The sequence below is a fragment of the Mycobacterium asiaticum genome, assembly GCF_001673365.1.
In the GTDB taxonomy this organism is placed as follows: Bacteria; Actinomycetota; Actinomycetes; order Mycobacteriales; family Mycobacteriaceae; genus Mycobacterium; species Mycobacterium asiaticum_A.
Genome location: NZ_LZLS01000214.1, coordinates 1 through 114,611 on the forward strand (window position 1 = coordinate 1; position 114,611 = coordinate 114,611).

General features: G+C 66.1%; 103 protein-coding genes and 2 pseudogenes. 74 read left to right on the forward strand and 31 right to left on the reverse strand.

Translation table 11 applies throughout. The annotated features are described in order from the left end of the window. From A5634_RS25075 to A5634_RS25085, 3 genes and pseudogenes are all read right to left on the reverse strand, one after another. A partial coding sequence (locus A5634_RS25075; protein ID WP_155769725.1) for a PE family protein occupies positions 1 to 1,170 on the reverse strand: 1,170 nt, incomplete at its 3' end. Positions 1,171 to 1,560: 390 nt separating this feature from the next. Beyond that, positions 1,561 to 2,607: pseudogene (locus A5634_RS25080) on the reverse strand (serine/threonine-protein kinase); the annotation flags it as partial. A gap of 445 nt (positions 2,608 to 3,052) precedes the next feature. Beyond that, the gene (locus A5634_RS25085; RefSeq protein ID WP_065146822.1) at positions 3,053 to 3,952 is read right to left on the reverse strand and encodes a peptidylprolyl isomerase; all 900 of its coding nucleotides are present in this window, start codon (positions 3,950 to 3,952) and stop codon (positions 3,053 to 3,055) included. Positions 3,953 to 3,995: 43 nt separating this feature from the next. Between A5634_RS25085 and A5634_RS25090 the strand changes: the two genes are divergently transcribed. The 4 genes from A5634_RS25090 to A5634_RS25105 all read left to right on the forward strand — a co-directional run bounded on the left by A5634_RS25090 (position 3,996) and on the right by A5634_RS25105 (position 8,116). Further along, a complete protein-coding gene (locus tag A5634_RS25090; protein WP_065146733.1) occupies positions 3,996 to 4,670 on the forward strand; it encodes an MBL fold metallo-hydrolase in 675 nt (224 codons plus the stop codon). Beyond that, complete coding sequence (gene hisS, locus A5634_RS25095; protein ID WP_065146734.1) at positions 4,667 to 5,929, forward strand: histidine--tRNA ligase; 1,263 nt, start codon at positions 4,667 to 4,669, stop codon at positions 5,927 to 5,929. The genes A5634_RS25090 and hisS overlap by 4 nt, the downstream gene beginning before the upstream one ends. A gap of 118 nt (positions 5,930 to 6,047) precedes the next feature. Then, positions 6,048 to 7,265, forward strand: a complete 1,218-nt coding sequence (locus tag A5634_RS25100) for a PE-PPE domain-containing protein (protein ID WP_065146735.1) — start codon at positions 6,048 to 6,050, stop codon at positions 7,263 to 7,265. Positions 7,266 to 7,447: 182 nt separating this feature from the next. After that, positions 7,448 to 8,116 carry a response regulator transcription factor gene (locus tag A5634_RS25105; protein WP_065146736.1) on the forward strand — a complete coding sequence of 223 codons (669 nt, stop codon included), beginning with the start codon at positions 7,448 to 7,450 and terminating at the stop codon, positions 8,114 to 8,116. On the opposite strand, the gene A5634_RS25110 is transcribed toward A5634_RS25105, so the two are convergent. Further along, positions 8,098 to 9,477, reverse strand: a complete 1,380-nt coding sequence (locus A5634_RS25110) for a sensor histidine kinase (protein ID WP_065146737.1) — start codon at positions 9,475 to 9,477, stop codon at positions 8,098 to 8,100. The two genes, A5634_RS25105 and A5634_RS25110, sit on opposite strands and share 19 nt — an antisense overlap. Positions 9,478 to 9,582: 105 nt before the next feature. On the opposite strand from A5634_RS25110, the gene trhA reads away from it, so the two are divergent. Genes trhA through A5634_RS25130 form a run of 4 tightly spaced genes read left to right on the forward strand, consistent with a single transcriptional unit; the run spans position 9,583 to position 13,481 of the window. After that, positions 9,583 to 10,260: a PAQR family membrane homeostasis protein TrhA gene (trhA, locus tag A5634_RS25115; RefSeq protein WP_065146738.1), complete on the forward strand. Its 678-nt coding sequence runs from the start codon at positions 9,583 to 9,585 to the stop codon at positions 10,258 to 10,260. 23 nt (positions 10,261 to 10,283) lie between these two features. Beyond that, positions 10,284 to 11,135, forward strand: coding sequence for an FTR1 family iron permease (locus tag A5634_RS25120; RefSeq protein WP_065146739.1), 852 nt, complete (start codon positions 10,284 to 10,286; stop codon positions 11,133 to 11,135). Further along, entirely contained in the window at positions 11,132 to 12,415 is a 1,284-nt protein-coding gene (gene eno / locus A5634_RS25125; RefSeq protein ID WP_065146740.1) for a phosphopyruvate hydratase, read from the forward strand. The genes A5634_RS25120 and eno overlap by 4 nt, the downstream gene beginning before the upstream one ends. A gap of 40 nt (positions 12,416 to 12,455) precedes the next feature. Then, positions 12,456 to 13,481: an Rv2578c family radical SAM protein gene (locus A5634_RS25130; protein ID WP_065146741.1), complete on the forward strand. Its 1,026-nt coding sequence runs from the start codon at positions 12,456 to 12,458 to the stop codon at positions 13,479 to 13,481. On the opposite strand, the gene A5634_RS25135 is transcribed toward A5634_RS25130, so the two are convergent. Continuing rightward, positions 13,478 to 15,046: a purple acid phosphatase family protein gene (locus A5634_RS25135; protein WP_065146742.1), complete on the reverse strand. Its 1,569-nt coding sequence runs from the start codon at positions 15,044 to 15,046 to the stop codon at positions 13,478 to 13,480. The two genes, A5634_RS25130 and A5634_RS25135, sit on opposite strands and share 4 nt — an antisense overlap. Before the next feature lie 186 nt (positions 15,047 to 15,232). Between A5634_RS25135 and A5634_RS25140 the strand changes: the two genes are divergently transcribed. Then, entirely contained in the window at positions 15,233 to 15,676 is a 444-nt protein-coding gene (locus tag A5634_RS25140) for a hypothetical protein (protein ID WP_065146743.1), read from the forward strand. A gap of 7 nt (positions 15,677 to 15,683) precedes the next feature. Here A5634_RS25140 and A5634_RS25145 read toward each other — a convergent pair whose 3' ends face one another. Then, entirely contained in the window at positions 15,684 to 16,190 is a 507-nt protein-coding gene (locus tag A5634_RS25145) for a helix-turn-helix domain-containing protein (protein WP_065146744.1), read from the reverse strand. Between the two features lie 77 nt (positions 16,191 to 16,267). Between A5634_RS25145 and A5634_RS25150 the strand changes: the two genes are divergently transcribed. Next, entirely contained in the window at positions 16,268 to 17,053 is a 786-nt protein-coding gene (locus tag A5634_RS25150; RefSeq protein WP_065146745.1) for an aldolase, read from the forward strand. A gap of 31 nt (positions 17,054 to 17,084) precedes the next feature. After that, entirely contained in the window at positions 17,085 to 17,966 is an 882-nt protein-coding gene (locus A5634_RS25155) for a dihydrodipicolinate synthase family protein (RefSeq protein ID WP_253861900.1), read from the forward strand. Positions 17,967 to 17,969: 3 nt separating this feature from the next. Here the strand turns inward: A5634_RS25155 and ypfJ are convergent, their stop codons facing one another. Genes ypfJ through A5634_RS25170 form a run of 3 tightly spaced genes read right to left on the reverse strand, consistent with a single transcriptional unit; the run spans position 17,970 to position 20,322 of the window. Continuing rightward, positions 17,970 to 18,851 carry a KPN_02809 family neutral zinc metallopeptidase gene (ypfJ, locus tag A5634_RS25160; protein WP_065146747.1) on the reverse strand — a complete coding sequence of 294 codons (882 nt, stop codon included), beginning with the start codon at positions 18,849 to 18,851 and terminating at the stop codon, positions 17,970 to 17,972. Positions 18,852 to 18,883: 32 nt separating this feature from the next. Then, a complete protein-coding gene (locus A5634_RS25165; RefSeq protein WP_065146748.1) occupies positions 18,884 to 19,387 on the reverse strand; it encodes an SRPBCC family protein in 504 nt (167 codons plus the stop codon). 44 nt (positions 19,388 to 19,431) lie between these two features. Then, positions 19,432 to 20,322 carry an oxidoreductase gene (locus tag A5634_RS25170; RefSeq protein WP_081290655.1) on the reverse strand — a complete coding sequence of 297 codons (891 nt, stop codon included), beginning with the start codon at positions 20,320 to 20,322 and terminating at the stop codon, positions 19,432 to 19,434. Between the two features lie 44 nt (positions 20,323 to 20,366). Between A5634_RS25170 and aspS the strand changes: the two genes are divergently transcribed. The 4 genes from aspS (at position 20,367) to A5634_RS25190 (ending at position 24,825) form a co-directional block, all read left to right on the forward strand. Beyond that, on the forward strand, positions 20,367 to 22,142 hold the full coding sequence (gene aspS, locus A5634_RS25175) for an aspartate--tRNA ligase (RefSeq protein ID WP_065146749.1): 1,776 nt from the start codon (positions 20,367 to 20,369) through the stop codon (positions 22,140 to 22,142). A 53-nt stretch (positions 22,143 to 22,195) separates the two neighbouring features. Beyond that, on the forward strand, positions 22,196 to 22,627 hold the full coding sequence (locus tag A5634_RS25180; protein WP_065146750.1) for a nitroreductase family deazaflavin-dependent oxidoreductase: 432 nt from the start codon (positions 22,196 to 22,198) through the stop codon (positions 22,625 to 22,627). A 69-nt stretch (positions 22,628 to 22,696) separates the two neighbouring features. Next, entirely contained in the window at positions 22,697 to 23,734 is a 1,038-nt protein-coding gene (locus A5634_RS25185) for an FUSC family protein (protein ID WP_065146751.1), read from the forward strand. A gap of 38 nt (positions 23,735 to 23,772) precedes the next feature. Then, positions 23,773 to 24,825 (forward strand): FUSC family protein, encoded by a 1,053-nt coding sequence (locus A5634_RS25190; RefSeq protein ID WP_065146752.1) that lies wholly within the window; start codon positions 23,773 to 23,775, stop codon positions 24,823 to 24,825. A 4-nt stretch (positions 24,826 to 24,829) separates the two neighbouring features. On the opposite strand, the gene A5634_RS25195 is transcribed toward A5634_RS25190, so the two are convergent. Both A5634_RS25195 and A5634_RS25200 read right to left on the reverse strand, forming a co-directional pair. Next, positions 24,830 to 25,231, reverse strand: a complete 402-nt coding sequence (locus A5634_RS25195) for an MmcQ/YjbR family DNA-binding protein (protein WP_065146753.1) — start codon at positions 25,229 to 25,231, stop codon at positions 24,830 to 24,832. Positions 25,232 to 25,281: 50 nt separating this feature from the next. Then, complete coding sequence (locus tag A5634_RS25200) at positions 25,282 to 26,520, reverse strand: esterase/lipase family protein (RefSeq protein ID WP_065146754.1); 1,239 nt, start codon at positions 26,518 to 26,520, stop codon at positions 25,282 to 25,284. A 103-nt stretch (positions 26,521 to 26,623) separates the two neighbouring features. On the opposite strand from A5634_RS25200, the gene A5634_RS25205 reads away from it, so the two are divergent. After that, positions 26,624 to 27,553 (forward strand): transglutaminase family protein, encoded by a 930-nt coding sequence (locus A5634_RS25205; RefSeq protein ID WP_065146755.1) that lies wholly within the window; start codon positions 26,624 to 26,626, stop codon positions 27,551 to 27,553. After that, on the forward strand, positions 27,546 to 28,571 hold the full coding sequence (locus A5634_RS25210; RefSeq protein WP_065146756.1) for a zinc-binding metallopeptidase family protein: 1,026 nt from the start codon (positions 27,546 to 27,548) through the stop codon (positions 28,569 to 28,571). The genes A5634_RS25205 and A5634_RS25210 overlap by 8 nt, the downstream gene beginning before the upstream one ends. A 12-nt stretch (positions 28,572 to 28,583) precedes the next feature. On the opposite strand, the gene A5634_RS25215 is transcribed toward A5634_RS25210, so the two are convergent. Both A5634_RS25215 and A5634_RS25220 read right to left on the reverse strand, forming a co-directional pair. After that, positions 28,584 to 31,250 (reverse strand): circularly permuted type 2 ATP-grasp protein, encoded by a 2,667-nt coding sequence (locus A5634_RS25215; protein ID WP_437340011.1) that lies wholly within the window; start codon positions 31,248 to 31,250, stop codon positions 28,584 to 28,586. A 244-nt stretch (positions 31,251 to 31,494) separates the two neighbouring features. Beyond that, positions 31,495 to 32,583 (reverse strand): hypothetical protein, encoded by a 1,089-nt coding sequence (locus tag A5634_RS25220; protein WP_065146758.1) that lies wholly within the window; start codon positions 32,581 to 32,583, stop codon positions 31,495 to 31,497. Between the two features lie 157 nt (positions 32,584 to 32,740). On the opposite strand from A5634_RS25220, the gene A5634_RS25225 reads away from it, so the two are divergent. Continuing rightward, on the forward strand, positions 32,741 to 34,081 hold the full coding sequence (locus A5634_RS25225; RefSeq protein WP_065146759.1) for a replication-associated recombination protein A: 1,341 nt from the start codon (positions 32,741 to 32,743) through the stop codon (positions 34,079 to 34,081). A gap of 58 nt (positions 34,082 to 34,139) precedes the next feature. Here A5634_RS25225 and A5634_RS25230 read toward each other — a convergent pair whose 3' ends face one another. Next, positions 34,140 to 34,760 carry a hypothetical protein gene (locus A5634_RS25230; RefSeq protein WP_065146760.1) on the reverse strand — a complete coding sequence of 207 codons (621 nt, stop codon included), beginning with the start codon at positions 34,758 to 34,760 and terminating at the stop codon, positions 34,140 to 34,142. 164 nt (positions 34,761 to 34,924) lie between these two features. On the opposite strand from A5634_RS25230, the gene A5634_RS25235 reads away from it, so the two are divergent. The 10 genes from A5634_RS25235 (at position 34,925) to aroQ (ending at position 44,500) form a co-directional block, all read left to right on the forward strand. Then, the gene (locus A5634_RS25235; protein ID WP_172831787.1) at positions 34,925 to 35,314 is read left to right on the forward strand and encodes a secondary thiamine-phosphate synthase enzyme YjbQ; all 390 of its coding nucleotides are present in this window, start codon (positions 34,925 to 34,927) and stop codon (positions 35,312 to 35,314) included. A gap of 95 nt (positions 35,315 to 35,409) precedes the next feature. After that, a complete protein-coding gene (gene alaS / locus A5634_RS25240; protein ID WP_065146762.1) occupies positions 35,410 to 38,100 on the forward strand; it encodes an alanine--tRNA ligase in 2,691 nt (896 codons plus the stop codon). Further along, a complete protein-coding gene (ruvX, locus tag A5634_RS25245; RefSeq protein ID WP_065146763.1) occupies positions 38,101 to 38,631 on the forward strand; it encodes a Holliday junction resolvase RuvX in 531 nt (176 codons plus the stop codon). It begins immediately after the preceding gene. After that, positions 38,624 to 39,856, forward strand: a complete 1,233-nt coding sequence (mltG, locus tag A5634_RS29730; protein WP_065146764.1) for an endolytic transglycosylase MltG — start codon at positions 38,624 to 38,626, stop codon at positions 39,854 to 39,856. The genes ruvX and mltG overlap by 8 nt, the downstream gene beginning before the upstream one ends. After that, positions 39,834 to 40,640: a shikimate dehydrogenase gene (locus A5634_RS25255; RefSeq protein WP_065146765.1), complete on the forward strand. Its 807-nt coding sequence runs from the start codon at positions 39,834 to 39,836 to the stop codon at positions 40,638 to 40,640. Before mltG ends, A5634_RS25255 begins: the two co-directional genes overlap by 23 nt. A 157-nt stretch (positions 40,641 to 40,797) precedes the next feature. Continuing rightward, positions 40,798 to 41,217: a prepilin peptidase gene (locus tag A5634_RS25260; protein ID WP_065146766.1), complete on the forward strand. Its 420-nt coding sequence runs from the start codon at positions 40,798 to 40,800 to the stop codon at positions 41,215 to 41,217. A gap of 34 nt (positions 41,218 to 41,251) precedes the next feature. Beyond that, the gene (gene aroC / locus A5634_RS25265; RefSeq protein WP_065146767.1) at positions 41,252 to 42,460 is read left to right on the forward strand and encodes a chorismate synthase; all 1,209 of its coding nucleotides are present in this window, start codon (positions 41,252 to 41,254) and stop codon (positions 42,458 to 42,460) included. 2 nt (positions 42,461 to 42,462) lie between these two features. Then, positions 42,463 to 42,987 (forward strand): shikimate kinase, encoded by a 525-nt coding sequence (locus tag A5634_RS25270; protein ID WP_065146768.1) that lies wholly within the window; start codon positions 42,463 to 42,465, stop codon positions 42,985 to 42,987. Beyond that, complete coding sequence (aroB, locus tag A5634_RS25275; protein WP_065146769.1) at positions 42,984 to 44,072, forward strand: 3-dehydroquinate synthase; 1,089 nt, start codon at positions 42,984 to 42,986, stop codon at positions 44,070 to 44,072. The genes A5634_RS25270 and aroB overlap by 4 nt, the downstream gene beginning before the upstream one ends. Continuing rightward, positions 44,069 to 44,500: a type II 3-dehydroquinate dehydratase gene (aroQ, locus tag A5634_RS25280; protein ID WP_065146824.1), complete on the forward strand. Its 432-nt coding sequence runs from the start codon at positions 44,069 to 44,071 to the stop codon at positions 44,498 to 44,500. Before aroB ends, aroQ begins: the two co-directional genes overlap by 4 nt. Here aroQ and A5634_RS25285 read toward each other — a convergent pair. Next, entirely contained in the window at positions 44,490 to 45,254 is a 765-nt protein-coding gene (locus tag A5634_RS25285) for a B-4DMT family transporter (RefSeq protein ID WP_065146770.1), read from the reverse strand. The genes aroQ and A5634_RS25285 overlap by 11 nt on opposite strands. 33 nt (positions 45,255 to 45,287) lie before the next feature. Between A5634_RS25285 and A5634_RS25290 the strand changes: the two genes are divergently transcribed. The 6 genes from A5634_RS25290 to A5634_RS25310 all read left to right on the forward strand — a co-directional run bounded on the left by A5634_RS25290 (position 45,288) and on the right by A5634_RS25310 (position 51,386). Further along, positions 45,288 to 46,436, forward strand: a complete 1,149-nt coding sequence (locus tag A5634_RS25290; protein ID WP_065146771.1) for a M24 family metallopeptidase — start codon at positions 45,288 to 45,290, stop codon at positions 46,434 to 46,436. A 140-nt stretch (positions 46,437 to 46,576) separates the two neighbouring features. Next, positions 46,577 to 46,723, forward strand: coding sequence for a hypothetical protein (locus tag A5634_RS28440; protein ID WP_155769727.1), 147 nt, complete (start codon positions 46,577 to 46,579; stop codon positions 46,721 to 46,723). A gap of 148 nt (positions 46,724 to 46,871) precedes the next feature. Then, positions 46,872 to 47,435, forward strand: coding sequence for an elongation factor P (gene efp / locus A5634_RS25295; protein ID WP_065146772.1), 564 nt, complete (start codon positions 46,872 to 46,874; stop codon positions 47,433 to 47,435). A 2-nt stretch (positions 47,436 to 47,437) separates the two neighbouring features. After that, complete coding sequence (gene nusB / locus A5634_RS25300; protein WP_065146773.1) at positions 47,438 to 47,947, forward strand: transcription antitermination factor NusB; 510 nt, start codon at positions 47,438 to 47,440, stop codon at positions 47,945 to 47,947. Continuing rightward, positions 47,944 to 48,363: an antitermination protein NusB gene (locus A5634_RS25305; protein ID WP_065146774.1), complete on the forward strand. Its 420-nt coding sequence runs from the start codon at positions 47,944 to 47,946 to the stop codon at positions 48,361 to 48,363. The genes nusB and A5634_RS25305 overlap by 4 nt, the downstream gene beginning before the upstream one ends. A 197-nt stretch (positions 48,364 to 48,560) precedes the next feature. After that, positions 48,561 to 51,386: an aminotransferase class I/II-fold pyridoxal phosphate-dependent enzyme gene (locus A5634_RS25310; protein WP_081290656.1), complete on the forward strand. Its 2,826-nt coding sequence runs from the start codon at positions 48,561 to 48,563 to the stop codon at positions 51,384 to 51,386. Between the two features lie 18 nt (positions 51,387 to 51,404). Here the strand turns inward: A5634_RS25310 and A5634_RS25315 are convergent, their stop codons facing one another. Genes A5634_RS25315 through A5634_RS25325 form a run of 3 tightly spaced genes read right to left on the reverse strand, consistent with a single transcriptional unit; the run spans position 51,405 to position 54,383 of the window. Beyond that, the gene (locus tag A5634_RS25315) at positions 51,405 to 52,604 is read right to left on the reverse strand and encodes an FAD-dependent monooxygenase (protein ID WP_065146775.1); all 1,200 of its coding nucleotides are present in this window, start codon (positions 52,602 to 52,604) and stop codon (positions 51,405 to 51,407) included. Positions 52,605 to 52,635: 31 nt separating this feature from the next. Further along, positions 52,636 to 53,178 carry a GNAT family N-acetyltransferase gene (locus A5634_RS25320; protein WP_065146776.1) on the reverse strand — a complete coding sequence of 181 codons (543 nt, stop codon included), beginning with the start codon at positions 53,176 to 53,178 and terminating at the stop codon, positions 52,636 to 52,638. Then, positions 53,175 to 54,383: a serine hydrolase domain-containing protein gene (locus A5634_RS25325; RefSeq protein WP_065146777.1), complete on the reverse strand. Its 1,209-nt coding sequence runs from the start codon at positions 54,381 to 54,383 to the stop codon at positions 53,175 to 53,177. The genes A5634_RS25320 and A5634_RS25325 overlap by 4 nt, the downstream gene beginning before the upstream one ends. Before the next feature lie 382 nt (positions 54,384 to 54,765). On the opposite strand from A5634_RS25325, the gene A5634_RS25330 reads away from it, so the two are divergent. The 4 genes from A5634_RS25330 to A5634_RS25345 all read left to right on the forward strand — a co-directional run bounded on the left by A5634_RS25330 (position 54,766) and on the right by A5634_RS25345 (position 59,485). Continuing rightward, entirely contained in the window at positions 54,766 to 55,632 is an 867-nt protein-coding gene (locus tag A5634_RS25330; RefSeq protein WP_065146778.1) for an LppX_LprAFG lipoprotein, read from the forward strand. Between the two features lie 189 nt (positions 55,633 to 55,821). Beyond that, entirely contained in the window at positions 55,822 to 57,303 is a 1,482-nt protein-coding gene (locus tag A5634_RS25335) for a fatty acid desaturase (protein ID WP_155769728.1), read from the forward strand. Further along, positions 57,300 to 58,487, forward strand: coding sequence for a type III polyketide synthase (locus A5634_RS25340; protein WP_065146779.1), 1,188 nt, complete (start codon positions 57,300 to 57,302; stop codon positions 58,485 to 58,487). The genes A5634_RS25335 and A5634_RS25340 overlap by 4 nt, the downstream gene beginning before the upstream one ends. A gap of 26 nt (positions 58,488 to 58,513) precedes the next feature. Further along, positions 58,514 to 59,485, forward strand: a complete 972-nt coding sequence (locus A5634_RS25345) for a sulfotransferase domain-containing protein (protein WP_216638762.1) — start codon at positions 58,514 to 58,516, stop codon at positions 59,483 to 59,485. Between the two features lie 14 nt (positions 59,486 to 59,499). Here A5634_RS25345 and A5634_RS25350 read toward each other — a convergent pair whose 3' ends face one another. Next, the gene (locus A5634_RS25350) at positions 59,500 to 60,168 is read right to left on the reverse strand and encodes a class I SAM-dependent methyltransferase (RefSeq protein ID WP_065146781.1); all 669 of its coding nucleotides are present in this window, start codon (positions 60,166 to 60,168) and stop codon (positions 59,500 to 59,502) included. A gap of 129 nt (positions 60,169 to 60,297) precedes the next feature. Here A5634_RS25350 and A5634_RS25355 point away from each other — a divergent pair, with 129 nt between their 5' ends. The 13 genes from A5634_RS25355 (at position 60,298) to metK (ending at position 74,451) form a co-directional block, all read left to right on the forward strand. Continuing rightward, entirely contained in the window at positions 60,298 to 60,726 is a 429-nt protein-coding gene (locus A5634_RS25355; protein ID WP_065146782.1) for a cellulose-binding domain-containing protein, read from the forward strand. Positions 60,727 to 61,055: 329 nt separating this feature from the next. Further along, positions 61,056 to 61,601 carry a bifunctional pyr operon transcriptional regulator/uracil phosphoribosyltransferase PyrR gene (gene pyrR, locus A5634_RS25360; RefSeq protein WP_065146783.1) on the forward strand — a complete coding sequence of 182 codons (546 nt, stop codon included), beginning with the start codon at positions 61,056 to 61,058 and terminating at the stop codon, positions 61,599 to 61,601. Then, on the forward strand, positions 61,598 to 62,557 hold the full coding sequence (locus A5634_RS25365) for an aspartate carbamoyltransferase catalytic subunit (protein WP_065146784.1): 960 nt from the start codon (positions 61,598 to 61,600) through the stop codon (positions 62,555 to 62,557). The genes pyrR and A5634_RS25365 overlap by 4 nt, the downstream gene beginning before the upstream one ends. Beyond that, on the forward strand, positions 62,554 to 63,846 hold the full coding sequence (locus A5634_RS25370) for a dihydroorotase (protein ID WP_065146785.1): 1,293 nt from the start codon (positions 62,554 to 62,556) through the stop codon (positions 63,844 to 63,846). Before A5634_RS25365 ends, A5634_RS25370 begins: the two co-directional genes overlap by 4 nt. After that, a complete protein-coding gene (locus A5634_RS25375) occupies positions 63,843 to 64,352 on the forward strand; it encodes a PH-like domain-containing protein (RefSeq protein ID WP_065146786.1) in 510 nt (169 codons plus the stop codon). Before A5634_RS25370 ends, A5634_RS25375 begins: the two co-directional genes overlap by 4 nt. Continuing rightward, on the forward strand, positions 64,345 to 65,472 hold the full coding sequence (gene carA / locus A5634_RS25380; protein ID WP_065146787.1) for a glutamine-hydrolyzing carbamoyl-phosphate synthase small subunit: 1,128 nt from the start codon (positions 64,345 to 64,347) through the stop codon (positions 65,470 to 65,472). The genes A5634_RS25375 and carA overlap by 8 nt, the downstream gene beginning before the upstream one ends. Positions 65,473 to 65,563: 91 nt before the next feature. Then, the gene (carB, locus tag A5634_RS25385) at positions 65,564 to 68,908 is read left to right on the forward strand and encodes a carbamoyl-phosphate synthase large subunit (RefSeq protein ID WP_065146788.1); all 3,345 of its coding nucleotides are present in this window, start codon (positions 65,564 to 65,566) and stop codon (positions 68,906 to 68,908) included. Next, positions 68,905 to 69,741, forward strand: coding sequence for an orotidine-5'-phosphate decarboxylase (gene pyrF, locus A5634_RS25390; protein ID WP_065146789.1), 837 nt, complete (start codon positions 68,905 to 68,907; stop codon positions 69,739 to 69,741). The genes carB and pyrF overlap by 4 nt, the downstream gene beginning before the upstream one ends. A gap of 690 nt (positions 69,742 to 70,431) precedes the next feature. After that, complete coding sequence (mihF, locus tag A5634_RS25395) at positions 70,432 to 70,746, forward strand: integration host factor, actinobacterial type (protein ID WP_036355303.1); 315 nt, start codon at positions 70,432 to 70,434, stop codon at positions 70,744 to 70,746. A gap of 58 nt (positions 70,747 to 70,804) precedes the next feature. Further along, on the forward strand, positions 70,805 to 71,410 hold the full coding sequence (gene gmk, locus A5634_RS25400) for a guanylate kinase (RefSeq protein ID WP_065146790.1): 606 nt from the start codon (positions 70,805 to 70,807) through the stop codon (positions 71,408 to 71,410). Between the two features lie 56 nt (positions 71,411 to 71,466). After that, a complete protein-coding gene (rpoZ, locus tag A5634_RS25405; RefSeq protein WP_065146791.1) occupies positions 71,467 to 71,799 on the forward strand; it encodes a DNA-directed RNA polymerase subunit omega in 333 nt (110 codons plus the stop codon). A 15-nt stretch (positions 71,800 to 71,814) separates the two neighbouring features. Next, the gene (gene coaBC / locus A5634_RS25410) at positions 71,815 to 73,089 is read left to right on the forward strand and encodes a bifunctional phosphopantothenoylcysteine decarboxylase/phosphopantothenate--cysteine ligase CoaBC (protein ID WP_065146792.1); all 1,275 of its coding nucleotides are present in this window, start codon (positions 71,815 to 71,817) and stop codon (positions 73,087 to 73,089) included. A 150-nt stretch (positions 73,090 to 73,239) separates the two neighbouring features. Continuing rightward, the gene (gene metK / locus A5634_RS25415; RefSeq protein ID WP_065146826.1) at positions 73,240 to 74,451 is read left to right on the forward strand and encodes a methionine adenosyltransferase; all 1,212 of its coding nucleotides are present in this window, start codon (positions 73,240 to 73,242) and stop codon (positions 74,449 to 74,451) included. Positions 74,452 to 74,534: 83 nt separating this feature from the next. Here the strand turns inward: metK and A5634_RS25420 are convergent, their stop codons facing one another. The 4 genes from A5634_RS25420 to A5634_RS25435 all read right to left on the reverse strand — a co-directional run bounded on the left by A5634_RS25420 (position 74,535) and on the right by A5634_RS25435 (position 78,682). Continuing rightward, positions 74,535 to 75,107, reverse strand: coding sequence for a pyridoxamine 5'-phosphate oxidase family protein (locus A5634_RS25420; protein WP_065146793.1), 573 nt, complete (start codon positions 75,105 to 75,107; stop codon positions 74,535 to 74,537). A gap of 47 nt (positions 75,108 to 75,154) precedes the next feature. Then, a complete protein-coding gene (locus A5634_RS25425) occupies positions 75,155 to 76,639 on the reverse strand; it encodes a flavin-containing monooxygenase (RefSeq protein WP_065146794.1) in 1,485 nt (494 codons plus the stop codon). 86 nt (positions 76,640 to 76,725) lie between these two features. Then, the gene (locus A5634_RS25430) at positions 76,726 to 77,703 is read right to left on the reverse strand and encodes an alpha/beta hydrolase (RefSeq protein ID WP_065146795.1); all 978 of its coding nucleotides are present in this window, start codon (positions 77,701 to 77,703) and stop codon (positions 76,726 to 76,728) included. Between the two features lie 25 nt (positions 77,704 to 77,728). Continuing rightward, positions 77,729 to 78,682 carry an alpha/beta hydrolase gene (locus A5634_RS25435; RefSeq protein ID WP_065146796.1) on the reverse strand — a complete coding sequence of 318 codons (954 nt, stop codon included), beginning with the start codon at positions 78,680 to 78,682 and terminating at the stop codon, positions 77,729 to 77,731. On the opposite strand from A5634_RS25435, the gene A5634_RS25440 reads away from it, so the two are divergent. Both A5634_RS25440 and A5634_RS25445 read left to right on the forward strand, forming a co-directional pair. Then, the gene (locus A5634_RS25440; RefSeq protein WP_065146797.1) at positions 78,681 to 79,400 is read left to right on the forward strand and encodes a lysoplasmalogenase; all 720 of its coding nucleotides are present in this window, start codon (positions 78,681 to 78,683) and stop codon (positions 79,398 to 79,400) included. The genes A5634_RS25435 and A5634_RS25440 overlap by 2 nt on opposite strands. Positions 79,401 to 79,531: 131 nt before the next feature. Next, entirely contained in the window at positions 79,532 to 81,484 is a 1,953-nt protein-coding gene (locus tag A5634_RS25445; protein ID WP_065146827.1) for a primosomal protein N', read from the forward strand. Between the two features lie 4 nt (positions 81,485 to 81,488). Here A5634_RS25445 and A5634_RS30060 read toward each other — a convergent pair. Then, positions 81,489 to 83,068, reverse strand: a pseudogene (locus A5634_RS30060) (PE family protein). A 213-nt stretch (positions 83,069 to 83,281) separates the two neighbouring features. On the opposite strand from A5634_RS30060, the gene A5634_RS25455 reads away from it, so the two are divergent. After that, complete coding sequence (locus A5634_RS25455) at positions 83,282 to 83,767, forward strand: MarR family transcriptional regulator (protein WP_065146799.1); 486 nt, start codon at positions 83,282 to 83,284, stop codon at positions 83,765 to 83,767. 17 nt (positions 83,768 to 83,784) lie between these two features. Here A5634_RS25455 and A5634_RS25460 read toward each other — a convergent pair whose 3' ends face one another. Next, positions 83,785 to 84,606 carry a class I SAM-dependent methyltransferase gene (locus A5634_RS25460; RefSeq protein WP_065146800.1) on the reverse strand — a complete coding sequence of 274 codons (822 nt, stop codon included), beginning with the start codon at positions 84,604 to 84,606 and terminating at the stop codon, positions 83,785 to 83,787. A gap of 124 nt (positions 84,607 to 84,730) precedes the next feature. On the opposite strand from A5634_RS25460, the gene fmt reads away from it, so the two are divergent. The 4 genes from fmt to ribD are packed head-to-tail and all read left to right on the forward strand — an operon-like array spanning position 84,731 to position 88,833. Further along, positions 84,731 to 85,666 carry a methionyl-tRNA formyltransferase gene (fmt, locus tag A5634_RS25465; RefSeq protein ID WP_065146828.1) on the forward strand — a complete coding sequence of 312 codons (936 nt, stop codon included), beginning with the start codon at positions 84,731 to 84,733 and terminating at the stop codon, positions 85,664 to 85,666. Beyond that, positions 85,663 to 87,084 (forward strand): RsmB/NOP family class I SAM-dependent RNA methyltransferase, encoded by a 1,422-nt coding sequence (locus A5634_RS25470; protein WP_065146801.1) that lies wholly within the window; start codon positions 85,663 to 85,665, stop codon positions 87,082 to 87,084. Before fmt ends, A5634_RS25470 begins: the two co-directional genes overlap by 4 nt. A 1-nt stretch (position 87,085) precedes the next feature. Then, the gene (rpe, locus tag A5634_RS25475) at positions 87,086 to 87,805 is read left to right on the forward strand and encodes a ribulose-phosphate 3-epimerase (protein WP_155769730.1); all 720 of its coding nucleotides are present in this window, start codon (positions 87,086 to 87,088) and stop codon (positions 87,803 to 87,805) included. A gap of 44 nt (positions 87,806 to 87,849) precedes the next feature. Further along, positions 87,850 to 88,833, forward strand: a complete 984-nt coding sequence (gene ribD, locus A5634_RS25480) for a bifunctional diaminohydroxyphosphoribosylaminopyrimidine deaminase/5-amino-6-(5-phosphoribosylamino)uracil reductase RibD (RefSeq protein ID WP_065146830.1) — start codon at positions 87,850 to 87,852, stop codon at positions 88,831 to 88,833. Here the strand turns inward: ribD and A5634_RS25485 are convergent. Both A5634_RS25485 and A5634_RS25490 read right to left on the reverse strand, forming a co-directional pair. Next, positions 88,814 to 90,451: an MFS transporter gene (locus tag A5634_RS25485; protein ID WP_155769733.1), complete on the reverse strand. Its 1,638-nt coding sequence runs from the start codon at positions 90,449 to 90,451 to the stop codon at positions 88,814 to 88,816. The genes ribD and A5634_RS25485 overlap by 20 nt on opposite strands. A 5-nt stretch (positions 90,452 to 90,456) precedes the next feature. Further along, complete coding sequence (locus tag A5634_RS25490; protein ID WP_301337130.1) at positions 90,457 to 91,167, reverse strand: LppX_LprAFG lipoprotein; 711 nt, start codon at positions 91,165 to 91,167, stop codon at positions 90,457 to 90,459. Positions 91,168 to 91,242: 75 nt separating this feature from the next. Between A5634_RS25490 and A5634_RS25495 the strand changes: the two genes are divergently transcribed. The 10 genes from A5634_RS25495 (at position 91,243) to A5634_RS25540 (ending at position 101,277) form a co-directional block, all read left to right on the forward strand. Further along, on the forward strand, positions 91,243 to 91,845 hold the full coding sequence (locus tag A5634_RS25495) for a riboflavin synthase (RefSeq protein ID WP_065146804.1): 603 nt from the start codon (positions 91,243 to 91,245) through the stop codon (positions 91,843 to 91,845). A gap of 140 nt (positions 91,846 to 91,985) precedes the next feature. Further along, positions 91,986 to 93,263, forward strand: a complete 1,278-nt coding sequence (locus tag A5634_RS25500; RefSeq protein ID WP_065146805.1) for a bifunctional 3,4-dihydroxy-2-butanone-4-phosphate synthase/GTP cyclohydrolase II — start codon at positions 91,986 to 91,988, stop codon at positions 93,261 to 93,263. A gap of 31 nt (positions 93,264 to 93,294) precedes the next feature. Beyond that, positions 93,295 to 93,777 carry a 6,7-dimethyl-8-ribityllumazine synthase gene (ribH, locus tag A5634_RS25505; RefSeq protein ID WP_065146806.1) on the forward strand — a complete coding sequence of 161 codons (483 nt, stop codon included), beginning with the start codon at positions 93,295 to 93,297 and terminating at the stop codon, positions 93,775 to 93,777. Beyond that, positions 93,774 to 94,241: a PH domain-containing protein gene (locus A5634_RS25510; protein ID WP_065146807.1), complete on the forward strand. Its 468-nt coding sequence runs from the start codon at positions 93,774 to 93,776 to the stop codon at positions 94,239 to 94,241. The genes ribH and A5634_RS25510 overlap by 4 nt, the downstream gene beginning before the upstream one ends. Beyond that, a complete protein-coding gene (locus A5634_RS25515; RefSeq protein ID WP_065146808.1) occupies positions 94,241 to 94,903 on the forward strand; it encodes a sensor domain-containing protein in 663 nt (220 codons plus the stop codon). The genes A5634_RS25510 and A5634_RS25515 overlap by 1 nt, the downstream gene beginning before the upstream one ends. 54 nt (positions 94,904 to 94,957) lie before the next feature. Further along, the gene (gene uvrC, locus A5634_RS25520) at positions 94,958 to 96,916 is read left to right on the forward strand and encodes an excinuclease ABC subunit UvrC (protein ID WP_065146809.1); all 1,959 of its coding nucleotides are present in this window, start codon (positions 94,958 to 94,960) and stop codon (positions 96,914 to 96,916) included. Further along, positions 96,909 to 97,790 carry an RNase adapter RapZ gene (rapZ, locus tag A5634_RS25525; protein WP_065146810.1) on the forward strand — a complete coding sequence of 294 codons (882 nt, stop codon included), beginning with the start codon at positions 96,909 to 96,911 and terminating at the stop codon, positions 97,788 to 97,790. The genes uvrC and rapZ overlap by 8 nt, the downstream gene beginning before the upstream one ends. Beyond that, positions 97,787 to 98,821 carry a uridine diphosphate-N-acetylglucosamine-binding protein YvcK gene (gene yvcK, locus A5634_RS25530; protein WP_065146811.1) on the forward strand — a complete coding sequence of 345 codons (1,035 nt, stop codon included), beginning with the start codon at positions 97,787 to 97,789 and terminating at the stop codon, positions 98,819 to 98,821. Before rapZ ends, yvcK begins: the two co-directional genes overlap by 4 nt. Next, positions 98,818 to 99,795 (forward strand): DNA-binding protein WhiA, encoded by a 978-nt coding sequence (gene whiA, locus A5634_RS25535; protein WP_081290659.1) that lies wholly within the window; start codon positions 98,818 to 98,820, stop codon positions 99,793 to 99,795. Before yvcK ends, whiA begins: the two co-directional genes overlap by 4 nt. 96 nt (positions 99,796 to 99,891) lie before the next feature. Beyond that, positions 99,892 to 101,277, forward strand: coding sequence for a WS/DGAT/MGAT family O-acyltransferase (locus A5634_RS25540; protein ID WP_065146813.1), 1,386 nt, complete (start codon positions 99,892 to 99,894; stop codon positions 101,275 to 101,277). Between the two features lie 3 nt (positions 101,278 to 101,280). On the opposite strand, the gene A5634_RS25545 is transcribed toward A5634_RS25540, so the two are convergent. From A5634_RS25545 to A5634_RS25555, 3 genes are read right to left on the reverse strand one after another with little or no spacing between them, the layout of a single operon-like run. Continuing rightward, positions 101,281 to 102,567, reverse strand: a complete 1,287-nt coding sequence (locus tag A5634_RS25545; RefSeq protein WP_065146814.1) for an alpha/beta hydrolase — start codon at positions 102,565 to 102,567, stop codon at positions 101,281 to 101,283. Beyond that, positions 102,564 to 104,189, reverse strand: a complete 1,626-nt coding sequence (gene fadD12 / locus A5634_RS25550; RefSeq protein ID WP_065146815.1) for an acyl-CoA ligase FadD12 — start codon at positions 104,187 to 104,189, stop codon at positions 102,564 to 102,566. The genes A5634_RS25545 and fadD12 overlap by 4 nt, the downstream gene beginning before the upstream one ends. A gap of 3 nt (positions 104,190 to 104,192) precedes the next feature. Next, complete coding sequence (locus A5634_RS25555) at positions 104,193 to 104,948, reverse strand: 1-acyl-sn-glycerol-3-phosphate acyltransferase (RefSeq protein ID WP_155769734.1); 756 nt, start codon at positions 104,946 to 104,948, stop codon at positions 104,193 to 104,195. Between the two features lie 148 nt (positions 104,949 to 105,096). On the opposite strand from A5634_RS25555, the gene A5634_RS25560 reads away from it, so the two are divergent. The 3 genes from A5634_RS25560 to A5634_RS25570 all read left to right on the forward strand — a co-directional run bounded on the left by A5634_RS25560 (position 105,097) and on the right by A5634_RS25570 (position 110,336). Further along, positions 105,097 to 106,371, forward strand: a complete 1,275-nt coding sequence (locus A5634_RS25560; RefSeq protein WP_065146831.1) for a PucR family transcriptional regulator — start codon at positions 105,097 to 105,099, stop codon at positions 106,369 to 106,371. Between the two features lie 789 nt (positions 106,372 to 107,160). After that, positions 107,161 to 108,912 carry a DUF3556 domain-containing protein gene (locus tag A5634_RS25565; RefSeq protein WP_065146832.1) on the forward strand — a complete coding sequence of 584 codons (1,752 nt, stop codon included), beginning with the start codon at positions 107,161 to 107,163 and terminating at the stop codon, positions 108,910 to 108,912. Continuing rightward, on the forward strand, positions 108,909 to 110,336 hold the full coding sequence (locus tag A5634_RS25570) for a phytoene desaturase family protein (protein WP_065146817.1): 1,428 nt from the start codon (positions 108,909 to 108,911) through the stop codon (positions 110,334 to 110,336). Before A5634_RS25565 ends, A5634_RS25570 begins: the two co-directional genes overlap by 4 nt. 8 nt (positions 110,337 to 110,344) lie before the next feature. Here A5634_RS25570 and A5634_RS25575 read toward each other — a convergent pair whose 3' ends face one another. Beyond that, on the reverse strand, positions 110,345 to 111,118 hold the full coding sequence (locus A5634_RS25575) for a hypothetical protein (protein ID WP_065146818.1): 774 nt from the start codon (positions 111,116 to 111,118) through the stop codon (positions 110,345 to 110,347). Between the two features lie 323 nt (positions 111,119 to 111,441). On the opposite strand from A5634_RS25575, the gene gap reads away from it, so the two are divergent. Genes gap through tpiA form a run of 3 tightly spaced genes read left to right on the forward strand, consistent with a single transcriptional unit; the run spans position 111,442 to position 114,496 of the window. After that, positions 111,442 to 112,461 carry a type I glyceraldehyde-3-phosphate dehydrogenase gene (gene gap, locus A5634_RS25580; RefSeq protein WP_065146819.1) on the forward strand — a complete coding sequence of 340 codons (1,020 nt, stop codon included), beginning with the start codon at positions 111,442 to 111,444 and terminating at the stop codon, positions 112,459 to 112,461. A 2-nt stretch (positions 112,462 to 112,463) separates the two neighbouring features. Next, positions 112,464 to 113,714: a phosphoglycerate kinase gene (locus A5634_RS25585; protein ID WP_065146820.1), complete on the forward strand. Its 1,251-nt coding sequence runs from the start codon at positions 112,464 to 112,466 to the stop codon at positions 113,712 to 113,714. Next, entirely contained in the window at positions 113,711 to 114,496 is a 786-nt protein-coding gene (tpiA, locus tag A5634_RS25590) for a triose-phosphate isomerase (RefSeq protein ID WP_065146821.1), read from the forward strand. Before A5634_RS25585 ends, tpiA begins: the two co-directional genes overlap by 4 nt. Positions 114,497 to 114,611 lie beyond the last annotated feature (115 nt).

Sequence of the window (114,611 nt, forward strand, 5' to 3'; positions counted from 1 at the left end):
CTTCTGCGTCAAAGAGTTTGACATTGAGGGCATCTCACCGGCCCCGCCGGCCCCACCATCGCCACCGACCCCGCCGTTGCCGCCATCGGTGCCATCGCCGCCAGACACACCGGGAGCGCCAGGGGTGAGGGCCGAAGTCCCGTCGGCCCCGGTGAAGCCGTCACCTCCGGACCCGCCGGCTCCGCCGATGCCTATCAACCCCGCTCGGCCGCCGTCGCCACCAAGCCCGCCGACCGCGCCCGCCGCGTGAGCTGTTCCGCCGCTGCCGCCGTCACCGCCGAAGCCCAACAGCAACCCGCCGTAGCCGCCGCTCCCACCGGTGCCGCCACCCATGTCACCGCCGGCGCCGCCGTTGCCGCCGTCGCCAAACAAGCCGGCATGTCCGCCGTGCCCGCCGTCGCCACCACCCGCGGCGCCGTTGCCGCCCGCTCCGCCGTTGCCCACCAGCCATCCGGCGCGACCGCCGGACCCGCCGGTCCCACCCGGAACACCGGCGTTGACGTCACCGAACCCACCGGCGCCGCCGGTACCCCCGTGGCCCCACAGCCAGGCCGCACCGCCGGTTCCCCCGGCGCCTCCGGCGCCGCCGTTGCCGCCAATACCGCCGCTGCCGAACAGCCAGCCGCCATGGCCACCCGAACCGCCAGCAGCGCCCGCACCACCAGCGCCGCCGTTGCCGCCGTTACCGATCAGGCCCGCCGCACCGCCGGCACCGCCGGCCACACCAGGAGTGGTACTGGCGGCGCCGTTGCCGCCGCTGCCGTACAGCAGCCCGCCGGCTTGACCGGCGGCACCCGCTGTGGCGCCGTCGGCGCCATTTCCGATCAGCGGACGACCGAACAATGTCTGAACGGGTGTGTTTACCGCATTGAGTGCCAGCCGTTCGAAATTGGCCAATTCGCTTTGCGCATAGGCCGCGCCGGCGGCGTTCAGAGTCAGCACCAACTGCTCATAAAATGTCGCCACCCGACTGCTGATCTGCTGGTATTCCAGCGCGTTGGTGCCGAACAATTCCGCAATGGCCGCGGACACTTCGTCGGCGGCTGCGGGCAGGAGCGCTGTTGTGCGGGCAGCGACCGCCACATTTGCCGCCCCGATCGTCGATCCGATTTCCGCTAGTTCAGTGGCTGCCGTTGCCACGATTTCTGGCACCACGTAAACCGCAGACACAGAGTCACCACCTGACGCATTGCGTCGACGCCAATGATCAGCCCGACTGAAGAATTAGCTTCTGCGTCAAAGAGTTTGACATTGAGGGCATCTCACCGGCCCCGCATTACGGGGTTCATTTGGAAGTCCAAGAAAAAATGTGCAAGCGTCGGAAAATGGCGTGTTCGGTGGGCCGGCTCAACTGTATTTCAGATCGAATTCCTATATCCACGTCGAGTTTTCAACGCGGAGCCGACTTTTCGGTCGGATATGTTAGGAAACCGACATGAATGGCCAGCGCGTTCTTTACGGCACTGACGTCTCGGTAGTGGTGGTGTCCAGGGTGTCCGTCACGTCACTGGTGTCGGTCGTCTCGGGCGCGCTGCTGGTGGTTGTCACCGTCGTGCTCGTGCTCGTGCTCGTCATGGGAGTATTCGGGCCGCTGTCCTCACCGCTGGATAGCAGCGCGATCAGCGCAGCCCCCAGCACCAGCACCAGTCCCGAGCCCGCGACGGTCAAGATCAAGGTGGTGCGGCTACCGGTCCTGCTCGCTGCGGGCGGTGTCGCGAGCCCACCGGAGTCCGAGGGCGCGAGCACGGTGTGTGCCTCGGCCGGCGGCGGTGGCGGCAGCGTCATGGCAGCCCCGCCCAACGCCGCGCGGGCGGCATCGGCCAGTTCCCCCACGGTCTGGTACCGGGCCTCGGGGTCCTTGGCCATTCCTCTAGCGACCACCGCGTCAAATGCTGGCGGCACATCGGCTGCCAGGACGGTCGGACGCGGCGGCGGTGAGTACAGGTGACCGGAGATCTGTTCTGCGAAGCTGTCCCCGGGGTAGGGCCGTTTACCGGTCAGGCATTCATAGAGGGTGCAGGCCAACGCATACACATCCGCGCGGGCATCCGTAGTGCCCCTGAAGCGTTCGGGTGCAAGGTAGGCCAGTGTGCCCATCGTGAGACCAGTCCCGGTCAGGGCAGTGTCGGTGGTGGTGCGCGCCAGCCCGAAGTCGATCAGATAGACGAAGTTGCGCGTATTGGCGACCAGGATGTTCGACGGTTTGACGTCGCGGTGCACCAAGCCAACCCGGTGGGCACTATCCAGCGCCGCCGCGACCTGTTCGATGACGGCGACCGTTTGCGCCGCGCTAAGCCGACCGCCGTTCTCGACGATGAACTTCCCCAAATCGCGGCCCTCGACCAGGCGCATGTCGACGTACAAGCGTCCGTCGATCTCGCCGAAGCTGTGAATCGGCACCACGTGCGGATCGTTGAGGCTGGCCGCAGTGCGGGCCTCCCGACGGAACCGGTGCTCGAACTCTTTGTCCTCGGCCAGATGCGGGGGCAGCAACTTGATGGCGACGACCCGATCGGTCTGGGTGTCGTAGGCGCGGTAAACCTGGCCCATGCCGCCTTTGCCCAACAGGCCTTGCAGCTGGTAACGACCGAACGAGCTTTCGGCCACGCGTCTCCTCTTAGTCGAGCGTTAGCGACGGACCATCCTGACCGCCGCCGCCGGCGGCGGCGGCCGCGGCGATCTTGTCCAGGGTAGCCAGGCCGTCGCAGTCAAATTGCTGCCGGGGAAAGGAGCCGGAAGCGAGGCGCCGGAGGTTAGACCTTGGGACTAGCTGTCTGACAATGGCGTCGGTGTCGCGGAGGGTTTATTAGTACCGGTGAGGGCTGGGTCGCACGACGGCATTGCGGCTGGTCCAGCGCTTCAGTGTGAATTGTTGAGTTTGAGTGTGAAGCGACGGCTTTCGGTGTTAACCCACGGCGGGAAAATCGGTGAAATTCCGCCCAGGTTGCCCGCGCAAAGTTCAGGATTCACACTCAAAGCCCTGAATTCACACTCATTCAGGCGGCTTCAGACTCGGCGCCGCAAAAGCCAGGTTCACCCAAACGTGGCAGCGCTAGTCCACCCGTACCGATGTGATGATCACGTCCAGGGCCGGGGGTCCTTCCTCACCACCGCCGGCGACGCCGGCCGCGGCGATCTTGTCCAGCGTCGCCAGCCCGTCGTCCTGAATCTTGCCAAACACGGTGTACTCGGGCGGCAGCACCGAGTCGCGGTAAACGAGGAAGAACTGGCTGCTGTTGGTGTTGGGCCCCGAGTTGGCCATAGCGATGGTGCCCCGTGGATAAATGACGGGCTGCTTGAGCTTGGGGTCATTGGCCGGGTACTGGTCGGTGGGGTATTCGTTGGCGAACTGGTAGCCCGGCCCGCCGGTGCCGTCTCCCTTGGGGTCGCCACATTGCAGGACCGATAGCCCAGCAGAGGCCACCAACCGGTGGCACTTGGTGTCCTTGAAGTAATCCTGCCCAGCCAAGCTGGCGAAACTGTTTACCGTGCAAGGTGCTTGGCTGTTGTTCAGCAACAGGCCTATATGTCCCTGGCTGGTTACCATGCTCACGCTCACCGGCGTGGATGTGGCCGGTATCTTGCCGGTGCGCGGCGGCTTGACGTCCTTTCCGGCTTTGCCCGGCGAGGCGGGGTACTGGCAGTTCGCGCCCAGGTTGGCCGGCGCCTTGAACGGCGGCAACGGCGCGGCATCGCCTAGCTGTACCGGCGGTAGGCCGGTGGCCGAGGGCGAGGCGGGCGCGGAACTGCTCGACGCAGCCGACGGCGTGTTGTTGTGGTCGTCCTTGCTGACGACGACGGCGAACACCACTGCCGCCACTACCGCCGCCGCGACGACACCGAGTCCGACGTTGCGCGCCATGCGGCGCCGCTTGGCTTGCTGATTACGTCGCTCGATCTGTCGCTCGAGTTTGCGCTTGGCCGTCGCACGTCGCTGTTGGTTCGTTGGCACGGCCGCCATCTTTCCATGGCTGCGGGGATGGGAAACTGGGACCGTGTTGATCACCGGATTTCCCGCCGGGTTGCTGCAGTGCAATTGCTACGTACTGGCCGAACGTCCAGGAGCCGACGCCGTAATCGTCGACCCGGGCCAGCGCGCGATGGGCCAGCTGCGCAGCATCCTGGACAAAAACCGGCTGACCCCGGCCGCGGTGCTGATTACCCACGGACACATCGATCACATGTGGTCGGCGCAGAAGGTCTCCGACACCTTCGGCTGCCCCACCTACATCCATCCCGAAGACCGGTTCATGCTCAAAGACCCGATCTACGGCCTTGGGCCGCGGGTGGCGCAGTTGTTCGCGGGGGCGTTCTTCCGCGAGCCCAAGCAGGTCGTCGAGCTGGACTCCGATGGCGACAAGATCGACCTCGGCGGCATCTCGGTCAACGTCGACCACACTCCCGGGCACACCCGCGGCTCGGTCTGTTTCCGGATCCTGCAGGCCGCCAAGAACGACGCTGACGTGGTGCTTAGCGGTGACACCCTGTTCGAAAGGTCGATCGGGCGCACCGACCTGTTCGGTGGCAGCGGCCGGGATCTGCTGCGCTCGATCGTCGATAAATTATTGGTGCTCGACGACAAGACCGTGGTACTACCCGGGCATGGCAACTCGACCACCATCGGCGCCGAACGCCGGCTCAACCCGTTCCTCGAAGGCTTGAGCCCGTGAGCGAGTTTGTCGCCCCGAAGGGCGTTCCGGACTACATCCCGCCGGACTCCGCGCAGTTCGTCGCGGTGCGTGACGGGCTGCTCACCGCTGCCCGCCGAGCTGGTTACGGCGACATCGAGTTGCCGATCTTCGAGGACACCGCCCTGTTCGCGCGTGGCGTCGGCGAGTCCACCGACGTGGTGTCCAAGGAGATGTACACCTTCGCCGACCGCGGCGACCGTTCGGTGACGCTGCGGCCCGAGGGCACCGCCGGCGTGGTGCGCGCGGTGATCGAGCACGGCCTGGACCGCGGTGCGTTGCCAGTCAAACTGTGCTACTCCGGGCCGTTCTTCCGCTACGAGCGTCCGCAGGCCGGCAGGTACCGCCAGCTGCAGCAGGTGGGTGTCGAAGCGATCGGTGTGGACGACCCGGCATTGGACGCCGAGGTGATCGCCGTTGCCGACGCCGGATTCCGCTCGTTGGGGCTGGACGGTTTCCGGTTGGAGATCACCTCACTGGGCGACGACAGCTGCCGACCGCAGTACCGGGAATTGTTGCAGGACTTCCTGTTTGGCCTCCCGCTGGACGAGGAGACGCGCCGCCGCGCCGAGCTCAACCCGTTGCGGGTGCTCGACGACAAGCGTCCCGAGATCAAAGCCATGACCGCTGATGCGCCGGTGCTGCTCGATCATCTCTCCGACGCGGCCAAGCAGCATTTCGACACCGTGCTCTCACATCTGGATGCCCTTGGGGTGCCGTATGTGATCAACCCGCGGATGGTGCGCGGCCTGGATTACTACACCAAGACCACCTTCGAGTTCGTGCACGAAGGACTGGGTGCGCAGTCGGGTATTGGCGGCGGCGGCCGTTACGACGGGCTGATGAGTCAGCTTGGGGGACAGGACCTGTCCGGCATCGGGTTTGGGCTCGGGGTGGACCGGACCCTGCTGGCGTTGCGCGCCGAGGGCAAGAGCGTGGGGTCCGCGGCGCGCTGCGACGTGTTTGGTGTGCCGCTGAGCGAGGCGGCCAAGCTGCGGCTCGCGGTGTTGGCCAGCGCGCTGCGGGCCGCGGGTCTCCGCGTCGACCTGGCCTATGGTGACCGCGGGCTCAAGGGCGCGATGCGAGCGGCCGACCGCTCCGGCGCACGGCTGGCGTTGGTTGCCGGAGATCGCGATTTGGACGCGGGGACCATCGGTGTGAAGGACCTCACGTCGGGGGAGCAGGTCTCAGTCCCATTGGATTCCGTTGTGTCGGAGGTTCTTTCGCGTTTCACCCGGTAGGCGTTGAACCGATCCGGCGAAACAACCGTCAAGTTTGCGGTGTTCGAGTAGCCTCACCTACGGTTTGCGTCGTAAGCGACCGGCTCGGGCCCGGTCGCTGGGCAAGGAGGCCCCCTCGGTGTCATATGTAGTCACAGCACCTGACTTCTTGGCCTGTGCCGCAAACGATTTGAGTGCGCTCGGGGCGGCGGTCGAAGTTGCCAACCGGACGGCTGCCGACTCCGTGACGTCGTTGCTGACGGCCGGGGCCGACGAGGTGTCGACGGGCATCGCGGCGCTGTTCAGCGCGCACGGACGCGCCTACCAGGCGGCCAGCGCCCAGGTGGCTCGGTACGGCGAGGGCTTGATGCGCACCATGTCGGCTAGCGCCGAGGCATACCTGAGCGCCGAGCTGTTCAACGCCGCTCAGCAGCCGTTGCCGGCGGCGAGCGTCCGGATCATGGTCCCGGGGGCGGGCCCGCTTTACGCGCCGCGCTGGCTTACCCAGCTACCCTTCGCCGGCCAGATCGCACTGCAAGGCATCAGTGCACCGTTGTCGGTGTCGGTGCTGGAGGCCTACGACCTGCTCAACGGTGTCATCGGGCAGAACTGGTTCCCCAGCAGCCTGGCTCAGGTGGTCAGCTACCCGGCGAGCATGGGCATCGTCAGCGGCAGCTTGTGGGCGCCGACCGTCGACCAGGCCGTGGCAACGGGACGGATCACCCTCAACGAAATGATCACGACGGCGGTCACCGGCGGAAACGCACCGGTGCACGTCGCTGCGCTGTCGCTGGGAACCATCGTGGCCAACCGCGAGCTGGCCTATTTGGCGACCATTCCGAGCGCGCCGCCGCCCGGCACCCTGCAGTTCGCTCTGTTCTCCAGCCCCGAGCTGGGCCTGGCCGCTACCTACTTGCCGACCGGGGCTACCGTGCCGTTCGTCGGCTACACGGTGCAGCCGCTGGCGGTCAGCCAGTACGACGTCAATGTGGTGTTCGGCCAGTATGACTTCTTCGGTAACCCGCCAGACCGGCCGTGGAATCTTCCCGCGGTGGTGAACTCGCTGTTCGGGACGATGTACCAGCACAACGCGCCGTCAGTGGCCTCGATGTCGAACGCGGTGCAGCTGTCCAGCGTGACCAACTCGCTGGGCGGGACGGTCACCACCTACATGATCCCGGCGTCAACTTTGCCCATGTTGCTCCCACTCGTGCAGCTCGGCGTCCCGCAACCGATCGTCACCGGTCTGAACTCGCTGTTGCAGCCGATTGTCAACGCCGGGTATTCGTCGCTGACGCCCGACGCCGGTCCATATTTCTCCGGCGGAGCGCTGGTCGGCTGGCCGACGCTGTCCTGAGTGCTGGCTTATCCGCCTGCCGCCGCGCGCCTACGTGCCGCGCGTGCACGGCCCACCCACGGCGCGAGCGTGCAGAGAATGCCAGCCTGAGCGGCGTGTCGCCGTACATCTGTGCGCGTTCGCCACCGGAAAGGGGACGGCCGTCGCGACAGAGGAGACTTCGTCAGGGCTAGCGTTTGGTCATGAGGGTTTTGCTCGTCGAGGACGAGCCACGGTTGTCGGCGACGTTGTCCCGGGGCTTGACGGCCGAAGGCTGCGTCGTCGTGGCTGTGGGCACCGGAATCGACGGCCTGCACGAGGCAGTCGAAAACAGCTTCGACGTAGTGGTTCTCGACATCATGCTGCCCGGTCACAGTGGATACGAGGTGCTGCGCCGGATGCGTGCCCAGAATATATGGACACCCGTGCTGATGCTGACCGCGAAGGACGGCGAGTACGACCAGACCGACGCATTCGACCTTGGCGCGGATGACTATCTGACGAAGCCATTCTCATTTCGAGTGTTGGTGGCGCGACTGCGCGCGTTGGTGCGACGCGGCGCACCGGAGCGGCCTACGGTCCTCACCGCCGGATCACTGTCACTGGACCCCGCTCGGCACACCGTCCAACGTGATTCCACTCCAATCACTTTGACGCCTCGGGAATACGGACTGCTGGAGTTTCTGATGCGGAGCAAGAACGTGGTGGTGACCAAAACCGAGATACTGCAAAACGTCTGGGACGCGCACTACCACGGTCCTGACAATGTGGTCGAGGTCTATGTCGGATATCTCCGTCGCAAGATCGATGTCCCGTTCGGCACCAATACCATTGAGACGGTGCGTGGTGTCGGTTACCGGTTGATGTGCTGAGGCAAAACCACACGCACCTGGGTTCCGCCGCCGGGTCGGTCATCGATGCTGACCGTGCCGCCGTGTGCGGTGACGACCTCGGCGACGATCGCCAAGCCAAGCCCCGCGCCACCGCCGCTGCGCGAGCGGTCCGAGTCCAGGCGTACGAAGCGCTCGAACACCCGGGTCCGGTCGGCGGGAGAGATGCCGGGACCGTCGTCGCCGACGGTGAGTATGGCTGTTCCACTTTGGCTGTGGACTCCGATCACAACGCACGAATTCGCATGGCGGACAGCATTATCCACAAGGTTGCGGATCACCCGGGAGATTGCCACGGGATCAGCGAGTACCCGCACCGGACGGATGTCGGTCTGAATCGTGTGCGCTCCTTCGCGGCGCACCCGCGCCGCTTCGACTTCGGCGGATTCATCCAGAGACATTTCGTGGGTACGCAGCGCCAGACTCTGCTCGTCGGCGCGGGCCAGCAGCAACAGATCCTCGATCAGTGCCTGCATGCGTTGCGCTTCGGGGAGCAGGGTGTTGATCGCCAACTCTGCATCGAGCAGTTCGGGGTGGGCCTCAGCGACCTCTAACCCGGAGATAATCGTTGACAACGGGCTGCGCAGTTCGTGCGACGCATCGGCGACGAATCGCTTCTGCGTTCGGTGCCCGGCCTCGATGCGCGACAGCATCTCATTCATGGTGTGCGCCAAGGCCGCTATCTCGTCGCGGCTGGGAGGTACTGGCACCCGTTCGGACAGGTCCGACATGGAGATTTCGGCAACTCTGGTACGGATTGCGTCAACCGATTGCAACGAGCGCCGGACGAGCCGGTAACTGGCCGCCGCAGCCACCGCCACGATAATTGGTGCGCCACAAGCCAATAGCAGCGCGACAGTCCGTGCCGTCGCCTCCACCGCCTCGCTGCCCCCGCCGACGAGCACCGTGTAATCACCGGCCGGGGTGCTGACCCGCTGGCCGGATAAACGCATGTCGTCATTGGCCACCGCATCGTCGGGTATGCCGCGGCGCAGGTTGTGGTCGAAATCGGCGATGGGCAGCAACGGCGTTTCCGGCGCCGGCCCCGACCGCCTGACTACCTTGCCCTCGGGATCGATCAATTGGACAGCGACCACGCGTTGGTCAGTGGCCAATAGCGCGCGGTCAAGGTTGTCGGGTAATCGGGTCTGCAAGGCGTCGCCAATGTTGCGCACTCTGGCGGCGGTCGCATCGTCAACACTGGCCAGCAACGTGCGGTACAGAATCACGTCCAACGCGGTGCCCGCAACGCCGAGCGCCACCAGGACGACCAGTGCCGACAGGGCGGCCGAGCGCGCGGAGATGCCCAACTCGGAGGGCCGAAGGATTCCAACCACACGCACAGTCTGATTCTGCAGGCCTGAGAGTCGGCTGAGAACACTGCCAAGCATCGAGGTCAAGCGGCTTCTCAGCGGCTTCTCAGCGCGCCGTCCATACGCTGCGCTGCTATGACCACGAGACCTATCGTCGAGGATGTTGCCAGCGCGCTGAGCAGGCCGCGGTTGCGCGGTTGGATCCACCTCTACTGCGCGATTGCCGCGACTTTCGGGGGCGCGGCACTGGTGGTGATGTCGTGGGCGATGGCATCCAAGCGGGCCGGGCACGCGACGCTCGCATACGCCCTTGCCATCGTCGCGATGTTTGCTGTCAGTGCGATCTATCACCGTGTCCACTGGGCGTCACCGGCTGCCAGGCTGTGGATGCGGCGGCTCGATCACTCGATGATCTTCGTGTTCATCGCGGGCACCTATACACCGTTCGCGCGGCTGGCCATGCCACACGCGACCGGACAAGTGGTGCTGGCCATCGTGTGGGGCGGCGCCCTGGCCGGGATCATGCTCACGCTGTTCTGGCCGTCGGCGCCACGCTGGGTGGGTGTGACGCTCTATCTGCTGTTGGGCTGGGTGGCCGTCTGGTACATGGGCTTGATCCTGCACAACGTCGGGCCCGTTGCGACAGCGTTACTGATCGCCGGCGGCTTGCTGTACAGCATCGGCGGGGTGGCGTACGGACTGCGACGGCCCGATCCGTGGCCGGCGACGTTCGGCTATCACGAGTTCTTCCATGCGTGTACCGCGCTCGCGGCGGTTTGCCAATACATCGCTATTTGGTACGCGGTCTTCTGAAGTCACAGAAAGGAATTCGGTAAATGCAAGGCGTATACGGCGCGTTCGTCGCGATTTTTCTGGTAGGCCTGCGGGAGGGCCTGGAAGTGACGCTGTTGGTGAGCATCGCCGCGGCGTTTTTAAAGCGCAGCGGCGTCTCGGTTCGTCCGATGTTTGCTGCGATCGGCGTCGCTGTGGCGATCAGCATCGGTATCGGTGTCGGGCTCAATCTGCTTTCGACGAGCCTGCCCGCGGCGCAGCAGGAGATGATGGCAACGGTCGTCGGTGTGATAGCGGTGGCGTTTATGACCTCCATGATCATCTGGATGACCCGCAATGCCGGTCGGCTTCAAGGTGAGGTGGAGGACGAGGCCAGGCAGGCGATCATTCAAGGCGGTTCGGCGGGCCTGGTCCTCATGGCCTTCCTCGCCGTGCTGAAAGAAGGCTTCGAGTTGTCGGTGTTCATGCTCGCGGCCGCAGATACGGCGCACGACAACCGTTGGGTTGCTGTGCTCGGTGGCGCGGTCGGCATCGCGGTGTCGATAGCGATGGGTGTCGGTCTGTACTTCGGCGGCATGAAGCTGGATCTCCAGCGGTTCTTCCGCGTGACAGGGGTGTTCCTCGTGCTGATTGCCGCCGGGTTGCTGCTTAACACATTGCGTAGTGCGTATGAAGCGGGTTGGCTGACGATTGCCCAGCAACAGCTCTTTGACCTGTCGTCTTGGATCCCCGAAAGCTCAATACAGGGCGCGGTCGTCACTGGGCTCTTCGGTATACCTGCCGATCCTCGGCTCATCGAGGTGCTGGGCTGGTTGCTCTATGTCGTACCGGTGCTCGCGGTTCTGTTTCTGCCCGCTCGGCGCCGCACCACGGCTCCAGCTATGGCCGGCGGATGACAAAAATCGCATCGGTGGTCGGCCGCCAACTGTTGGACTGCAAGGCTCGGCCGTTGGTGGAGGTCGAAATCCGGACTGACACAGGATATGTCGGTCGCGGGGCAGCACCGACCGGCAGTACGGTCGGCGTGCACGAGGCGTTCGTGCTGCGCGACGGCGACCGCAGCGAATACAACGGGCTCAGCGTGCACCGCGCCGTCGCCGCCGTGACCGACGAAATTGCTCCAATCCTGATCGGCGCAGAGCTCGATGACCCGCGGTCCCTGGACCGGGTGATGATCGAACTCGACGGAACGGCGGACAAGCACCGGCTTGGCGGAAACGCGATCTATTCCACCTCGGTCGCGCTACTGCGTGCAGCCGCAGCGGCGGCGGGCCTGCCCACATACTCCTTCGTCGGTGCACTGCTTGGGTTGCCGCCGCCGGCCGCCGTTCCAGTACCCAGCTTCAACATGGTCAACGGCGGCCATTACCAGAACGTCTTGCAGACCATCAACGAGTTCCTCGTGGTGCCCTACCGCGCGGACTCCATCGCCCAAGCGGTCGAGAAAGGGGTGAGACTTTTCGGCGTCTTGGGCGAGGTACTCGAAGAACGCCTCGGCCGTCCGCCGTTGATTGCACCGTCCTACGGATATGTTGCTCCGTCCGGCGACCCGCGAGTCGTCCTGGAAGTGCTTTCCGAGGCCGTCGAGCGGGCCGGCTGTGCCGACATCATGGCGTTCGCACTGGACTGCGCATCGAGTGCGGTGTACGACAGCACCACGCAGACATACGCGCTCAACGGCGAGCGGGTGACCGCGGACGCTCTGATCGACTACGTGCGGGAGCTGGCCCACGACTTTCCAATGGTGTTCGTCGAGGACCTGCTTGACGCAGACGATTGGGACGGGTTCGCCAAAGCGGTTCAAACGGTCGACCGCTCGCTCATCCTCGGCGACGATCTGATCGTCACCAACCGCGCGCGCCTGGAACGGGCCGTAATGACGTCGGCCGTGGACGGTTTGGTACTCAAACCCAACCAGGTCGGCAGTGTTGCTGAAGCGCTGGATTGCTACGAATACGCCTCGCAGCACGGGATTTTGGCAATCCCGTCGGGTCGTTCGGGTGGTGTTATCGACGACGTGGTGATGGATCTGGCAGTGGGACTCGGGGCGCCATTCCAGAAGAATGGCGCGCCGCGGTCGGGAGAGCGCATCGAGAAGCTCAACTTTCTGCTGCGCACGGCCGAGCGCATCCCAGACTGCGCCCTGGCGGACGTGGCTGCGCTGGTGCGGTTTTAGGGACTTGACGTCCTAGTCGAACTAGTGTTCGACTACAGGTATGCGCTGGGCAGGCCAGGCGGTCGCAATCAACGGGACACCGGTGGAGGAAGGTGCGCTGCCGGGCCTGCAGCGCCTGGGTCTGGTCAAGAGCGTGCGCGTGCCACAGTTCGAGGGCATGACGTTCCACGAGGTGTTGTGCAAGACGGCGCTGAATAAGGTGCCCAATGCGGCCGCCCTGCCGTTCGAATACACCGTCAACGGGTATCGGGGCTGCTCGCATGCCTGCCGCTACTGTTTCGCCCGCCCCACCCACGAATACCTGGACTTCGACTCCGGCGCCGACTTCGACACCCAGGTTGTAGTCAAGACCAATGTGGTCGAGGTGCTGCGCCGGGAGTTGCGACGGCCGTCCTGGCGACGCCAGACCATCGCGCTGGGTACCAACACCGATCCGTATCAGCGGGCAGAGGGCCGCTACGAGCTAATGCCGGGAATCATCAACGCGCTGGCCGAATCGGGGACGCCGCTGTCGATCCTGACCAAGGGCACGCTGCTGCGCAGGGACTTAACACTGATTGCGGCTGCGGCGCAACAGGTTCCGTTGTCGGTAGCGGTATCGCTGGCGGTTGGGGACCCGGAACTGCACCGCGATGTCGAGCCGGGCACGCCGACACCGCAAGCGCGATTGGCGCTGATTACCGCCATCCGCGATGCCGGGCTCGACTGCCACGTCATGGTGGCGCCGGTGCTGCCGCACCTCACCGACTCCGCCGAACACCTCGACGGGCTGCTGAGCCAAATCGCGGCCGCGGGCGCTACCAGCGTCACCGTGTTCGGCCTGCACCTGCGGGGCTCCACGCGCGGCTGGTTCATGTCATGGCTGGCGCGCGCACATCCCGAGTTGACCGGCCGATACCGCCAGTTGTACCGGCGCGGCGCCTACCTGCCGCCCAGCTACCGCGACATGCTGCGCGAACGAGCCCAGCCGCTGATCGCAAGGTATGGGCTCAACCGCGACCAGCGCTTCTCCTCGAACGCGGTGGCCGCGGAGGTGTCGGCGCCAATGCAGCCGACCCTTTTCTAGCGCCGCGGTTTGGTCAGCGTGAATTGATCCAGCACGCGCACCGCGCCGTAGGGGCCATTCACCCCGTAGTACGTCGCCTTGATCGACGTGTTGCCACCCGGCGCACCCGGATCGACGTCGAAAGCCGCGAAACCGTAAGGATTCTCGCGGTCTCGAAACGCCGACCACGGCGCGTCCTCCATCACGTAGATCGGCGCTTTGTGCCCCGTCGCAGGATCGAGTTCGCCGACGCCAGTGATCACCTGGCACCGCAGGTCGCCGAAGAACAAGCCGTTGGTGGGTTTTGACGTGCCGCCACCACCGATGACGACGTGCACGGTCCCGCGGGTCACGTCGATGACGTCATTGCGAGTATCGACGGGTATCGGTGTCCGGGTATCGGTGCCGAGCGTGCCGCGCAGCGGATGCGAACGCTCGTAGTGGTGTTCGTGCCCGCACAGCACCAGATCGACCTGGTACTGGTCGAACAACGGTAGCCATTCCTGGCGGATGCCCAGGTCGGCTCCGTTGGCCTTGGCTGTCGAGATCGCGGTTTGGTGCATGCAAACCACCACCCAGTCGATCCCCGGATCGCGGCGCGCCGCGTCGAGTTCGCCGGTAAGCCAACGTTTTTGCTCGCCACCGGAATAGCCGTGGATGTAGGAGTTGCCGCCGTCCTGATAGGCCACGTCGTCGTTGTTGAGGCTGATTACCCGCACCGAACCGGCGGTGAACGAATACCACAATCCGCGCAGTTGCGCACTGGCACCCGAATCGGGCACCGAGAAGTAGGTCTGGTAGGCGCCGTAACCGATTGGGCCGTTACCTAATTCGTTCTCGTGGTTGCCCGCGGCCGGCATCCAGGGCCGGTAGCGTGCCGAACGGCTGTTGTTGGCAAACCAATCCGACCAGGTGCGGATCCGGTCCTGGGCCAGGTTGGCGTAGCACAGGTCGCCGTTGACCAGGTTGAACAACGGCGCCAGGCGCTCGATAGCCACCGTGGTATCGCCGGCCGCGGGCGACCCGATGTGGTCGTTGACGTACTTGCCGTCGGTCAGTTTGCTCAGCGTCGGGGTCGATTGGTCACCGAAACTTGTGAAACGGAACGGCTTTCGACCAGACGGTGCCGTTCGCAGGGTGCCCAGCGCGGGCTCGGTGCCGTCGTGCACCGCGGCGTAGACGTAGTCGGTGTCCGGTGTCAGACCCGTCAGCCGCGCATGATTGACTCGAACCTCGGTGTTGGACTTGGCATCTCGGTAGGTGCGCGTCTGGGCGGCCACGGTGCTGCCGAAACCGGATGTCGGTGTCCCCAGCATGACCCTTGGATTGCGGACCGGATCGGTGGTGTGCCAGGACACTACCGCCTCGGTGCCGGCGTCCCGGCCGAATTGCAGATGCAGCCCGCCCACCGGCGGCGCTCCGCTGCGATCCGGCTGATACCAGACGCCGCGCGGTTGCGACCACAACAGGGCCGCCCCGCCCACGCCGACGCCCGCACCGATCACACCGGCCACCGCGCCGGTCGTCAACAGCGTGCGGCGACTGACGGTCGGTGGCGGATCGGCCTGTTCCGGGTCGTCGCTCATGGGTGCTTCATACCGGACCCAAGTGAACGTGCGGTTCCAGCAACGCTGCCTGCCCGGTCGCCGGTGGATTCGCCGCTAGCCACTCCCGGGGTCGCCGCATCGCAGCCTCCGAAAAACACGAATGCATGAATGGTAAGGACGATCGGTCCGGATTTGGTAGGTAACGAATCCGGTAGCGTTTCCGATATGACGAACGTGGCAAAACTGGCAAGCGCGGTCGCAGCGGGCTTTCTCGGCGCAGCTGTGGTTGCTGCGATCCCGCCCGCAACCTCACATGCTGACCCGGCCGGACACCAGGTGACCTACACGATCACCGCTACCGGCAACCTGAGCGGCAGCGTGCGGTACATGAACAGCGATCCACCCAGCCAGGCGGCCTTCGAAGGCAATTCGTCGCAATTCTTGAACACCGTTTCGACGCCGTTCAGCCCCGGCGAACCGCTGGTGTACACCGCCACGCTGGCCAACCCGAATCAGTGGGCGTACGTCAGCGCCAGCGGCGGGTGCAAGTGGCCGGATTGCAGCTCCGGTGTCATCGCCGAACTGCGTTGCGAGATTGCCGTCGATGGACAGGTGGTGGCAACGAACAACGCCACCACCGCGGTGACCTGTACGACGCGCCCCTGGTAGTCAAGCCTCAGGTGCCGGTGACGATCACAACCTGAGCCGGTTGCGCGCCGAGTGCTCTGAGTTTGTGACCCACCGACGCGTCGAAGTAGGCACTGTCGCCGGTGTCCAGTCTGATCGTCTGATCGCCGTAGGCCAGTTCGACGGTGCCGGTGTGCACGAAGACGAACTCCTGCCCGGGGTGTACGGGATGCGGGTCGTCGGAGACGGCCTGAGTGGGTCGAACGACGAACGGCGACATGGTCTTTCCGAGCATGCGGGCCGCTAGAGCGCGGTAACGGTCTGCACCGGGATCGGCGCGGTCGACGGTGATCGTGGCGTCGGCTGCATCCTGGGAGAACAGACGTCCGACGTCGACGTCGAGGGCGCGGGCAACCTTGATGGCCACCGCGATGGACGGCGTGCTGTGACCGCGCTCGATTTTAGATAGGTAGCTCTTGGTAAGGCCGGTCTGCTCGGCCAGTCGTTCCAGCGTGAGGCCGCGTTGTCTGCGGACGGCGCGGAGCAGTGCTGTCACCGGAAGGCCTCTCATGACACAAAGTTTCCTAAAGTGCTACTATTGTGTCACATCGCTGCAGCCGAGGGGAGTCGCTGATGGCCAGCACATTCGCCGATTCGAAAGTCGATCTGATGGCCCGCGCGCAGGAACGCTTGGACGCCCAAGATCTCGATTCGCGGTTGACCACCCGACAGAAGATCGCGCTCACTTGCCGCGCATTGTTCGACGCCGGTCACGACTCCGGGCTGGCCGGGCAGATCACCGCCCGCGCGGAGACCCCCGGCACCTACTACACCCAACAGCTGGGTCTGGGTTTCGACGAGATCACCGAGGACAACCTGCTCTTGGTCGACGAGGACCTCAACGTCCTCGAGGGTTCCGGAATGGCCAACCCCGCCAACCGTTTTCACAGCTGGGTCTATCGTGCGCGCCCCGACGTGCAGTGCATCGTGCATACCCACCCCTTCCACGTGGCCGCCCTGTCCATGCTGGAGGTGCCGCTGGTCGTCTCGCACATGGACACCACACCGCTATACGGCGACTGCGCGTTTCTGGCCCACTGGCCCGGTGTGCCGGTCGGCAACGAGGAAGGCGAGATCATCACCGCCGCCCTAGGCGACAAGAAGGCCGCGCTGCTGGCGCACCACGGGCAGTTGGTGGCAGGTGCCAGCGTGGAGGAGGCGTGCTCACTGGCGGTGCTGATCGAGCGCGCCGCCAAGCTGCAACTGGCCGCCATGGCCGCCGGCACCATCAAGGAACTCCCCGAGGAGTTGGCCCGTGAGGCCCACGACTGGACGCTGACACCCGCGCGCAGCCGAGCCAACTTCGCCTACTACGCCCGGCGCGCCCTGGCACGTCACCCCGACGCTCTGAACAGCTGAGCCCCTGTCCGCCAACAGAATTCGAGGAACAGTGTCCCAAAAGATCCACGGCATCATCGCCTACCCGATCACCCCATTCACCGCTGACACGACGGGGATCGACACCGAGCGCCTACACGCGCTCGTCGATCGGCTGGTCCGGTCCGGGGTGCACGCGATCGCGCCGCTGGGCAGCACCGGCGAACTGGCCTACCTGGACGAGACCGAATTCGACACCGTCGTCGACACCACCATGGCCGCGGTCGACGGACGGGTACCGGTGGTCGTCGGCGTATCGGATCTGACCACCGCCAAGACAATCCGGCGAGCCCAATACGCCGAGCAGGCCGGAGCTGAGGCGGTCATGATCCTGCCCGTGTCCTACTGGAAGCTGACCGATCGCGAGATCGCCCAGCACTATCGCAGCATTGGGGAATCCATCGGCATCCCGATCATGGCCTACAACAACCCGGCCACCAGTGGTGTGGACATGAGCCCCGAACTGCTGGTCACCATGTTCGACAACATCGACAACGTCACGATGGTCAAGGAGTCCACCGGCGACCTGAACCGGATGCGGCGCATCGCCGAACTCAGTGACGGCCAGTTGCCCTACTACAACGGCAGCAATCCGTTGGTGCTCGATGCGTTGAAGGTTGGCGCCTCCGGATGGTGCACGGCCGCACCGAATTTGCGGCCACAGCCGTGCATCGACCTGTACAACGCGGTGCGCGCCGACGATCTCGAAAAAGCGCAAATTCTCTACGACGACCTCAAGCCGCTGTTGCAGTTCATCGTCGCGGGCGGACTGCCTACGACCGTGAAGGCTGGACTCGACCTACTCGGCTTCCCGGTCGGCGATCCGCGGGCGCCGCTGCTGGCCCTGGACGAGCACGGCCGAACCGAACTGCGGGGCCTGCTGACCGGCGCGTGAGTCCTACCCCAGATCGTTGGTCTTGAATGTGTCGCACTTGTTCGGCTCGCCGGTCGAGTATCCGACGGTGAACCACTTCTGGCGTTGCGTCGACGATCCGTGCGTCCAGGATTCCGGGTTGGTCCGGCCGGTCACTTGCTGCTGGATGCGGTCGTCACCGACCGAAGCCGCCGCCGACAGGGCATCCTGAATGTCCTTGTCGGTCAACGGCTGAAGGAACGGCGCACCGGTGCTGTCCTGCTTCACCGTCGACGCGTAATGCGCCCACACCCCGGCGTAGCAGTCGGCCTGTAGCTCGGTGCGCACACCGGTTCCGGTGGCTCCTTGGGCCCCCGACTGGCCCCCGCGCAGCACCCCGAGCAGATTCTGCACATGGTGGCCGTATTCGTGGGCCACCACGTATTCCTCCGCGAAAGGCCCTCCGCTGGAACCGAATTGAGTTACCAGCACCTGGAAGAAATCGGTGTCGAAATAGGCCGTCTTGTCCGCCGGGCAGTAGAACGGCCCGACATCGCTACTGGCCGGCCCGCATCCCGTGCTGACCTGCCCGCTGAACAGCCGCAGGCGCGGACGCGTGTAGTTGGTCATCAACTGCTTCCAAACCGCGTCCAGTGAGTTGCTGGTGGCGACCACGCGACACTGCACGTACTTGTTGGCATCGGCACCGGTCTTGCACCTGCTCAAGTCGAAACCGGGTGCCACGTCGTCGCTGGCCTCGACCGGCTGCTGGCTGATCACGCCACCAGGGTCGACGCCGAGCAACATTGCCACCACCACGATCAGCAACCCGCCGATGCCGCCACCGATAGCGATCCGGCCCATCCCGCCACCGCCGGACGACGACGCGCTGCTGGTGTCGATCTGCATACCCTCGTTGAAGGTCATCGCATGCTCCCCATTCTCACGGCGAACCCAGCCTATCCCTGCGGGGCAGAAGCGAATCGGGTGTCGGTGTAGGTGCGCAGATTGCGCAGGAATCGCCGCAGCGCCATGTTCAGTACCGGCCCGAACAACACCATGCCAAGCCCGGCGCCGCGGGCCGGTTTCTGGGCCATCGTCCAGGTCAGCCGGCACCCGCCCGGGATAACCTCGACACGATAGTCTTCGGCAAACGCCGCGACAGCCTTCGTCGAGCACTCGTTGAACCGAAAAGCCATGTGCGTGAACGGTTCCCAGGCGATGAATTCTTCGTCGCCGACGATTCCGCCTCGCATCTCCACGATGCGGGTGGTGCCCACCGCGCGGGGCTCGGGGCTGGTCCAGGTCACCTTGGTGATCACTTTCGCCCACCGTGGCCAGGACTCGGCGTCACCGAGTACTTCGAACAACTGCTCGGGCGTGATGGCCAAATCGACGCTGTTGCGGAAGCGGTACGGCGCGTTCTCGACGAAGCTCAGATCGATGCGTTCGCAAGGGTGCATGGCTAACCCTAATTGGGGCCCTAATTGGGGCCCTAATTGGGGCCCTAACCGGGGCCTTCGCTCGCGGCCGCCAGCAGCGGCACGATCACATCGCTGATCGGGGTCGGCAGGCCATGCGCTCTGGCCTTGCGAATGATGACGCCGTTGCGCAGGTCCCATTCCAAGCGCCGGTGCTGCTCGCGGTCGGCCAGGATCGAGGTGCCCATGTCCTCGGGAACCGCCCGGAAAGAGTCCACCATCGCATCGACGACGTCCGCATCGAGCTGGGCGCCCTCGGCGCGGGCCACGGCCAGGCACTCCGCGACATAACGTCGGGAGAGTTCGGCGACGTCGTCGCGGCGGAACATGCCGGATCGTCGCCCGGTCAGCACCATCAACCCGGCCAGGGCATTGACCAGCAGCTTGCGCCAATTCACGGTGACGAAGTCCGGATCGCAGTCCACCCGGCAGCCGGCCGCGCGCAGCATCTCGGCCAACATCTCGGCCGCGGACCCGCTGGGCAGCACCAGGGCCGCCTGCCCGCGCAGTCGCACCCACCCCTGCGGCTGGGTCTCCGCCGAGAACCAGACGCTGCCGGGAATGACGGTCGAATCCGGACACAGTGGTTGCACCTGCTCGACCTGCTCGACTCCGTTCTGCAGGACGCACACCACTGTGCGCTCGTCGCACAGCCGCGCCAACCAGCCTGCCGCCGCGTCGTTCTGGGTTGATTTGACTGCCAGGATCAGCACATCCACCGGGCCGTCAACCGCCGACGGGTCGGTGTGTACGGGACCGGGCACCACAATTCGTTCCCCGTCGTCGGGACGCAGTTCGACGGCATCCCGCGGCCGGTGTCCGCACAGCAGCACCCGGTGCCCGGCGGCGTGCAACAGCGCGGCAATCGTCGTACCGACCGCGCCAGGACCCACCAGGGCGGTGTTGGTTGTGTGCATTCTTTAGACTGAGCAGTCATTCCGCCCGGTGTAAAGGAGTATTTGTGCTGCGCAGCCACGCCGCAGGTTCGCTACGGGATGGCGATGCCGGGCAGCAGGTGACCCTCGCGGGCTGGGTGGCGCGCCGCCGCGACCACGGCGGCGTCATCTTCATCGACCTGCGCGACGCATCGGGGGTCAGCCAGGTGGTATTCCGCGACCCACAGGTGCTGGCCCAGGCGCACCGGTTGCGCTCGGAGTTCTGCGTCGCGGTCACCGGCGTCGTGGAAATCCGCCCGGAAGGCAACGCGAACCCCGAAATTCCCACCGGTGACATCGAGGTCAACGCCACCTCGCTGACCGTGCTCGGCGAATCCGCGCCGCTGCCGTTCCAGCTCGACGAGCCGGCGGGGGAGGAGCTGCGGCTGAAGTACCGCTACCTCGACCTGCGCCGTGACGAGCCGGCCGCGGCAATTCGGTTGCGCTCCAAGGTGAATGCCGCCGCCCGCGAAGTGCTGGCGCGGCACGACTTCGTCGAGATCGAGACGCCGACGATCACTCGTTCGACACCGGAGGGGGCGCGCGACTTCCTGGTGCCGGCCCGGCTGCGTCCCGGAACGTTCTACGCGCTGCCGCAGAGCCCGCAGCTGTTCAAGCAGCTGCTGATGGTGGCCGGGATGGAGCGCTACTACCAGATCGCGCGCTGCTATCGCGACGAGGACTTCCGCGCCGACCGCCAGCCCGAATTCACCCAACTCGACATGGAGCTGAGCTTCGTCGACGTCGAGGACGTCATCGCGATCAGCGAGGAGATCCTGGCCGCGCTGTGGGCGCTGATCGGGTACCAGATTCCCGCGCCGATCCCGCGGATGACCTACGCCGACGCCATGCGCCGCTTCGGTTCGGACAAACCCGACCTGCGGTTCGGCCTGGAGCTCGTCGAGTCCACAGAGTTCTTCTCCGACACCACATTCCGGGTGTTCCAGGCGCCCTATGTCGGTGCGGTGGTGATGCCCGGCGGCGCCTCCCAGCCGCGCCGCACCTTGGACGGCTGGCAGGAATGGGCCAAACAGCGCGGACACCGCGGGCTGGCCTACGTCTTGGTCGGCGAGGACGGCACGTTGGGCGGGCCGGTCGCCAAGAACCTGTCCGACACCGAGCGCGACGGGCTGGCCGCGCACGTCGGCGCCAAGCCGGGGGACTGCATCTTCTTTTCGGCCGGCCCGGTCAAAGCCTCCCGCGCGCTGCTCGGCGCGGCACGCATTGAAGTCGCCCATCGGCTCGGCCTGATCGACCCGGACGCTTGGGCGTTCGTCTGGGTGGTCGACCCGCCGCTGTTCGAGCCCGCCGAAGACGCCACCGCCTCCGGCGACGTCGCGGTCGGCTCTGGGGCGTGGACCGCTGTGCACCACGCGTTCACCTCGCCCAAGCCCGGGCACGCGGACAGCCTCGAATCCGACCCCGGCGCGGTGTTGGCCGACGCCTACGACATCGTGTGCAACGGCAACGAGATCGGCGGCGGCTCGATTCGTATCCACCGCCGCGACATTCAGGAACGGGTGTTCGCCGTGATGGGGCTGGGCGCGGACGAGGCCCAAGAGAAATTCGGATTCCTGTTGGAAGCCTTCACATTCGGCGCCCCGCCACACGGCGGGATCGCGTTCGGTTGGGACCGGATCAACGCGCTGCTGTCCGGCGTCGACTCGATCCGGGAGGTGATCGCGTTCCCCAAGACCGGCGGCGGCGTGGACCCGCTGACCGACGCGCCGGCGCCGATTACCGCCCAGCAGCGCAAGGAGTCGGGAATAGACGCCAAACCCAAGGCGGTTGACGGGGCATAACCCCCGCGCCGGCTTAGCCGTCGCCCCGATGACGCAGAACGAGGAGCGGCGCAATGTCCCAAATGCCGGACACCGAGACGATCAAGTCTTTCAATCAGCAAATCGCCGAAGAGTTCCGCGCGAACGAGGGCAAGGTCGGCGGTCAGTTCCAGAACTCCGACATTCTGCTGCTGACCACGACCGGAGCCAAGTCGGGCCAGCCCCGCCTGTCGCCGCTGGCCTACTTGCGCATCGACGGCAAGCTCATCATCATCGGATCCTTCGCCGGCGCCGACGTCAATCCGGCCTGGGTGCACAACCTGCGCGCCAACCCGGCGGCGCACATCGAAGTCGGAACCGACGCCTTCGACGTCACCGCGCGGGAATTGCCCCCGGCGGAACGCGACGAGATATTTCCGAAGGTCACCGCCGCAGCGCCCGGCTTTGCCGAATACCAGGCCAAGACCAGCCGAATCATTCCCCTGTTCGAGTTGCAGCGGATTTAGCGGGCCGTTCGGGGCCGAACTTCGGCGCGCGTCTCCGCGTGGGCGCGGTCTCTGCGGTAAGTAAGCCAAATGGCTACTTCGCTGGTTTCCAGGACCGCCGAGCACGGTACCGCCGCTTTCCGTCGGCTCCGCAGCGTGCTGTTTCCGATCGCGCAGACGGCGACCGCTTCCGGCCTCGCCTGGTACCTGGCTCACGACGTGGTCGGGCACCATCACCCGTTCTTCGCGCCGGTGGCCGCGGCGGTCTGCCTGTCGGCCAGCAACGTGTTGCGAACCCAACGCGCCGTTCAGATGATCATCGGCGTCACGTTCGGGATCGTGCTGGGTGCGGCGGTACAGACGGTGCTGGGCACCGGAGCGATCGCCATCGCGGTCGCGGTGCTCATCTCGTTGTCCGGTGCGGTGTTGATCGGACAGGGCTACATCGCACAGGGTCTGATGTTCTTTAACCAAATCACCGTCTCTGCGACCCTCGTCATCACGGTGTCCCGCAGCGGCGACATCGTCGAGCGTCTGCAAGACACGCTGATCGGCGGTGGTCTGGCGATCGCCTTCGCCGCCCTGCTGTTCCCAGGCGACCCGCTGAAGGTACTGCGCAACGCTCGGCGCAACGTACTGGCCGCCGTACACGACGTGCTCGTGCACTGCGCCGAAGTGGTCGGCGGCCGCGCCCCGGCACCCGACTGGCCGTTGCCGGACGTCGAGCGGGTGAACCAGCAGTTGGCGCTGCTCATGCAGGCCCGGATATCGGCGAAGCAGACGTTGGCCGCGCCGCGGCGGTGGGGCGTACGCGACCGAGCGGTAGCGGCGGACCGGCAAACCGTGCATGTGGCGGTTCTCGCCGGATCGTCGCTGCATCTGGCCCGGGTCGTCACCACCGCCGCCGCGGACGGTCCCCAGGCCGTACGCGCAGCCACCGACGAGTTGGTCGCCGGCGTTGCGCTCGCCGACGCGGATCCCGCCGCCGCGGCCGCACATGTGGCAGCCGCCCGCCGTGAAGCATCCGCTCTGGCAACCGCCGCCCGCACCGGCCGAGATTGGGCGCTGGTCGAAGGGGTACAGACGTGCCTCGAAGACTTGCAACAGGTCATCCACCTCGCGCAGTGACGCCGCTCGGCGTCTTAGAAGGCGGCTTAGATGGGTGGATGAGCACTTTGCTGCGGAATCGACTGGCCGATGGCGGCCACGCGGCCACCCATCGGTTGCGGGCCGCGCTGTGGCCCATTGTGCAGACCTCGGTCGCCGCAGGCACGGCGTGGTATCTCACCCACGACGTCTTGCACCACCCCCAACCGTTCTTTGCGCCGATCGCCGCCGTGGTGTGCATGTCGGCGTCCAACGTGCTGCGCGCGCGTCGGGCCGGGCAGATGATCGTCGGGGTCACCCTGGGGATCGTGCTCGGTGCGGGCGTCCAGGAGCTGCTGGGCACCGGCGGGGTGGCGTTCGGGGTGGCAGTCTTCGTGGCTTTGGGTGTCGCGGTGCTGATTGGAACCGGCTTCATCGCCCAGGGCTTGATGTTCGTCAACCAGACCGCCGTATCGGCGACTCTGGTACTGGCTTTCGCGCACAGCGCAGGGATGGTCGGTGAACGCCTCTTCGACGCCTTGGTCGGGGGAGGGCTGGCATTCGCGTTCAGCATCCTGTTATTTCCGGCAAACCCGGTGAAGGTGCTGCTCACCGCGCGCGCGGGAGTGCTGCGGGCTCTGCATGACACGCTCGAGGAGATCGAACAGGTTTTGAGCGATCCGCAGCGTGCCGCTCCGGAATGGCCGCTGGCCTGCGTCGACCGGTTACACAACCAATTGGGCGCACTCACCGAGGCCCGCAGCACGGCTCGGCTGATCGTTCGCCGAGCCCCGCTGCGCCTGACGATGCGTCCGAGGATCGACTCGGTGGACCAGCAAGCGGCCCGATTAGGTCTGTTGGCCAGCGCCGTGCTGCAACTCGCACGAAGCATCATCCCGCCCGTTGACGAGGGGCAGGTAGAGCCGTTGCGTGCCGCGGTAGCCGACTTGGTTCAGGCCACCTCCGCCGCGGACCTCAGCACCGAGGAGGCCTGCGGGCACACCGCGGCGGCCCGCGAACATGCGGCCGACCTGGAATCGGGCGCCCGCACCCGACGCGATGCGCTGCTGGCCGACATCGTGCGCAGTTGCATCGACGACCTGCAGGCCGTGATCGACTGCCCCCGGCACTGAACGTTCATTGCGAGTTGGCGAGAAACTCCTTGACCAGGCGCTTCGGCGCTTGGACCAGCCAAGCCTCGATGATCAGGTCTTCGAGGTCATGCACGCTGATGTTGGCCAGTTTCACCAGTACCGCGGCATAGCCATCAAAGTGCGGGGTGGTGAAATACACCTCTGGCTCGTCTGCGACCAGCGCGAATTTGACTCCCTCGTCGGACACCCGGACACCGAGAATGTCACCGCTGGGCGGCTCCAAACCGGCCTCCCAACTAGCCTTTGTCAACGCCTCGCGGTCGGAGGCGCGCAGCGGTCGCTCCCACGCCATCAGCTTCTTTCCGACCCGCCAGTCCCGCGGTGCCTGCTCGATGGTCAGCGGCAGCTCCCCGGCAATGCGGGCGACATCGTCCCAGGTGGCCACGTTTTGATTGTGCGCCGTGGCCGCCCGACTGCGGAAGATTTATCGGCGAACTAGCCCAGTTGCGATAACGGCGCCGCCTGACCGAGCCATGCCGACAGCTTCTCGTAGACCAACGGATGATTGAGCAGGTCGAAGTGGTTCAGACCGGTAAGGGTGAGCCCGTGGGCGTCCTCGAACGGGACTTGTCGGCGCCGACCGCGACCTGCCGCGCTCTTCGGGCGCACCAGATGGTCGCCGACCAACAGGCCCAGTGCGCGGGGCGCGGCGGTGGTCGAGACGAAGTGGTAGACCGCGTCGGGCAGGAACGGCACTTGCTGGCAGCGGTCCCGCAGGACCTCGTCCGGGTCACAGTCACGCCAGTCCTCGTCGAGCAATGCGCCGTACCGCAGGTCCTTCACTCCGGCGCTGCGGCTATTGAGAAAAGACGCCAGGCCGCGCGTTTCCGGCAACTTGGCCAGCGCCCACGATGCGGCGTTGACGCCCTTCTCCAGGTCAGCGCCAAGATGCGGCGAACCCAAGCACACCACGTGCCGCACGGCGCGGGTCCAGGGATGTTGCTGTTCGAGCCCGTAGTGGCAGGCGCTGCGCGCGACCAGCCCGCCCATCGAGTGGCCAACCAGGGCAACCTCTTCGACCGGCACCGGCCACAGCGCCTGCAGCCGGTTCAGCAGGTCTGCCAGCGCCTGTCCGTTCTGCGAGATGTGTAACCCGCTGTTGTAGCGCACAAAGACCGGTGTGAAGCCAAGATCCTTGCGCAGTCGTTTCCCATAGGGGCGGAGCGTCTCTCCGGTCCGCGGCGGACGCCACCACGACCGTTCGGTCATGCACCAGCCGTGCGTGAACACCACGATGCGGCCGGTGTGCTTCGGGAACGCCTGTCTGATGGATTCGGCGTCCAGTGCCACCGGTTGTCCCTTGCGCCGGATCTGCATGCTCAGCGCGAAGCCGTTGTCGCGGCTGGTCAGCTCGTCGCCGTAGATCCCGTTGACCGCTGCAATCGCCGCCGCGATGCGCGGCCGCGCCTGGACCGTCTCGTCCTCGTCGTTGCTCATCGTTTCGGCGGCCAACGCGCCGGCGCCGTACAGCGAGCCTCGGACGGCGCCGTCGACCAGGCTGTAGATCGTCGATGCGGTGGCGTTGTGCACCACCTGCACGGGTTTGGCCGCCGGTCCTATCGAGTCGAAGACTCGACCGGCGATCCCGCGATGCAGGTCGCGGACCAGTCTGGTTGCGACGCGGGTGCCTTCGCCCGCGAGATCTGCCAGCGCTCGAATTTCGTGTCCCTGCACGACTCAGCCCCCCTCGGTTGTTCTAGCTTTGACTCTGCATCCCGGGTGCACTAGTTCGAGACAAGCGTGCCCTCGGCGCAGAGTCAATTCGAAGAGGGAGTTCATGCTGCACGCCGAGTTCTCTGACACCAGGCGCTACCGGGTGACCCATCGCACGGAGTACCGCTACTCCGACGTCGTGACCAGCTCTTACGGGCGCGGCTTCCTTACCCCACGAGACTCCCTGCGGCAGCGGTGCATCGCACACCAACTGCTCATCGACCCAGCGCCGGCCGACAGCTCCACCAGCCGGGACACCTACGGCAACATCAGCTCCTACTTCCACGTCACCCAACCGCACCGCACCTTGACGATCACCAGCGACTCCATCGTCGACGTCGCCCCGCAGGCGGCGGGAATTTACAGCAGCGGAGCCGCGCTGGACGCGTGGGAGGCCGCCCGGCCGAACGGGATCCAGGGGGCGCTGGCCACCGACTTCACCCTCGATCTGACGCCGCCCGAGATCACCGAGGAGGTGCGCGAGTACGCGGCGCCCAGCTTCACCTCCGGTCGCCCACTGGTGGAAGTGCTGCGCGACCTTGCGTCTCGGATCTTCCGCGACTTCACTTACCGGTCCGGAACAACGACCGTTTCCACCCGAGTCGAGGAGGTTCTGCGGGCCCGGGAGGGGGTATGCCAAGACTTCGCGAGGCTGGCGATCGCCTGCCTGCGTGCCAATGGTCTGGCGGCTTGCTACGTCTCCGGGTATCTGGCCACTGACCCGCCCCCGGGAAAGGATCGGATGATAGGCATTGACGCCACCCATGCCTGGGCGTCGGTGTGGACGCCACAGCAGCCAGGTCAATTCGAGTGGCTCGGACTGGATCCCACCAACGATCAATTGGTCGACCAGCGTTACATCGTGGTCGGGCGGGGTCGCGACTATGCGGATGTGCCGCCATTGCGCGGCGTCATCTACACCAACTCCGAGCGCAGTGTGATCGATGTCGCCGTTGACGTCGTTCCGTTCGAAGGACATTCGCTGAATGCGTGACTTCCATTGCCCAAATTGCGGTCAGCGCCTGGCATTCGAGAACTCCGAATGTCTGGCCTGCGGCAGCGCGTTGGGATTCTCGCTCGAGCAGATGGCGCTGCTGGTGATTGCCAAGCGGGACGAAAACAGCGATCACGCCGGTGCGGTGGCGGCCAACGAATATCAGCTGTGCGCCAATCTATATGTCGCCGAATGCAATTGGCTGGTGCCGGTGAGCCAGCCCGGTGGCCTGTGTGAGTCGTGCGCGCTGACGATCGAGCGGCCCAACGACAACGACCCCGTCGGGTTGGCCGAGTTCGCGCGGGCCGAAGCAGCCAAGCGACGACTGGTGGCCGAACTTAACGAGTTGGGGCTGCCGATCATCGGACGCTTCCAGGATCCGGACTACGGATTGGCCTTCCGGCTGCTGTCCAGTGCGCACGAACAGGTGATCACCGGCCACGAAAACGGAGTCATCACAATAGATTTGGCCGAGGGCGACGATGTGCACCGCGAGCAGTTGCGCGTGGAGATGGAAGAGCCGTACCGCACCCTGCTGGGACACTTTCGCCACGAGGTGGGGCACTATTACTTCTACCGGCTGATCCGTTCGCCGGAGTACTTGGCGCGGTTCAACGAATTGTTCGGTGATCCGGACGCCGACTACCAAGAGGCGCTCGACCGTCACTACAGCGAGGGTGCACCCGCGGGTTGGCAGGAGACCTACGTGTCGTCATACGCCACCATGCATCCCGCCGAGGACTGGGCCGAGACGTTCGCGCACTACCTGCACATCCGCGACACCCTCGACACCTCGGCGTCCTGCGGGCTGGCCCCGGCGGCCGCGACATTCGACCGACCACCGCTGGGCCCCAGCGCTTTTCCGACCATCATCGAGATGTGGCTGCCGTTGTCGTGGTCGCTGAACATGGTGAACAGGTCGATGGGGCACGACGATCTGTATCCGTTCGTGCTGCCGCCGGCGGTGCTGGACAAAATGCAGTTCGTGCACACCGTGATCGACGAGGTCACCAGCTAGGGCTCGGCACAACTAGGCGGGCATCGTGCGGCGCTCGTTGCCGCCCCACAGCGGCTGCGTGCCACCGGGCAGCGCTAGTTGTGTCGAGGTGATCACGTCGGCCAGGTCGCGTAGCGCCGCGTGCACCGCGGTGAGCAGATCGGCCAACTCGGCGCGACGCCCGTCGGTAATCTCTTCCAGCTCAGCGGGATCCGACCGGCGCATCCGGGTGCTGATCTCCTCGACGATCCGTTCGGGCCGGGAGGACCCCGACGAGCCGGGTAGGTCCTTGAGGTTGGCGCGCAACCGCTCCAGCTGAAACAGCAGCGAACGCGGGTTCTGCGCGTCGAACAGCATCAAGTCGGTCACTGCGGCAACGCTGATCTTGCCCAGCGTGCGTCGCCGGTAGATGACCGACGACTCGCAAGCCACCAGCGTCGCCTCCACGATGGATTGTTCGGCGACGGTGCCGCGCACCGTGGTCAGGGTGTCGGCCAGCAGCGCGGTCAGCCACAGGCCTCGTTCGATGCGTTTGCCGATGTCCATCATCGTCCAGCCGACGTCGTGCACCATCGACTCGCCGGCCACCCCGGAAAGGGTCAGCATCCCGGCCAGCGCCTGGGACTGCGCCGAGGCCAGCAATGCGTCGGCTTCGGCCAGCGACTGCGGCGGGTCCGACCGCAGCCCGACGGCCCGTTCCACGTTGGCAAGCACCATCCAGGTGTCGTTGGACAATTGGTCGCGCACCGCCCGGGCGGCTAACGCCAGTCCGTCCACCGACTGCACCAGCGATCCGGGCCGGTCCGGGTCCACCGTCATCGCCCACAACATCGACGGTGCGACGGCGATCATCTCGGCCTTGTCCGATCCGTCGGCGGCGGCGCCGGTATCGGTCCCGGTGATCTGGCCCAGGGCGGCCATCAGGACTGGCACGCACTCGCTTTCCTCGCTGTCCTGATTGTGGCGGTAAATGTGGAAGCGCTCGCGGGCGACGATGAGCAGCCGCGCCATGTTCTCGGCCCGTTCGCCGTAGCGGCCCATCCAGAACAAGTCCGACAGTACGCGCGGTGAACTGACCGCCCAGCCCGCACCGGTAGCCGCCGGCAATCCGATTTCCAGCGGTTGCGGTGCTGACGGCAGGGTTACCGCTTCGGCGAGGGCGCGCTCCGTGGGGCGTACCCAGACATCTTTAGCTGCAACAGTTCTCAGCATGAATGCGCCGGGCTCGGGGCCCAGTACGTAGCCCAGGCCGCCGATCATCGGGGCATAGCCACCGCGTTGGGCGACGGTGAACAACCGCATTCCGACGCCGGCCGAGGACAACACGCCGGTGTGGTCGCTCGGTGCCGATGAGAACCTCGGTAGCTCCTGGCCCGCCCACCGCCACGGTTCGTCTTGGATACGTGCGGCCAGGTCGGACAATTGCGTCGACGAAAGTGCCGGGCCGACAAGGGTTTCCCCGCCGTCGGTGGGCCTGATCAACAGCTTGGAAAGGTTGGTCACCAAGTGCGAACATTCGCCAGGGATACCGCCCCAGTACACCGGTGTGGTGGGCAGCAACGGGTCTTCGCCTAGCAGGCGTTTGGCCAATTCCGGCAGAAAGCGAAGCAGCCCAGGGCTTTCCAGGACACCACTGCCCAGCGTGTTCACCACGGTCACCGTTCCACGGTGCAGTGCTTCCACGAGTCCGACCACCCCAAGCCGGGAGTCAGTGCGCAGGTCCAGTGGATCGGTGTACACCGCGTCGACGCGGCGCAGTACCACGTCGACGCGCTTGAGGGTACCCAGCGAGCGCATCCACAGCTTGCCGTCGCGGACCACCAAGTCCGCGCTCTCCACGAGCGGAAAACCCAGCAGCGTCGCCAGATACGCCTGGTCGAACGCGGTCTCGGAATAGATACCGGGGCTGAGCACCACCACCACCGGGTCCTGCACCACATCGGGTGCGGCGTCGATCAGGGCCAGCCGCAGCGCCTGCACGAACGGGGTGGTCGGGCGCGGCGCAATCTGTTCGTACAGGTCTGGATTGGCGTGCGCCAGCACGCGCCGATCGGCCAGCGCATAGCCGGCACCCGACGGCGCCTGCGTCCAGTCGCCGTTCACCTGGAAACCGCCGTCCGGGAGCCGGCTGAGATCGACGCCGTGCATGAACAACTGGTGGCGGCCGGGGACCGTGATGCCATTGGCGGGCCGCACGTAACCCGGATGGGCGTAGAGCAGCTGGGGCGGCAGCAGGCCTTCGGTGAGCAGCCTGCGCGGCCCGTACAGGTCGGCCAGCACCGCGTCGAGCAGGCGGGACCGCTGCACCAGCCCGGCTTCGAGCACCGCCCAGTCGGCGGCGGACACCACCAGCGGCAGTGTGTCCAGATTCCACGGCCTAGGTTCCGGGAGCGCGTGACCGGCCTCGCGGGTGTGGGGGTCCGCGACTCCGGTGTAGGTGATGCCGTCGTGGTCGATCAGGCTGCGTACGACGGAACGAAGGCGGTCCAGACCAATCCGGCCGCACTCGGCGATTTCATCGGCGAGCTCGTCCCAACCCGCACGGACGTTGCCGTCGGCGTCGACGAACTCGTCGTACCCGCCGCCCGTCCCGTCCCGCAGGTCGAACAGCGCCTCCTGGGCGCGCGCGGTGCGGTAACCGGCGAGCAAGCGGTCGGCGTCGTAGCGGTCCGCGGCGCTCGGGGCCGCTGTCGCACTCACGCCGGCTGCCATCGCTGTGCCAGTTCTGCGGGGCGCCATTACTGCTGCACGGTACGCACGCGCCGCAAATCGAGAATGCTTGGCGCGCCGATATCGATGAAGAATTCAAAGGTGTCACTGGTGCGGTGGCCCAGCGCAACTTTGCTACTCATAACCGAATGATCCCATCAGAACAAACAGCCGCCCACATCGCTGGCTTGCGTTGCGGGCGGCTGTCATTCGCGCGTTCAGCCGCGCGGTGCTGCTATGAGTACTGCTGTCCCGGGTACTGCTGACCCGGATACTGCTGACCCTGCTGCTGGCCAGGCGGCAGGCCGGTTTGCTCCAACGGAGCCACCTGGCCGCCCGTCAGCTTGCGGTACGCATACACCTGGATCAGGTATGCGATCGGCAGGGCCGCAATCAAGCCGATGCCGCACACGAATTGGCCGACCAGTAACACCGCCGACTGGACGAGCCAGGTCAGCAGGGCTGGCCCGACGTTGGCCCTGGCCGTCGCGATACTGGCTTTGACGGCTTCGACCGGGGACAGGTTGCGGTCCACCGCGAAGGGGACTGCGAACATCGTCAGGAAGGCGAAGATCAGCCCCGGGATGTAGCACAGCACGCTGCCGATTGCGACGCCGACCAGCACCAGCAGCGCGGTGAGAACCGCCCCGCCGAGGTTGCGCGGTTTGAGGAAGCTTCCCGCTGTCACGGGCTTTCCGTCCGCCACATCAAGCGCTCCCGAGACGAGAGAGGCCTGCATATACACGCTCAGTGCGAAGACCAACAGGCCGACGACGCCGCTAATGGCGAGCGCCCCGAGTCCGAAGCCGGCGTCCCCGCTGCTGTACGTCGTCGTCCCGGTGTACGGATCATAGGTGCGTTCACTTGCGCTCATCGCGGAGGCGATGACCGCTACGTACAGGACGATGAGGGGGATCAGGATGCCGAGGGCGAAGACGGCGCCAGGCACGAGCATCGCGCCGATGTTCTTGGTGAACTTGCCCCACGCCCAGCTGAAGGCATCGCCGACGCTGAATGGGGCGCCCGACGGGCCGCCACCGGGGCCGGCCGGCGGTGGATATCCCGACGGTTGGGAACCCGGTGCGCCGTAGCCGCTGCCGGGCGGCGGGGGCGGCGGCGTGCTGTAGCCGGGAGCCTGGTAGCCGCCGGGCGGACCCTGCGGCTTGCTGAAGTCCGGCGGCGACGGCGGTGCGCCGTAGCCGGGCGGCGGCGGTGGCGGTGCGCCGTAACCCGGTGGTGGTGGCGGGGGCGTGCCGTGACGCGGCTGGGGCGGATAGCCCGGAGGGTCGGACGGGTTGCCTGGATATTCTGGCGGCTGGCTCATCGCTGTCCTTGTTGCCTCGTAGTTCGCTCTTGTCGATCGGGGCGTAGCAAACGGGAACTTAGCAAATATGTGTCGATAACGCGCGCATTGGCGGGCGTCTAGATGTGCATTGCGTGGGAGTGCTTGCCTACCGAGGCTCTGGTTTGCACCGCGTGGTATGCCTGAAGTCGTGTCCGACGGTCTCTTTGACCTGCCCGGTGCGCCGCGGTCGGGCGGTCCCGACATGACTGGTTCGGCCGCTCCGTTGGCGGTACGGATGCGTCCGGCTTCGCTGGAAGAAGTGGTCGGCCAGCAGCATCTGCTGGCGCCCGGTTCGCCGTTGCGCCGCCTGGTCGAGGGCTCCGGTGTCGCCTCGGCGATTCTTTACGGGCCGCCCGGCAGCGGTAAGACGACGCTGGCCGCGCTCATCTCCCAGGCCACCGGACGTCGGTTCGAGGCACTGTCGGCGTTGTCGGCGGGCGTCAAGGAGGTGCGGGCGGTAATCGAGAAGGCGCGCTTGAGTGCGCTTTCCGGCGAGCAGACCGTGCTGTTTATCGACGAGGTGCACCGCTTCTCCAAGACCCAGCAGGACGCCCTGTTGGCGGCGGTGGAGAACCGGGTGGTGCTGCTGGTGGCGGCGACCACGGAGAACCCGTCGTTCTCGGTGGTGGCACCGTTGCTGTCGCGATCGCTAATTCTGCAATTGCGGCCGCTGGCTGCCGAGGACATCCGAACCGTGGTGCAGCGCGCGATCGACGATCCGCGCGGACTCGGCGGCAAGGTCACCGTCGCGCCCGATGCCGTCGACCTATTGGTGCAACTGGCCGCGGGCGACGCCCGGCGAGCTTTGACCGCGCTGGAGGTGGCTTCGGAGGCTTCGGATCACGTGGCTGTCGAAACCATCGAACAGTCCCTGGATCGGGCCGCGGTGCGCTATGACCGCGACGGCGACCAGCACTACGACGTGGTCAGCGCATTCATCAAGTCGGTGCGCGGTTCGGATGTAGACGCGGCACTGCACTATCTGGCGCGCATGCTGGTGGCGGGGGAGGACCCGCGGTTCATTGCGCGCCGGCTGATGATCCTGGCCAGTGAGGACATCGGCATGGCCGATCCGACTGCGCTGCTGGTCGCGGTCGCCGCGGCGCAGACAGTGGCGTTGATCGGCATGCCGGAGGCGCAGTTGACGCTGGCGCACGCCACGGTTCACCTGGCGACCGCGCCCAAATCCAATGCCGTGACGACGGCGCTGGGGGCGGCGATCGGCGACATCAAGGCGGGCAAGGCGGGCCTGGTACCGCCGCATTTGCGCGACGGGCACTATTCGGGCGCGGCAGCCCTCGGTAATGCGCAGGGCTACAAGTACTCCCACGACGACCCTGACGGCGTTGTGCCGCAACAATATCCGCCGGACGAGCTGGTCGGAGTGGACTACTACCGCCCGACTGGGCGCGGCTCAGAACGGGAGATCACCGGCCGCCTGGACCGGTTGCGGGCGATCATCCGTCGCCGAACGTAAAGCTAGCTTCACGCTCGGCGCCGAACGTGACGCTGGCCGCACGCTCGGCGATCTGGAACTAGACCAGCTCGGGCACCCGCAAGTGCGCCAGCGCCAACTCGAACTCGCCGACGTCCTCCTGGTCGACGCCGAGGTCGCGCAGCATCGCGGTGCGCAGCGAGCGAGCCGGCTCCGAGCAACGTTCCATGGCGTCGAGGCTGTCGTAGGTCACCGACGCCACCGCCCGCGCGGACACCGGGTCGACCAGCAGACTGGCGCTGCAGAAGCCCTCGAAGTCTTCGACGGCAGGCAGCACGGCCCACCGGTAGAAGTCGATGGCGCGCTCGAACTGCTCGGGCCGGGCGCGCAGCCAGGTCGCTCGCACGCAGGCGCCCGGGGCGGAGTGATGGTCGCGGTGCAGTACGGCGATCTGCCACTGATCGACCACCGCGCTCCCGCCGAATACCTCGACCGCCCGATAACGCACCGGCCAGATGCGTTCGGCGCTTGACTGCATCGCCTGCTCGCTGGCCCACGAACTCGTCGCGATGCATCTGCCTGAGCTGCGGTCGACCAGCAACGAGACTCCCAGGCATCCGTCCATCTCGCCGAGCGCGGGCATCACGACGTCGCGAACATGCGCGATTCCCTGCCCGATCGACGAGCGTTGCGCCTGAATTGTGGTTGAGCGTGCGTACACGGTCGGGCACCTCCTGTGTCTCGGCGGCGGCGCCGCGGGGATTCATTGGAGGCGCCGCTGGTCCCAACAGATACCTTCCTCCGGGCAACGGAGTGTGGCAACCGTCACATCGCAATGGCCGGGCCGCGTGCACTTTCCGTAGGCTTAACCAGGTGCAAACCGATGTGCTGGAGGTGGACACCACTCGTCGTCGGATCGTGGATCTGACCGATCCGATCCGCAGGTTCTGCTTTTCGCTAGGCGATGGTCTGCTCAACGTGTTCGTCCCGCACGCGACCGCCGGGGTGGCCGTCATCGAGACCGGCGCCGGCTCCGACGACGACCTGGTGGACACGCTCGAGCGGCTATTGCCGCGCGACGAGCGCTACCGGCACTCGCACGGCTCGCGCGGTCACGGCGCCGATCACGTCCTACCGGCGATCGTCTCGCCGTCGGTGACGGTGCCGGTCAGCGGTGGCGAGCCGATGCTGGGCACCTGGCAGAGCGTCGTGCTGGTCGACTTGAACCGCGACAATCCGCAGCGGTCGGTCCGGTTGAGCTTCGTCCAAGGCTGAATGCAAGGCTAAGCGGGCCGCAATACGACTTCGGCAGCCACGCTCCGGCGAATAGGCTGGTAGCGACCGCGCGCGAAAACTAAGGAAGAAGAAGAGTGCAGACACACGAGATCAGGAAGCGGTTCCTTGATCATTTCGTGAAGGCGGGTCACACCGAGGTACCCAGCGCTTCGGTCATCCTCGACGACCCCAACCTGTTGTTCGTTAACGCCGGCATGGTCCAGTTCGTGCCGTTCTTCCTCGGGCAGCGCACGCCGCCGTACGCCACGGCCACCAGCATCCAGAAATGCATCCGAACCCCGGACATCGACGAGGTGGGCATCACCACCCGGCACAACACGTTCTTTCAGATGGCGGGCAACTTCTCGTTCGGCGACTACTTCAAACGCCGCGCGATCGAACTAGCCTGGTCGCTGCTGACCAACCCGGTCGCCGAGGGCGGATACGGCCTGGAGCCGGAAAAGCTCTGGGCCACGGTGTATCTCGACGACGACGAAGCCGCCGGGCTGTGGCAGGAGATCGCCGACCTGCCGTCCGAGCGGATCCAGCGTCGCGGAATGGCCGACAACTACTGGTCGATGGGAATCCCCGGTCCGTGCGGACCGTCCTCAGAGATCTACTACGACCGCGGGCCGGACTTCGGCGTCGGGGGCGGTCCGATCGCCAACGAGGACCGCTACCTCGAGGTGTGGAACCTCGTGTTCATGCAGAACGAGCGTGGTGAGGGGACCTCCAAAGAGGACTACGAGATCCTCGGCCCGTTGCCGCGCAAGAACATCGACACCGGCATGGGTGTGGAGCGCATCGCGCTGGTGCTGCAGAACGTGCACAACGTCTACGAGACCGATCTGTTGCGCCCGGTCATCGATCTGGTCGCCGCACAAGCGCCGCGTGCCTACGACGTGGGCAATCACGCAGATGACGTCCGGTACCGGATCATCGCCGACCACAGCCGCACCGCCGCAATCCTGATTGGCGACGGCGTCAGCCCCGGCAATGACGGACGCGGTTATGTGCTGCGCCGGTTGCTGCGACGGGTGATTCGCTCGGCGAAGCTGCTCGGCATCGACAGCCCGATCGTCGGCGATCTGATGACCACCGTGCGCGACGCCATGGGTCCGTCCTACCCCGAGCTGGTCTCCGACTTCGACCGGATCAACCGCATCGCGGTCGCCGAAGAGACCGCGTTCAACCGGACGCTGGCATCGGGCTCCAAACTGTTCGACGACGTCGCCACCACCACCAAATCCGGGGGCGGCGCAGTGGTGTCCGGATCCGACGCATTCACCCTGCACGACACCTACGGGTTCCCGATCGAGCTCACCTTGGAGATGGCGGCCGAGTCTGGCCTGACGGTCGACGAGGCCGGTTTCCGTGACCTGATGGCCGAGCAGCGGGCGCGGGCCAAGGCAGATGCGGCCGCGCGCAAGCACGCCCATGCCGACCTGTCCGCCTACCGCGACCTGGTCGACGCCGGTCCCACCGAGTTCACCGGCTTCGACGAATTGACTTCCGAGGCAAAGATTCTCGGCATCTTCGTGGACGGCAAACGGGTTCCGGTGGTTTCGCACGACTCCATCGGCGACGCCGACGGGCAGCGGGTTGAGCTGGTGCTGGATCGCACCCCGCTCTACGCCGAGTCGGGCGGGCAGATCGCCGACGCGGGAACCATCAGCGGCACCGGATCGGGTGCCACCGCCCGGGCCGCGGTGACCGATGTGCAGAAGATTGCCAAGACGCTGCACGCGCACCGGGTCAACGTCGAGTCCGGTGAGTTCGTCGAGGGCGACACCGTGGTTGCGGCGGTGGATCCGGGCTGGCGCAAGGGCGCCACTCAAGGTCACTCCGGCACCCACATGGTGCACGCCGCGCTGCGACAGGTGTTGGGGCCCAACGCGGTACAGGCCGGGTCGCTGAACCGGCCGGGTTATCTGCGGTTCGACTTCAACTGGCAGGGCGCCTTGAGCGAGGACCAGCGCACCCAAATAGAGCAGGTCACCAACGAAGCCGTGCAGGCCGACTTCGAAGTGCACACCTTCCTCGAGCAGCTCGAGAAGGCGAAGGCCATGGGCGCGATGGCCCTCTTCGGTGAGGCCTACCCCGAGCAGGTGCGGGTAGTCGAGATCGGCGGCCCGTTCTCGTTGGAACTGTGCGGCGGCACGCATGTGCACAACTCGGCGCAGATCGGACCGGTGACCATTCTGGGCGAATCCTCGATCGGTTCCGGGGTGCGCCGGGTGGAGGCCTATGTAGGCCTGGAGTCGTTTCAGCACCTGGCCAAGGAGCGTGCGTTGATGGCCGGACTGGCCGCGACGCTGAAGGTGCCGTCCGAGGAGGTGCCCGGCCGGGTGGCGAACCTGGTGGAGCGGCTCAAGGTGGCCGAGAAGGAACTCGAGCGGACCCGCAAGAGCGGACTCAGCGCGGCCGTTGCCGCGGTGGAGTCGCAGCGCATCGGCAGCGTCGAAGTGGTGGCGCAACGGATGCCCGTCCGGTCTGGCGACCTGCGGTCGGTGGTCGGCGACATCCTGCGCAGGCGGGGGAGCGGTCCCGCGGTGGTCGCCGTAGTCGGCGAGGGCGAGGGCGGCAGCGTGCCCTATGCGGTGGCAGTCAACCCGGCCGCCCAGGATGCCGGACTTAACGCCAACGAACTGGTCAAGCAACTGGCCGTGGCGGTCGAGGGCCGCGGCGGCGGCAAGGCCGACCTGGCCCAGGGCTCGGGTAAAAATCCGACCGGAATCGACACCGCCCTGCAGGCGGTACGTGCGCAGATAGCGCGGGTCGGTTGAGTGGTCGAAACACCGGAGGAGGCACATCGCGGTGACCCGCCGCCCCCAGCTGACCGGCCGGGCGAGTCAGATCCTGGCAGGGGCCGGCGCCTCGGTGTCGATGTGGGCACGGTGCGCATCGGGGTGGCCGCCAGCGACCCGGACGGCATCCTGGCCACCCCGGTGGAGACCGTGCGCCGCGACCGGTCGGGCAAGCATCTGCGCCGGTTGACGGCGCTGGCCGCCGAACTCGAGGTCGTCGAGGTGATCGTCGGTCTGCCGCGGACGCTAGCCGATCGGGTCGGGCAGTCAGCCCAGGACGCGATCGAGGTAGCCGACCAACTTGCCGAACGGGTCGCTCCCGTCCCGGTCCGGCTCGCAGACGAACGGCTTACCACCGTCACCGCCCAGCGCTCCCTGCGCGAGGCGGGCGTACGGGCTAAGCAGCAACGGTCGGTGATCGACCAGGCGGCCGCCGTCGCGATCCTGCAGGGCTGGCTGGATCAGCGCCGGGCGCTGATCGGCGGCGGAAGCGCGGTTTCCGATGTCTAGCGGCGAAAAGGCCCAACCGGTGGCGGTCGGCCCGAGCCGGCACCGCAAGTCGCGGGCGGACCGCAAGAAGGCCCAGCGCACTCGTCGGCGCCGTCGCGTCGCCGGCAGCTTCGCGGTCGGGTTGCTGGTCGTCATCGTGGTCGCTGCCGTGCTGGTCGGCTCCAAGCTGTGGCACATGATGGGCAACCAAGACGACTACACGGGCGACGGCAAGCACGACGTCGTCATCCAGATCCAGGCCGGCGACTCGACCACCGCGGTCGGGGAGACGCTGCTCAAGCGGGGGGTGGTGCGCACCATCCGGGCGTTCGTCGACGCCGCGCACGGCAACGCCGCGATCTCGGCGATCCAACCGGGCTTCTACCGGATGCGCACCGAGATCCCGGCGGCCAACGCCGTTTCGCGGCTCGCGGACCCGAACAGCAGGGTGGGCAGGCTGGTCATCCCGGAAGGACGCCAGCTCGACGACACCACCGACATGAAGACCAACAAGACCACCCCGGGAATCCTCACCCTGATCTCGCGGGCCAGCTGCGTCGACCTGGACGGCAACAAACGTTGTGTTTCCGTCGCCGACCTGCGCTCGTCGGCCGGCAAGAGCAAGCCAGCCGCGCTACAGGTTCCGGACTGGGCGCTCGAACCGGTCAAGGAGTTGGGCGACGACCATCGCCGGCTGGAGGGCCTGATCGCGCCCGGCACCTTCAACATCGACCCGGCCGCGTCGGCGGAAACCATCCTGGCGAATCTGATCAGCGCCGGCGCCGTGGAGTACTTGACGTCGGGGCTGGTGGACACCGCCAGGTCCTTGAGCCTCTCGCCGTACGACATTTTGGTAGTCGCCTCGCTGGTGCAGCAGGAAGCCAACTCCTCCGACTTCACAAAGGTCGCACAGGTCATCTACAACCGCCTGCACGAGCATCGCAAGCTGGAATTCGATTCGACGGTGAACTATCCGCTGGACCGCCGGGAAGTGGCCACCAGCGACGCCGACCGTGGCCAGCGAACCGCTTGGAACACCTACATGGCCGAAGGTCTGCCCGCCACCGCGATCTGTTCGCCCGGTGTGGATGCGCTGCGCGCGGCCGAACATCCGGCCGCTGGTGACTGGCTGTACTTCGTCACCATCGACGCCCAGGGGACCACGCTGTTCACCCGCGACTACCAGCAACACCTGGCGAACATCGAGTTGGCCAAACGCAACGGTGTCCTCGACAGCGCGCGCTAGAAGGGCAGCGGTGCTCGGGTCGCCCATCGCGCATTCCCGTTCACCGCAGCTGCACCTGGCGGCCTACCGCGCGCTGGGTCTGGACGACTGGACCTATGAGCGCATCGAGTGCGATGCCGAACAACTGCCTGGTCTGGTCGGGGGGTTAGGGCCGGAGTGGGTCGGCGTGTCGGTGACCATGCCGGGCAAGTTCGCCGCGCTGCGCTTCGCCGACGAGCGCACCGCGCGCGCCGAACAGGTCGGCTCGGCCAACACGCTGGTGCGCACTCGCAGCGGCTGGCGGGCCGACAACACTGATATTGACGGCGTCGCGGGTGCTCTGGGCCCGGTATCGGGACACGCGCTGGTCTGTGGATCGGGCGGCACCGCACCGGCGGCGGTGGTGGCACTTGCAACGCTTGGCGTCAGCGGCATCACGGTGGTGGCGCGCAATCCGGGCAAGGCCGCCCGGTTGGTGGAACTAGGCATCAGCGCGGGGGTGGCGACCCGCTTTTGCACGTTGGACGACGACGCCCTGAGCGACGCGGCGGCCGCCGCCCAGGTGCTGGTCAGCACCATCCCGGCCGACGTCGCCGCCCGTTATGCCGAAACCTTCGCCACCGTCCCGGTGCTGCTGGACGCCATCTACGACCCATGGCCTACGCCGCTGGCGGCCGCAGTGCAGGCCGCCGGTGGCCGGGTGGTCAGCGGGTTGCAGATGCTGCTGCACCAGGCGTTCGCCCAGGTTGAGCAGTTCACTGGGCTGCCGGCGCCGCGCGAAGCGATGACTTGCGCGCTGGAATAGCGGCCCGATGTGCCGGCGAGGGTGCGCGGATGTACGGCGACATGCCGCGGCGACTGGCATTTTGTGCACGTTCGCGCCCGAGCTGAGCCCGATCGCCGCAGATCCGCGAGCCCGCAGCTGACTTGCGCAACCACAGCACTCAATTACCGTGCCGCGCATGCGGATTGTGCTGGTCGGTCTGGTGCTGCTCTGGCTGGCGGTGTTGAGCGGCTACGACATCCGGCAGCGGCGGTTGCCCAACCTGCTCACCGTCCCCGGCGCGACGGCCATCCTGGCTGCCGCGGCGCTGGCGGGTCATGGTCGCTCGGCGCTGGTCGGCGCGGCGGGGCTGGCTGCGGTGTACCTCGCGGTGCACCTGGTCGACACCACCGCCATGGGTGCTGGCGACGTGAAACTGGCGATCGGCGTGGGCGCGCTGACCGGTTGCTTTGGTTTCGAAGTGTGGCTGCTCGCGGCGTTGGGCGCTCCACTGCTGACGTTGACGGTCGCGACGTTGTGCCGGGTGCGCACGGTGCCGCACGGGCCGTCGATGTCTTTTGCCACAGCCGCAGCGGCCGGGCTGGTTCTGCTGGATTAACTCGCGATCAGCCGCACATGGGAAGATGTGTGGCGTGTTGCGCTGGATCACCGCAGGGGAGTCGCACGGCCGTGCATTGGTGGCCGTGGTCGAAGGCATGGTTGCTGGCGTGGAAGTCACGTCCGCCGAAATCGGTGACCAGTTAGCCCGGCGCCGGCTGGGCTACGGCCGCGGCGCCCGGATGAAGTTCGAGCGTGACGCCGTGACCGTGTTGTCCGGAGTGCGCCATGGCATCACCCTGGGCGGTCCCATCGCGATCGAGATCGGCAACACCGAATGGCCGAAGTGGGAAACCGTGATGGCCGCCGACCCAGTTGACGCCGCGGACCTGCAGAACAGCGCGCGCAACGAACCGCTGACCCGGCCGCGACCTGGTCACGCCGACTACGCGGGCATGCTCAAGTACGGCTTCGACGACGCTCGGCCGGTGCTGGAGCGAGCCAGCGCCCGTGAGACCGCCGCTCGGGTCGCGGCCGGCACCGTCGCGCGAGCATTCCTGCGTCAGGCCTTGGGCGTCGAGGTACTCTCGCACGTCATCTCGATCGGCGCGTCAGCGCCCTACGACGGCCCGCCGCCCCGCGCTGAGGACCTGCCCACCATCGACGACAGCCCCGTCCGCGCGTACGACAAAGCCGCCGAACAAGCCATGATCACCGAGATCGAGGCCGCCAAAAAGGACGGTGACACCCTCGGCGGCATCGTCGAGGTGGTGGCCTCAAACCTGCCGGTCGGGCTGGGCTCGTTCACCAGCGGCGACAACCGGCTCGACAGCCAGTTGGCGGCGGCGGTGATGGGCATTCAGGCGATCAAGGGTGTCGAAATCGGCGACGGATTCGAGACGGCGCGCCGCCGCGGCAGCCGCGCCCACGATGAGATGTACCCCGGTCCCGACGGCGTCGTCCGCTCCACCAACCGGGCCGGCGGGCTCGAAGGCGGCATGACCAATGGCCAGCCGCTGCGGGTGCGTGCGGCGATGAAGCCGATCTCGACCGTGCCGCGGGCGCTGGCCACCGTCGACATGGCCACCGGTGACGAGGCCGTCGCGATCCACCAACGTTCCGATGTGTGTGCGGTGCCGGCGGCAGCGGTCGTCGTAGAGACCATGGTGGCGCTGGTGCTGGCCCGTGCGGCGCTGGAGAAGTTCGGTGGCGACTCACTGACCGAAACCCGCCGCAACATCGAGTCCTACCAGCGCACGGTCGCCGACCGAGAAGCGCCGGCCACCCGGGCTTCGGGAAGCTAACGGTGGCGCCCAAAGCCGTACTCGTGGGTCTGCCGGGTTCCGGCAAGTCGACCATCGGACGTCGGCTCGCCAAGGCACTCGGGGTCGAGCTGCTCGACACCGACGCCGCCATCGAACAGCGGACCGGGCGCGCCATCGCCGACATCTTCGCCACCGACGGCGAGGGGGAGTTCCGGCGTATCGAGGAGGAGGTGATTCGCGCGGCATTGGATGAGCACGAGGGTGTGCTCTCACTGGGCGGCGGGGCGGTCACCAGTCCCGGGGTGTGTTCGGCACTGGCCGGTCACACGGTGGTCTATCTCGAGATCAGCGCCGCCGAAGGCGTGCGGCGCACCGGCGGGAACACCGTTCGCCCGCTGTTGGCCGGAGCGGACCGCGCCGAGAAATTCCGTGAACTGATGTCCAAACGCATTCCGCTGTACCGCCGGGTCGCGACGATCCGGGTGGACACCAACCGGCGCAACCCCGGCGCGGTGGTCCGCTATATCGTGTCGCGACTGCAGAAACAGGTAGAGGCCAGCAAATGACAACCAACAATCAACCGGTCACCGTCGAGGTGTCCGTCGATCCGCCATACCCGGTGGTGATCGGCACCGGGCTGCTCGACGAGCTGGAAAGGCTGCTGGCGGGCCGGCACAAGGTCGGCATCCTGCATCAGCCCGTGCTCACCCACACCGCCGAGAAGATCCGAACCATGTTGGCCGACAACGGGGTTGACGCACACCGCATCGAGATCCCGGACGCCGAAGCCGGCAAGGATCTGCCGGTCGTGGGCTTCATCTGGGAAGTGTTGGGCCGCATCGGAATTGGCCGCAAAGACGCACTGATCAGCCTGGGCGGCGGGGCCGCCACCGACGTTGCCGGTTTCGCGGCGGCCACCTGGTTGCGGGGCGTCTCGATCGTGCACGTGCCCACCACGCTGCTGGGTATGGTGGACGCCGCCGTCGGCGGTAAGACCGGCATCAACACCGACGCCGGCAAGAACCTGGTCGGCGCCTTCCACCAGCCACTGGCCGTGCTGGCTGACCTGTCGACGTTGAAGACGTTGCCGCGCAACGAGATCGTGGCCGGCATGGCCGAAGTGGTTAAGGCCGGGTTCATCGCAGACCCGGTGATTCTGGATCTCATCGAAGCCGATCCGCAGGCAGCGCTCGACCCCGACGGTGCGGTGTTACCCGAACTGGTCCGGCGCGCGATCGCCGTCAAGGCCGAGGTGGTGGCGGCCGACGAGAAAGAGTCCGAGCTGCGCGAAATCCTGAACTACGGGCACACTTTGGGGCACGCGATCGAACGCCGCGAACGCTATCAGTGGCGACACGGTGCCGCGGTGTCAGTCGGCCTGGTGTTCGCGGCCGAGCTGGCCAGATTGACCGGCCGGCTCGACGACGACACCGCGGCGCGCCATCGTGCCATCCTGACCTCGCTGGGCCTGCCGGTCAGCTATGACGCCGACGCCCTGCCGCAGCTGATCGAATATATGGCCGGTGACAAGAAGTCTCGCGCCGGTGTGCTGCGGTTCGTGGTTCTGGACGGACTGGCCAAGCCCGGCCGGTTGGTGGGACCCGACCCGGGCCTGCTCGTGACGGCCTACGCGGGAGTGTGCGCGCCATGACCACCACGGTGAACGTGATTAACGGCCCGAACTTGGGCCGGTTGGGCCGTCGCGAGCCCGCCGTATACGGCAGCACCACTCACGACGACCTGGTCGTGTTGATCGAACGTGAGGCGGCCGAGCTGGGGCTGAATGTCGCTGTGCGGCAAAGCGACAGCGAGGCCGAGCTGCTGGACTGGATCCACCGGGCCGCCGATGCGGCAGAGCCGGTGATCCTCAACGCCGGCGGTCTGACCCACACTTCGGTGGCGCTGCGCGACGCGTGTGCCGAGCTGAAGGCGCCGTTGATCGAGGTGCACATCTCGAATGTGCATGCGCGCGAAGAATTTCGGCGGCACTCCTACCTGAGCCCGATCGCGACCGGCGTGATCGTGGGACTAGGTGTGCAGGGCTACCTGCTGGCCCTGCGCTACCTGGCTAGTTCTTAGGCTTCTTTTCCAACTTGTTGAGGTCGAGCACCTCGGTCTTGGCGTCATCCCCGCCGTGATCGCCGGTGCGGATCACCTCGGTCTTGCCTTCATCGGCGTGGTCGCCGGTGCGGATCACCTCGGTCTTGCCCTCATCTGCGCGGTCGCCGGTGCGGATGACCTCGGTAGGTTCGTCGCGCTCAGCCGTCGCCACTGACGAGGTGCGCTCCTCGGTCTGGGCGCCGCGACCCTGCTGCGGGATCTCCCCAGTCGGGCTGTCGTCGGCGCGCACGGCGCTGAATACATCGGTGTCGTCAGCCCGGTCGCGCGACCCGTCGTGCTTGTCAGCGGGCGGCGCGTTGCGGTCGACGAGCCAACGACCGACGGCCACGCCGATGATGGCGAAAAGGAAGACGAGCAGCGCCGTGAAGGCCGCGAACGTAGTTAGCTCGTTGAGCAGTCCGCCGGTGTAGATGCCCTTGTAGAAGAGCGCGATGATCCAGGCCACCAGGCCGCTGACCAAACCGGCCACGATTCCGGCCAGCAACCAGACCATGGCCAGATCCTCGCGTCGATCGGGGTCCGGGTTGGCTCGGGCGTCGGCCCGGCCGTCGATGTGGCCCCACATGCCGGTGAAGAAAAGGAAGATCGCCAGCAACACAATGCTGATCAGCGCCGACTGCGTCTGCCACGCGTTGATCAGCGCCCCTTGAAACAGGCGAAGGACGACCATCCCGGCGGCAAAGACCAATCCACGCAGCATCCACTTGTTCATGGGCAAACAGCGTAGCGAGTACGGTCAAGAGTCGTGACACATTCCCAGCGTCGACACAACCTAAAAGCCAAAATTGCCGCCGCCGGACTGGACGCGATGCTGGTCACGGACCTGATAAATGTGCGGTATCTATCCGGTTTCAGCGGGTCCAACGGCGCGTTGCTGGTGTTTGCTGACGAGCGGGAAGCGGTGTTGGCCACCGATGGCCGCTACCGCACCCAGGCGGCGCAGCAGGCACCCGACCTCGAGGTAGCGATCGAACGGGCGGTGGGCCGGTATCTGGCCGGCCGGGCCCGCCAGGACGGCGTGGGCAAGTTGGGCTTCGAAAGCCATGTGGTCACGGTCGACGGCATGGACACGCTGACCGGCGAGTTGGGCGGTCAGCACACCCAGCTGGTGCGAGCCTCGGGCACCGTGGAAACGCTGCGCGAGGTCAAGGACGCCGGTGAACTGGCGTTGTTGCGGTTGGCCTGCGAGGCGGCCGACGCTGCGCTCGCCGACCTGGTGGAACACGGCGGGCTACGCCCCGGCCGCACCGAACGTGAGGTGAGCCGCGAGTTGGAGGCCCGGATGCTCGACCACGGTGCTGACGCGATTTCGTTCGAGACGATCGTGGCGGCCGGGGCGAACTCGGCGATCCCTCATCACCGGCCGACCGACGCGGTGCTGGCGACGGGCGATTTCGTCAAGATCGACTTCGGTGCGCTGGTGGCCGGCTATCACTCCGACATGACCCGCACCTTCGTGCTGGGCAAGGCCGGTAAAGCTGAGGCGTGGCAGCTGGAGATCTATGAATTGGTCTCCGAGGCGCAACGAGCCGGCCGCGAGGCGCTTCATGCAGGGGCTGAGCTGCGCGATGTAGACGGCGCGGCGCGGCAGCTGATCGCCGACGCGGGATACGGCGATCACTTCGGCCACGGTCTGGGACATGGCGTGGGCCTGCAGATACACGAAGCGCCGGGCATCGGAGCAACATCCGCCGGCACCCTACTTGCGGGCTCCGTCGTCACCGTGGAGCCCGGCGTCTACCTACCCGGCCGCGGCGGTGTCCGCATCGAGGACACGCTGGCGGTGCCGTCTTCAGGGCCCTCTTCTGGGCCCTCTTTAGGGGTCTCCCGTGCCGCGGCCCATCCGCCTGAATTGTTGACCCGGTTCCCGAAGGAACTGGCCATTCTCAGCTAGCGGAACCGTCTGCAGTACGGCGCCAGCCCCCGACGCAAGCAACTTTTGCATTTGACTTGAATAAAGCTTGAGCCTTTTGTGCGGCCAGCAGGTGTCGTCTGACTACCGATTCCTGGCTGGGCATCGGGCCCCGGTTCGGGATGACTAGATGTCATGTCGTAGCCGGAGGCAGACCCGGCCTGGTCGGCTCGGGATTTGGGGGGCGTGGCGGCGATGCCGTGCTGTTTGGTAACGGCGGCGACGGCGGGGAGTTGTTCGGCCTGAGCGGCGCGAACGGGTTGACGTAACCGGCGGATGCCCGGGACCGGGTAAACTACTGCGGTTGCCCGCGTCGCGGGCAGGAATCGACAGCCGTCGGCGACTTGTTTTGCCGCGACGGCGACGAAGAATCAACCGCGCTAGTTAACTGGCCATCCTGTAGGAGATTTACCGACCGTGGCGAGCACTGCTGACTTCAAGAACGGACTTGTCCTGGTCATCGACGGCCAGCTGTGGACCATCACCGAGTTCCAGCACGTCAAGCCCGGCAAGGGCCCGGCCTTCGTGCGCACCAAGCTCAAGAACGTGCTGTCCGGCAAGGTCGTCGACAAGACCTACAACGCTGGCGTCAAGGTCGACACCGCCACCGTCGACCGTCGCGACGCCACCTACCTGTATCGCGACGGTTCCGACTTCGTGTTCATGGACAGCGAGGACTACGAACAGCACCCGCTGCCGGAGTCGCTGGTCGGCGGCGCCGCACGGTTCCTGTTGGAGGGCATGCCGGTGCAGGTGGCGTTCCACGACGGCGCGCCGCTGTACCTCGAGCTGCCGGTTTCCGTCGAACTCGTCGTCTCCCACACCGAGCCCGGCTTGCAGGGCGACCGGTCCAGTGCGGGCACCAAGCCCGCGACAGTGGAAACCGGTGCCGAGATCCAGGTGCCGCTGTTCATCAACACCGGGGACAAGCTCAAGGTCGACACCCGCGATGGCAGCTACCTGGGGCGGGTAAACACCTGACTATGCCGGACGGAAAAGAAGGCAGACACCGAACATCGCGGCCGTTTAAGGGTCGCCACCAGGCCCGCAAGCGTGCCGTGGACCTGTTGTTCGAGGCCGAGGCCCGCGGCATCAGCCTGTCGGCAATGGTCGACGAACGCAGCGCGCTGGCCGAATCCAATTCCGACGTGTCGCCGCTGCTGCCCTACACGGCCGCCGTGGCTCATGGGGTGGCCGAGCACGCCGCGCACATCGACGAGCTGATCACCTCGCATCTGCAGGCCTGGACGCTGGATCGGTTGCCCGCGGTAGATCGCGCCATCCTGCGGGTCGCGGTGTGGGAGCTGCTCTATGCCGACGACGTGCCCGAGCCGGTCGCCGTCGACGAGGCCGTCGAGCTCGCCAAGGAGCTGTCCACCGATGATTCGCCGGGTTTCGTCAACGGCGTGTTGGGCCAGGTGATGCTGGTGACCCCGCAGATCCGGGCGGCCGCGCAAGCCGTCCGAGGGGCGACCGGGGGAGGCGGATCATGACGCGGCTGGAGTTGCGTGTGGTGCTGGCCGTGCTGGCGGCGGTGACGGTGGTGGTCGGTGCTGTGATCAGCGCCGCGTTCGACTGGTCCATCGTCGCCTCGGTGCTGGCGATCTTCGGCCTGGGTGTCGGTGCGCTGGTGTATCACACGGTCGAGCGTCTGATTCTGGCGCGCCGGATCAGCACGGTGCGCACCGCGGCCAAGCCTTTGCAGCCGTTGCTGCCGGTGATGGCGGCCATCATGGGCCTGACCCAGGGCGTGGTGCGCTCGCTGGGTGACGTCGCCGATCTGCCCGGCAAACGATTCGAGATGCCGCAGCTGCCGATGTTGAAGTGGATGGAAAACCCCTTGAACAAAGGCCCCTTGAACAAAGGCAAAGGCGAGATCATCGACAGCGACGACGAGCTGGACGACTGAAACTTCGCGCGGTCAAATTTCGCCGCGAAAGGATCGCGCTTTCGGTGTAGGCGCGACACAATGGCCGTTGGTGCCAATGGAAAGTTGCCGAACTTGACGTCGATCAGACCCACGATCTTGCTGACCACCGCCGCTACCGCGCTGGGGGCGCTGTCGTTGTCGGCGCCGGCCACCGCGCACGCAGAACAGGTGAGAACATGAATTCAGATAGTGCCCGGCCGCGACGTCTTCGCGTCTCCGCGCTGGCCGCGGTAGCCAACCCGTCCTACACGCGGGTGGACACCTGGAACTTGCTCGACGATGCTTGCCGCCACCTGGCCGAGGTCGACCTGGCCGGTCTGGACAAAGCCCACGACCTGGCCAAGGTGAAGCGGTTGATGGACCGCATCGCCGCCTACGAGCGGTACTGGCTGTATCCGGGCGCGGCTAACCTGAAGACCTTCCGCGCTCATCTGGAGAGCCTGTCCACGGTGCGCCTTGCCGAAGAGGTGTCCCTGGCGGTGCGGCTGCTGTCCGAATACGGCGACCGCACAGCGCTTTTCGACATTTCGGCGCCGCTGGCCGACCAGGAGTTGGTGGCCAAGGCCAAACAGCAGCAGTTTTACACCGTCCTGCTCGCCGACGACTCGCCCGCCACGGCTCCGGAGAGCCTGGTGGAGTGCTTGCGCGCGCTGCGCAACCCGGACGACGACATCCAGTTCGAGATCCTCGTTGCCCCCAGCGTCGAAGACGCCATTACCGCGGTGGCGCTCAACGGCGAGATTCAGGCCGCCATCATCCGCCACGACCTGCCGTTGCGTTCGCGTGACCGGGCGCCGTTGATGAACACGCTGCTCGGTGCCAACGAGGACATTCCGGTGTCTGACCGCGCCCACGACTGGGTGGAGTGTGGTGAGTGGATCCGCGAATTGCGGCCGCACATCGATCTGTATTTGCTCACCGACGAGTCGATCGCGGCCGGCAGCGACGACGACCCCGACGTCTACGACCGGACCTTCTACCGGCTCAACGATGTCACCGATCTGCACAGCACGGTGGTCGCCGGACTGCGAAACCGGTTCTCCACACCGTTTTTCGACGCATTGCGGGCCTATGCGGCAGCGCCCGTCGGCCAGTTTCACGCGTTGCCGGTGGCGCGTGGCGCCAGCATATTCAACTCGAAGTCGTTGCAGGACATGGGCGAGTTCTACGGCCGCAACATCTTCATGGCCGAAACATCCACCACTTCAGGCGGATTGGATTCGCTGCTGGATCCGCACGGCAACATCAAGAAGGCGATGGACAAGGCCGCGGTGACGTGGAACGCCAACCACACCTACTTCGTCACCAACGGAACTTCCACCGCCAACAAGATCGTCGTGCAGTCCTTGACCCGGCCGGGCGACATCGTGCTCATCGACCGCAACTGCCACAAGTCGCACCACTACGGTCTGGTGTTGGCCGGCGCCTACCCGCGATACCTGGAGTCCTATGCGCTACCGGAATTCGCCATTTACGGCGCGGTACCGCTGAGCACCATCAAGAAGGCGCTGCTGGACCTCGAGGCGGCCGGACACCTGGACAAGGTGCGAATGCTGCTGCTCACCAACTGCATCTTCGACGGCGTCGTCTACAACCCCCGGCAGGTGATGGAGGAGGTGCTGGCGATCAAGCCGGACATCTGCTTCCTGTGGGACGAAGCGTGGTATGCCTTCGCCACGGCGGTGCCGTGGGCCCGGCAGCGCACCGCCATGATCTCCGCGGATCGCCTTGAGCAGATGCTGTCGTCGCGGGAATACGCGGCGCAATACCGACAGTGGCAGGCGTCGATGGAGGGCATCCCGCGCTCGGAATGGGTCAACCATCGGCTGTTGCCCGACCCCGCCAAGGCTCGGGTCCGGGTGTACGCCACCCACTCCACCCACAAGTCGCTGTCGGCGTTCCGGCAGGCGTCGATGATCCACGTGCGCGACCAGGACTTCAACGCGCGCGCCCGGGATGCGTTCGGCGAGGCGTTTTTGACCCACACCTCAACCTCGCCGAATCAGCAGCTGCTGGCCTCACTCGACCTGGCCCGTCGGCAGGTCGACATGGAAGGTTTCCAACTGGTCCGCCAGGTCTACGACATGGCGCTGGTCTTCCGGCACCGGGTCCGCAAAGACCGGTTGATCAGCAAATGGTTCCGCATCCTCGACGAGTCCGACCTGGTGCCCGAGGAATACCGGGCCTCGCACGTCAGCTCCTACCGCGAAGTCCGCCAGGGCGCGCTCGACGAGTGGAACGAGGCGTGGCGCTCAGACCAGTTCGTGCTGGACCCCACCCGGGTCACGTTGTTTTTGGGCAAGACCGGCATGAACGGCTACGACTTCCGCGAGAAGATCCTGATGGACCGGTTCGGCATTCAGATCAACAAGACCTCGATCAACAGCGTGCTGCTGATCTTCACCATCGGCGTGACGTGGTCGAGCGTGCACCATCTGCTCGACGTGCTGCGCCGGGTGGCCACCGATTTCGACCGGACCAAGGAGACCGCCAGCTCGGCGGACTGGGCCCTGCACGAGCGCCGGGTCGAGGAGATCACCGAGGATCTGCCGCACCTGCCCGACTTCAGCAGTTTCGATTCCGCCTTCCGCCCCGCTGAAGGCAGCGTCTACGGCGACACCCGATCGGCTTTCTACGCCGGGTACGAGGAGAAGGACCGCGAGTACGTGCTGATCGGCACGGCCGGGCGCCGACTGGCGGAGGGAAAGACGTTGGTGTCCACCACATTTGTGGTGCCCTACCCGCCCGGCTTTCCGGTGCTGGTGCCCGGGCAGGTGGTCTCCAAAGAGATCGTCTACTTCCTGGCCCAACTCGACGTCAAGGAAATCCACGGGTACAACCACGAACTCGGTTTGTCGGTATTCACCCAGGAGGCGCTGAGCCGGATGGAGGCGCAGCGCAAAGCGGTGACGCGAGCCAAGGTGTCCGGCAACGGATCCGAGCCCGCCAAGGCGCCCGAGGCGCCGATCGTGGCCAACGAGCACACCGTGCCGGTGAACTGAACTTTGTGAACCGAAGGGTCAACCGGCGCGGGCCGCGGCGTAGTCGGGCAGGTCGACGGCCTCGGCGGTGGTGAACCACTTGCGCTCGGCGATCGGCCGAAACGGCCAGCGCTGCATGTATTTCATCACCATCGCGGTGATGCGGATGTCCGCAGCCGATTTCGGTAGATACCCGTCGATGCCGTTGGGCAACTTCTGGCACCTCGCCACATAGGGCCTCATCACCTGGTGATAGCGGTCCAGCGGCCCGTGCGGTCCGGCGGCCAGTTCATGCGCGAGTACATAGGCACCGACCAACGCCAGGCTGGTGCCCATCCCGCTCAGGGGCGACGCGCAGTATCCGGCGTCACCGACCAGCACCACGCGGCCGGCCGCCCAGGACTCCATGTGGACTTGGGCGAACGCGTCGAAGTAAAAGTCGTCGGCATCCCGCGCGGCGGCCACCAGTGCTTCGGAATGCCAACCCGCACCGGCGAACCGGTCGGCCAACAGCTCACGCTGCGCATCCTGGTCGGCGCGGTCGTAGCTGATCACATCGGAGCGGAAAGCCAAGCCCGCCTTGACTATTGACGGGTCGTGCGAGGGCCGCACCGAGACGTTCAGCCCGCCGGGCGCCTGGTACATCAGGTACCAGCCGTCCAGTCCCACCGGATCGGGCGCGCTGAACCACGCGTTGTATCCGCCCAGCGGCCGCACGAACTTGTCCTCCGGTCCGAACGCCAACCGCCGCACGGCCGAATGCGGCCCGTCGGCGCCGACCACCAGATCGGCGCACACCGTGCTGCCGTCGGACAACGTTGCGGTGACCTCGTCGGCCGACTGCGTCAACTCGATGACTCGGGTGCCGAACCGGTACTCGGTGGTATCGACAGTCGCCTGGTACAAGACGTCGGCCAGGTCGCCGCGCAGGATCTCCAGTTCGCTGACCATGCCGTTGCCGTGGAACGCCTCGACCGGCATCTCGGCGCGGCGCGATCCGTCGTCTTTCACCCACGCGACGCCGCGCTGGGTCAGGCAGCGGGCCCGCATCTGATCCAGCAGCCCCATCCGCTCGACGACCGCACGTCCCGCCCCACGCAGGTCGACGGTCTGACCGCCCGGGCGAATCCCGTCGGCGAGTTCGACCACCACCACGTGGTAGCCATTGCGGGAAAGCCAGAACGCCAGTGCGGGTCCGGCGATTCCAGCACCGCTGACGAGCACGGTTGGGTTTGACATGGTGCTCAGCCTATTAGCGGTGCGGCGGGGCTCAGCGCAGGATCCGCGCGTAAAGCAGGCTGTCGTTCGGGTCCGCGCCCATCGAGGGGTAGACGGCATGCCGGCGCAGTCGGCCCTCCAAGGTGAAGCCGGATCGTTGCAGCAGTCGCGACGAGCGCGCATTGTCGACGTGGCAGGTCGCCCAAACGCGGAATACCCGGGGGTCGACGCGCAATTCGTCTAGCACCAGCTTGATCGCCTCGCACATGTAACCCATGTCCCACCAACGTCGCCCGAGGCAGTAGCCGATTTCGACGGAATGGCTGACCGGGCGTCGGCAGCTGATCATGCCGACGATTTCGCCGTTGCGGCGCAACGTGATCACCCAGTTCCGGTCGTTACCGGTGCTCGTCAGCTGTTTGACCAGTACCCGTCGGGTTTCCAGTACGTCCGGATGTGCGGTCCACAACAGAAACCGGGTGACCTCGGGATCGCCTGAAATGCTTGCGAATATCTCGTCGGCATCTTCGATTACCGGTGGCCGCAGTATCAGTCGCGGCCCGTCGATGTGGTCAGCGAGGTCCCCGACCGTCATAGCAGGCCGAGCGCCCGGTAGGTGTTCCGGACGAACTTCGGCTGCGCCGTGCGCAGTTTGGCCAGCACGGGGTTGCCGGCGACGGCCTCGGCGGCGTTGACCGTCAGGTCGGGCAGGTACTGGATCAGGTACAGCAGGATCAGGTCGGCTGTTGGATCTGCCTGCCACCACGTTCCGTAGGCGCCCGGCCAGCTGAACGTCCCAACGCCACCCGGGCCGAACAACGGCGTGGACTTGGCCGAATCGGTTACCACCGACAGGTTCAGACCGAAGCCGCGACCAACCCAGAACGGCGAGCCCAGGAAGTTGTGCCGCTTCTGTTCGTCGGTCAACCGATCGGTGCGCATCAGTTGTACCGACTCCGGCGACAGCACCTGCACGCCGTCGATCGACCCGTCGCCCAACAGAACTCGGATGAACCGCAAATAGTCGTCAGCGGTCGACCACAAGCCGCCGCCGGCGTTGCAGAACGTCGGAGGCTTGACTTGGGGCGGCCCCATCACGTCGTGTCGCAACTTGTGGTGCTCGTCGTGGCGGTACATCGTCGCCGCGCGCGGTCGCGCGTCGGGCGCCACAAAGAACCCGGTGTCGACCATGCCCGCCGGGCCCAGCACCCGCTCGTCGAAGACCTCGTAGAGCGGCTTGTCGTCGATGCGAGACAACAGCACACCCAGCACGTCGGTCGCGTGACTGTAGGTCACCCGCTCACCAGGCTGGTGCACCAACGGCAGGGCCGCGAGTTCGGACAGCCACACGCCCGAGCCCTGATCGAACGGCAACCGCAGATAGGCCTGTGAGATCGGACCGGAAACCGAGAAGCCGTAAGCCAAACCGCTGGTGTGGGTAAGCAGATCCTCGATCAGGATGGGCCGACGGGCCGGGTGGGTGCGGTCCAGTGGGCCGTGCGGATCGTCGAGCACCTGCACATCCGCCAGTTCCGGCAGCCACCGCGCCACCGGATCTTTCAGCGCCAGTTTGCCTTCGTCGACCAGGCTCATTACCGCTGCCACCGTGACGGGTTTGGTCATCGAGGCGATACGGAACAACGTGTCCCGCTGCATCGGCAGGCTCGCCTCGATATCCCGGTAGCCGATCTCGTTGACCTGCAACATTTCTCCGCGTTGCCACACCATCGTCACCGCTCCTGCGAGCAGACCGGCGTCACAGACTTCGCGGATGGTCGTCTGATTGCCGTCGAGATTCACGCGGCTTAGGTTAGCCGCTCGGCTAGGGCGGCATCCAACGGCCGTGGCGTTGGGTCAACCGGGCGTGATCGGCAAAGATCAGGGCAAGCGCGGTGCGCGGCTTCGACACCGCGGCAGTTACATCTGCGAATCTGTTTGCACGGTACGGGTTGCGTGTTATCGTCGCGCTCTCCGGCAAATGTGATCTGGTGAACATGCTGTGAGGCGGCGGTGCGCGGTTGACGTCGGTGTCGTTGCTGGTGAACCAGGGTGCGGGTGTGTAGTCACCAAGATCCGCGACCGTTGGGCGGAGGCGCCGATACCGCCTCTGCCCATACCGTATGACGAGGGTAGCGACCCGCTGCTCATTACCACCGGTTGGATAACTCAGCAAAGGCTGGCCATGAATGGCTTGATGACACAAGCGCAAATTCGTCACCGACGTGTCACCCGTCGACCCTCGACCCCAGTTGTCGCGATCATGTTCGCGGCAGCACTTGTCGGAATGGTCATCGCGGGATGTGGAAACAAATCCTCGACTGGCACCTCCCAAACTTCGGGGACTTCCGGATCCAGTGCCGCTTCGGCGACATCTGGCGCTTCCGGAACCTCCGCGACATCCGGCGCCCCGGCACCGGAAGCGCAGCAACTCCTGCAAGAGGCCTCGAAGGCCACCACCGGGCTGCGCTCGCTACACGTCAATCTGCAGACCATGAACATCAACACCCTGCCCATGGAGGCGGTCAACGCCGACGTGACCAACCAGCCGGAGGGCAACGGGCAGGCGGTCGGCGATGCGATGATCCGGTTGCAGCCCAAGACCCCCGCGGTGCCCAAGCAGTTCATGGTGACCAACAAGACCATGTACACCAAGAACGAGGCCGGTGTTTACACCTCGATGGGACCCGCGGACAAGATCTATGACCCGGGCGTTGTGCTGGACAAGGACAAGGGCATCGGCGCCGTGATCGGCAAAGTCTCCAACCCGCAGTCCGGCGGAAACGAGACCATCGATGGAGTCGCCACGCTGAAGGTGACCGGCACCATCGACCCGGCGATCATCGACCCGCTGATACCGCAGATCGGTAAGGACGCCAAGGGCCCGTTGCCGGTCACCCTGTACATCGCCGACGTGAAGGCCCCGGGAGCCCCGGGCTCGCCGCCGAGCCCGTACCTGGTGCGGATGGTGATTGACAAGGACCAGGGTCACGTCACGATCACGCTGTCCAATTGGGGAGCGCCGGTTACGATCCCGAGCCCGACGCCATAGGGTTCTGACGGTCAGGTGAACTCCGGATTGGGAACCGGCCCGGAACTCCGGGTCGGTTCCCGTCCGTAGGTGGAGCGCATTGAGGATTCGGTGAGAATCCTCCAAGGCCGCGCCCCGAGCATTGGGGCCAGCTTGCCGGAAGCACCGGCCGGCAATCGATTCCACCCACCAGACCTGGAGGAAACACGAATGACCAACGACCTCCCTGAAGTTCAGGAGCGTGGCCCCGGCCCACGCCCTGGACCTCCGCCAGGTGGGCCCCCCGTGCTGTCAGACGTGTGGGTCTACAACGGGCGGGCCTATGACTTGAGCGATTGGATCGCCAAGCATCCCGGCGGAGCCTTCTTCATCGGACGCACCAAAAACCGCGATATCACCGCGATTATCGCCTCGTATCACAAAGACCCTGCCGTGGTCGAGCGCATCTTGGAACGCAAGTACTCGTTGGGTCGCGACGCAACGCCGCGCGACATCCATCCCAAGCACAACGCACCGCCGTTTCTGTTCAAGGACGACTTCAACAGCTGGCGTGACACCCCGAAGTACCGCTTCGACAACAACGAAGATCTGATGCACCGGGTCAAGGCGCGGCTGAAGGAGCCCGCGCTGGCGGCCCGAATCAAGCGAATGGACCGGCTGTTCAACGTTGTTGTCGTGATGCTGGCGATCGGGTATTTCGCGGTCCAAGGCGTTCGATTGGTCGAACCACGATGGATGCCGTTGTGGGCCTTCGTGATTGCCATGGTCGTGTTGCGCAGCTCGCTGGTTGGCTACGGCCATTACGCATTGCATCGCGCCCAGCGAGGTCTGAATCGGGTCTTTTCCAACACCTTTGACCTGAACTACGTGGCGCTGGCCTTGGTGGTCGCCGACGGACACACGTTGCTGCACCACCCGTACACCCAAAGCGATGTGGACATCAAAAAGAACGTGTTCACGATGATGATGCGCTTGCCCAGGCTGTATCGCGTTCCGGTGCACACCGTGCACAAGTTCGGTCACCTGGTCACCGGCATGGCGATCCGCATCGCCGACGTGTGGAAGATGACCCGCAAAGTGGGTGTCGAAGAAGGCTACGGCAGCTGGCGTAACGCGTTGCCCCACTTCCTCGGATCCTCGGGTATCCGTCTGCTGTTGGTGACCGAGATGATCATCTTTTTGGCCTTCGGTGACTTCTGGGCCTGGGCACTGCAATTCGTCGCCACGTTGTGGGTCAGCACGTTTTTGGTAGTTGCCAGCCATGAGTTCGAGGACTTCGAGGACCAAGACGCCGAGCCCGAGATCAACGGGGAAGACTGGGGGGTCGACCAGGTCGAGCACGCCAACGACCTGGTGGTGATCGGCAACCGCTACGTCGACTGTTTCCTGTCGGCCGGATTGAGTTCGCATCGGGTTCATCACGTTCTGCCGTTCCAGCGCAGCGGATTCGCCAACATCGTGACCGAGGATGTGTTGCGGGAAGAGGCGGCGAGATTCGGTGTGCAGTGGCTGCCGCCGAAGAGTTTCCTCACCGACCGGTTGCCCAAGTTGTGCCGCACGTATCTGTTGTCGCCGTCCCGCCAGGCGCGGGAACGCGATTGGGGCTTTCTCCGCGAGCACTTTTCGCCCGCGGCGTGGAAAGAGAGCGTCAACTACGTGGCTGGCGGCTTCGTCGGAATCGGGTCGGTATGAGCACCGCAGCTGAGAGCGGGGCCGTGCTCCCCGCCGAAGACGGACCCGAAGTCGAACTGGCCCAACTGCCGCCGGCCCCGCCCACCACGGTGGCGGTCATCGAAGGCATCGCGACCGGCTACCCGCAGCGGGCGGTCGAGCAGTCCGAGGCGGCCGACCGCGTCGCCGAGCTTTTCGTCGACACCCAACAGCGGGAACGGATTCCGCGCATCTACCAGAAGACGCGTATCGACACCCGTCGCATGGCGGTCGATCCGCTGGACCCGCAGTTCGATGCGTTTCGGCGCAACCCGGGCACGATACGTGACCGGATGAACATGTTTTTCGAGCATGCGGTTCCGCTGGCGGTCGACGCGAGCAGGCGCGCGTTGGCTGGCCTGCCCTATGGCGTGGACGAGATCGGTCAGTTGGTTTTCGTCACCAGCACCGGGTTCATCGCACCGGGGGTTGATGTCGCGATCGTCAAGGAACTAGGCCTGCCCCGGTCAGTGTCGCGGGTCGTGGTCAATTTCATGGGCTGTGCCGCCGCGATGAACGCGGTTCGGGCCGCGGCCACTTATGTTCGGGCCCACCCCAGTATGAAGGCGCTGGTGGTGTGCATCGAATTGTGCTCGGTGAACGCCGTTTTCGCCGACGACATCAACGACGTCGTCATCCACAGTCTGTTCGGCGACGGATGCGGGGCGATGGTGATCGGGGCCAGCCAAGTTCAGCAGCCGCTGCCGGCGGGCAGTGTGGTGATACGCAGCAGCTTCACCCGGTTGCTCGACGACGCCGAGGACGGCATTGTGCTCGGCGTCAACCACAACGGCATCACCTGCGAGCTGTCAGAGAACCTGCCCGATTACATCTATCGCGGAGTCGAACCCGTCATCGCAGAAATGTTGCACGACAACGGGTTGACGAAGTCCGACATCGATCTGTGGGCGGTCCACCCGGGCGGTCCGAAGATCATCGAGCAGTCGGTGCGTTCGCTGGGAATACCCAGCGAACGGGCGTCGCACAGCTGGGAGGTGCTCGCCCGGTTCGGCAACATGCTGAGCGTATCGCTGATCTTCGTGCTGGAAATGATGGTGCGCCAAGCGGAGTCGACGAAGGCGATCTCGACGGGTGTCGCGTTCGCGTTCGCGCCGGGGGTCACCGTCGAAGGCATCCTGTTCGACATCATCCGGCGGTCGTCATGAACTTCGAATACGAAAGTAGCCGGCAAATGGTGGTCTCCGACCGAGTGCTGTACCGCGAGTTGATGACTGACAATCTGCGCTGGGATGCCCTGCAGTTGCGCGACGGCGACATCATCATCTCGACGCCGCCCAAGTGCGGCATGACCTGGACGCAGCGCCTGGTGTCGCTGATCGTGTTCGACGGCCCGGATCTGCCCGGTCCGTTGTCGACGGTGTCCCCGTGGCTGGATCAGACCATCCGTCCCCTCGACGAGGTCATCGCGATCCTCGATGCCCAGCAGCACCGTCGGTTCATCAAAACCCATACGCCCTTGGACGGCCTGGTGCTCGACGACCGGGTCACCTATCTGTGCGTGGGACGCGATCCGCGTGACGCGGCCGTGTCGATGCTGCATCAGACGACCAATATGGACCGCGATCGGATGCGGCTGCTGCACGAGGCGGCGGTGCCGGCCGAACAGCGGCTGGGACCACCGGCTCCCCAACCGGGCAGCGGGCGCGGCGTCGTCGAAGAGTTCCGGCACTGGTTGGAAGGCCCGGCGTTACCGCCCCCGGGGGTCGGGTTCACCCCGCCCAAGGGGATCGGCACCCTGGCCAACGTCATGCACCAATTCGGCAAGGTGTGGGAGCGGCGTCACCTGCCCAACGTGGCGCTCTTCCACTACGCCGACTACCAGGCAGACCTGGTGGGGGAGATGGTGCGACTAGCCGGGGTTCTCGGTTATAACCTGAGCCGTGATCGCGCGCGGGAGTTGGCGCAGTACGCCACGCTCGGCGAAATGCGTTCTCATGCTTCCGAAATCGCGCCCAACACCACCGACGGCATCTGGCGCAGCGACGAGCAGTTCTTTCGTCGCGGCGGCAACGGCGAGTGGCAGGAGTACTTCACCCGCGACGAGTACCGGCGCTACAACCATCGGATCAACCAGTTGGGTGCACCGGAGATGCTGGCCTGGGCGCACGAGGGCCGGCGGGGCTGCGACCCCGAGGACGCGTGAGTTCAGGCGCCGGATCAGGTTGCTTGGCGTCGCAGCGCTTTGACGTACCAGAAGGACATCTCGGTTTCGGTTCCGTCCAATTCGCGGTTCAGCGTGACGGGGTCGGCCGACTCGATGTCCCAGCCGGCGCCGTCGAGGACCTCGCGCAGCGTCTGCTCTGACACCGATGGCCTCTTGAACGCGATACCTTCCTCGCTCGACGTGTTGCTGTCGCAGAAGCAACTGATCAGCAGGGTGGCGCCCGGCCGGGTGGCGCGGTGCACCGCGGCCGCGTAGCTGCGTTTGCCCTCGTCGTCGAGGCAGTGGAACATGCCGCTGTCGACGACCGTGTCGAACGCGTCGGTGTAGCCGTCGAGCCTGGTGGAGTCGGTGACCGCGAACGTGACGTTGATGCCGGCGTCGGCGGCGCGCTGTTCGGCGGTGCGCAGGGCGGTCGGAGAGATGTCCAGACCGGTGACGGTGTAGCCGTTTGTGGCCAGGTAGATCGCGTTGTCGCCGAGCCCGCAGCCGATATCGAGCACGTCGCCGTGTACCCAGCCGGAGTTGTGCCAGGCGACGACGCTTTCCTTGGGCGCCTTGGTATCCCACGGCGGCGTCGGGACAGGCGGCAGGCCTTCACCCGGGCTTTCACCGCGGTAGAGAGCGTCGAAATCGATGTGGGGGGAGAAACTCGGGTTGCTCATTTCCGCCAGCGTAGGCTCGCGCGGGCGGTGTGGCGAAAATTTCACGACGGTTTCGGTTGCGCATAATTACGGCAGCTACCCGCGGCGAGCCGGGCCGATACCGGTTGTCAGCCTTTAGGGTTGAGTGCTATGGGCGGACCGGACAATCACGTGAAGCGCTGGCGCACAGTGCTTCACGTAGCCGTGTCGGCATTGGTAGTTGCCATCCTCGGACTCGCGGGCACCCCTCCAGCTCATGCGGCCGCGGCCACCGCGACGCTGTCGGTGTCACATACGTGGCAGGACGGTTTCATCGCCCATTTCGCCATCACCAACTCGAGCATCGCGCCGCTAAGTGATTGGCGACTTGAGTTCGACATGCCGGCGGGCCAATCCGTCTCGCACGCGTGGAACAGCACTGTTACCCAATCTGGCACGCACTATGTGCTCACTCCCGCGAACTGGAATCGCGTCGTCGCGCCCGGTGGTTCAGCCACAGGTGGTTTCCGAGGCGTGCTGCGCGGCACCTACTCGCCCCCGTCGAATTGCGTGCTCAACCGGCAATACCCCTGCAGCTAGCGGCGCGACCGCTGCGACGCTCGGGGCACGCCCCAAGCCTCTCCGGGGAGTGCCATCTCTTTTGCCCGCCTCCGAGCGACTAATTTTGCGGACTACGCAGCGGCGACGTCGTAGTCGCTCGGAGCCGGGCAAATACATACATATCTTCCTGCCGGGGCTGCCGGGGCAGTTGTGACTCATGTGATGAGTGCTCCGCCATGCGCACTAAACGCTGCGCGCGTCCTTCCCAACGGCGGATTCGTCCGACGTAGGCCCGTGCTAGGCTGCCCGGCAGTCGACATCCTTTAACGATCCGTCCGGAGAGGCGGAGAAGGAGGTCAGGATCCCGCATGGGTAATGCGCGAGAACTGATGTCAGCGGCCGATGTGGGCCGCACCATCTCCCGCATGGCGCATCAGATCATCGAAAAGACCGCGCTGGACAACCCCGACTCCAACCGGGTGGTGCTACTCGGAATTCCGACGCGCGGCGTGACTCTGGCCAGCCGCCTGTCCGCCAACATCGCCGAGTACAGCGGCGTGAAAGTCGGTCACGGCGCACTGGATATCACGCTCTACCGTGACGATCTGATGATCAAACCCCCACGGCCACTGGAAGCGACGTCCATTCCGCCCGGTGGCATCGACGACGCGCTGGTGATTCTCGTCGACGACGTGCTGTACTCCGGGCGCTCGACGCGCTCCGCGCTGGACGCCTTGCGCGACGTGGGCCGGCCGCGGGCCGTGCAACTGGCGGTGCTCGTCGACCGCGGCCATCGCGAGCTGCCGATCCGAGCCGATTATGTCGGCAAGAACGTGCCCACCTCACGCAGCGAGAGCGTGCACGTACAACTCAACGAGGACGACGGTCGAGATGGCGTGGTGATCACCCGATGACTCCGAGGCACCTGTTGGCCGCGGGCGATCTCACCAGGGACGAAGCCACCGCGATCCTCGATGACGCGGACCGGTTCGCCCAGGCCCTCGTCGGTCGGGACATCAAAAAGCTGCCCACATTGCGAGGTCGCACCGTGGTCACCATGTTCTACGAGAACTCCACCCGCACCCGGGTGTCGTTCGAGGTGGCCGGCAAGTGGATGAGCGCCGACGTGGTCAACGTCAGCGCATCCGGATCCTCGGTGGGCAAAGGCGAGTCGCTGCGCGACACCGCGCTGACGCTGCGCGCGGCCGGCGCCGACGCGCTGATCATTCGGCACCCCGCATCCGGGGCGGCGCATCTACTGGCCGACTGGACTTCTGAGGCCGCGACGGCGACAGGCCCGTCGGTGATCAACGCCGGCGACGGCACCCACGAGCATCCCACCCAGGCGCTGCTGGACGCCTTGACCATCCGGCAGCGCCTCGGCGGCATCGACGGGCGTCGCATCGTCATCGTCGGCGACATCCTGCACAGCCGGGTCGCCCGCTCGAACGTCATGCTGCTGCACACCCTGGGCGCCGAGATCGTGCTCGTGGCACCGCCGACGCTGCTGCCGCGCGGCGTCGAAAACTGGCCGGTCACCGTCTCCAACGACTTCGACGCCGAACTGCCCGCCGCCGACGGCGTGCTGATGCTGCGGGTGCAGGCTGAGCGGATGAACGGCGGCTTCTTCCCGTCGGTGCGCGAATATTCGACGCTCTACGGGCTGTCGGCGCGGCGCCAGGCGTTGTTGCCCGGGCACGCCGTCGTGCTGCACCCGGGCCCGATGCTGCGCGGCATGGAGATTTCGTCCTCGGTGGCTGACTCATCGCAATCTGCTGTGCTGCAACAGGTTTCCAACGGGGTGCACGTGCGGATGGCGGTGCTGTTCCATGTCCTGGTGGGGGCGACGGAAGAAGAGGGCGCGGCATGAGTGTGCTGATCAGGGGGGTTCGTCGCTACGGCGAAGGCGAGCAAATAGACGTACTCGTCGACGACGGCCAAATCGCCGACATCGGCACCGATCTGGCGATCCCGGATCTTGCTGACGTCATCGACGCCACCGGCCATGTTCTGTTACCCGGGTTCGTGGACCTGCACACACACCTGCGTGAGCCTGGCCGCGAATACGCCGAGGACATCGAAACGGGTTCGGCCGCAGCCGCTTTGGGCGGCTATACGGCAGTGTTCGCAATGGCCAACACCCATCCGGTCGCTGACAGCCCCGTGGTTACCGACCACGTCTGGCACCGAGGTCAGCAGGTCGGCCTGGTGGACGTGCATCCGGTGGGCGCGGTCACCGTCGGGTTGGCCGGCGTCGAGTTGACCGAGATGGGCATGATGAAAGCCGGTGCGGCCCAGGTGCGGATGTTCTCCGACGACGGCATCTGCGTGCATGACCCGCTGGTGATGCGCCGCGCGCTGGAATACGCCACCGGTCTTGGTGTGCTGATCGCCCAGCATGCCGAAGAACCCAGGCTGACCGTCGGCGCCGTCGCGCACGAAGGGCCGGCCGCCGCGCGGCTCGGCCTGGCCGGATGGCCCAGGGCTGCCGAAGAATCCATTGTCGCGCGCGATGCACTGCTGGCGCGCGACGCCGGTGCCCGGGTGCACATCTGCCACGCTTCCACCGCGGGCACCGTCGAGATCGTGAAATGGGCCAAAGCTCAAGGCATTTCGATCACAGCCGAGGTGACTCCGCATCACCTGCTGCTCGACGACAGCAGGCTGGCCAGCTACGACGGCCGAAATCGGGTCAACCCGCCGCTGCGCGAAGCCTCCGACGCGGTTGCGCTGCGTCAGGCACTGGCCGACGGGACCATCGACTGTGTGGCCACCGATCACGCCCCGCACGCCGAGCACGAAAAGTGTGTCGAGTTCTCCGCGGCGCGACCCGGGATGCTCGGCTTGCAGACGGCGCTGTCGGTGGTGGTGCAGACGATGGTGGAGCCGGGCCTGCTGAGCTGGCGCGACGTCGCCCGGGTGATGAGCGAAAACCCGGCCCGCATCGTCGGATTGCCCGATCAGGGCCGTCCGCTCGAAGTGGGGGAGCCGGCCAATTTGACTGTGGTCGACCCCGCCGCCACGTGGACCGTTACCGGCGACGAGCTGGCCAGCCGGTCGGCCAACACCCCGTATGAGTCGATGACACTGCCGGCCAAAGTGACGGCGACGCTGCTGCGCGGAAGGGTCACCGCCCGCGACGGGAAGAGTCCGGCATGAACTCAGGCACGCTGGTGGGATCGCTGATCTTCGCGGCGGTGCTGGTGGTGGTACTTGCCGTGGTGATCCAGCTGATGATGCGGGGCTGGCGGCGCCGGGCCGAGCGGCAGGTGGAGCTGATCGGCGAGTTGCCCGGCCTGCCCGACGAGGTGGGCGCCGCCGAGGTCACCACTCAAGGTCTGTACGTCGGTTGCACGCTGTCGCCGGCCTGGAACGACCGGGTCGCGGTGGGCGATCTGGGTTACCGCAGCAAGGCGGTGCTGACCCGCTACCCCGAAGGGATCCTGGTCGAACGTATTCGTGCACAACCTATTTGGATCTCACGCGAGTCGCTGGTCGGCCTGCGCACCGAGCGGGCTATCGCGGGAAAGGTCGCAGCCCGCAACGGGCTGTTGGCAATTCAGTGGCGGCTGCCCACCGGCACCGAGATATGCACGGGTTTTCGGGCCGACAACCGCGACGAGTATGCGAAGTGGCTAGAGGAGGAGAGCGGCTCAAGTGAGTAAAGCGCTGCTGGTGCTCGAAGACGGGCGCGTCTTCACCGGCACCACATTCGGAGCGATCGGTCAGACGCTGGGGGAAGCCGTATTCAGCACCGGCATGTCCGGCTACCAGGAGACGCTGACCGACCCCAGCTATCACCGCCAGATCGTGGTGGCTACCGCCCCGCAGATCGGCAACACCGGGTGGAACGACGAAGACGGCGAGAGCCGTGCCGACAAGATCTGGGTCGCTGGTTACGCGGTGCGCGACCCCTCGCCGCGTGCTTCCAACTGGCGTGCCACCGGCACGCTGGAGCGTGAGCTGGTCCGGCAGCGCGTCGTCGGGATCGCCGGAATCGACACCCGCGCGGTGGTGCGTCACCTCCGCAGCCGCGGCTCGATGAAGGCCGGCGTGTTCTCCGGCGCGGCACTGGCCGAGCCCGAAGAACTGGTCGAACGCGTCCGTGCCCAAGAGCCGATGCTGGGCGCCGACCTGGCCGGCGAGGTCAGCACACCTGACAGCTACATCGTCGAACCCGAAGGGGCGCAGGGGCTTCCGAGGTTCACCGTGGTGGCTTTGGACCTCGGTATCAAGACCAACACGCCGCGCAATTTCGCCAGTCGCGGGATCCGCAGCCACGTGCTACCGGCGTCGACGACCTTCGAGCAGATCGCCGAAATCAAGCCGGACGGTGTGTTCCTGTCCAACGGTCCGGGCGACCCCGCCACCGCGGATCACATCGTCGCACTCACCCGCGAGGTGCTCGGCGCCGGAATCCCGTTGTTCGGCATCTGCTTTGGCAACCAGATCCTGGGCCGCGCCTTGGGCTTGTCTACCTACAAGATGGTGTTCGGACACCGCGGAATCAATATTCCCGTCATCGACCACGCCACCGGCCGGGTCGCCGTGACCGCGCAGAACCATGGCTTCGCGTTGGAAGGGGAAGCCGGCCAGTCCTTCGACACCCCGTTCGGGTCAGCCGTAGTCAGCCACACGTGCGCCAACGACGGCGTGGTCGAAGGCGTCAAACTCAAGGATGGACAAGCGTTTTCGGTGCAGTACCATCCCGAGGCCGCGGCCGGACCCCACGATGCGGAATACCTGTTCGACCAATTCGTCGACCTGATGGAAGGGGACCGCTAGTGCCATCGCTGCCGAGCGTGCACAAATGCACGGCGACACGCCATAAACCTTGTACATTTGCGCACCTTCACGCCACGGAAGCGGGCCGCTAGTGCCGCGGCGCACCGACCTCAACCACGTGCTGGTGATCGGCTCCGGGCCGATCGTCATCGGCCAGGCCTGCGAATTCGACTATTCCGGCACCCAGGCCTGTCGAGTATTGCGGGCCGAGGGGCTGCAGGTCAGCCTGGTCAACTCCAACCCGGCCACCATCATGACCGACCCCGAGTTCGCCGACTTCACCTATGTCGAGCCGATCACCCCGGCGTTCGTCGAACGCGTGATCGCCCAGCAGGCCGAGCGCGGCAACAAGATCGATGCCCTCCTGGCTACGCTCGGCGGGCAGACGGCGCTCAACACCGCGGTCGCGCTGTCGGAGAACGGGGCGCTGGAACGCTACGACATCGAACTCATCGGCGCTGACTTCGAAGCCATCCAGCGCGGCGAGGACCGGCAGCGCTTCAAGGACATCGTCACCAAAGTCGGCGGCGAATCCGCCCGCAGCCGCGTGTGTTTCACCATGGACGAAGTTCGCGAGACGGTCGACGAACTCGGTCTGCCGGTGGTGGTGCGGCCCAGTTTCACGATGGGCGGGCTCGGCTCAGGCATGGCGCGATCGGTCGAAGAGGTCGACCGGATGGCCGGGGCGGGCCTGGCCGCCAGCCCCAGCGCCAACGTGCTGATCGAGGAATCGATTTACGGCTGGAAGGAATACGAGCTCGAGTTGATGCGCGACGGGCACGACAACGTCGTGGTGGTCTGCTCGATCGAGAACGTCGACCCGATGGGTGTGCACACCGGCGACTCGGTCACGGTGGCGCCCGCGATGACGTTGACCGACCGGGAATACCAGCGCATGCGCGACCTGGGTATCGCGATCCTGCGCGAGGTCGGCGTGGACACCGGCGGCTGCAACATCCAGTTCGCGGTCAACCCCAAAGACGGTCGACTGATCGTCATCGAGATGAACCCGCGGGTCTCGCGGTCCAGCGCGCTGGCCTCGAAAGCCACCGGATTCCCGATCGCCAAAATCGCGGCCAAGCTGGCCATCGGCTACACCCTCGACGAGATCGTCAACGACATCACCAAGGAAACACCGGCCTGTTTCGAGCCCACCCTGGACTACGTCGTGGTGAAAGCGCCGCGGTTCGCGTTCGAGAAATTTCCCGGCGCCGACCCCACCCTGACCACCACCATGAAATCGGTCGGCGAGGCAATGTCGTTGGGCCGCAACTTCGTCGAGGCGCTCGGCAAGGTGATGCGGTCGTTGGAAACCACCCGCGCCGGCTTTTGGACCGGTCCGGATCCGGACGGATCGGTCGACGATGTGCTGGCCCGCCTGCAAACGCCTACCGAAGGTCGGCTCTACGACATCGAATTGGCGCTGCGACTGGGTGCTTCGGTAGAGGGCGTGGCCCAGGCCAGCGGCATGGACCCGTGGTTCGTCGCGCAGATCGACGAACTGGTGGCGCTGCGCGCCGAACTCGTCGACGCTCCCGTCCTGGACGCCGATCTATTGCGGCACGCAAAGCACTGCGGCCTGTCAGACCGCCAAATCGCCGCGCTGCGACCGGAATTGGCCGGTGAAAACGGCGTCAGGTCGCTGCGGGAACGCCTGGACATCCGTCCGGTGTACAAGACGGTCGACACCTGTGCGGCTGAGTTCGAAGCCAAGACGCCCTACCACTACAGCAGCTACGAGCTCGATCCGGCTGCCGAAACCGAGGTGGCGCCGCAGACCGAGCGGCCGAAGGTGCTGATCCTGGGTTCGGGCCCCAACCGGATCGGTCAGGGCATCGAGTTCGACTACAGCTGCGTGCACGCGGCAACGACGTTGAGCCAGGCGGGTTTTGAGACCGTGATGGTCAACTGCAACCCCGAAACGGTGTCGACCGACTACGACACGGCCGACCGGCTTTACTTCGAACCGCTGACCTTCGAGGACGTCCTCGAGGTGTTCCACGCCGAGGACCAGTCCGGTGTCGGCGGGCCTGGGGTGGCGGGCGTGATCGTTCAACTCGGCGGCCAGACCCCGCTCGGCCTGGCGCAGCGGTTGGCTGACGCCGGGGTCCCCATCGTGGGCACGCCGCCGGAGGCCATCGACCTGGCCGAGGACCGCGGCGCGTTCGGCGACGTGCTGGCCACCGCGGGGCTGCCGGCGCCCAAGTACGGCACCGCAACCACGTTCACCCAGGCCCGCCGTATCGCAGCCGACATCGGCTATCCGGTGCTGGTGCGACCGTCCTACGTACTGGGCGGTCGTGGCATGGAGATCGTCTACGACGAGGAAACGCTGAAGGGGTACATCACCCGCGCCACCGAACTCTCGCCCGAGCACCCCGTGCTGGTGGACCGATTCCTCGAGGACGCGGTCGAGATCGACGTCGACGCGTTGTGTGACGGCACCGAGGTGTACATCGGGGGGGTGATGGAGCACATCGAGGAGGCCGGTATCCACTCCGGTGATTCGGCGTGCGCGCTGCCGCCGGTGACGTTGGGCCGCAGCGACATTGACAAGGTACGCAAGGCGACTGAGGCGATCGCGCACGGCATCGGTGTGGTGGGTCTGCTCAACGTGCAATACGCGCTCAAGGATGACGTGCTCTACGTCTTGGAGGCCAACCCGCGGGCAAGTCGTACGGTTCCCTTCGTATCGAAGGCGACCGCGATCCCTCTCGCCAAGGCGTGCGCACGAGTCATGTTGGGTGCCAGCATCGCTGCGTTGCGCAAGGAAGGCATGCTCGCCGAAACCGGGGACGGCGCCAGCGTCACCCCGTATGCACCGATCGCGGTCAAGGAAGCGGTCCTACCGTTCCACCGGTTCCGGCGTGCCGACGGTGCCGCAATCGACTCACTGCTCGGTCCGGAGATGAAATCGACCGGCGAGGTGATGGGCATCGACCGCGATTTCGGCAGTGCATTCGCCAAGAGTCAAACTGCCGCCTACGGCTCGTTGCCGACGCAGGGAACGGTGTTCGTGTCGGTTGCCAACCGGGACAAGCGATCCCTGGTTTTCCCGGTTAAACGGTTGGCCGATCTGGGTTTTCGGGTTCTGGCTACCGAGGGCACCGCGGAAATGCTGCGGCGCAACGGGATTCCGTGCGACGAGGTCCGCAAGCATTTCCAGTCACCGCAAGAAGGCCGGCCGGCGTTGTCGGCGGTGGACGCGATCCGGGCCGGTGAGGTCGACATGGTGATCAACACGCCGTACGGAAACTCCGGACCGCGTATCGACGGATACGAGATCCGGTCGGTCGCGGTGGCCGTCAACATCCCCTGCATCACCACGGTGCAGGGCGCCTCGGCTGCGGTGCAGGGGATCGAGGCGGGAATCCGCGGTGACATCGGCGTGCTGTCGTTGCAGGAACTGCACCGCTCCATGGGCACCCGGAGGTGACTGGTTTCGGGGTGCGCCTGGCGCAGGCCCGGTCCAGCCGCGGGCCGTTGTGCCTGGGCATTGATCCGCACCCCGAGCTGTTACGAGCCTGGCAGCTACCCACCACCGCAGACGGCCTGGCGGCGTTCTGCGACGTCTGTGTGGAGGCCTACGCCGGGTTCGCGATGGTCAAACCTCAGGTGGCATTTTTCGAGGCGTACGGCGCCGCCGGATTCACGGTGCTCGAACGCACCATCGCCGCGCTGCGGGCCAACGGGGTACTGGTGCTGGCTGATGCCAAGCGCGGCGATATCGGGTCGACGATGGCCGCCTACGCCGCGGCCTGGGCCGGTGATTCGCCGTTGGCCGCCGACGCCGTGACCGCTTCGCCTTATCTCGGGTTCGGCTCGTTGCGTCCGCTGTTGGAGGTCGCCTCCGCACACGACCGCGGGGTGTTCGTGCTCGCCGCCACGTCCAATCCGGAGGGGTCGACGGTGCAGCGCGCCGATGCCGGCGGACGCACGGTGGCCCAGTTGATCGTGGACCATGTCGGGGATTTCAACCGCGGAGCCAGCCAGAACGGCACCGCGACGCAGGAGGGATCGGTGGGAGTAGTGGTCGGCGCCACCGTCCTGCAGGCACCCGACCTGAGCGAGTTGGGCGGCCCGGTACTGGTGCCCGGCGTGGGGGCGCAGGGCGGTCGCCCCGAGGCACTGGCAGGCCTGGGCGGGGCGGCGTCGCATCAGTTGTGGCCCGCGGTGTCGCGCGAGGTGCTGCGTTCGGGACCGGATGTCGCCGCGGTCCGTGCCGCCGCCCAACGCATGCTCGACGCCGTCGACTATCTCAACGGGTAGGACGTTCCTAGCAAACTCACCGAGCGCCGTGCCGCTGGCTCCGGTCCCGGCCCAGTGCGCCGTCGCCGACGCCGTGTTGGACCTCTGGGGCCGGCGCGGCACGGGTACCCGAGCTGACGCCGGCGGGCACCTCCAAGGCATGCACAGCTTCGGCCCCGCCCGGGCAGTGGCCCGCTAGGGATCACCGCTGGGGCGCCGGATCGGAACGTCTGGTCCGTGCCGGCCGGACTGTTGGTTGCGCCATGCGGGTCCACCGCGGGCGCGGTCGCGGCGACGTTCGAGGGCGCGCGACACGCGCGAACGGCGAGAAAAATCCGTGACCTGCGGCACTGCGACCTGGGATTGTCTGCTATCGCGACCGGCCACGGCGGCACACACCGAGGCGATCAGGTCCGTTCAGTTCCGCGAAACCGCAGTTAGAACGCACTATTCGGGCTCGGAGACGACCCCTGCGGACACGACCGCCGGGGCGGCTTCGCAGACCGCGGAAGTTGCTGAGGAGGCCGCGCGACGCTGCCGCGAGGCAGGGCCGTGCCGGACGCACGCTGGACAAATGACCCCGCAACCGGGGGGTCGGGTTAGATTTCGTCAGGAAGCCTGAGTACGGTCGTCTGCGCTGGCTGGAGTACCCGGCCAAGACAAAGTAGATCGACAGATATCCGACAGATATCGATGAGAGACGGAGGAATCGTGGCCCTTCCCCAGTTGACCGACGAGCAGCGCGCGGCCGCGTTGGAGAAGGCTGCTGCCGCACGTCGAGCACGAGCAGAGCTCAAGGATCGGCTCAAGCGTGGCGGCACCAACCTCACCCAGGTGCTCAAAGACGCCGAGAGCGACGAAGTCTTGGGCAAGATGAAGGTGTCTGCGCTGCTGGAGGCGTTGCCGAAGGTTGGCAAAGTCAAGGCGCAGGAAATCATGACCGAGCTGGAGATCGCGCCGACCCGTCGCCTGCGTGGTCTTGGCGACCGTCAGCGCAAGGCCCTGCTGGAAAAGTTCGGCTCCTAACCCTCCTGACGATGCAGGCCAGACGGCCTGTTGTGGGGGTACCGACCCGGGAGCGCCAGTGAGCGCCGGCGGGGGACCGGATGGTAGGACGGCTGTCGGAAGAACAGTCGTGCTGTCCGGTCCCTCCGCGGTCGGTAAGTCGACGGTGGTCCGGTGTCTGCGGGAGCGGATACCGGACTTGCACTTCAGCGTTTCGGCCACGACGCGGGCACCCCGGCCGGGGGAAGTCGAGGGCGTCGACTATCACTTCGTCACCCCCGCCCGCTTTCAACAACTGATCGATCAGGGCGAACTGCTCGAATGGGCCGAGATCCACGGCGGATTGCATCGCTCGGGCACCCTGGCCGAGCCTGTGCGGACCGCGACCGGCTCCGGATTTCCGGTGCTCATCGAGGTCGACCTGGCCGGCGCCCGAGCCGTCAAAAGCGCGATGCCAGAAGCGACCAGCGTCTTTTTGGCCCCGCCCAGTTGGGAGGATCTGGAGGCCAGGCTGGTGGGCCGGGGCACGGAAACTCCCGAGGTTATCCGGCGCCGATTGGATACCGCCCGCATCGAGCTGGCAGCCCAGGACGACTTCGACGTCGTCGTGGTAAATCGCCGATTAGAGTCTGCGTGCGCAGAATTGGTATCCTTGCTGGTGGGAAACGCGCCGCAGCCGGCGTAAGTCTCTTTCAAGTTCTTATTCGTCAACCCGCTCTATGCCGCCAGGAGAATTTCTACGTGAGTATTTCGCCGTCCGACGCGTCGTTGGCCGCCGTTCCCGCAGTGGACCAGTTTGATCCCGCCACGGGAGGCGCAAGCGCCTACGACACCCCGTTGGGCATCACCAACCCGCCCATCGACGAGTTGCTGGACCGCGTGTCGAGCAAGTACGCGCTGGTGATTTACGCGGCCAAGCGGGCCCGTCAGATCAACGACTACTACAACCAGCTCGGCGAGGGCATCCTCGAATACGTCGGCCCGTTGGTCGAGCCGGGGCTGCAGGAAAAGCCGCTTTCGATCGCGATGCGCGAAATCCACGCCGACCTGCTCGAACACACCGAGGGCGAGTAACGGGCCCGGCGCGCCATGGGAAGTGAGCGCAGCACGCGGGTCTCAAAGAGGGTCTCAAAGAGAGTCATAGTCGGAGTCTCCGGCGGTATCGCGGCCTACAAGGCCTGCACGGTAGTCCGTCAGCTCGCTGAGGCAGGTCACCACGTCCGGGTCGTTCCCACCGAATCCGCGTTGCGCTTTGTCGGTGCCGCCACCTTCGAGGCGCTCTCGGGGGAGCCGGTGCACACCGGCGTCTTTCAGGACGTACCGGAGGTGCCGCACGTCCGTCTCGGTCAGCAGGCCGACCTGGTGGTGGTCGCCCCGGCCACCGCTGACCTGCTGGCCCGCGCCGTCGCCGGGCGCGCTGACGATCTGCTGACCGCAACGCTGCTCACCGCGCGATGTCCGGTGATGTTCGCACCGGCGATGCACACCGAGATGTGGTTGCACCCGGCGACCATCGACAATGTCGCGACCCTGCGCCGGCGCGGCGCGGTAGTGCTCGAACCCGCCTCCGGACGCCTCACCGGCACTGACAGCGGCGCCGGCCGACTGCCCGAGGCCGAGGAGATCACCACGCTTACCCACCTGCTGCTGGAGCGTCACGATGCGCTGCCGTATGACCTTGCGGGTTGCAAGGTGTTGGTCACTGCGGGCGGCACCCGTGAGGCGATCGACCCGGTGCGCTTTATCGGCAACCGCAGTTCCGGCAAGCAGGGCTATGCCGTTGCGCGCGTGGCCGCCCAACGCGGTGCCGAGGTCACGCTAATCGCCGGGCACACCGCGGGACTCATCGACCCGGCCGGGGTCAACGTGGTCCACGTCAGTTCCGCAGAGCAACTCGGCGACGCGGTGTCCAAGCACGCGCCGGAAGTGAACGTGCTGGTCATGGCTGCAGCGGTGGCGGATTTCCGCCCCACCGCGGTGGCCACCGCGAAGATCAAGAAGACTGCTGACGCGGCGCCGACGATCGAGTTGGTGCGCAATGACGACGTGCTGGCCGAGGCGGTGCAGGCCCGATCGCACGGTCAGCTGCCCAATATGCGCGCCATCGTCGGGTTTGCGGCCGAGACCGGCGACGCCAACGGGGACGTGCTGTTCCATGCCCGGGCCAAACTGCGGCGCAAGGGCTGCGACCTGTTGGTCGTCAACGCCGTCGGCGACGGCAGGGCGTTCGAGGTGGACAGCAACGACGGGTGGCTGCTGGCGGCGGACGGAACCGAGTCGGCGCTGCAGCACGGGTCCAAGACGTTGATGGCGAGCCGTATTGTGGACGCGATCGCGACATTCCTACACGGGGACCCCGGATAACACAGATACTTCAGCGGATGACTCGTGGCCGGGCAGCGTGGCCCGTCGGGAACCCGAGAAATTTGCGGACGACCGGGTGACTCCGGTTTGCTAAGAGGCAACAAGAATAATTCGCCTAACTAACGTTTGGGCTATCGAAAGGACATGAGGGTGAGCGAGAAGGGTCGGCTATTTACCAGTGAGTCGGTGACCGAGGGGCATCCAGACAAGATCTGCGACGCAATCAGTGACTCGGTTCTCGATGCGCTGCTGGCGGGCGACCCGCGCTCCCGGGTTGCCGTCGAGACGCTGGTGACCACTGGCCAGGTGCACGTGGTGGGCGAGGTGACCACCTCGGCGAAAGAGGCGTTCGCCGACATCACGAACACGGTGCGCGAGCGGATCCTCGAGATCGGCTACGACTCGTCGGACAAAGGTTTCGACGGAGCTTCCTGCGGGGTCAACATCGGCATCGGCGCCCAGTCGCCCGACATCGCCCAGGGCGTCGACACCGCGCACGAGGCCCGCGTGGAGGGCGCTGCCGACCCACTGGACTCCCAAGGCGCCGGCGACCAGGGCCTGATGTTCGGTTACGCGATCAACGACACCCCCGAGCTGATGCCGCTGCCGATCGCGCTGGCGCACCGGCTGTCGCGGCGGCTGACCGAGGTGCGCAAGAACGGCACGCTGGATTACCTGCGGCCAGACGGCAAGACTCAGGTCACCATCGAATACGAGGACAATGTCCCGGTGCGGTTGGACACCGTCGTGGTCTCCACTCAGCACGCCGACGGCATCGACCTGCTTAAGACACTCGATCCCGACATCCGCCAGCACGTGCTGGCCACGGTGCTCGAAGACCTGGCGCACGAGACGCTGGATTCGTCGTCGACGCGGGTTCTGGTCAACCCGACCGGCAAGTTCGTCCTGGGCGGACCAATGGGCGACGCGGGGCTGACCGGACGCAAGATCATCGTCGACACCTATGGCGGCTGGGCACGGCACGGTGGGGGCGCCTTCTCCGGCAAGGACCCGTCCAAGGTGGACCGGTCGGCGGCGTACGCGATGCGCTGGGTGGCCAAGAACGTGGTGGCAGCGGGGCTGGCGGAGCGGGTTGAGGTGCAGGTGGCTTACGCCATCGGCAAGGCCGCCCCCGTCGGGCTGTTCATCGAGACGTTCGGCACCGAGGCGGTCGACCCGGTCAAGATCGAGAAGATCATCCCGGAGGTCTTCGACCTGCGGCCCGGTGCGATCATCCGCGACCTGAACCTGCTGCGTCCGATCTACGCGCAGACCGCTGCCTATGGGCACTTCGGGCGCACTGACGTCGAGTTGCCCTGGGAGCAGCTGGACAAGGTCGACGACCTCAAGCGCGCCATTTAGCCCTCTCGCCGAGCAGACGCAGAATCGCACAAAAGCTCGTCTTCTCGTGCGATTCTGCGTCTGCTCGCGGAAAATTACGGCAGCTACTGCACCTCGGGCGGCAGCGGGTGGTCGGGATCCAACCCGATCAGGCCGTCGATGCTGTGCTGGTTGCGGCCAATTGAGCGCTGGTACGCCTCGTCGGGCTGCTTGGCGTGATAGGTGTCGAGCACCGGGCGGTCCTCGACGAGTTCGTAGTAGGGCACCGCGAAACCGCATGCGTCGGCGATCCGTTCCACGTCGACGACGATGGCCGCCCGCACGCCAGGATGCAGGTCTTTGAAATGTGCTCGCACACGGGCGAATTCGTGGTCATCGGGGCGCACGATCCGGCCCCGTCCGAACAGGCGCAGGATGCGGGAATTGCGGGTGAACGAAACGAACATCAACGTGATGCGGCCATTGTCGCGTAGGTGCGCAATGGTTTCCACGCCGCTGCCGAACAGGTCGAGATAAGCGACGGTGTGCTCGTCTAGCACCGCGAAAGTGTCCGCATATCCCTTGGGCGAGAGGTTGACCCGGCCGCCCTGCGACGGCGCGGTCGCCACGAAGAACATGGCCTGCTCGGCGATGAACTCCCGCAACGACTCGTCGATGTGGGGGAACACTTTGGCCATCGTGGCAGCCTAGCGTTCTCGCACAGACAGCCGACGCCGGTGCGCGCTCAGGCGCTGAACCGGTAGTCGTCGAGATCGAAACGCCTACTGCGCCAATAAGCTTCGACGGTGGTGGTCGGCCGCAGCGGGACGTCGCCGTTCTTGTCGAAGTAGTAGCTGTTGGCCAGTCGGCAACTGTCCTGCCAGAAGATCTGTCGGTGGCGTTTGCGCATCATCTCCGCGAAGTACCTGGTGTTGGCCTGCTCGGTCACCTCTACCCGCGTGGCGCCCTGGCGTTGTGCCCGTTTGAGGCACCGCACGATGTGATGCGTCTGCGTTTCGATCAGCGCGAAATACGACGACCCGACGTAGCCGTACGGACCGAACACGGTGAACATGTTTGGAAATCCGGGAACGCTGACCCCTTCGTAGGCCTGTAGGCGATGCTCGTCCCAGAACCTGCTCAAGGACCGGCCACCGCTGCCGGTGACGGCGTAGGTGGGCACGTTGTCGGTGTCCATCACCTTGAAGCCGGTGGCCAGGATGAGCACGTCGATGAGGTGGTGTTTGCCGTCGGTCGTAGCCACCGCGTCCGGGGTGATCTTGTCGATGGGTTCGGTCACCAGCCGGACGTTGTCGCGGTTGAACGTGGACAGGTAGGTGTTGTGGAAGCCGGGCCGCTTACAGCCCACGGCGTACTGCGGCGTGAGTTTCTCACGCACCTCGGGATCCTTCACCTGCTGGCGCAGGTAGCGCCGGCCCGCGCTCGCCATCCTCTTGGCCAGCGGGAACACCGTGAAGTACTGCGCCGAGATGGGGAACGTCAACTCGACGAACGCCTGGCTGAGCAGCCGCTGCAGCACGTTGCCGCCGGGAACCCGCATCGCCCAGCGAGCCGCCGCCGGCAACGGCACGTCGAACTTGGGGAAGCACCAGATCGGGGTGCGCTGAAAGACGGTGAGCTGGGCGACAATCGGCGCAATCTCCGGGATCACCTGGACGGCCGAGGCGCCGGTGCCGATGATCGCGACTCGCTTGCCGGTCAGGTCCTGGCTGTGGTCCCAACGCGCGGTATGCATGGTGACGCCGTCGAATGAGTCCACCCCGTCGATGTCGGGCGGTTTCGGCACGGTGAGCACGCCGCTGGCGCTGATGAGGAACCTGGCGGTGATTTCGCCGCCGGGATCTGTTTGCACGCGCCACCACCCGTGCTCGTCGTCGAACTCGGCGGAAATCACCTTGGTGTTGAACCGGATCCGCGACCGCAGACCGTACTTGTCGACGCAGTGTTCGGCATACGCCTTCAATTCGCCGCCGGGAGCATAGGTGCGGGACCAGTTCGGGCTCTGTTCGAAGGAGAACTGGTAGGAGAACGACGGGATGTCCACGGCAATACCGGGATAGGTGTTCCAGTGCCAGGTGCCACCGACGCCGTCGCCGGCTTCGACGATCAGGTAGTCGGACAGGCCGGCTTCGTCGAGCTTGATGGCACTGCCGATGCCGGAGAATCCGGCACCGACGATGACGACGTGATGATCGGGCGCGGTAGGCATGACGCAATTCCTTCTCAGGATGGTTTACCGCAGGATACTGCGCCGGCGTTTCAGCGCTGACCGCTCAACAGTCGTCACACAACGGTTTACGGATGCAGAGCCCTCTTCAGGGCCGTCAGCCCGCGATTCAACCCCTCGGCGGCCGCCGGCACCACCAACGCGAAGCTGGCATAGCCGTGCACCATAGTCGGCTCGTTGGACCACTCCACAACAACTCCGGCGGCCGTCAGCAATTCCGCGTAACGGGCGCCGTCGTCGCGCAGCGGGTCATGCTCGGCGGTGCCGATGAAAGCCGGCGGCAGGCCCGACAGCTCGCCGTTGCCGGGAGCCAGGTGGGCGGGCAGCGTGGTGTGGTCGCTGAGGTCGAGGTCCGGGATGTACCAGGCCAGGAACGCGTCTATCGCGTCCGCATCCAATATCGGGTCGGCGACATTCTGGGTGAACGACGGCAGCGAACGGTCACCGATGCAGGAGGGGTACCACAACAGTTGGAAGACCAGTTCCGGCCCACCGGCGTCACGGGCGCGCTGCGCCATCACCGCGGAGATATTGCCACCCGCCGAATCACCGGCTACGGCAAGGCGATTCGGGTCGCCACCTAACTCCGCGGCGTTTTCTCCGACCCAGCACAGGGCTGCCCAGCAGTCGTTGACGCCGGCCGGGAACGGGTGCTCGGGTGCCAGGCGGTAGTCCACTGACACCACAATGGCGTCGGCGCCGACGGCATGAGCGCGCGCAACGTGATCGTGGGTGTCCAAGCTGCCGAGAGCCCAACCGCCGCCGTGATAGAACACGACGACGGGCAGGTTGTCCTCTGCAACTCCGTTGCTGGTAGAAGGTGGCCAGTAGATCCGCACCGGGATGTCGGTGAGGTCGCCGTGACCTACCGTGCGTTCCTCGATACGCAGATCCGGCAGTAGTTCCGGGGGAGCCTTCAGTGCCGCCAATTTCTCGCGGGCGACCTCGACGCCATCCGCCGCGCAGAACGTCATCGGGACGGCATCGAGCAGCATCTTGAGCATCGGATCGATGCCCAATCGGGTACCGGTCGACTCCTCGGTCATGGCCTCACCGTACGCAGTTGGGTGGCTATTCGTGCAGCGCAACGCGCAGTGCGGCCAAACCGCGATCCATCGCCTGGGTGGCGGCGGGCACCACACCGGCGTACCCGACATACCCGTGCACCAAGGTCTCGGCGTTGTGCACCTCTACCGGGACGCCGGCAGCTGCCAGCAACTCCCCGTAGCGGATGCCGTCGTCGCGCAGCGGGTCGTGACCAGCGACTGCGATGTAGGCCGGAGGCAGCCCCGAAAAGTCCTTCGCCCGCCCCGGTGCCATGCCTACCGGCGGGTTGGACATGTCGACTTCGCCTGCGTACCAACGGGAGAAGTCGGCGATCGCTTTGGCATCGAGGATCTGCGCGCGGGCATTCTCGGTGAACGACGGCAGCGTCGCATCCCACATCGTGGACGGGTACCACAACAGCTGGAAGGTAATCGGTGGCCCGCCTTCAGCGCGGGCCCGCTGCGCGGTCACCGCCGAGATGGTGCCGCCGGCCGAGTCTCCAGCGACTGCTATGCGGGAGGTGTCGGCGCCGAGCTCTTCTGCGTGCTCGGCAACCCATCGCGTTGCCGCCCAGGCGTCCTCGACGGCGGCAGGGTAGGGATGCTCGGGTGCGAGTCGGTAGTCGACGGACACCACGATCGCGTCGGCGCCGACGGCGTGCTGGCGTGAAGTGCCGTCGTGGGTGTCCAGATCACCCGTCACGAATCCGCCGCCATGGAAGAACATCACCACCGGAGCCACGGATTCGGTTGGTGGCCAATAGATTCTGATAGGTATGGCACCGCCGGGACCGTCAATCGAGCGGTCTTCCACGCGCAGCTCGGGATGCAGCGGTCGGCGTGGCAGGTCGCGCAACCGCTGTCGCACCGCGTCGATGCCCTCGTCGGTGGATAGCCGAAACGGAACCGCATCCAGTACCTTCTGCAGGATGGGATCGACTCCGGGTTTCTCATCTGCGGTGTTGTCCAAACTGGGCATGGAGGTACCGTACGCATCCCGTCTGTTGGTCGGCGGTTGGGTGGCCGCCTGCTGGGCGGGAATGGCCTATGGCATTTATCTGACGGTAATTGCCCTGCGCATGCCGCCGGGCAGCGAACTCACCGGGCATTGGATCCTGCAGCCGCCGTTCAAGGCATCGATGGCGGTCCTGCTGGCCATCGCCGCGCTCGCGCATCCCATCGCGCGCGAACGGCGCTGGCTGGTGCCCGCGTTGCTGTTCTCGGCCGGCGGTGACTGGCTGCTGTCGATTCCGTGGTGGACGATGTCGTTCGTCCTTGGGTTGGGTTCATTCCTGCTGGCGCACATATGTTTTCTCGGCGCGCTACTCCCGCACGCCGCGCCCTCGCGGGGCCGTGTCGCGGCCTGCGTCGCGATGGTGCTGGCGACCGGTTCGATGTTGATCTGGTTTTGGCCGCATCTTTCCAACGACAAGGAAAATCTGACCATCCCGGTGACCGTCTACATCATCGTGCTCAGTGCAATGGTGTGCGCGGCCCTGCTGGCCCGCCTGCCCACCATCTGGACCGCGGTGGGGGCGGTGTGTTTCGCGGCCTCGGATTCCATGATCGCGATCAGCCGTTTCATCCTGGGCAACGAGGCGCTGGCGGTACCGATCTGGTGGTCGTATGCCGCCGCGGAAATCCTGATCACGGCCGGGTTCTTCTTCGGCAGGCAAGATCGGGCCGCTGAGAGCTGACTGTCGGTAGCCTCAGCTACGGTGGACCCACTTTGACAAGAAAGACTGTGGGCAACAACGCATCTCGCGCATCCGACCGTGCGTCAGCCCGCACCTCTTCGGAGGTCGAACCGATCGCGCGGGTGTTGCCGATGCTGTCGGTGCCGCACCTGGATCGTGAGTTCGACTATCTGGTGACACCGGAGCAGTCCGACGACGCCCAGCCGGGGGTGCGGGTGCGGGTGCGGTTCCACGGCCGGCTGGTCGACGCCTTTGTGCTGGAACGGCGCAACGACACCGATCACCAGGGCAAGCTCGGCTGGCTCGATCGCGTCGTCTCGGCCGAACCGGTGCTGACTCCGGAGATCCGCAGGCTGGTCGAAGCCGTCGCCGCCCGCTACGCCGGAACCCGACCGGACGTATTGCGGCTCGCTGTGCCGGCCCGGCACGCCCGAGTGGAGAAGGAACCCACCGCCCTGGCGGCGTTACCGGTCGTGGCGCCGGTGGATCTGGCCGGATGGGAGGTATACAGCCGCGGTGGGCAATTCCTGACCGCGCTGGCCGAGTCGCGTGCCGCCCGTGCGGTATGGCAGGTGCTGCCGGGGGAGCAGTGGGCCGAGCGGTTCGCGGAGGCGGCCGCGCAAACGGTCGCGACCGGACGCTCGGCGCTGGCGATCGTGCCTGATCAGCGCGATCTCGACGCGCTGCACCAAGCGACCGTCGGCCGAATCGACGAGCACTGTGTGGTCGCACTCTCGGCCGGGTTGGGTCCTGCCGCGCGTTATCGGCGGTGGCTGGCCGCACTGCGGGGCAGTGCACGCGTGGTGATCGGCACCCGCAGCGCGGGGTTCGCGCCGGTCGCGGATCTGGGTCTGGTGCTGGTGTGGTCCGATGCCGATGACAGCCTCGCCGAACCGCGGGCGCCCTATCCGCACGCCCGGGAGGTGGCGATGCTGCGGGCGCACCAGGCGCGCTGCGCGGCGCTCATCGGCGGTTACTCGCGCACCGCCGAGGCTCAGGCGCTGATCAGCAGCGGGTGGGCCCACGACATCGTCGCGCCCCGCCCGGTGGTGCGTGCCCGCACACCGCGGGTGGTTGCGCTTGACGACACCGGCTACGCCGACGAACGCGACCCGGCAGCACGTACCGCGCGGCTACCTTCGATCGCACTGCGCACCGCCCGATCGGCATTGGAGGCCGGAGCGCCGGTGCTGGTGCAGGTGCCGCGACGGGGATACGTGCCGTCGCTGGCCTGCGGACGTTGCCGGACCATCGCCCGATGCCGGCACTGCACGGGCCCGTTGGCGCTGGTCGAGCGAGGCGGGGGCGCGGCATGCCGCTGGTGTGGCCGGGTGGACCCGGCGCTGCGGTGTGCCCGCTGCGGTTCCGATTCTGTGCGTGCCGTGATCGTCGGGGCCCGACGCACCGCCGAAGAGTTGGGGCGCGCATTCCCCGGGACTCCGGTGGTGACCTCGGCCGGTGATGCGATCGTCGCGGAGGTTGCGGCCCGACCGGCGCTGGTTGTTGCCACTCCCGGCGCCGAGCCGAGCGCTGCGGGTGGGTACGGGGCGGCGCTGTTGCTGGATACCTGGGCGTTGCTGGGACGGCAGGACCTACGCGCGGCCGAGGACGCGCTGTGGCGCTGGATGAGCGCGGCCGCGCTGGTGCGATCACGAGGCGCGGACGGCCTGGGCGGCACAGTCACTATCGTCGCCGAATCTTCCCTTCCCACAGTGCAATCGCTGATCCGCTGGGATCCGGTCGGGCACGCCGGTAGCGAGCTCGCCGCGCGGGCCGAAGTCGGGTTGCCACCGAGCGTGCATATCGCTGCCCTCGACGGCACTGCGGATGCTGTTGCGGCGCTGCTCGAGGAGGCGCGGCTACCCGAGGGTGCGGAGCTGCTCGGGCCGGTGGATCTGCCCGCGGGCGCGCGCCGCCCGGCGGGCATAGCCGGGGACGTCGCTGTTACCCGCATGCTGGTGCGGGTCGCCCGGGCAGATGGCCTGCAATTGGCGGCGGCGTTACGCGGCGCGGTCGGCGTGCTCAGCGCGCGCCAGACACACGAGCCGGTCCGGGTGCAGATCGACCCGCTGCATATCGGCTAGAGGCCTACGCTTTCGAGCCCGGCTGTCCGGGCTGGCCATACAACGTTCCGCCGGTGCCGCCGCTGCCGGGTGTGACTTTAGAGTTTCCGCCGTTTCCGCCGTTGCCAATGTACTGGGCGTTGCCGCCATTGCCACCAGTGTTGCCGACGCCTTGGGCAACACTTGACCCACCGGCACCGCCGTTTCCGATAATTCCGGCCATGCCTCCGTTACCGCCGTGGGACTTACCGCCGCCGAACACGAGTTGAGACCCACCGGCGCCACCGTCACCCCAGAAGCTGCCGCCAGATCCTCCGTTGCCGCCGGTTCCTTGAGCTGTGGAGGCATTGCCGCCTGCGCCGCCGGTGCCGAACCACCCGGCGTCGCCGCCCTTGCCGCCAACACCTAGGGCAGGCAACACAAAGGACCCACCGCTCGCGCTCCCACCGGCACCGCCGGCGCCCCACAACATCCCGCCGGTGCCGCCGGCGCCACCGTGCGCGCCAACATTGGCGAACGCTGCACCGCCGCCACCGCCAACGCCGAACAGCCCGGCGTTGCCGCCGGTACCGCCCGTTGCGCCGGCGTTGCCTGTGCCGGTGTTGCCACCGTTCGCGGCGGTGCCTAAGAACAGCCCGGCGTTACCGCCATTGCCGCCGCCGCCGGCTGTCGTATCGGCGTTACCGCCGACCCCGCCCGCACCGCCGTTGCCAGTGAACAAGCCCGCATTACCGCCGGCTCCGCCGCCACCGCCGTTACCTCCGCTGGTCAGGGCTGTGGTGGCTTTTCCGCCGTTCCCGCCCGCGCCGCCGTCCCCGAAGATCCCGGCGCTGCCGCCCGCGCCGCCGGAACCAGCATTGGCCAGGTTGTTGGCAAGATTGCCCCCGGTTGAGTCCCCGCCCGCGCCTCCGAACCCGCCTGGGCCGATCAGCCACGATCGGCCGCCGGCGCCGCCGTTGCCCGCTTCCAGACCGGGCGCCGATGTGGTCCCGCCGGTCCCGCCCGCGCCGCCCGCGCCGTACAGCCAACCGCCGGCACCGCCGGCGCCACCGTTAGTGCCGGCCGCGGTGAGCCCGCCGGCCGCACCCGCGCCGCCGGCTCCGCCGTTGCCGATCAGTCCGGCGTCTCCGCCGTTACCGGCAAGTCCTCCGGCCGTTGTGGGGGAATAGCCGTTGCCGCCGTTGCCGGACAGCAGTCCGCCTGCACCGCCGTTCGGGCTGGTCGCGGTACCGTCGGCGCCGTTGCCTATCAGCGGGCGACCCAGCAACGCCTGGGTGGGCGCGTTAATCAGCCCGAGCACATCGTCTTGCACCGTCTGAGCGGCGTTGGCAGCTTCGGCGCTCGCGTAAGAGTTTGCGCCGCCGAGCAGAATTCGCACGAACCGGTCGTGAAATTCCGCAGCCTGAGCGCTCAGCGCCTGGTAGCTCTGGCCGTGCAAACCGAACAACGCCGCTATGGCAGCCGAAACCTCGTCGGCGCCGGCTGCGGCAACGGCGGTCGTCTGGCTGGCGATTGCGGTGCTGGCTTCGTTGATCGCTGTGCCGATCCCAGAGAGGTTCCGGCCGCGCTCATAACTGATTCAGGGTTAGCGATAACGTAAGACATCGGTTTCTCCTAGCATCCCGGTGCTGGATCGGATCGTAGCGCCACGGGCAGAGTTCGACTCGCGATTGGAAGAATGACGCGCTGAGAACGGGCCGAAGCCAAGGATGCGATGCCTAGAACAAGATGCCTAGGACAATATGTCTGTCAGAAACTGTAAATGCCGGGGGCTGTTACACTTTCTGATCTAGCTGCCGAGCGAAAAAGGGGGCGTAGATGGCACCAGAAAGTACGACGGCGGCCGATGAATCGTTGGACATGATCACCGATGCGTTGCTCACCGCGTCTCGTTTGTTGATCGCCATCTCCGCTCACTCCATTGGCCAGGTTGACGACAGCATAACCATTCCGCAATTTCGGACATTGGTAATCCTGTCGAATCGAGGCCCGATCAATCTCGCGACGCTGGCGACTCTGTTGGGAGTGCAACCGTCGGCAACCGGACGCATGGTCGACCGGCTGGTCGGGGCCGGACTGATCGATCGCCTGCCGCATCCGACGTCCCGGCGCGAGCTGCTTGCCGCGTTGACCAAGCGTGGCCGCGAGGTGGTCGCGAAGGTCATGGCAAACCGGCGGATAGAAATCGCCCGTATCGTCGGGCAAATGCCGGCGGCCGAACGTCAAGGGCTGGTCCGTGCGCTCACGGCGTTCACCGCCGCCGGCGGTGAGCCCGACGCACAGGTCGATGTCGACGAGATCTAGGCGCCGGGCTCTCGTCGTCACCGCTTATCGGCGGTGAGCAGCAGGTACTCCCACTCCATCACGCCGTCGATCAGGTATTCACCCGCGAGTTCGACCAGCTGCGTGTCGAGTTCGGCAGCCAAAACCTGGTTGGCACCGATGTTTTCGTAAGCCTCGATCGTCGGCCCGTAATTGTTCTTGAAGTAGTCGTGGACAGCTTGGGCGGTGTCGAACCGGGTCACGGACAGCAGCCCGCGGGACGCATCGACGCGGGTGACGCGTTCGCCGAGCAGCCCGCCGATGTAATTCTCGCGCCCCCACAGCGCCGACGGCGGCAGGGACGCTGACAGGCTCGGCCGGTAGGGCCGGATGGCGGCCAGCATGCGGCCGAAGAATCCTTCGTGCGTCCAACTGATTAGCCCGATTGTTCCGCCGGGCCGGCACACCCGGACCAACTCGTCGGCCGCGAGTTGGTGCTCGGGGGCGAACATCACGCCGATCGCGGAGATCACCGTGTCGAACGTGTTGTCGCCAAACGGAAGTGCTTGAGCGTTGGCTTCCAGGTAGCTCAGCTTCAGATTTTCTTCGGCTGCGCGGGCCTGGGAACGTTCCAACAATTCCGGGGTGAGGTCCGTCGAGACGACGGTGGCGCCGGTCCTGGCGGCCGGAAGAGAGATATTGCCCGATCCGGCCGCAACATCGAGCACCCGAACGCCCGGTCCAATTCCGGCGGCAGCGACCAGAATCGGGCCGAGCGGGGCCATTACCTCTTCGGCCATGAGGGCGTAATCGCCCAGGGCCCACATCGCCCGATGTGTGGCCGCCAGCGTGCAGTCCTGGATGGGTGTGCCGATTGTCATCGAATCTCCTTCACGGTAAGGGCAAACCATATACTCAGGACACAGTATGCATAGTCAACGTTATAGTTGGCTGTGAGTCTGGGAGCCTCACCGTCCAGTGAGTAGGTGTTCCTAGACTGTGCCGGTGCGCCTCGTCTTCGCCGGCACCCCCGAACCCGCGCTTCCTTCGTTGCGCCGCCTGTTGGACTCATCGCGCCACGACGTCGTCGCGGTGCTGACCCGGCCCGACGCGGCCGCAGGTCGGCGAGGCAAGCCGGAGCCGTCGCCGGTGGCGCGCGAGGCGCTCGACCGCGGCATTGCGGTGCTGCGACCCGCCAAGCCGAACTCACCGCAGTTCGTCGCGGAACTGGCCGAGCTGGCGCCGGACTGCTGTGCGGTGGTGGCCTACGGAGCGCTGCTGGGCGACGGGTTGCTCGCGGTTCCGCAGCACGGCTGGATCAACCTGCATTTCTCGTTACTGCCGGCCTGGCGTGGTGCGGCGCCGGTGCAGGCCGCCATCGCTGCCGGCGACACCATCACCGGAGCCACCACTTTTCAAATCGAACCCAGCCTGGACTCTGGCCCGGTCTACGGTGTCGTCACCGAGACCATCCGGCCCACCGACACCGCGGGCGATTTGCTTGAACGGCTTGCGGTTTCGGGCGCGGCACTGTTGTCGACCACATTGGACGGCATCGCCGACCAAGTTCTCACGCCGCGACCGCAACCGGCCGACGGCATCAGCCTGGCCCCGAAGATCACCGTCGAACAGGCCCGGGTGCGGTGGGACCTCCCGGCACAGGTGATAGAGCGGCGGATCCGCGCGGTCACCCCGAACCCCGGCGCCTGGACGCTGATCGGCGATCTGCGCGTCAAACTCGGTCCGGTACACCTCGGCGATGAAGAGGCGCCAAAGTCGGTGCCGCCCGGTGGCATTCACGTTGCCCGTAACAGTGTGTGGATTGGCACCGCGTCAAAGCCGTTGCGGCTGGGGCAGATTCAGCCGCCCGGCAAGAAGCTCATGAATGCCGCCGACTGGGCCCGCGGCGCTCGGCTCGACCCCGCGATACGGGCGTCATGAGTCAGGACAAGCCCTACCGCAAGCGTCCCGACCGCAAACCGCAGCGAACACCCCAGCGGGGCCAGAAGCCGCAGACCCGGCCGCGCCGCAAGCCGCTCGATCCCGCACGCCGGGCGGCATTCGACGCGTTGCGGGCGGTCAGTGAGCGAAACGCCTACGCAAACCTGGTGCTGCCGGCTCTGCTGCGCGAGCGTGGCATCACCGGCCGCGATGCGGCATTCGCCACCGAGTTGACCTACGGGACTTGCCGAACCCAAGGACTGCTGGACGCAGTCATCGGCGCGGCCGCGGGACGTGCGCCGGACACCATCAATCCGATACTGCTGGAGTTGCTGCGCCTGGGCGCCTACCAATTGCTGCGCACCCGAGTCGACGCACACGCCGCGGTGTCCACCACCGTCGACCAGGCCGGAATCGAATTCGATTCGGCGCGAGCAGGTTTCGTCAACGGTGTGCTTCGCACGATCGCCGGCCGGGACGAAAAGTCCTGGGTCGAAGAACTGGCCCCACGTAACGACCCGGTGGGGCACGCGGCGTTCGTGCATGCCCACCCGCGCTGGATCGCCCAGTCCTTCGCCGACGCGCTGGGAGCATCGGCCGGAGAACTCGAAGCCGCGCTGGCCAGCGACGACGAACGGCCACAAGTACACCTGGCGGCCCGGCCCGGAGTGCTTAGCGCCGCCGAACTGGCCGACGCCGTAGGGGGCACCGTCGGTCGTTATTCGCCCTACGCGGTCTACCTGCCCGGCGGCGACCCGGGCCAACTCGCGCCGGTCCGCGCCGGTCAGGCGCTGGTTCAGGACGAGGGCAGTCAGCTGGTTGCGCGGGCGCTGACGTTAGCCCCGGTCGACGGCGACGCCGGGCGGTGGCTGGACCTGTGCGCCGGGCCGGGCGGCAAGACCGCGTTGCTGGCCGCGATCGGTGCGCAGTCCGGGGCCAGCGTGACCGCCGTCGAGCCATCGGAGCATCGCGCGGAGCTGGTCGCCGAGAACACCAGCGGGCTGCCGGTCGAGATCGTGCGGGTGGACGGGCGGGAGTCGGGCCTGCAGCCGGGCTTCGACCGGGTGCTTGTCGACGCGCCGTGCACCGGGCTGGGGGCGCTGCGACGACGGCCGGAGGCGCGCTGGCGACGTCAGCCGTCCGACGTTCCCACGCTGGCCAAGCTGCAGCGCGAGTTGCTGGCCGCCGCGATCGCGCTGACCCGCCCGGGCGGGGTGGTGTTGTATGCGACCTGCTCACCGCATCTGGCCGAGACGGTCGGTGTGGTCGCCGACGCGCTGCGCCGTCACCCGGTCGAGGCACTTGATACCCGGCCGTTCTTCGAGCCTGTCGATCTCGGGGGTGGTCCCTACGTGCAGCTATGGCCGCATCGACACGGCACCGACGCTATGTTCGCGGCCGCGCTGCGCCGCCAGTAAGGTGTCGCTCATGTCTGGTACGGGGGGTCCCCTGATCGCGCCATCGATCCTGGCAGCCGACTTCGCGCGGCTGGCCGACGATGCAGCCGCGGTGCGCGGTGCCGACTGGTTGCACGTCGACGTGATGGACAACCACTTCGTGCCGAACCTGACCATCGGGCTGCCGGTGGTGGAGAGCCTGCTGGCCAGCACCGATATTCCGATGGACTGCCATCTGATGATCGAGAACCCCGACCGTTGGGCACCGCCCTACGCCGAGGCCGGGGCCTACAACGTCACCTTCCACGCCGAGGCCACCGACAACCCGGTGGGAGTGGCTCGCGACATCCGCGCGGCGGGTTCTAAAGCAGGCATCAGCGTTAAACCGGGGACGCCGCTGGAGCCGTATTTGGAGATACTGCCCCAGTTCGACACCCTGCTGATCATGTCCGTCGAACCGGGCTTCGGTGGCCAGAGCTTCATTCCGGAGGTGCTGAGCAAGGTGCGGACTGCGCGCAAGCTGATCGATGCGGGGGACCTGAAGATCCTCGTCGAGATCGACGGTGGCATCAACGAGGACACGATCGAACAGGCCGCCGAGGCCGGCGTCGACTGCTTCGTCGCCGGGTCCGCGGTCTACGGTGCGCAGGACCCAGCCGCAGCGGTGGAGGCGCTGCGCCGACAAGCCGGCGCGGCTTCACCTCATTTCGGGCCTCATTCTGGGCCGGTGAGCGGCTCGTGACCGGCGCCAATCTCCCCGAGCAGGTCAAAAGCATCGACGAGGCGATGCGCCTGGCCATCGAGCACTCCTACCAGGTCAAGGGCACTACCTATCCGAACCCGCCGGTCGGGGCGGTCATCGTGGACCAGGAGGGGCGGGTCGTCGGTGTCGGCGCCACCCAGCCCGCCGGCGGAGATCACGCCGAGGTCATCGCGCTGCGCCGCGCAGGTGGTTTGGCCGCCGGTGGGATCGCCGTGGTCACCATGGAGCCGTGCAACCACTTCGGTAAGACCCCGCCCTGCGTCAACGCCCTGATCGAAGCCCGGGTAGGGACGGTGATCTACGGCGTCGCCGACCCCAACGGAATCGCCGGCGGCGGCGCGGGCCGTCTTACGGCAGCAGGCGTACAAGTGCGCTCGGGCATCATGGCCGATCAGGTCGCGGCCGGCCCGCTACGGGAATGGCTGTTCAAACAGCGCACCGGCTATCCGCACGTGACGTGGAAGTACGCCACCAGCATCGACGGTCGCAGCGCCGCCGCCGACGGTTCCAGTCAATGGATTTCCAGCGAGGCCGCCCGGGCCGACCTGCACCGCCGTCGTGCGATCGCCGACGCGATCGTGGTCGGCACCGGCACCGTCCTCGCCGACAACCCGACCCTGACCGCCCGGCTGCCGGACGGCGCACTTGCCCCGCAGCAGCCGTTGCGGGTGGTGGTGGGCAAGCGCGAAGTCCCGCCGGAAGCCAATGTGCTCAACGACGATTCGCGAACCATGGTGATCCGCACCCACGAACCGGTCGAAGTCCTGCGTGCGCTGGCGGACCGCACCGACGTGCTGCTGGAAGGTGGCCCGACCCTGGCCGGCGCCTTCCTGCGGGCCGGTGCGATCAACCGGATCCTGGCCTATGTCGCGCCGATCCTGTTGGGCGGCCCGGTGACTGCCGTCGACGACGTCGGTGTGTCCAGCATGGCGCACGCGCTGCGCTGGCAGTTCGACAGCGTCGAGCAGGTGGGACCGGACCTGCTGCTTAGCCTGGTTGCTCGGTAGAAACCGCTTCCGCCTCTTCCGGGGGGCGCGCAGGCTCGAGCTGGTCGGCGGGTTCCGGTTCGTCGACGTGAAAGTCACGACCGGGCAGCAACAGACCCAGTAGGGCACCCACCACGCAAATGACCACCGTCACCATGAAAATCCCGCCGTACATCTGAGCAAAGGCGTGGATGGACTGAGCTCCCTCCGCGGCGGCCCCAGCCTCCGTCGAGCCGCCCCCTCTTGAACTTTCCGGCATCGAGCTTTTGATCTGGTGGAACCGATACCAGCCCCAGGCGCTCAGGGCAGCCATACCGATCAACATGCCGGTCATCCGCGCTACCACCACCAATGCAGAGGCGATGCCGTGCTGGGCTGCGGGGACGACCCGCAGGGTGGCCGAAGACAACGGGCCGATCACCAGGCCGAGCCCGATACCGGCGACCACCAGGTCGGTATGCATGGCGGGCAGAGAGAACAGTCCGAAGATGCTGTGCTGGGAGGTGGGCAGGTCGCCTCGCCAGTGGGAGATCAGCACATAGCCTCCCGCTGCGATGAGGAGACCGACGAATGTCACGATCCGGTCGCCTATCCGGGTCGCGATCCATCCGCCTACTACCGCTCCGGTTGGCAGCGCGACGAGGAACCACAGCAGCATGCCGGCCGCTGCGACTTGGTCCTTGCCCAGCACGCCCTGGCCGAACAACTCCACGTTGACCAACGTCACCATCAGTGCCGCGCCGGCGCAGACCGATGAGCCCAGCGCAGCCAAGAAGGGCAGGAAGCGCACACCTCTCGGTTCGATCAGTCGGGTACGGGCGAAGATTTCCCACACGACGAACAGCGCGGCAGTGACCAACGCGCCGATTATCAACGGCAGGCCATAGCTCGGGAGCGCCTGTTCGCTGTTGGGTTTCGGGTTGTACAACCCGATCACCGCCAAGGCCAAAGCCAGGGCGAGGAGCAGACCGCCGACCACGTCGACGCGTTGGCGCTCGATCCGCCGGTCGTGCGCGGGAAGACTGAAGTGAATCATCACCATGGCGATCACGCTCAACGGGACGTTGATCCAGAACACGTCGCGCCAGTCGCGCAGTAGCCAGACGATGAAGATGCCATACAGCGGGCCCAGCACGCTGCCGAGCTCCTGCGCGGCACCGATTCCACCGAGCACTCCGGCACGGTTGCGCTGTGACCACAAATCTGCGGCGAGCGCCAGAGTGACCGGCAGTAGGGCACCACTGGCGATGCCCTGAATGGTGCGGCCGACGATCAGAACCTGGAAAGCCCGGTTCGGGTCAGCGAAGGAGACGATGTAGTCGCCGACATCGAAGGTCAATTTGCCGATGTCCACAGCCAGCGCGGTGAGCACCGAGCCGATCATGAACAGCGCCAGACTGCATTGCAGGATGAACTTGCGGCCGAACCGGTCCGAAGCCCGGCCCAGCAGCGGCATCGCGGCGATGTAACCCAGCAGGTACATCGTGACGATCCAGGTGATGCGCTGCAGCTGGTTCAACGGGATGCCGACACTGTTCATGATGTCGCGCATGATGGTGATCACGACATAGGTGTCCAGCGCGCCCAGCAGTACCGCCAGGCTGCCCGCGCTGATCGCGACTCGACGTCCTGCACGCATGCTCATCATTTCTCCGTCGGCTTGGTGACCTGGACCTGCTGGCCCCAGTTCGACAGGGTCATCTGCACTGAGTTGCCCTCGCCCCGTTCCAGCTTGGCCTGCACCAGCTGATGTTCACCGTTTTCTTGTATCCAGATGGTGGCCGGCACGGGCTCGCTGGCGCTGAACGGCGGCGCGATCGCGTTCACCGCCTGGGCGCTGACCTTCCCGCTGATCCGAATGGCAGGTTGGCCGTTGATGTTGTCCCGCCCTTCGGCTTTGGCGTCGGAAAAGTTCGCCAGCACGTTGGCTAGGCCCTTGTCCTGACTCAAAATTTGCGATGGATCGTAGACGTCGGAAGCCTTGCCGAATGAGGACCAGTTGTCGGGGCCGAGGGCCGCGTACAGGGTGCCTTCGAACACCACGAAGTCGGCATCGATCTCAGATCCGGCGAAGATGAGCTTGACGTTTCCCTTGGCCGCCGTGGGCTCGGTGTTCAGGTCGCCGGTCAGCGATTTGATGGACAAACCCGGGATTTTTCCGTTCACGGTGAGCACGATGTGTGCGCTCTTGACGCCCTTGGTGATTTCGGTGGACTGCTTGAGCAGCGTGTTCGCGTCCGGCAGATTCCCGCCTTTTGCCTTCTTCGTGATCGTGCACCCGGCGACAAGCATGACTGCGACGCTTAGTGCGGCAAGGACGGCTAAGAGTCGTCGGGGGGTCTGCATACGTTGCATCGTAGAGGGTTGCCCGAAGCCGACCCGGGAGCCAGGCGGGTGCGGGGGCGTGCCAATACTCATTAACCTGGTGCGATGTTCACCGGAATTGTTGAGGAACTGGGAGAGGTGACCGGCCGGGACGCGCTCACCGACGCAGCGCGACTGGTCATCCGCGGGCCGATCGTCACCTCCGACGCCGGCCACGGCGACTCGATCGCCGTCAACGGGGTGTGCCTCACCGTGGTGGACGTCCTGGCCGACGGCCAGTTCAGCGCCGACGTGATGGCCGAGACGCTGAACCGTTCCAATCTGGGCGAGCTGCGGCCCGGCAGCCGGGTGAACCTGGAACGCGCCGCGGCCGTCAACAGCCGGCTGGGCGGGCACATCGTGCAGGGGCACGTGGACGGCACCGGCGAGATTGTGGCCCGCACCCCCTCGGAGCATTGGGAGGTGGTGCGGGTGAAGATGCCGGCGGCGGTGGCGCGTTATGTCGTCGAAAAGGGTTCCATCACCGTCGACGGGATCTCGTTGACCGTCTCGGGCCTGGGCGCCGAGTCATTCGACTGGTTCGAGGTCTCGCTGATTCCAACCACGCGCGAGCTGACCACCTTGGGTTCGGCCCCGGTCGGCACCCAGGTGAACCTCGAGGTTGACGTGATCGCGAAGTACGTCGAGCGGCTTTTGCAAAGCAGCTAGAGCGCCCTCTTTTGAGCGCGTGTCTTGAGCGCGTGCCGAACCACCCTGCCGAAATTCGCCGGTGAAAATCGCCGTGCGGTTCGGCTCGCGAGAAGGTGGTTCATACTGAATGCAACAGCAGCCAGGTAAGGAACACAACGATGACGAGGTTGGACTCCGTCGAACGGGCGGTTGCCGACATTGCGGCGGGCAAAGCCGTTGTCGTCATCGACGACGAGGAACGCGAGAACGAAGGCGACCTGATATTCGCCGCGGAGAAGGCCACCCCGGAGTTGGTGGCGTTCATGGTCCGCTACACCTCGGGATATTTGTGTGTGCCGCTGGCCGGCGAAGTTTGCGACCGGCTGGGACTGTTGCCGATGTACGCGGTGAACCAAGACAAGCACGGCACCGCCTACACCGTCACCGTCGATGCGAGAAACGGTGTGGGAACCGGGATTTCGGCCTCTGACCGGGCGACCACGATGCGGCTGCTGGCCGATCCGGCAAGTATCGCCCAGGATTTCACCCGCCCCGGTCACGTGGTGCCGTTGCGGGCCAAGGACGGTGGCGTGCTGCGGCGTCCCGGACACACCGAAGCCGCCGTCGACCTGGCCCGGATGGCCGGACTGCAGCCCGCGGGCGCGATCTGCGAGATCGTCAGCCAAAAAGACGAAGGCTCGATGGCGCAGACCGACGAGTTGCGGGTATTCGCCGACGAGCATGGGCTCGCGCTGATCACCATCGCCGACTTGATTGAGTGGCGCCGCAAGCACGAAAAGCACATCCAACGAATCGCCGAGGCCAGGATTCCCACCCGGCACGGCGAGTTCCGCGCGATCGGATACGCCAGCATCTACGAGGACGTCGAACACGTCGCGCTGGTCCGGGGCGACATCGCCGGCCCGACCGCCGACGGTGACGACGTGCTGGTGCGGGTGCACTCGGAATGCCTCACCGGTGACGTATTCGGCTCCCGGCGCTGCGATTGCGGACCACAGTTGGATGCCGCGATGGCCATGGTCGCCCGGGAGGGGCGCGGTGTGGTGCTCTACATGCGTGGACACGAGGGCCGCGGCATCGGTCTGATGCACAAACTGCAGGCCTATCAGTTGCAGGACGCCGGCGAAGACACCGTGGACGCCAATCTCAAACTCGGATTGCCCGCGGACGCAAGGGATTACGGCATCGGCGCGCAGATCCTGGTCGATCTCGGAGTGCGTTCGATGCGGCTGCTGACTAATAACCCGGCCAAGCGGGTCGGTTTGGACGGATATGGATTGCACATCATCGAACGGGTGCCGCTGCCGGTGCGTGCCAACGCCGAAAACATCCGCTACCTGATGACCAAACGCGACAAGATGGGCCACGACCTGGCCGGCCTGGACGACTTTCATGACGCGGGCCATCTCCCCGGCGAATTCGGTGGTGCTCTGTGAGTTCCGAGAGCGACGTGAAGGTTCGGCGCGAATGAGCGGAGCCGCCGGAGTGCCGGAAATCCCGGTACTCGACGCTTCGGGGGTCAAGCTGGGCATCGTCGCCAGCACCTGGCACAGCACGATCTGCGATGCGCTGCTGGCCGGTGCCCGCAAAGTGGCCGCCGAATCCGGCATCGAGCACCCGACCGTGGTCCGCGTGCTCGGCGCGATCGAGATCCCGGTCGTCGCACAGGAACTGGCTCGCAACCATGATGCCGTCGTCGCACTCGGTGTCGTAATACGCGGTGAGACACCGCATTTCGATTATGTATGCGATGCGGTAACCCAAGGGCTGACCCGCGTTTCGCTGGACGCTTCGACACCTGTTGCCAACGGCGTGCTGACCACCAACACCGAGGCGCAGGCGCTCGATCGGGCCGGACTTCCGTCGTCAGCCGAGGACAAGGGCGCCCAGGCGGCCGCGGCCGCGGTGTCCACCGCACTGACCCTGCGCGACCTGCGGGCCCAATCATGACGGCCGAGACCGACCCGCAGTGGGACCTGGTGTGCCGTCCGCACTGGACGCCGATATTCGCGTACGGCGCGGCGGTGGTGATCTTGCTGGCGCACACCGCTGTGGGCCTGGTGCTCAAGATCAAATCGAGCGGGGTGGTGTTCCAGACGGCCGACCAGGTGGCGTTCGTCGTGCTGGGCGTGGTGCTGGCGGGTGTGGTGTTGCTGTTGACCCGATCGCGGCTGCGCGTTGGTGCGGCCGGGATTTCGGTGCGTAATGTGTTGAACGACAAGCTGATTCCGTGGTCTGCGGTGGTCGACGTGTCGTTTCCGGCGGGTAGCCGCTGGGCGCGGATCGACCTGCCCGACGACGAGTACGTTCCGGTGCTGGCGATCCAGGCCGTCGACAAAGAACGCGCGGTCGACGCGATGGATGCGGTTCGGGAACAGCTGGCCCGATACCGACCGGACCTGCACGCCCGCTGATGAGAGGGCTTACCCAAGCAGCGGCTGCCGTGACGCTGCTGATACTGGCCGCGTGTTCGACGTCGGTGCCGGGCCAGGCGGTGCGGGCACCCGATGCGACGTCGGGGACCTCGGCCACGGGCAAGCCGCTGCTGCAGGCCCGCGACCTGCTGCTACAGACCGGCGAGTCGACACCGTACGGACCCGCGTGGGCCACGGAGGTGGGTGCCAACTATTTCACCAGTGCCCGACCGGCCGAATGCACGGCGGCGGTGTTGTTCAAAGATTCGCCGCTACGCCCGGCCCACCCGGCCAACTACGCCGAGTCGGCTTACAGTTCGACGGGCACGGGGATGTACGCCGAGTCGATCGGCGTCTACGACCGCACCTTGAATGCACATGACGTGGTGTGGAAGGGCTTCGGTGAAGTCTCGAAATGCCAGGGTGATGTCACCGCCGTGAGTCCGCAGGGCGACTTCGGCCCGCTGCGACTGAGTGCCTTCGCCACCCCGTCAGACGGTGTGCTGGTCTGGACTATGACGCGCCCGGACTGGACCTGCGACTACGGTCTGGCCGTGGTAGCGCAGGCGGCGCTGATGATGTCGGCCTGTGACGGCAAGGCCGGGTTTCCGATGGCCGAGTGGGCGGCTAAACGGCGGGCTCAAATCGACACTCGGGCCTGATCCCGGATCACCCGGGTCGCCCACGACGTCCGAGGCGACCACTAGCCTGGATGCGTGCCAGATCCCGCCACCTATCGTCCGGCTCCCGGGTCCATCCCGGTCGAGCCGGGCGTTTACCGATTCCGGGATACTTACGGGCGCGTCATCTACGTCGGTAAAGCCAAGAGCCTGCGCAGCCGGCTGACGTCGTATTTCGCCGACGTCGCCGGCCTGCACCCGCGAACGCGTCAGATGGTGACCACCGCGGCCAAGGTCGAGTGGACGGTGGTCAACACCGAGGTCGAGGCGCTGCAGCTGGAATACAACTGGATCAAGGAGTTCGATCCGCGCTTCAACGTCCGCTACCGCGACGACAAGTCCTATCCGGTGCTCGCGGTCACCCTCAACGAGGAGTTCCCGCGGCTGATGGTCTATCGCGGGCCGCGCCGCAAAGGGGTGCGGTATTTCGGACCGTATTCGCACGCGTGGGCCATCCGGGAAACGCTGGACCTACTCACCCGGGTCTTCCCGGCGCGCACCTGTTCCAACGGAGTCTTCAAGCGGCACAATCAGATCGACCGCCCCTGCTTGCTCGGCTACATCGACAAATGTTCGGCGCCCTGTGTCGGCCGGGTGAACGCGGAGCAACACCGCCAGATCGTCATGGACTTCTGCGACTTCCTGTCGGGCAAGACCGACCGATACGCCCGCGAGCTCGAGCAGCAAATGCACGCGGCGTCCGACGAACTCGACTTCGAGCGGGCGGCGCGGCTTCGCGACGACCTGGGCGCGCTGCGGCGGGCCATGGAGAAGCAGGCCGTGGTGTTCGGTGACGGTACCGACGCCGACGTGGTCGCCTTCGCCGACGACGATCTGGAAGCCGCGGTGCAGGTCTTTCATGTGCGCGGCGGACGGGTGCGCGGGCAGCGGGGCTGGATCGTGGAGAAGTCGGCAGACCCCGGTGATACCGGCGCCGAACAGCTCGTCGAGCAGTTCCTGACGCAGTTCTACGGCGAGCAAGCCGAATTAGGGGGAGCCGCTGACGAATCCGTCAACCCGGTGCCGCGAGAGGTGCTGGTGCCGTGTCTACCCTCCAACCACGACGAGCTGGCCCGCTGGCTGTCGGGTCTGCGTGGCGCCAAGGTCGGGCTGCGGGTGCCGCGGCGCGGTGACAAGAAGGCGCTCGCCGAGACCGTGGAACGCAACGCGAAAGAGGCGCTGCAGCAACACAAGCTGAAGCGGGCCGGCGACTTCACCGCCAGATCGGCTGCGCTGCAGAACATTCAGGAAGCCCTCGGACTGGCTGACGCCCCGCTGCGCATCGAGTGCGTCGACATCAGCCACGTCCAGGGCACCGATGTCGTGGGCTCCCTGGTGGTCTTCGAGGACGGCCTGCCGCGCAAGTCCGACTACCGGCACTTCGGAATCCGGGAAGCCGCGGGGCAGGGCCGTTCCGACGATGTGGCCTCCATCGCCGAGGTGACCCGGCGTCGGTTCTGGCGGCACCTCGCCGACCAGAAAGACCCCAATATGCTTTCCCCCGAAGGGAAATCACGCCGCTTCGCCTACCCGCCCAACCTGTACGTCGTCGACGGCGGCGCCCCGCAGGTCAACGCGGCCAGCGCGGTACTCGACGAACTCGGTATCACCGACGTCGCCGTCATCGGTCTGGCCAAGCGCCTGGAAGAGATCTGGGTGCCATCGGAACCGGACCCGATCATCATGCCGCGCAACAGCGAGGGGCTCTACCTGTTGCAGCGGGTGCGCGACGAGGCGCACCGTTTTGCCATCGCCTACCATCGCAGCAAGCGATCCAAGCGGATGACGGCATCGGCGCTGGACTCCGTGCCCGGATTGGGCGAGCACCGCCGCAAGGCGCTGGTCACCCATTTCGGATCGATAGCCCGCCTCAAGGAGGCCACCGTCGACCAGATCACCGCTGTTCCCGGAATCGGCGTGGCCACCGCCACGGCTGTCCTGGAAGCGCTGCGACCGGAGGCCGAACCCGACCCAGCGGGAGCCACCAATGACTAATGACGAACCCGCCGGCATCGACGTCGTTCTGGTGACCGGGTTGTCAGGCGCCGGGCGCGGTACGGCGGCCAAGGTGCTCGAGGACCTGGGGTGGTACGTCGCCGACAACCTGCCGCCCCAGTTGATCACGCGCATGGTGGATTTCGGTTTGGCTGCCGGATCGCGCATCACCCAGCTGGCGGTAGTGATGGACGTGCGCTCGCGCGGGTTCACCGGTGATCTGGACGAGGTGCGCAACGAACTGGCCACCCGCAACATCACTCCTCGGGTGGTGTTCATGGAAGCGTCCGACGACATGTTGGTGCGCCGCTACGAAAACAATCGCCGCAGTCATCCGCTGCAGGGTGAGCAGACGCTCGCCGAAGGCATTGCCGCCGAACGTCGGATGCTGGCCCAGGTGCGGGCCACCGCCGACCTGATCATCGACACCTCGACCCTGTCGGTGCGAAGCCTGCGGGAAAGCATCGAGCGGGCCTTCGGCAACAGCGGCGGCCCGACCACCAGCGTCACCGTCGAGTCCTTCGGCTTCAAGTACGGCCTGCCGATGGATGCCGACATGGTTATGGATGTCCGCTTCCTCCCCAACCCGCATTGGGTCGACGAGCTGCGCCCGCTGACCGGTCAGCATGAGCGGGTGCGGGACTACGTGTTAAGCCAACCCGGTGCGAGTGAGTTTCTGCAGACCTACCATCGGTTGCTGTCGTTGGTGGTCGACGGCTACCGGCGAGAGGGAAAGCGCTACATGACGGTTGCGATCGGCTGCACGGGAGGCAAGCACCGCAGCGTGGCGATCGCGGAAGCGCTGATGGGGCTGCTGATGTCCGATCCGCAGCTGACGGTACGGGCGCTGCACCGGGATCTGGGTCGCGAATGAACCCGACCAACAGGGAAGGCATTGTCGCACTGGGTGGCGGACACGGCTTGTACGCGACGCTGTCGGCGGCGCGCCGGCTGACCCCCTATGTCACGGCGGTGGTGACCGTCGCCGACGACGGCGGCTCCTCGGGTCGGCTGCGCAGCGAGTTGGACGTGGTACCGCCCGGTGATTTGCGAATGGCGTTGGCGGCGTTGGCATCCGACAGCCCGTATGGGCGGTTGTGGGCGACCATCCTGCAGCACCGGTTCGGCGGCAGCGGCGCGCTGGCCGGGCACCCGATCGGCAACCTGCTGCTGGCCGGACTGTCCGAGGTGCTGGCCGACCCGGTCGCCGCGCTGGACGAGATCGGACGCATTCTCGGTGTCAAAGGCCGGGTGCTGCCCATGTGCCCGATTGCCCTGCAGATCGAGGCAGATGTCTCGGGTCTGGAGTCCGACCCGCGGATGTTCCGGTTGATCCGTGGCCAGGTGGCGATCGCGTCGACGCCGGGCAAGGTACGCCGGGTGCGCTTGTTGCCCGCCGATCCGCCCGCGACCCGGCAGGCCGTCGACGCCATCATGTCCGCCGAGTTGGTAGTGCTGGGTCCTGGCTCGTGGTTCACCAGCGTGATCCCGCACGTACTGGTGCCCGGGCTGCTCGAGGCGTTGCGGGCCACCGCCGCCCGCAAGGCGTTGGTGCTCAATCTGGTGGCCGAGCCGGGGGAGACGGCGGGTTTCTCGGTGGAGCGCCATCTGCACGTGCTGGTCCAGCACGCTCCGGATTTCACCGTGGACGACATCATCATCGACGCCGAACGTGTGCCGAGCGATCGCGAACGTGAGCAACTGCGCCGTACCGCAACACTGCTAGAGGCCGAGGTCCACTTCGCCGACGTGGCCAGACCTGGTACACCTTTACATGACCCGGGCAAGCTGGCGGCAGCATTGGAGGCGGTGCGGGTTCGTGGCGGGAGCTCGGCGGTGCCCCCGGTGACGGGCGTGCAGGGCGCGGGCGGCAACAGACCGAGGGGTGACGACGCGTGGCGATGACGACCGAAGTCAAGGACGAACTGAGTCGTCTGGTAGTCAAGTCGGTCAGTGCCCGGCGCGCGGAGGTCACGTCGCTACTGAGGTTCGCCGGCGGGTTGCACATCGTGGCGGGCCGCGTCGTCGTCGAAGCCGAGGTGGATCTGGGCAGCATTGCCCGTCGGCTGCGCAAGGACATTTTCGACCTCTATGGCTACAACGCGGTGGTGCATGTGTTGTCGGCCAGTGGAATTCGTAAGAACACCCGATATGTGCTGCGGGTGGCCAACGATGGGGAAGCGCTGGCCCGGCAGACCGGGCTGCTCGATATGCGCGGACGTCCGGTGCGGGGACTGCCCGCACAGGTCGTCGGCGGCAGCATCGCCGACTCCGAAGCCGCTTGGCGTGGAGCCTTTCTGGCCCACGGATCGCTCACCGAACCGGGCCGCTCCTCGGCGCTGGAGGTCAGCTGCCCCGGCCCGGAGGCCGCACTGGCGCTGGTCGGGGCGGCACGCCGGCTCGGCGTGAGCGCCAAGGCGCGCGAGGTGCGCGGAGCCGACCGGGTGGTGGTGCGCGACGGTGAGGCGATCGGTGCTCTGCTGACTCGGATGGGCGCCCAGGACACGCGGCTGATCTGGGAGGAACGACGGCTGCGTCGCGAAGTGCGCGCCACGGCCAACCGGCTGGCCAACTTCGACGATGCGAACCTGCGCCGCTCGGCACGCGCGGCGGTGGCCGCGGCCGCCCGAGTGGAGCGCGCTTTGGAGATCCTCGGCGATACCGTCCCCGACCATCTGGCCACCGCTGGCCGGTTGCGCGTCGAGCACCGGCAGGCCTCGCTGGAGGAACTGGGTCGGCTCGCCGATCCCCCGATGACGAAAGATGCTGTGGCAGGCCGCATTCGGCGGTTGCTGTCGATGGCTGATCGGAAAGCGAAAGTGGACGGCATTCCCGACACCGAGTCGGCGGTGACCCCCGACCTGCTCGAGGACGCCTAACCCTTCTTCTCCGCGAACCGAACCGGGCCGCGATTTCGGGCCGAGGATTTCGCAGTGTGGTTGGGTTCGCGCAAAGGAAAGGGCTACGGTCGGGGGATGAAACGGCTCTCGAGTGTTGATGCAGCGTTCTGGTCCGCCGAAACCGCAGGTTGGCACATGCATGTCGGTGCGCTGGCGATTTGTGATCCAAGGCACGCACCCGACTACAGCTTCCAGCGATTGCGTGAACTGCTCATCGAGCGCCTGCCCGAGATCCCGCAGCTGCGCTGGCGGGTGACTGGCGCCCCGCTCGGACTGGACCGGCCGTGGTTCGTCGAGGACGAGGAACTCGACATCGACTTCCATGTCCGGCGCATCGGTGTCCCGGCGCCCGGCGGGCGGCGCGAGGTCGAGGAACTGGTCGGCCGGTTGATGTCCTACAAGCTGGACCGCTCGCGACCGCTGTGGGAACTGTGGGTGATCGAGGGCGTCGAAGGCGGTCGCATCGCCACGCTGACCAAAATGCACCATGCGATCGTCGACGGCGTCTCGGGGGCCGGGCTCGGCGAGATTCTGTTGGACGTCACGCCGGAACCGCGTGCGCCACAGAAGGAAACGGTCGGATTCGTCGGCTTCACCATTCCCGGCCTGGAACGCCGGGCACTGGGTGCGCTGATCAACGTCGGGATCATGACGCCGTTCCGCATCGCCCGGTTGCTCGAGCAGACCGTGCGTCAGCAGATCGCCGCGCTGGGGGTGGGCGCCAGACCGCCGCGCTACTTCGACGCGCCCAAGACCAGGTTCAACGCCTCGGTGTCACCACACCGGCGCATCACCGGCTGTCGGGTCGAGCTGGACCGGGTCAAGGCCGTCAAGGACGCCTTCGGGGTCAAGCTCAACGATGTGGTGCTCGCGTTGGTGGCCGGCGCGGCGCGCGAATATTTGCAGAAGCGCGACGAGTTGCCCTACAAGCCGTTGATCGCACAGATTCCGGTGTCGACTCGCACCGATCAGAACCAGTCGGACGTCGGTAACCAGATCAGTTCGATGACGGCCTCACTTGCCACCGACATCGATGATCCGACCGAGCGGCTCTTGGCGATTCACGAAAGCACCAGGAACGCCAAGGAAATGGCGAAGGCGTTGTCGGCGCATCAGATCATGGGGCTCACCGAGACCACCCCGCCCGGGTTGCTGCAATTGGCCGCCCGCGCCTACACGGCCAGCGGCTTGTCGCACAACCTGGCCCCGATCAACCTCGTCGTCTCCAACGTTCCGGGTCCGCCCTTCCCGCTGTACATGGCCGGCGCCAAGCTGGACTCGCTGGTCCCGCTCGGTCCGCCGGTGATGGACGTCGCACTCAACATCACCTGTTTCTCTTACCAGGACTGCCTGGACTTCGGTTTCGTGACGACGCCGGAGGTGGCCAACGACATCGACGAGATGGCCGACGCCATCGAACCGGCGCTGGCCGAGTTGGAAGCTGCGGCCGACTTGCGGTAGCGGCTAAGGCTTTCCGTTGCCAGACGGCGGGTTCGTCACGTACACCCAGGACAGGAATTTGGCGACGGCATCGGCGGCCTTATGCGCTCGCGGGGAACCGAAGATGTCGAACGCGTGCTGGGCGTTGGGTAGTTCGGCATAGGCGACCGGAGACTTCGACACCGCACGCAACTCCTCGACGAACTCGCGGGCTTCCTCCACCGGGATGAGCGAGTCGTCCGCTCCATGCAGCACGAAAAATGGTGGTGCGTCCGGCTTTACGTATCTGATCGGTGACGCGTCGAGGTATATCGAACGGTGGGTCTTGATGTTCTTCTTGACCACCAATCTGCCCAACACTTCAATGAATGCGGACCGTCCCGGTGCCACGTCGGAAAACCAGTCGTAGCGGCCGTAGAACGGGACCGCGGCAGCTACCGACGTGTCGGCGGTTTCGAAGCCCGGCTGAAACTTGGCGTCATTTTCGGTCAGCGCAGCCAACGCGGTCAGATGGCCACCAGCCGAACCTCCGCTGATCGCAACGAAATTCGGGTCACCGCCGTAGTCTGCGATGTTCTCCTTGACCCACGCCAACGCGCGCTTGACGTCGACGATGTGGTCGGGCCAGGTATGTAACGGAGACACGCGATAGTTCATCGAGACACACACCCAGCCACGCGAAACCAGTTGGCCCATCAAGGGATACGCTTGCGGGCGACGCCACCCGATCATCCAGGCCCCGCCTGGAACTTGAAGTAGCACCGGTGCTTTGCCGTCCCGCGCCAGATCGTGACGGCGCCAGATGTCGGCCAGATTGGCCCGCCCGTGCGGCCCGTAGCGGACGATGTTCTGCTTCTCGACGAACCGCCGTCGGGCCATGGTGGTGCGTAGCGGCGGACTGCGCCGCCCACTTCGCTTGGGCTCCGTCGGCAATGCGGTCAGCTCGTCCTCGTAGTCGGGTCCGAGCTGGTCGGTCAGCGCAGATTTCAGCACCGGACCGGGAGTGACGATCCCGCGGTAGCCGATCACCGCCAACATCGCCCACGACGCCGCCGTCAACGCAAGGGCCAGCTTGCCTTTTGGGCCGGCGAAGTCGCCCCGCCGGCCGCGACGCACCGCGTCCAACAAGGAGACACCGCCGTAGACCAGCGGCACCTCCGAGGGCGGCCAACCGAACCAGAATACCGTCGGCGCGGCGTAGGGGTTGCGGCTCAGCGGACGTAAACCGTTGGCGGCGTTGACAACTTCCACGGTTGCGCGGGTCAGCGGCCGGGGGCGGCGCAGTTCTCGCAGCACTCGTCGCAGGTTCATGATCCGCTCACCAGTCCCTTGAGCTCGTTGCGCAGAATCTTGCCGGTGCTCCCGCGGGGCAGTTCATCGAGCAGCTTGATCTCGCGGGGCACCTTGTAATTCGCCAGGTTCTCCCGGATGTGTTGCTTGAGCGTTTCCTCGTCTGCGGTCGAACCCGGTTCCAGCACAACGAATGCCGACAACCGCTGGCCGTACTGTTCGTCGTCCACGCCGAGCACCGAGGCTTCGGCCACGTCGGGATGGGCGGCCAGCGTCTTCTCCACTTCGATCGGGTAGATGTTCTCTCCGCCGGAGACGATCATCTCGTCGTCGCGTCCCACTACGAACAACCGGCCATTCTCGTCCAGATAGCCGACGTCTCCGGAGGACATGTAACCGGCGTGGAAGTCTTTGGTTTTACCGGAGGTATAACCGTCGAATTGGCTTTCGTTGTGCACGTAGATCGTGCCGACCTCACCGGTGGGCATCTCGTTGAAATCCGAGTCCAGGATCCGGATCTGGGTTCCTTCGGCGGGCTTGCCGGCGGTGTCGGGCGCGGCCCGCAGATCGGCCGGTGTGGCGGTGGCGATCATGCCGGCCTCGGTGGCGTTGTAGTTGTTGTAGATCACGTCCCCGAATTGGTCCATGAACGAGACGACGACGTCGGGTCGCATTCGCGACCCCGAGGCCGCGGCGAACCGCAACGACTTGCCGCTGTAGCGATTTCGTACTTCGTCGGGCAGATCCATGATGCGGTCGAACATCACCGGTACCACCGCCAGGCCGGTGGCCTGGTGCCGGTCGATCAGAGCCAGTGTGGCCTCCGGGTCGAACTTGCGTCGGGTCACCACCGTGCACGCCAGCGACGAGGCCAGCACCAACTGCGAGAACCCCCACGCGTGGAACATCGGTGCCACGATCACAATGGGTTCCTCGGCCCGCCACGGGGTGCGGTCCAGCACGCCCTTGAGTGTCTTGATCCCACCACTACCGCCAGAGTGCTTGGCGCCCTTGGGTGTTCCGGTGGTGCCCGACGTCAGCAGGATCACCTTGCTCTTCTTGCCGGTGTTGCGTTCCGGGCGCGCGCCGGTGTGGGAGGCGATGAGTTTCTCCACGGTCACATCGTGGGATTCTTCAGTCCACGCGACGATACGGGTGGCGTTCGGGGCGTCGGCGAGCGCACGGTCGACCGTCGCGGTGAACTCCTCGTCGTAGATGATGGCGTCGACACCTTCGCGCGTGACCACCTCAGCCAGCGCCGGGCCGGCAAACGAGGTATTCAGCAAGAGGATGTCGGCGCCAATCCTGTTGGCTGCCAACAAGGAATCGACGAATCCGCGGTGGTTTCGGCACATGATGCCGACCACCTTCGGTGCCCCACCCGGCAGGGCCCGCAGTGCCGCCGCGAACGCGTGGCCGCGCTCATCGAGCTGCCGCCAGGTCAGTGTCCCCAGCTCGTCGATGAAGCCAGGCCGGTCCGGACAACGTTGCGCCGCACCGGCAAATCCGGAAGTGAACCCGATACCTTCGCGGGCCATCGCGGCGCCCATCCGCACATACCGGTCCGGCCGCATCGGCGCGATCATGCCGGCGCGTCGCAGGGTACTGATCAGACCGCGGACCTCGTCGATTCGAGATGCCATGGCTCAGCCCACAATCGGGAATCGACGCTTGGCGGCGAGCTCGTTGAGCCCCGTTTGCATGACCGACCGAACATGCTCGTCGACTTCGTCGATGTCGGGGTTCTCACCGAATTGCGCGGTGAGATCGATTGGTTCCAACACCTGCATGACGATCTTGGCGGGTAACGGGAGGTTGGGTGGGATCGCGGCGCTGAAGCCGAACGGGAAGCCGAACGAGAGCGGCAGGATGTCGCTGCGGATGAACCGCTTCAAACCCAATTGCTTGGCCAGCCAGGTGCCGCGACTCAGGTACAGCTGGGTCTCCTGGCCACCGATGCCCACCAGAGGCACGATCGGTACGCCCGCGGCAAGAGCAGTGCGGACGTATCCCTTACGGCCGTTGAAGTCGATGACATTCTCCGCGGATGTCGGCCGGTAGGCGTCGTAGTCACCGCCGGGAAAGACGACCACGACACCCCCGGATCGTAGCGCCGCCGCCGCGTTCTCGGGGTTGGCCCGGATGTAGCCGGTCTTGCGGAAGAAGTCTCCGGTGGCGCCCATGAACAAAATGTCGTGGCTCAGGGTCAGCACCGGTCGTTCGTAGCCGAACTTCTCGTAGAAGTCGGTGCTGAAAATCGGGACGTCCATCGGAAACTGTCCGCCAGAGTGGTTGGCCACCACGAGCGCGCCGCCGGGCGGAAACACGTCCAGGCCCCGTACCTCGGCGCGAAAGTAGGTCTTGAGGATCGGGCGCATCACGCTGATCATTCGCTGCGTCATCCCAGGATCGAACTTGTCGATGTCGCCAACATCCAAGCTTTCGGCTTCGCTCACTGGGGCTCCTTTGCCATCGAGTGTCTAGATGGTAGCGACTGCCGGTGCGATCATGGTTGAGGGCATTTGCCGGGGGCTGCAGAAGGGACCGAGGGTGTCCGAAACCGGAGGCGGTCAACTGTCGGTGATCGCCCGACAGATGGACGCGATCCGCGACGAATTCATCGGCGAGTTGTTCGAGGTGATGAAGAAGGAAATTCCGGTCCCGAGCTACGACAGCCGCATGATGGCGCTGTGGCGCGCCAGCCTCACCGAGAACGTCGTCGCGGGAATCCACTACATAGAGCGGGACCCTCCGGAGCCCTTCTTGGAGGCCCCTGCCGCCGCGTTGGCTTACGTACGTGCCGCGGCCCAGCGCGACACCCCGTTATCAGCGCTGGTCAGAGCGCATCGAATCGGACATGCCAGGTTTTTGCAGCGGGCGATGCAGTTCGTAGCACTGCTGGAGTCCAGCGAGCGCGTGCCGGCAATCGTCGAACTGGTGAATCGGTGCGCGCGTTTTGTCGATGTGGTCGGTGACCAGCTGACCGTGGCCTATGAGCAGGAACACGACCGCTGGTTGAGCCGGCGCAGCGGTCTGCAACAGCAATGGGTCAGCGACATACTGGCGGGCACTCCCGTCGACGTACAGCGCGCAGAAATGGTGCTGGGCTACCAGTTGGACGTCGCGCACATCGCGGCCGTGTGGTGGGCGGACACCACGGTTCCCACCCGCGACGTGGCGGCGCTGTTGGACAAGGCGGGTTCGTTGATCGCGGGGGAGCTGCGCGCGGCAGGACGTGCGTTGATGGTGCCGACCGACGAGCGTGAGGCGCGGTTGTGGTTCTCCCCGATACCCGCCCGCGAGGCAGTCGCGGCCGAACGGGCCCGGGTGCGGGCGGCCTTCGAGTCCGCGGGAATTCCCGCGTGCCTGGCGTTCGGTCGCGTCGAGCGCGGCCTGGACGGCTTCCGGGCCTCCTTAAAGCAAGCCGAACGCGCCAAGGCGGTGGCTCTGGGCGCCGGACGCCATCCCCGTGACCGCGTGGTCTATTACGCCGACGTCGCGCCGATCGCGTTGATGGCAACCGACGCCGAAGAACTCGGACGCTTCGTCACCGAGGCATTGGGCGATCTCGCCGTCGACGACGAACGCAACCAATGGTTGCGCGAAACGCTGCGCGAGTTTCTGGCCCGCAACCGCAGCTATGTAGCGACAGCGGAAGCGATGATCTTGCACCGCAACACAATTCAGTATCGTGTCGCGCAGGCGATGGAACGCTGCGGGCAGGACTTCGACGACCCCGATGCGGTGTTCAGGGTCCAGACTGCGTTAGAAGTCTGTCGGTGGATGGCTCCGGCAGTGCTACGGACGGCAAACCCGTCGGTCTAGCGCGGTTCGTGTTGCGCGCACAAAACATGTCCTGACCTTCGGCGCCGCCGCATATGGCGTCGGCGCGATGCCGCGGCTTACCGTTGGTCAGCGTCGAATGTCGACCCCGTGCGGGGCGGCAAACCGATTCTGTCGCAATGCCTGTCAACGCTTCCTGGTGGGCGTCACTCGGTGGATAACGCCGATGTCTTTGCGCTTGAGACTTTTTGGCTAGGAGCCGGCATGTCGTGTGTAGCGGAGTCTGATACCGGGGCGTTCGGGCACGCCTCGGTCGGCTCCGTGCCTGCCGGTGTCGAGCGGCTGGGTCCGGCATCGGTGCCGGGCCCAGCTGCGCCCCAATGCCGTGGTGACAAGTCGGCAGACGAGCGTCAGGCCGAGCACTACCTGCGGCTGCTGGCCCGGCAGTTGGGACAGACCGAATACCGCATACACAAGTGCCGGCGGGCGATCTCGCTGGCTCAGGCAGCGGGCGACGTCGAGAACGTTATCGGCTTTCGCCGCTTGCTCAAGGCCGAGCAGGACGACCGGCGGACGGTAAAGGAGTTGATCGCCAATTTGCGGCGCCGCTTCGGCGGTGCCGAACTGGATCACTCGCAGGGCGCGGGTTACGACGATTCGCAGCGGACGAGGGGCCGCTTCGAAGATCGGCATGGCCTGGCGGTCATCCGCGCCCTGCCGAGCCACTCACGACGACGGGGGCCACACCGCCGGCACGGCGGTGTCCGCCTGTCACCGAGGCCGGATACATTTGGACTCGCCGAACGGTTTCAGACAGCGAGCGAGGCGGCCATGGGATTCATCTCACCGGATCTTCCAGACGTTGACCACGACACCTGGACGTCCCTGCCGCGGGCGACGCGGCTGCAGGTGGTCACCCGGCACTGGGCGGAGAACGGATTCGGCACGCCGTACGCGGTCTACCTGCTATACCTGCTGAAGATCGGTCTCTACGTCGCTGTTCCGGCGGCGCTCATCTCGCTGACTCCCGGGCTGGGCGGGCTCAGCAACATCGCCGACTGGTGGACTCAGCCGATCGTGTACCAGAAAGCGATCATCTTCACGCTGCTGTTCGAGGTGCTCGGCCTGGGTTGCGGGTCGGGGCCGCTTACCGGACGCTTCATGCCGCCGATCGGTGGTGTGCTTTATTGGTTGCGGCCCAAGACGATTCGGCTTCCGGCGTGGCCGGACAAGGTGCCGTTCACCCGCGGAGATTCACGCAGTGTCGTCGACGTCGCGCTGTATGCCATCGTGCTGGGCAGTGCGGTGTGGGCGCTGTTGTCGCCGGGGCAGGGCGGTCCGGTTCCGGGGATCGGTGGTGTAGGCCTGGTCGACCCGGTGCTGGTGATCCCGACGATCGTCGCCTTGGCGCTGTTGGGCTTGCGAGACAAGACCATCTTCCTGGCCGCGCGCGGGGAACATTATTGGCTGAAGTTGTTCGTGTTCTTCTTTCCGTTCGTCGACCAGGTGTCGGCATTCAAGCTGATCATGTTGTGCCTGTGGTGGGGAGCGGCGACCTCAAAGCTCAACCACCACTTCCCGTACGTCGTGGCGGTCATGACGAGCAACAACGCGCTGCTGCGCAGCAGGCTGTTCACCCCGCTCAAACACGCGCTCTACCGCGACCACGTCAACGACCTGCGTCCGACCGCCATACCGAAGTTGATGGCCCATGTGGGTGGAACCACAGCGGAATTCATCGTGCCGACGGTGTTGGTCTTCGTCGCCGGAGACCAACCGTGGCGGTGGTTTCTGATCGGGTTCATGGTGATCTTCCACCTCAACATCCTGTCCAACCTTCCGATGGGCGTGCCGTTGGAATGGAATGTCTTCTTCATCTTCTCGCTGTTCTACCTGTTTGGGCACTACGGTTCGATTCGCGCCATCGACTTGCGGTCGCCGTGGTTGTTGGCGCTGGTGCTCATCGCGGTAGCCGTCGCGATCGCGGGAAACCTGTTCCCCGAAAAGATTTCGTTCCTGCCCGGCATGCGCTATTACGCCGGCAACTGGGCCACCAGTTTGTGGTGCTTCCGCGCGGGAGCTGAGGACAAGATCGAAGCCGACGTGGTGAAAAGCTCTGCGCTGGTTATCAATCAGCTGACCAAGCTGTATGGCGCCCCCACCGCCGAGGTGATGTCCGACAAGGTGGCGGCCTTTCGGGCCATGCACACCCACGGTCGTGCGCTTAACGGTCTCCTGCCGCGCGCGATCGACAACGAAGCCGAATACAGCATCAGGGAGGGCGAAGTCGTCGCCGGTCCGCTCGTCGGGTGGAATTTCGGAGAAGGACATCTGCACAACGAGCAGCTCTTGGAGGCCGTCCAGCGGCGCTGCAATTTCGCCAACGGCGACCTCCGCGTCATCGTCCTGGAAGGCCAACCGATCCAAACCCAGAAGCAGTGGTACCGAATTTTCGACGCCAAGACCGGGTTGATCGAGGCTGGCTATGTCGACGTCGCGGAGATGCTGACGCGGCAGCCCTGGCCTGAGCCGGACGACGAATTCCCGGTTCACGTAACGACACAACGCTCCGTGCCGGCATGACGACCGCGGTTGTCGTCGGTGCCGGGCCCAACGGCCTGGCCGCGGCAATCCATTTGGCGCGCCAGGGCATCGACGTTGAGGTGCTCGAGGCTCACGACACCATCGGCGGGGGAGCGCGCTCGGGCGAGTTGACGGTGCCCGGAGTCATCCACGACTACTGCTCGGCCTTCCATCCGCTGGGCGTGGGCTCACCGTTCTGGAAGGAAATCGACCTTACCCGCCACGGGCTTTCGTGGAAGTGGCCGGAGGTGGACTGCGCGCACCCACTCGACGACGGCACCGCCGGAGTGCTGTATCAGTCGATCGTCAAGACCGCCAAGGGGCTGGGTCCCGATCACCGCCGCTGGCGCGCCGCGATCGGCGGGCTCGCCTCCGGATTCGACGATCTGGCGGAGGATCTACTGCGACCGGTGCTCAACATTCCGCGACATCCGGTGCGGTTGGCGCTGTTTGGTCCGCGCGCCGTGCTGCCGGCGACCGCCGTCGCGGGCTGGTTCCGCACCGAGCAGGCGCGTGCCCTCTACGGTGGTGCGGCCGCGCACGCCTACACCCGGCTGGACCGGCCACTGACCGCTTCGCTCGGGTTGATGATCCTGGCCAGCGGGCATCGGTACGGGTGGCCGGTCGCCGAAGGCGGGTCCGGGGCGATCGCCCGGGCCCTGGGCGCGGCGCTGAACGCCGAAGGCGGACGGGTCAGCACCGGCGTCAAAGTCAACAGCCGCCGCGACATTCCGACCGCCGACATCGTGATGCTCGACCTGAGTCCCGCGCAGGTACTTACGCTTTATGGCGGCGCGATGCCGCTGCGCATCAGACGGTCCTACCGCCGCTACCGCGAAGGCTCCTCGGCGTTCAAGGTCGACTTCGCTATCGAAGGCGACATTCCGTGGACAAATCCCGACTGCGCCCGCGCGGGCACCGTCCACCTCGGCGGTAGTTTCGAGGAGATCGTCGACACGGAACGCCAACGCGCCCAAGGCAAAATGGTGCAGCGGCCGTTCGTACTGCTGGGGCAGCAGTACCTGGCCGACCCGTCCCGCACCGGTGGCCCCGGGGGCAAGATCAACCCGATCTACGCCTACGCGCACGTGCCGTTCCGCTATAGCGGAGATGCAACCGCCGCGATCGTCGACCAGATCGAACGGTTCGCGCCGGGCTTCCGCGACCGCATCGTCGAGACGGTGAGCACCAGCACCGCCGAACTACAGGCTCGCAACCCCAGCTTGATTGGCGGCGACATCATCGGCGGCGCCAACGACAAGCTGCAGATCCTCTTCCGGCCGCGCATTGCTCTCGACCCGTACGCAATTGGCGTACCGGGTGTCTACCTGTGCTCGCAGTCCGCGCCGCCGGGTGCCGGCATTCATGGGTTGTGCGGCTACCACGCCGCTGAATCGGCATTGCGCTGGCTGCACAAGCGCTGAGCGCCGGGTCAGCTCGCTGGCCCGGGCTGCAGGGGCTGACCGGGCGCGGGGCCGCCAGCCGGCGCCGTTCCGGCCGGTTCACCCTTCCCGGTCCCGGACATGGTCGTGATCGGAGCGCCAACCGCCCCCGGGGCACCCGCGGGCACCGGGGCGCCGGCAACGATTGGCCCGCCGATGGGTACCGGCCCTCCGATAGGCACGGGTGCACCGATCGGTACCGGCGCGCCGATGGGCACCGGTGCACCGATCGGTACCGGCGCGCCGATGGGCACGGGCGCTCCGATCGGTACCGGCGCCCCGATGGGCACCGGCGCTCCGACGGGCACCGGGGCGACGACCGGCACCGGTCCGGGTACCACCAGCGGGGCACCCACCGGCACTCCCGACATGCCAGTGATCGGAGCACTTGCCGGCCCGCACGCCTCGACAGGTGTCGCACCGGCGGGCGCCGGCCCGCCGGGTGCGCCTGGTCCACCGGCGGGGGCTGGCCCACCGGCCGGCGCTGGTCCACCAGCTGGAGCTGGACCACCGGCTCCGCCCGCGGCCGGCGCTCCGCCTGCGGCAGCCGTGCCGTATGCGCAGCAGACCGGGGCTCCGCCGACGCCTGCCAGTGCGGCACCATCGCCGGCTGCGCCCGCGGTTCCCGACATTCCCTGGATGCAGGCGTGCCCGCCCGTTTTCAGCGGTATGGCAGCCGCACCCGGGCTCAGCGAAATGGCCGCGCCGCACACACCGGCGGTGACAGCAATCACTTTGATGTTGAATCGATCGAAGATCGTCATCAACGTCAACTCCTTTATCTGCGCTCGAATATTCCTGCACCCACGTGGTTCAGCAGAACCGTCTAGCCATACCGAACTCGTGTCTAATGACTGGCTCGATTGTTAATCGCAACCGTGTAACTCAAACCGCGGCGCACCGTGCCGTTTCCAAATGGTGACGTTCGGCCAGAATCGCGCAGAGCTGTAAGGCATTCCAGTCCGTGCGCAACGCGCGTAAGTGCAGTTCGACGGCGATAGTCTTACCGGCCCCAGCAACGGCAACTGCACTGATCTAGGCTGACGACGAGGGCTTAACAGCGAACACCAAAGACGAGGAGAGACACGTGACGGTCCGAGTTGGCATCAACGGCTTTGGTCGAATCGGACGTAACTTCTACCGGGCTTTGTTGGCCCAGCAGGAGCAGGGTGACGCCGACGTCGAGGTGGTGGCGGTCAATGACATCACCGACAACCACACGCTGGCGCACCTGCTGAAGTTCGACTCGATCCTGGGTCGACTTCCCCACGAGGTGACGTTGGACGGCGAGGACACCATCGTGGTGGGCCCGGCCCGGATCAAGGCGCTGGCGGTGCGCGAGGGCCCCGCCGCCCTGCCCTGGGGCGACCTAGGTGTCGATGTCGTCGTGGAGTCCACCGGCCTGTTCACGAGTGCGGCCAAGTCCAAGGGTCACCTGGAAGCCGGCGCTAAGAAGGTGATCATCTCCGCCCCCGCCACCGACGAGGACATCACCATCGTGCTGGGCGTCAACGACGACAAGTACGACGGCAGCCAGAACATCATCTCCAACGCGTCGTGCACCACCAACTGTCTTGGCCCGATCGCCAAGGTTCTCAACGACGAATTCGGCATCGTCCAAGGCCTGATGACCACCATCCACGCCTACACCCAGGACCAGAACCTGCAGGATGGCCCGCACAAGGACCTGCGCCGCGCCCGCGCGGCTGCGTTGAACATCGTGCCCACGTCCACCGGAGCGGCCAAAGCCATCGGTCTGGTGCTGCCCGAATTGCAGGGCAAATTGGACGGTTACGCGCTGCGGGTACCCATCCCCACCGGGTCGGTCACCGACCTGACCGCTGAGTTGTCCAAGCAAGCCAGCGCGGACGAGATCAACGCCGCAATGAAAGCCGCTGCGGACGGCCCGATGAAGGGCATCCTGAAGTACTACGACGCCCCGATCGTCTCCAGCGACATCGTCACCGACCCGCACAGCTCGATCTTCGACTCCGGGCTGACCAAGGTCATCGGCAATCAGGCCAAGGTGGTCTCCTGGTACGACAACGAGTGGGGCTACTCCAACCGCCTCGTCGACCTGGTCAAGCTAGTCGGCAAGTCGCTCTAGCCGTGTCCGTACCAACTTTGGAAGACCTTCTCGCCGAAGGTGTTTCGGGTCGTGGCGTACTGGTCCGTTCGGACTTGAACGTCCCGCTCGACTTCGATGCCGGGGGGGACGGGAACATCACCGACGCGGGTCGCATCACCGCGTCGGTACCCACGTTGAAGGCACTGCTCGACGCGGGCGCGAAGGTGGTCGTCACCGCCCACCTGGGTCGCCCCAAGGATGGGCCGGAGTCCAAGTATTCGCTGGCGCCGGTGGCCGCCGCACTGGGGGAGCAACTGGGCCGCCATGTCCAGTTGGCCGGTGATGTCGTCGGCACCGATGCGTTGGCCCGCGCCGAGGGGCTCACCGACGGCGACATCCTGCTGTTGGAGAACATTCGTTTCGACAAGCGCGAGACCAGCAAAGACGACGACGAGCGCCTGGCGCTGGCCAAGCAGCTGGCCGAATTGGTCTGGCCCGATGGGGCTTTCGTTTCCGACGGCTTCGGCGTGGTGCACCGCAAGCAGGCCTCGGTGTACGACGTGGCCACGCTGTTGCCGCACTACGCGGGGAAGCTGGTGGCCGACGAGATCAAGGTGTTGGAGCAGCTGACCAGCTCCACCGAGCGGCCTTACGCCGTGGTGCTGGGCGGATCGAAGGTGTCCGACAAGCTGGGCGTGATCGAGTCGCTGGCCACGAAAGCCGACAGCATCGTCATTGGCGGCGGCATGTGCTTCACATTCCTTGCCGCGCAGGGTTATTCGGTTGGGAAGTCGCTGCTCGAAGAAGAGATGGTGGACACCTGCAGTAACCTGCTGGAGACCTATCACGACGTGCTGCGGTTGCCGGTAGACATCGTGGTGACCGAGAAGTTCGCCGCCGATTCGCCGCCACAGACAGTTGCGGCCAATGAGATTCCCGACGACCTGATGGGCCTGGATATCGGGCCGGGTTCGGTCAAGCGGTTCACCACGTTGCTGTCCAACGCCCAGACCGTCTTCTGGAACGGCCCGATGGGCGTCTTCGAGTTCCCGACGTATGCCGAGGGCACCCGAGGCGTCGCGGAGGCGATCGTCGCGGCGACCGGTAAGGGAGCGTTCAGCGTGGTCGGTGGGGGAGACTCCGCCGCCGCGGTCCGTGCGTTGGGGATACCAGAGGACGACTTCTCGCACATATCCACCGGCGGCGGCGCGTCGCTGGAATACCTTGAGGGCAAAACACTTCCGGGCATTGAGGTGCTTGGCCGTGAGCAGCCGACCGGAGGGGACTCGTGAGCCGCAAGCCGTTGATCGCCGGCAATTGGAAGATGAACCTGAATCACTTCGAGGCGATCGCGCTCGTGCAAAAGATCGCATTCGCATTGCCGGACAAGTACTTCGACAAGGTCGACGTCACGGTCATCCCGCCGTTCACCGATTTGCGCAGCGTGCAAACCCTGGTCGACGGCGACAAACTGCGGCTGACCTATGGGGCGCAGGATCTTTCGCAGCACGACTCCGGCGCCTACACGGGAGAGATCAGCGGGGCGTTTTTGGCCAAGCTGGGCTGCAGCTACGTCGTTGTCGGTCACTCCGAGCGGCGCACCTATCACAACGAGGACGACGCGCTGGTGGCCGCTAAAGCGGCCGCCGCACTCAAGTACGAGCTGACCCCGATCGTCTGTATCGGTGAGCACCTCGAGGTGCGCGAAGCCGGAAATCACGTGTCGCACAACGTCGAGCAACTGCGCGGGTCACTGACCGGGCTCTCGGCCGAGCAGATCAGCAAGGTCGTCATCGCCTACGAGCCGGTCTGGGCGATCGGTACCGGGCGGGTCGCCAGTTCGGCGGATGCTCAGGAGGTGTGCGCGGCGATTCGTGCCGAACTGGGGTCGCTGGCCGCACCGGAGGTTGCCGAGAGCGTGCGGGTGCTCTACGGCGGCTCGGTCAACGCGAAGAACGTCGGCGAACTCGTCGCCCAGAGCGACATCGACGGCGGGCTCGTAGGTGGCGCGTCCCTGGATGGCGAGCAGTTCGCGACGCTGGCGGCCATTGCCGCCGGGGGACCGCTGCCGTAGCAGTTGGTCGCGGGCCACACCCGTCGCGGCACCGAGGCGGGCCACACCCGTTTCATGAGTCACACCGGTCCCAGAACCTAGACCATGTGTCTGTTTGCCCGCCTCTGCGCGACAA

What these genes read in the sequence shown, in the direction of transcription:
- A5634_RS25420 (WP_065146793.1), bottom strand. Translation starts at nt 75,107, where the DNA reads ATGGCCAAAGTGTTCCCCCACATCGACGAGTCGTTGCGGGAGTTCATC.
- A5634_RS25285 (WP_065146770.1), bottom strand. Translation starts at nt 45,254, where the DNA reads ATGAACAAGTGGATGCTGCGTGGATTGGTCTTTGCCGCCGGGATGGTC.
- mltG (WP_065146764.1), top strand. Translation starts at nt 38,624, where the DNA reads ATGTCTAGCGGCGAAAAGGCCCAACCGGTGGCGGTCGGCCCGAGCCGG.
- A5634_RS25345 (WP_216638762.1), top strand. Translation starts at nt 58,514, where the DNA reads ATGGTGGTCTCCGACCGAGTGCTGTACCGCGAGTTGATGACTGACAAT.
- A5634_RS25330 (WP_065146778.1), top strand. Translation starts at nt 54,766, where the DNA reads ATGAATGGCTTGATGACACAAGCGCAAATTCGTCACCGACGTGTCACC.
- A5634_RS25500 (WP_065146805.1), top strand. Translation starts at nt 91,986, where the DNA reads ATGACGAGGTTGGACTCCGTCGAACGGGCGGTTGCCGACATTGCGGCG.
- fadD12 (WP_065146815.1), bottom strand. Translation starts at nt 104,189, where the DNA reads ATGGCATCTCGAATCGACGAGGTCCGCGGTCTGATCAGTACCCTGCGA.
- A5634_RS25320 (WP_065146776.1), bottom strand. Translation starts at nt 53,178, where the DNA reads ATGACGGTCGGGGACCTCGCTGACCACATCGACGGGCCGCGACTGATA.
- A5634_RS25565 (WP_065146832.1), top strand. Translation starts at nt 107,161, where the DNA reads ATGGGATTCATCTCACCGGATCTTCCAGACGTTGACCACGACACCTGG.
- A5634_RS25510 (WP_065146807.1), top strand. Translation starts at nt 93,774, where the DNA reads ATGACGGCCGAGACCGACCCGCAGTGGGACCTGGTGTGCCGTCCGCAC.
- A5634_RS25350 (WP_065146781.1), bottom strand. Translation starts at nt 60,168, where the DNA reads ATGAGCAACCCGAGTTTCTCCCCCCACATCGATTTCGACGCTCTCTAC.
- A5634_RS25310 (WP_081290656.1), top strand. Translation starts at nt 48,561, where the DNA reads ATGAATTCAGATAGTGCCCGGCCGCGACGTCTTCGCGTCTCCGCGCTG.
- A5634_RS25340 (WP_065146779.1), top strand. Translation starts at nt 57,300, where the DNA reads ATGAGCACCGCAGCTGAGAGCGGGGCCGTGCTCCCCGCCGAAGACGGA.
- A5634_RS25485 (WP_155769733.1), bottom strand. Translation starts at nt 90,451, where the DNA reads ATGCGTGCAGGACGTCGAGTCGCGATCAGCGCGGGCAGCCTGGCGGTA.
- A5634_RS25140 (WP_065146743.1), top strand. Translation starts at nt 15,233, where the DNA reads ATGACGAACGTGGCAAAACTGGCAAGCGCGGTCGCAGCGGGCTTTCTC.
- ribH (WP_065146806.1), top strand. Translation starts at nt 93,295, where the DNA reads ATGAGCGGAGCCGCCGGAGTGCCGGAAATCCCGGTACTCGACGCTTCG.
- A5634_RS25315 (WP_065146775.1), bottom strand. Translation starts at nt 52,604, where the DNA reads ATGTCAAACCCAACCGTGCTCGTCAGCGGTGCTGGAATCGCCGGACCC.
- yvcK (WP_065146811.1), top strand. Translation starts at nt 97,787, where the DNA reads ATGAACCCGACCAACAGGGAAGGCATTGTCGCACTGGGTGGCGGACAC.
- A5634_RS25135 (WP_065146742.1), bottom strand. Translation starts at nt 15,046, where the DNA reads ATGAGCGACGACCCGGAACAGGCCGATCCGCCACCGACCGTCAGTCGC.
- A5634_RS25120 (WP_065146739.1), top strand. Translation starts at nt 10,284, where the DNA reads ATGCAAGGCGTATACGGCGCGTTCGTCGCGATTTTTCTGGTAGGCCTG.
- A5634_RS25185 (WP_065146751.1), top strand. Translation starts at nt 22,697, where the DNA reads ATGGCTACTTCGCTGGTTTCCAGGACCGCCGAGCACGGTACCGCCGCT.
- A5634_RS25540 (WP_065146813.1), top strand. Translation starts at nt 99,892, where the DNA reads ATGAAACGGCTCTCGAGTGTTGATGCAGCGTTCTGGTCCGCCGAAACC.
- A5634_RS25455 (WP_065146799.1), top strand. Translation starts at nt 83,282, where the DNA reads ATGGCACCAGAAAGTACGACGGCGGCCGATGAATCGTTGGACATGATC.
- A5634_RS25490 (WP_301337130.1), bottom strand. Translation starts at nt 91,167, where the DNA reads ATGCAACGTATGCAGACCCCCCGACGACTCTTAGCCGTCCTTGCCGCA.
- A5634_RS28440 (WP_155769727.1), top strand. Translation starts at nt 46,577, where the DNA reads ATGACTAGATGTCATGTCGTAGCCGGAGGCAGACCCGGCCTGGTCGGC.
- nusB (WP_065146773.1), top strand. Translation starts at nt 47,438, where the DNA reads ATGCCGGACGGAAAAGAAGGCAGACACCGAACATCGCGGCCGTTTAAG.
- A5634_RS25305 (WP_065146774.1), top strand. Translation starts at nt 47,944, where the DNA reads ATGACGCGGCTGGAGTTGCGTGTGGTGCTGGCCGTGCTGGCGGCGGTG.
- A5634_RS25460 (WP_065146800.1), bottom strand. Translation starts at nt 84,606, where the DNA reads ATGACAATCGGCACACCCATCCAGGACTGCACGCTGGCGGCCACACAT.
- A5634_RS25220 (WP_065146758.1), bottom strand. Translation starts at nt 32,583, where the DNA reads ATGAGCCAGCCGCCAGAATATCCAGGCAACCCGTCCGACCCTCCGGGC.
- A5634_RS25150 (WP_065146745.1), top strand. Translation starts at nt 16,268, where the DNA reads ATGGCCAGCACATTCGCCGATTCGAAAGTCGATCTGATGGCCCGCGCG.
- A5634_RS25365 (WP_065146784.1), top strand. Translation starts at nt 61,598, where the DNA reads ATGACTCCGAGGCACCTGTTGGCCGCGGGCGATCTCACCAGGGACGAA.
- A5634_RS25190 (WP_065146752.1), top strand. Translation starts at nt 23,773, where the DNA reads ATGAGCACTTTGCTGCGGAATCGACTGGCCGATGGCGGCCACGCGGCC.
- trhA (WP_065146738.1), top strand. Translation starts at nt 9,583, where the DNA reads ATGACCACGAGACCTATCGTCGAGGATGTTGCCAGCGCGCTGAGCAGG.
- A5634_RS25355 (WP_065146782.1), top strand. Translation starts at nt 60,298, where the DNA reads ATGGGCGGACCGGACAATCACGTGAAGCGCTGGCGCACAGTGCTTCAC.
- A5634_RS25515 (WP_065146808.1), top strand. Translation starts at nt 94,241, where the DNA reads ATGAGAGGGCTTACCCAAGCAGCGGCTGCCGTGACGCTGCTGATACTG.
- coaBC (WP_065146792.1), top strand. Translation starts at nt 71,815, where the DNA reads ATGGGAAGTGAGCGCAGCACGCGGGTCTCAAAGAGGGTCTCAAAGAGA.
- A5634_RS25435 (WP_065146796.1), bottom strand. Translation starts at nt 78,682, where the DNA reads ATGCCCAGTTTGGACAACACCGCAGATGAGAAACCCGGAGTCGATCCC.
- aroQ (WP_065146824.1), top strand. Translation starts at nt 44,069, where the DNA reads ATGACCACCACGGTGAACGTGATTAACGGCCCGAACTTGGGCCGGTTG.
- A5634_RS25545 (WP_065146814.1), bottom strand. Translation starts at nt 102,567, where the DNA reads ATGAACCTGCGACGAGTGCTGCGAGAACTGCGCCGCCCCCGGCCGCTG.
- A5634_RS25170 (WP_081290655.1), bottom strand. Translation starts at nt 20,322, where the DNA reads ATGCACACAACCAACACCGCCCTGGTGGGTCCTGGCGCGGTCGGTACG.
- A5634_RS25495 (WP_065146804.1), top strand. Translation starts at nt 91,243, where the DNA reads ATGTTCACCGGAATTGTTGAGGAACTGGGAGAGGTGACCGGCCGGGAC.
- ypfJ (WP_065146747.1), bottom strand. Translation starts at nt 18,851, where the DNA reads ATGACCTTCAACGAGGGTATGCAGATCGACACCAGCAGCGCGTCGTCG.
- A5634_RS25370 (WP_065146785.1), top strand. Translation starts at nt 62,554, where the DNA reads ATGAGTGTGCTGATCAGGGGGGTTCGTCGCTACGGCGAAGGCGAGCAA.
- A5634_RS25165 (WP_065146748.1), bottom strand. Translation starts at nt 19,387, where the DNA reads ATGCACCCTTGCGAACGCATCGATCTGAGCTTCGTCGAGAACGCGCCG.
- A5634_RS25430 (WP_065146795.1), bottom strand. Translation starts at nt 77,703, where the DNA reads ATGACCGAGGAGTCGACCGGTACCCGATTGGGCATCGATCCGATGCTC.
- A5634_RS25375 (WP_065146786.1), top strand. Translation starts at nt 63,843, where the DNA reads ATGAACTCAGGCACGCTGGTGGGATCGCTGATCTTCGCGGCGGTGCTG.
- ribD (WP_065146830.1), top strand. Translation starts at nt 87,850, where the DNA reads ATGCGCCTGGCCATCGAGCACTCCTACCAGGTCAAGGGCACTACCTAT.
- aroB (WP_065146769.1), top strand. Translation starts at nt 42,984, where the DNA reads ATGACAACCAACAATCAACCGGTCACCGTCGAGGTGTCCGTCGATCCG.
- pyrR (WP_065146783.1), top strand. Translation starts at nt 61,056, where the DNA reads ATGGGTAATGCGCGAGAACTGATGTCAGCGGCCGATGTGGGCCGCACC.
- A5634_RS25445 (WP_065146827.1), top strand. Translation starts at nt 79,532, where the DNA reads ATGCTGTCGGTGCCGCACCTGGATCGTGAGTTCGACTATCTGGTGACA.
- A5634_RS25205 (WP_065146755.1), top strand. Translation starts at nt 26,624, where the DNA reads ATGCTGCACGCCGAGTTCTCTGACACCAGGCGCTACCGGGTGACCCAT.
- whiA (WP_081290659.1), top strand. Translation starts at nt 98,818, where the DNA reads ATGACGACCGAAGTCAAGGACGAACTGAGTCGTCTGGTAGTCAAGTCG.
- A5634_RS25130 (WP_065146741.1), top strand. Translation starts at nt 12,456, where the DNA reads ATGCGCTGGGCAGGCCAGGCGGTCGCAATCAACGGGACACCGGTGGAG.
- A5634_RS25210 (WP_065146756.1), top strand. Translation starts at nt 27,546, where the DNA reads ATGCGTGACTTCCATTGCCCAAATTGCGGTCAGCGCCTGGCATTCGAG.
- A5634_RS25575 (WP_065146818.1), bottom strand. Translation starts at nt 111,118, where the DNA reads ATGACGATCTTCGATCGATTCAACATCAAAGTGATTGCTGTCACCGCC.
- A5634_RS25335 (WP_155769728.1), top strand. Translation starts at nt 55,822, where the DNA reads ATGACCAACGACCTCCCTGAAGTTCAGGAGCGTGGCCCCGGCCCACGC.
- rapZ (WP_065146810.1), top strand. Translation starts at nt 96,909, where the DNA reads ATGACTAATGACGAACCCGCCGGCATCGACGTCGTTCTGGTGACCGGG.
- A5634_RS25260 (WP_065146766.1), top strand. Translation starts at nt 40,798, where the DNA reads ATGCGGATTGTGCTGGTCGGTCTGGTGCTGCTCTGGCTGGCGGTGTTG.
- A5634_RS25570 (WP_065146817.1), top strand. Translation starts at nt 108,909, where the DNA reads ATGACGACCGCGGTTGTCGTCGGTGCCGGGCCCAACGGCCTGGCCGCG.
- A5634_RS25225 (WP_065146759.1), top strand. Translation starts at nt 32,741, where the DNA reads ATGCCTGAAGTCGTGTCCGACGGTCTCTTTGACCTGCCCGGTGCGCCG.
- A5634_RS25555 (WP_155769734.1), bottom strand. Translation starts at nt 104,948, where the DNA reads ATGACGCAGCGAATGATCAGCGTGATGCGCCCGATCCTCAAGACCTAC.
- A5634_RS25440 (WP_065146797.1), top strand. Translation starts at nt 78,681, where the DNA reads ATGGAGGTACCGTACGCATCCCGTCTGTTGGTCGGCGGTTGGGTGGCC.
- A5634_RS25180 (WP_065146750.1), top strand. Translation starts at nt 22,196, where the DNA reads ATGTCCCAAATGCCGGACACCGAGACGATCAAGTCTTTCAATCAGCAA.
- A5634_RS25425 (WP_065146794.1), bottom strand. Translation starts at nt 76,639, where the DNA reads ATGCCTACCGCGCCCGATCATCACGTCGTCATCGTCGGTGCCGGATTC.
- A5634_RS25105 (WP_065146736.1), top strand. Translation starts at nt 7,448, where the DNA reads ATGAGGGTTTTGCTCGTCGAGGACGAGCCACGGTTGTCGGCGACGTTG.
- A5634_RS25470 (WP_065146801.1), top strand. Translation starts at nt 85,663, where the DNA reads ATGAGTCAGGACAAGCCCTACCGCAAGCGTCCCGACCGCAAACCGCAG.
- eno (WP_065146740.1), top strand. Translation starts at nt 11,132, where the DNA reads ATGACAAAAATCGCATCGGTGGTCGGCCGCCAACTGTTGGACTGCAAG.